We start from the raw sequence: 112654 nt of genomic DNA, 5'->3' as shown, positions 1-112654 counted from the left end.
GCATGTTCCAGTCGAAAAAGCGCGTGATCAGCGGGGTGACGATGTCGTCGTCCCAGTTACGCACCGCGCGGCGCACCCACAGGTTGGCCGCGTTGTAGGCAATGCTGGCACCCGTGGCGCTCTGCATGTAGCTCGGCGCCTCGGTGCCTTGCAAAAAGGCAGGCAGCGTGCCCACCTCTTCGATCAGCTGCTTGCTCATGCCGAAGATGGCCTGCAGCTCCTGCAAGCGCGCATCGATGGCGATGAACTGAATGCCCTGGCGCGCGTCCGAGCCCGGGCGCTTGTTGCGCCAGAACTTGCCCGGCGCCATGCGCCACGAGCCATCCACCGGCTCGATGGCCTGGTCGTCCACCACCACCTGGGGCAGCACGCACAGGCCCATGTTGTCGTGCATGGCGCGAAACGCGCTGTTGGCGCTCTCCTGGTTGTCGCGCACCTCGTACGGCATGCCAAAGCCGAAAATGCTGGCCTCGTCCATCTGCCAGGTGAACACGCTGTAGGGGTGCTCGTTGCTGTCCAGCGGGTTAAGCGCCGCTTTCAGCACCTCACCCTGGCTGCCGAACCACACCACGCCGGTGTAGGTCTTGAGCGGGTCATCTTCCACCGCGCAGCCGCAGTCGATCAGGTCCTGCGCGGTGATGGGGCCGTGGTACTCCCACACCTCATAGCGCCGGTCCTTGGCGCCGCTGGCGCCGCTGATGGCGCGCAGCCGCTCGCGGTAGTTGTTGGTGGGCGTGGTCGGCTCGGCGCCCAGCATGCGGCGCAGGGCATCGGCGTCCACGTCGGGCATGTCCTGCAGGTCGGCCGCCTCCTGGCGCGTGAGGTAGTGGCGCTCGAACACGAACTCCGCCTCACGGATGTGCGTGCTGCTCATGTCGGGGAAAAAGTTCCACAGGTCCACCCGCGCCGCCTGCGGCAGCGGCTTGCGCGCAAGGCTCATCACATACGCCCCATCGCCCTGGCGCGCCCATCGCTTGGTGGTGCGAAACATCGGCACCGGCCCCTTGAGCACGCCCGTGCCGTACAGCACCGCATCGTGGATCACATCGCGCGCATGGCGCGGGTAGCTGCACTCGGCCAACTGGTCGTCGATCTCGCGCTGCATGGCATCGCAGCGCTTGGCCGCCTCGTCCACCATCTGGCCAATCGCCTGCTGTATGCCACCGGCCGTCAGCATCGGCCCCTCGGGCGACTGCATGGGCGTGTCGGGGGGCAGCTGCCCGGCCAGGTCCAGGGCCTCGTCCAGGTCGGGCACGGGCGTGGGCTCGATCACGTAGTTGCGCTCTTCGCTGGGGAACAGCATGTCGAACAGCCGCGCCTCCACCAGCCCGCACAGCCGGCGCGTCAGCGGCACAAAGACCCGGCTGCCGTACTCTCCCTCGTCGCCGAACATGCCCGGGTCGTACTGCCCGTTGAACTGGCGCACGTCCTTGTACCAGCGCTCCTCGATCACCTGGCGCTGCTGCACCTGCTCCTGCGCCAGGGTGAGCAGCCGCCGGCCCAGGGCACCCACGCGCACGGCGCGGGCCTCGGCCTCGCGGCGCTGTTGCGCGGCGAACTCCTCGTCATCGATGCGCTGCTGCGCGGCATCGGCCTCGCTCGCCTCGGCCAGCAGGGCCAGCACTTCGTCGGCGCCCATGGCGCCGCTGGCGACCAAGGTGGCAATGTCGTCGGCGGTCTGGCTCGGCAGGCCATCGGTCACGGCAAAAGAGGGATGGGAAAACGGTGGATTTCGCATGCACCGCAGTGTTGCGGGGCGGTGCCGCGCGAACAACGCGCGGCATATATGCAGGTTTGCGCGCCCCCCCGCGCCTGGCGCCATGGGCAGGCAAGGCGATACAGTGTGCGCTGGCACCGACGGATTGTTCTTCTTATCGCTCACCCTCACCGCAATGACCACTGCCTATCCCCGCTACCACTTCATCACCGGCCTGCCCCGCGCGGGCTCCACGCTGCTGTCGGCCCTGCTGCTGCAGAACCCGCGCTTTCATGCCGGCATGAGCAGCCCCGTGGGCGGCCTGTTTCGCGGCATGCTCAACCAGTTGGGCGCGGGCAGCGAGTTCGGCCCGGTGGTCACCCGCGCGCAGCGCCACCGCCTGGCGCGCGGCCTGTTCGACAGCTACTACGCGGACTTGGCGGGCGAGAAGGAAGTCATCTTCGACACCAACCGCATGTGGAGCGCGCAGATGCCCGCCCTCATCGAGATGTTTCCGGGTGCGAAGCTGATCGCCTGCGTGCGCAACGTGGCCTGGGTCATGGACAGCATCGAGCGGCGCTACCGCGCCAACCCCTTCGAGATCACCCGCCTGTTCAACGACGACACCGAGCGCAACACCGTCTACAGCCGCGTGGACACGCTGGCCCAGCGCAACCGCATGGTCGGCTACCCGTGGACGGCGCTCAAAGAGGCGTTCTACGGCGAACATGCCGCCTCGCTGCTGCTGGTGGACTATGACCTGCTGGCCCAGGCCCCGCACAAGGTGCTGCCGCTGATCTACCAGTTTTTGCAGGAGCCGGCCTTCGAGCACAACTTCGAGAAAGTGCAGTACGACGCCCCCGACTTCGACGAAGCCCTGGGCCTGCACGGCCTGCACAAGGTGCGCCCCACCGTGGGCCTGGAGCGGCGCGAGACCATTCTGCCGCCCGACCTGTTCGAGCAGTACGGCAAGCTGTCGTTCTGGCACGACCAGGCCAACAGCCGCGCCAGCGTGATCACGGCCAAGGCAACGTAGCAGGCAGCGCAGCCGCCTGCTTGGTGCCGGTCGGCAACGCCTGATGGCGGCGTTGCCGTCCTGCGGCGCACCGCTGTCATACGGCTGCCGCCAACGCTGCGCATGGCCAACACCGCCTTGGCTTCTGCTCTGCGGCCTGCGGCGGCAGCGGGCCGCACTGAATGGAATCAAGATGTTACGAGGGCTGCCACATGGCAGCTTTTTTGTTGACCCTCACATTCCTTTCACTTACTTTCAACCGTTGCCCCAATAAGGGGATTTTCGGCTGCAAGCCTTGTCATGGAATGAACGCAACAGACGCCTCGACCCTGCACGCATCAAGCGGCCCACGCCGCCATGCGGGTTGCCACGCGCCCGCACCGCTTGCGTTCGGCCCGTGTTGAAAAGGGGCCGGTCTGTGTGTGCAACTTCCCACTGCCATGCAGCCAGCCGCCTCTTCGTTGACCCGCAGCCCCAGTGGTTGGCGCCTGGCGCCACTGACCACGGCGACCGCCTTCGTTCACTCGTGCCGCCTGCAGTGCGTGCCAGTCAACCCACGCAACAGACCTGCTGCGAACACACCGATTTAACCGGATCAGCACCATGACCAACACGTCCCACACCACCGACACGGCCACGCACCAGATCGTCTTCATCGACAGCCGGGTGCCCGACCTCCAGTCCATCATCGCGGCCGCACAGCCGGGTGTAAAGGTGGTGGTGCTCAACGCTGCCGAGAATGGCGTGGCGCAGATGGCCAAGGCACTGCAGGGCGAGCAGGGCCTGACATCCATCAGCGTGGTCTCGCATGGCAACGACGGGGTACTTTTGCTGGGCAACGGTCCCCTGCACGCGGGCAACCTCGATCAGCACCAGGCCGACCTGAAAGCCATCGGCGATGCCCTTGGGCCTGACGGTGACCTGCTGCTGTATGGCTGCGATGTGGGTGCTGGGGAGGTGGGGGGTCAATTCCTGCAGGCGCTGGCGCAACTGACCGGGGCAGATGTGGCTGCTTCCGAAGATGGCACGGGCACGGCGGCCCGTGGCGGTGATTGGGATCTGGAAATCACTTCAGGTCACATAGAGGCCACCCCTGCGCTAGATGCACAGGCCCTGGCGGGGTATGAGCATGTACTGTTCACGACCAGCGTTAACTCGGTTGCGCAGCTCAAGGCCGCGATTACCACCGGCAACACCGATGGCGTCGCCGACTTCATCACCATGACAGGCAACATCACGTTTGCCAGTGCCGCCGACGCGGTCACCATCAACGTGACTGATGGACAGACGATGTCCATCGTTGGCGGTGGTTTCACGTTGAGTGGCAACAATCTGACGCGGGTGCTGGACGTTACCGCTGGAAATGTGGCGATCAGCGATCTCACCATTTCCAATGGTCTTCTAGCGGGGAATGGAGGCAATGTCACCGGGAATGGTGCGGGTACCGCTGGCGAGGACGCTTTGGGCGCAGGCATTCGAAACGCCGGGACACTGACCATTTCCAATAGCACTATTACTGGTAACAAGGCGGCAGGGGGCGGAGGTGGCGGTGGTATCAACGACGGTCAGTATGGTGGTGGTGGTGGTGGTGGTGGTGGTGGTGGATTCGGCAGCGGTTTAGGAGGCAACGGAGGCTCAACGTTCGTAACCGTAAATGGCGCTCCGCCACCAGCAATCCAACCCGGTACTGTGCTCCCGGGGTACGCGGGAACGTCAGGCAGCGGGGGTGCCGGCGCGGGATACACGGGCAACTACGGCAATGTTGGCGGCCTCGGTGGTGGGACCACAGGTGGTGCCGGAGCCTCCTGGACCCCTGGAGGCTATGGAAACGGAGGCGCGGGGGGGTCAGCTAGCGGCGGCGGTGCATCCATAGGCGGAGGCGGCGGCGGCCTGGGCTACAACAGCCCCGGCGGTAGGGGGGGCAATGCTGCTGGCGGTATTTACAACACGGGCACGCTCACTATTACGGGAAGTTCCGTTTCAAACAACATTGCCGCAGGCGGCGGTGGCGGTGGCGGTGCCGCGTCGGGTACAGGTAATGGAGGCGCGGGAGGATCTGGTACGGGGGGCATCTGGAATGTAGGTGGCCTTGCACAACTTGACGCCGCAACTGCGGGGACACTGGGCACTGGCAACGATGGGGCTGGAGGTGCAGGAGGCTTCGCGCCTAGTGCCACGAACGGGGCTCCAGGGGCACCTGTCGGTGGGATCACATCCGCAGGCGGGGGCACCCAGAATCTAGCCTACGTCCCTGCCCCCACCCTCACCTCCGCCACGTTCAACGACAGCGCCCTCAAGATCGGCGAGACCGCCACGGTCACCTTCGTCTTCTCCACGGCCGTCAACAATTTCGACACCACCGACCTCACTGTGCCCAATGGAGCGGTAACGGGCCTATCCACCAGCGACGGCGGCACCACCTGGACGGGCACCCTCACCCCCAATGCTGGCGTGGCGAGTGCCACCAACGCCATTACCGTCGCCATGACAGGCGTCAGCAGTGTGAGCAGCAGCACGCCGGGCACTGGCACGGCCAACTCCAGCAACTATGCCGTCGACACCATGCGTCCCACAGCCACCATCGTGTTGGCGGACACTGCGCTCAGCATCGGCGAGACTTCCCTTGTCACCTTCACTTTCAGCGAAGCGGTGACGGGCTTCACCAATGCCGATCTGACCATTGCCAACGGCACGCTGACCGCCGTTTCCTCCAGCGATGGCGGTATCACCTGGACGGGGACTTTCACCCCATCTGCCAGCATCACCGATACCACCAACCTCATCACGTTGGCCAATACCGGGGTAGCGGATCTGGCGGGCAATGCGGGCACCGGCACCACCGACTCCAACAACTACGCCATCGATACCGTGCGCCCCACGGCCACTACCGTGGTGGCCGATTCCAGCCTGACAGCAGGCGAGACCTCGCTGGTCACCATTACCTTCGGCGAGGCCGTGAGCGGCTTCACCAACGCGGACCTGACCATTGCCAATGGCACCCTTTCGGCGGTGAGCTCCAGCGATGGCGGCATCACCTGGACGGCCACGTTCACGCCAACTGCAGGCGTCGCCGACGCCACCAACCTCATCACGCTGAACAACACCGGGGTGGCGGATCTGGCTGGCAACGCGGGCAGCGGCACCACTGACTCCAACAACTACGCCGTCAGCACGCAGCGCCCCACGGCCACCATCGTTGTGGCAGACAACGCCCTGCGAATCGGCGAGACCTCGCTGGTCACGATCACCTTCAGCGAGGCAGTCACGGGCTTCACCAACGCCGACCTGACCATTGCCAACGGCACGCTCTCGGCCGTTTCCTCCAGCGATGGCGGCATCACCTGGACGGCGACTTTCACTCCAGCTGCCGCCATCACAGATCTCACCAACCTCGTCACGCTGAACAACTCCGGGGTGGCCAATGCAGCAGGGAATGCGGGTAGCGGCACCACGGATTCCAACAACTACGCCATCGACACCGTGCGCCCCCTGGCCACCGTCGTGGTTGCTGATCCCGCTCTCGCGATCGGCCAGACATCGCTGGTCACGATCACCTTCAGCGAGGCAGTCACGGGCTTCACCAACGCCGACCTGACCATTGCCAACGGCACGCTCTCGGCCGTTTCCTCCAGCGATGGCGGCATCACCTGGACGGCGACTTTCACCCCAGCTGCCGGCATCACCGATCCCACCAACGTCATCACGCTGAACAACACCGGGGTGGCGGATTTGGCAGGCAACGCGGGTACCGGCACCACTGACTCGAACAACTACGCCGTGGACAGCCAGCGCCCCACTGCGACCATCGTGATGGCCGATGCCGCCTTCACGGGGGGGGAGACCTCACTGGTCACCATTACCTTCAGCGAGGCCGTGAGCGGCTTCGACAACAGCGACCTGAACATCGCCAACGGCACACTCACCACCGTGAGTTCCAGCGATGGCGGCATCACCTGGACGGCCACGTTCACCCCGAACGTCGGCGTGAATGACGCCAGCAACCTCATTGTCTTGAACAACACTGGTGTCGCGGATCTGGCGGGGAATACCGGCAGCGGAACCACCAGCTCCGGCAACTACACCATCGACACGATCATCCCCACGGCCACCATCGTGGTGGCCGACGCTGCGCTCAAGGTCGGCGAGACCACGCAGGTCACCGTCACCTTCTCCGAGGCGGTGACGGGCTTCACCAACGCCGATCTGAGCATCGCCAACGGCACACTCACCACCGTGAGTTCCAGCGATGGCGGCATCACCTGGACGGCAACGTTCACCCCCACAACCAGCATCACCGACCCCACCAACCGCATCACCCTGGCCAACTCCGGGGTGGCCAATGCAGCAGGCAATGCGGGCAGCGGCACCACGGATTCCAACAACTACGCCATCGACACGGTGCGCCCCACGGCGTCGTCCGTCACGGTGGCACCAGCAAGCCTGAGCAGCGGGCAGACGGCAGCAGTTACCATCACCTTCAACGAGGCCGTGACGGGCACTACCAATGCGGACCTGACCGTTGCCAATGGCACGCTCACTGCCGTAAGCTCCGGCGATGGCGGTATCACCTGGACTGCGACCTTCACCCCCACGGCCGGCGTTACAGACGCCACCAACCTCATCACGGTGAACAACACCGGGGTGACGGATACCGCAGGCAACGATGGCACGGGAACAACCGATTCGGCCAACTATGCCATCGACACCCAGGCACCCGTGTTTGCTTCGGCCACCGTCAACGGCAACACGCTGGTGCTGACCTACACCGAGTCCAGCACACTCGACGCGGCCAATCACCCGGTATCCGGAGCCTTCACCGTGACGGTGGGGGCCGCGCCCAATGTGGTGACGGCGGCGGTGGTCAATGCAGCGGCAAAGACCGTCACCCTCACGCTGACCACGGCCGTGAGCAATGGCCAGGTGGTGACGGTGGCCTATGCCGACCCGACGGGGGGCAACGATGCCAGCGCGGTCCAGGACGCGGCCGGCAACGACGCCGCCACGCTGGCGGCCACGGCGGTGACCAATACCACCGCCGCCCCCGATCCAGGCACCCCACCGACCCCGCCAGGCACCCCTGTCGATGGCGTACCCGTCGTCACCGAGCCCGGCCCTGGCGGCTCCACCATCATCACCATCCCGGTGGTGGTACCCACCCGCCCCGACACCCCCGGCACACCATCCCCGCTGGCCGACATCCCGCTGGTCACCTCGCCCAGCGGCACCCCCATCGTCTCGGTGGGCGTGCCCACCGGGGTCGGGCTGCAGGCCGAAGGCCTGAGCACCACGACCATGGGCTCCGCCGCCCTGGCAGAACTGGGGTTCCGCATAGAACGGGTCACCGGCAACAACCCCGAGCTGACCAACGCCGGCCAGGTGTTCTATGCCACCCTCAACCCCAATGAACCGCTGTCGGTGCAGATCCTGAAGCCCACCATCGGCGCTGGCTACGACGGCACCCAGCCCCTGGTGATCACCGGCAGCAACAACCCCGCCGACGGCAAGCAGGCCGTGATCCTGGATGCCCGCTCCCTGCCTTCGGGCACGGTGATCCAGGTGGACAACATCGAGTTCATCGCCGTGGTGGGCAATGTGCGCCTGATCGGCGGCGCCGGCCAGAACGCGGCCAGCGGCGACAGCGGTGCCCAGTGGATCGTGCTCGGGCCCGATGACGACATCATCCACGGCGGTGGCGGCAACGATGTGGTCGGCAGTGAGGCCGGCGATGACCAGGTCTTTGGCGATGCCGGGGACGACATCGTGTTTGGCGGCGCGGGCAATGACCTGCTCTCGGGCGGCACCGGCAGTGACCGCCTGAATGGGGGCACGGGCTTTGACGTGGCGATCCAGGAGGGCACACGCACCGACTACACCGTGACTCTCGAAGGCGCAGGCATCAAACTCACGCACACCGCCACCGGTGTCTCCGATTGGCTGGTGGATGTCGAGCAGGTGCGCTTTGCAACGGGCCCGAGCCTCACGGTGGCGCACAGCGCCGCCGAAGAAGCCGGGGCCTACCTGTTCCAGAAGTGGATTGGCCGCGATCTGAACCAGGGCGAGGGGGCCATCATCCAGAGCCTGACGGGCAAGACGGCGCTGGAAGTGGCCACGCTGTTCGCCCAAGTGTTCCCCGAGCAGAGTGCGGGCAAGACGCCGGCGCAGTTGCTGGAAGGCATGGGTGCCGCAGGCGCCATCCGCGTGGATGCCGTGCGCGATATCACCGTGACTGGCGATGCGGGCAACAACACCATCACCCCGACCCTGGGCCTGGCCCGGTATGTGGATGGGGGTGCAGGCATCGACACCGTGGTCATCCCGGCCACCCTGGGCCAGACCTATGTGCAATCGCAGAACAATGGCAGCTTCACCTTGCAACGCCTGACCGATGGGGCGATGCTGGATGTGACGCGGGTGGAGCGGGTCACGGTCAATGACACCAGGCTGGCCTTGGACCTGAACGGCCATGCGGGCGAAGCGGCCAAGCTGCTGGGTGCCCTGGGCGGGCCGGCTTTGCTGACCAACAAGGGCGTGGTGGGCGAGGTGATCCGGCTGCTGGATGCCGGGGCCAGCAGCCAGACCATTGCGGGGCTGGGGCTGCAACTGCTGGGAGCGAGCACGCCCACGCAGATTGCGCAGACGCTGTGGACCAATGTGGTGGGCCGTGCGGGTACGGATGGTGAGCTCAAGCTGCTGACCGACATCATGGCGGGTGGGGTATCAGCCTCCGACCTGACGGTGATGGCTGCGAATCTGGAGCTCAATGCGGTGCGGATTGATCTGGTTGGGCTGGCGGCCAAGGGGATTGAGTTCGCATGATGGCGACGGGGACGCCGAGGCGCCCCAAACAATAAACACATCGCCCTGCCGCTTGCTTTCTGGTAGAAAGAATGGTCGCGGCCGATCACATCCTGGGCTTCTCCAGCCCATGCCGCTGTGCCGCACGCCCCCAAGCCGGACGCCCGCGCAGGTATCCGGTACCCCATGGAGCTCTGATGCCGCAGGCATGCGGTCTCCTGGCCGCCAGAACGAGGATGCAATCAGCATGGCCTACCCTATCGACCTCACCCATCCCACAAGCGCTCACAGCCCCGTGCAGGTGGTCTTCATCTTCAACGACCTGCACGATGGGGCTGCGCTGGCGACCTCGGCCCCGCAGGGCGCCGAGGTCGTGGTGCTCGACGGCATGCGCGACGGCCTGGCGCAGATGGCTGCGCACCTGCAGGGGCGCAGCGGCATCGGCGCCCTGCATGTGCTCAGCCACGGCAGCCATGGCCGGCTGCACTGGGGCACCACGGTGCTGGATGCCGCCAGCGCCGCCGCGCATGCCGACCTGCTGCGCGCCATGGGCAGCGCGCTTGCCGACGATGGCGACGTGCTGCTCTACGGCTGCCACTCCGGCGCGGGCCGGCAAGGGGCCGCGTTGCTGCGCACGCTGTCCGACCTGTTCGGGGCCAACGTGGCGGCGTCCACCACGCTCACCGGATCGCCGCAGCTGGGCGGCGACTGGGTGCTCGGGCGGCAGCACGGCACCGTGCACACCCCCACGCTGGTGGGCCCCGCCTCCTATGCCGCAGTGCTGGCCGTACCGGCCGACGAAAATTACGACTCCAATGGCGTCACCAACTTCTCCACAGCCAGCTTCACGCTGGATGGGATCAAGTACACGATCACGGGCACCGGCAGCTACACCAACCGGGTTTCCAACGACAGCAGCCTGTCGGGGCTTGGCAACGACGCAGGCGACTACTTTCTGCGCTTCGACCGGACCAACGTCTCGGGCATTTCCAGCATCAAGGTCGAGGCTGCCGACGGCAGCGCCTTCCGGCTCAATGGCCTGAGTTTCGGTGCAGCGGCAGATGGCAACATCACCGTCACCCCCGACGTTGGATCGGCCCTGACCTACGCCAGCAGCGGCGCGACCATCCTGCAGCAGAACATCAATACCTCGGCCAATACCAGCTTCCAGAACATCACCGGTTTCACCTTCGCGGGAACGAACCTCTCCCTCGCCCTTGATGACCTGGATTTCGAGCCAGCAGTCGTATCGCTCGCCGCCATCACCGGCGCCACCTACAACGCATCGACCGGGATTCTGTCCGTTACCGGCACCAACCTCACCGGCGGCGGCAATGTCGATGTGGGCAAACTCTCCCTCGCCGGCCAGGGCGGCGCCAGCTACACGCTGACCAGCAGCAACGTCAACGCCAGCAGCGCCACCGCCTTCTCGGTCACCCTCAACGCGGTGGACATGCTCAACGTCAACGGCCTGCTCAACAGCAACGGCGTCGCGGCGGTGGACGCCAGCGTCTTCAACCTGGCGGCAGCGGCGGGCTGGCAGTCGGCGGCCGCCGCCGATGCCACCGGCAACGCCGTCGCCGTCTCCGGCGTGGCCGCCCCCACCATCACCAGCGCCACCTACAACACCAGCTCCCATGTCCTCACCGTCACGGGCACCAACCTGGTCAAGGCCGACGGGGCCAGCAACGACGTCACGGTCAACAAGCTGACCCTCACCGGCGAAGGCGGCGCCACCCGCGTGCTGTCCACATCGGCCAACATCGAGGTCACGTCGGCCACCAGCTTTGCCGTGACCCTCTCGGGCGCCGACATCGCCGCAGTGGAGACGCTGCTCAACAAGGGCGGAACCAGCTCCACGGGCGGCACCCCCTACAACCTGGCCGCGGCCGATGACTGGAACAGCGTGGTCACGGGCGGCAACATCGCCGACCTCACGGGCAATGCCATCACGGTATCCATCCCGGGGCCGGCGCCCACCATCGCCAGCGCCACCTACAACGCCACCAGCGGCGCCCTGGTGGTCACCGGCACCGGCTTCACCGCCCTGGCGGGGGCCGCCAACGACATCGTCTCCAACAAGTTCACCTTCACCGGCGAGGGCGACGCGGAGTACGCGCTGACCACCACCGCCAACGTGGAGATCACCAGCGCCACCGCCTTCACCCTGACGCTCAGCGCGGCCGACCGCGCGGCCTTGAACCTGCTGGTCAACAAGAACGGCACCGGCTCCACCAGTGGCACCACCTACAACCTCGCCGCCGGCGAGGACTGGGCCGCCGGGGCGGATGCCGCCTCGGTGGTGGCCGACCTCACGGGCAATGCCATCACCGTGAGCAACGTCGCCGTACCCACCGTCACCAGCGCCACCTACGACGTGGGCACCGGGGTGCTGGTGGTCACGGGCACCAACCTGCTGGGCAAGGCCGGCACCGCCAACGACATCGTGGCCAACAAGCTCACCTTCACCGGCAAGGGCGGCGGCACCTATGTGCTGACCGACACCACCAACGTGGACACCACCAGCGCCACCACCTTCAGCCTCACGCTGAGCGCCTCCGACAAGGCCTTCGTGAACCAGTTGCTGGACAAGACCGGCACCAGCGCCACCGACAAGACCACCTACAACATCGCCTTTGCCGAAGACTGGAACGCCGGTGCCGATGCGACCGTGGTGATCGCCGACCTCACCGGCAATGCGATCACGGTCGGGGGCACGCCGCCTGCATCGAACACCGTGGATGGAACGCCGGTCATCATCACCACGGCGCCCGACGGCACCACGACCACCACGGTGCCCGTGGTCGCCAGCAACCGACCCGACACGCCCGGCTCGGGCAGCGCGCTGGCCGACATCCCCATCGTCAAGGCCGCCGACGGCCACGCACTGGTGTCCGTCAGCATCCCCGTGGGCATGGGCGTCACGGCCGTGGGGCAGTCCGTCGGCACCACAGGCTCTGCCGCACAGGCCGAGCTCCTCAAGCGCATCGATTCTGCGGCGGGCAGCAACTCCGACCTGACCCCCCAGGCGCAGGACTTCCTGGGGACCCTGGGCTCCAGCGAATCGCTGGTGGTGCAGACCATCAAACCCATCACCGGCGCAGGCTTCAACCCCAATGTGCCCCTGGTGATCAACGGCGGCGCCGCAGCCGGTGACGGCAAGCAGGCCATCATCATCGACGCCAGCGCCCTGCCCGCGGGCACCGTGATCCATGTGGACAACGTGGAGTTCGTGGCCATCGTCGGTGCCGTGCGCACCATCGGCGGCGCCGGCCCGAACATGGCCGTCGGCGATAGTGCCGCCCAGTGGATCGTGCTGGGCCCGGGCAACGACACCCTCCACGGCGGCGCCGGCAACGACACCGTGGGCAGCGAGGCCGGTGACGACCAGGTCTACGGCGATGCGGGCGACGACATCGTCTTCGGCGGTGCAGGCAACGACCTGCTCTCGGGTGGCACGGGCAGCGACAAACTCAATGGCGGCACGGGCTTCGATGTGGCCGTGCAGGAAGGCTCGCGCGCAGATTACACGGTGGTGCTCGAAGCCAATGGCATCAAGCTGACCCATACCGCCTCGGGCGTCTCCGACTGGCTGGTGGATGTGGAGCAGGTGCGCTTTGCGGCGGGCCCAAGCCTCACCGTGGCGCACAGCGCCGCCGAGGAGGCTGCCGCCTACCTGTTCCAGAAGTGGCTGGGGCGCGATCTCACGCAAGGCGAGGGTGCCGTCATCCAGCCCTTCACCAGCACGTCGGCGCTGGAGGTGGCCACCTTGTTTGCCCAATTCTTCCCGCAGCAAAGCGCGGGCAAGACGCCAGCGCAGTTGCTCGACGGCATGAACGCCGCAGGCGCCGTGCGCGTGGATGCCATCCGCGAGGTCACCGTCACGGGCAATGCGGGCAACAACACCATCAGCCCCACATTGGGCCTGGCCCGTTATGTGGAAGGCGGTGCAGGCACCGACACGGTGGTGATCCCTGCCACACTGGGCCAGACCCATGTGCAGGCCAATGGCAATGGCAACTACACGCTGCAGCGCCTGACCGATGGGGCCATGCTCGATGTGACGCAGGTCGAACGCGTCACTTTCAGCGACACCAAGCTGGCGCTGGACCTCGCCGGCAACGCCGGCCAGGCAGCCAAGCTGCTCGGTGCCCTGGGCGGCCCAGCACTGCTGACCAACAAGGGCGTGGTGGGCGAGGTGATCCGCCTGCTGGACGCTGGCGCCACCAGCCAGACCATCGCAGGCATCGGCCTGCAGGCCTTGGGCGTGCAAACGCCCAACCAAGTCGCGCAGCTCTTGTGGACCAACGTGGTGGGCCGCGCGGGCACGCAGGCCGAGCTCAAGCTGATCACCGACCTGATGGCCAGCGGGGTTTCGTTCAATGAGGTAGTGGTGATGGCGGCCAACCTGGATGCTACGGCCGTGCGCATCGACCTGGTGGGCCTCACGAGCAAGGGGCTTGAATTCGCCTGAGGGCGAAGGGACCTGACTCTCGGATTCAGTGGACCAATGCATGCCAAACATGCTTTGCCAAACTGGTCGCCCCGGCGTTAGCATGCAGCAACCCTGGCATGCGCCTCGGCCCACCCACCGGGAACCGCCATGCCACCCAGCCCACCGCAATCCCCCATCACCGGCCGCCAGCGCGTGGTGCAGGTCTGCCTCTTCCTCGTCGCCGCCATCTCCATCTTCGGCGGCACGCTGCAGATGTTCCTCGGCCAGCCCGACACCACACCCCGGCTGGACAACGTGCACCGCTTCATGGCGGGCGTGTACCTGTCGATGGGCTTCATCTCCGCATGGACCGCCGTCACCATCCGCCAGCAGGGCACGCTGGTCTACCTGATCGCTCTGGGCGTGGCGATGGCCGCCGTGGGGCGCCTGGTCTCGATGAGCCAGGTGGGCCTGCCCGAGCCGGCTGCTGCCTGGATCGGCTACCTGGTGCCCGAGCTGGTCGTGCCCATCATCCTGGCCCTGGCACACCGCAACCCCAGGCCGTCGGCCTGAAGAGCCGGCCGCCCGCGCACCTGCTGTCCGTGCAATTGGGCAAGGCCTTTTTCGACCTGCAGCTTCGCTTCGCACACCGCGTGGCGACATTGGCGGGCATGCCCTTGGCCCAGGCCCTTCTCGACTACACCAACCTGTATGTGCGCTGGGGCCTGGGGCGTGAATTCGATGCCACGCACCCGGTATGGCAGGCCTACCTCTGTGGCCTGGCCTCGTCCTGCACAGCCAACCAGAATTGGACCTGGCATTTCTACCAAGGCCGCCGGGCGCACAACATTCCCGCTCCTGCGGCCGCCAGCGTGGGCTGCTTTGCGTACGTCCTGGCGGGCCCCGGCCATATCCGGCTGCACTTCCACAACTCCGACGCATCGGGGCAGTCACCCCTGGCGGCCTCCCGCCGCGAGCACCGCGCGCAAGAACTCGCTGCCCTCTTCGACCTGGTCCAGCGGAACGAGCCGCCAGGGGTTCGCGTGCTGGGCACCTCATGGCTCTACCAGATCGAGGCCTATCGCCGCCTCTTCCCCGCAGGCTACTTGGCCACCGCCGTGCCCGTGCAGCGCTTTCGCAATATGCCGCTGTGGGGCCAGTTCCTGGACCGGCATGGCGCGCTCAAGCCCGAGATCACCGAACCCTTCGTGCAACGTGTAGAGCGTGCCGCCGACCTGCAGGGCCTCACCGCCTGCTTCGCCCTGCAACCGCTCGCGCTGGATGCGCCGGTGGGGGTGTTCTGGAGCGGGCATGGCATCGCGGCTGGCACACTGCAGGGCCCTTCCAACGCTGCCTAAAATCAACCCATGGTGTTCTTCGCCCATACCCGCCAGGGATATGAAAACTACCTCTCTCTCGGCCTGACCGCCACAGCACCGCTGTGGGTGACCGCGAACGTGCTTGCCGAGGACGAGTTGCACGGCCCCGAACTCACTGTGGCCAACGTCAGCATCTTCAGCTACACCATCGACCCCGGCGACACAGATGCCATGGCGGGTGCCGTGCTCACCATCGCAGAGCACCACCCCGGCCACACCATCTGGGCCGAAGGCATGGCTGTCTTCGACTGACACCGGGGGCCAAGGGCACGGAACCTATGCACGCAGGCTCATATGCCGCCGCCTGCACTCCCGTGACGCGGATCACTTTCGCGCGCATTTGCAAGACGCATCCTCTGGATTACAGACAGCGGCCGATGTAACATGTAGTTTCATATCACCAGCCCCGGTACGGTCGGCAAATTCTTCACCCCAATGGCCACCCGCGTGACTACGCTGCACACCCATTACGACAACCTGAAGGTGGCGCGCGATGCGTCGCCGGCGGCGATCGATGCTGCCTACCAGGCCATGGTGCGCAGGTTTGGCCCCGGGCACAACGCAGGCGACCCCCAGGCCGCGCGCAAGATGGCCATCATCGACACCTCGTACGCCGTGCTCTCCAACCCCCACCAGCGCGCGCTGCACGACCTGTGGGTGGACCAGAACGACGAGGTGGATACAGCGCCCCCTTCCATCCAGCCCCTGTGGATGCACAGCGAGGCGCCGCACTACAGCCACGCCACGGCGCATGGGCTGCAGTCGGGCAGCAGCAACCGCATCCAGAGTCGCAGCAACCGGCATCGCCGCAACCGGGCGCGCGCGCCCGCCACCAGCGCCCTGGCGCAGCACCTGCAGCGCAACTGGAGCCTGTACGCCCTGGGTGCCGTGGTGGCATGCCTGGCCCTGGTCACCCTGGTACCCCGGCCCTTTCTGGGCTATGACAACGACATGGGCACCGCCGCCTCCGGGCCGCTGCGCGGGTTCGCGGTGCCCGTTTTTTTTGCGCCCCGGTACCAGCGCCCTGCCACCGACCCCAATGGCCAGCCCTGGCCCGCCAGTGCCGGCTACCTCGCCAGCTACCCGCAGCTGAACACCGACGGCGCGGCACGCCTGACCGTGGACAACAGCCACAACGACTGCGACATGTTCGTCAAACTGGTGTCGCTGGACGGCATGCAGCCCCAGACCGTGCGCCACCTGTACGTACCCGCCTTCCGCCGTTTCGCCATGGAGCAGCTCACCGCCGGCCGTTATGAGGTGCGTTACCGCAACCTGGCCACCGGCGCCCTGGCCCGCTCAAGTGCCGTGGCCGTGCAGGAAGCCGGCGCACCAACGGATCAGCAGGGCAACGCGAGCAGCGACACCGGCCCCACCGTGGCGCTGCACAAGCAGCCCCAGGGCAACCCCCGTGCGCTGCAGCTGGCAGAGGCGGATTTCTTCTGAGGGGCGGGGCAAACAGGCGCTGCGGTGGCGCGCATGCCACCGCATGCATCCTCATCGGGACGAGTTGCGCTGCCTGGCCCGGCGCGAAAACATATTGAGCAGCTCCACCAGCGCCGAGAACGCCATGGCCGCGTAGATATAGCCCTTGGGGATGGCAGCGCCAAAGCCCTCTGCGATCAGCGTGGTGCCGATCAGCAGCAGAAAGCCCAGCGCCAGCATCACGATGGTCGGGTTGGCCTGGATGAAGTTGGCCAGCGGCGTTGCGGCAAACAGCATCACCCCGACGGTGACGAGAATCGCCACCACCATGATGGGAATGTGCTCCGTCATCCCCACGGCGGTGATGATGCTGTCGATGGAGAACACCAGGTCCAGCAGCAGGATCTGCCCGATGGCGGCCGGCACCGTCAGCCCCACGCTCTGGGGCGTGAAGACATCGTGCCCGGGGTCCGGGTCCACGCTGTGGTGGATCTCCTTGGTCGCCTTCCACACCAGGAAGAGCCCGCCCGCGATAAGGATCATGTCGCGCCAGGAGAAGCCTTTGCCGAAGACGGTGAACACCGTTGCGGTCAACCCGACGATGAACGCGATGGTCCCCAGCAAGGCCAGCCGCATCACCAATGCCGCACCGATCCCGATGTTGCGCGCCCGGGCACGGTCCTTCTCCGGCAGCTTGTTGGTGAGGATCGAAATGAAGATCAGGTCGTCGATGCAGAGGGTGTGCCATCACCCATTTCACCCCCGCGGAATCCTGCAGCGCGGTGCAGTGCAAGGCGCCCTGAGTGCCGCGTAGCACCGCTACGCAAGCGAAGGGCAACGCCGCAATGCGCCGCGCTGCAGGCTTTCCCTTCGGGCTGGCCCCGGCATGCGGCGTCTGCTTTGTTGCACGGCTTGCCAATAGCTGGGCTATTGGCTGCGCCGCGCTTCGCGCATCCATCCGCATGCCGGGGCCAGCGCGGGGGTGAAATGGGTGATGGCACGCCCTACCACCTCCATCGCTATCAGCGTGAGCAAGGCCACCCAGGCAGCGGGATCGGAAACGAGCGTTTGCAGGTAGTTCATGGCGAGCAAAGGGATTGGGGGGTGCGCCAATCATCCATGAACTCCGGCGAAAACGCATCCGGCCCGCCGCGCGCGTCAGCACAACGGATTTCGTCCTACATGCCGGCCTGGCGCTCTGACCTGGCCCGTCCGACTTCTTTCGTCGCCGATGGCCTACGCGGGGCGGGCGGCGACTCGGCCACAGTGCAGTGTCTTTTCATCCAAGGAGGTTCACCATGAAGACCAACGTCATTGCAGCAGTCATTGCATCGGGCCTCCTGGCCTGCTCCGGCGCCCACGCCCTCACCGCCGACCAGCACAAGGCCGCCAAGGCAAAGATCGAAGCCGACTACAAATCCCAGAAGGTCCAGTGCGACACCCTCAAGGCCAACGCCAAGGATGTCTGCGAAGAAGAAGCCGAGGCGAAGGAGAAGATCGCCAAGGCCGAGCTGGAGCAGCAGTACAAGCCCAGCCCCGCCCACGCACGCAAGGTGGCCGAAGCCAAGGCCGAAGGCGCGCACGATGTCGCCAAGGAAAAGTGCGACGACCAGACAGGTGATGCCAAGAACGCCTGCGAGAAGCAGGCCAAGGCCGACTACGACAAGGCCAAGGCGGACATCAAGGCCACCAAGTTCTGAGCCTGAGGGAAGGCATGCGGCGGGGTCACAATCCCTAGGTGACCACCCCCCGCAAACCACCAGCCACTGCCGCCCGCGTGCACCTGCTGCCCGTGCAGGCCATGCACCAACCCGCATTCCTCGCCGCGGTGCGCGCCAGCCGGGCACTGCACCGCCCGTGGACATCACCGCCCGCCGCACCCGAGCAGTTCACTGCCTACGTGGCACGCATGCAGACGCCCGGCAACTGCGGCCTGCTGGTCGTGCGGCAAGGCGCCGCTTCGCTGGAGCTGGCGGGCGTGGTCAACATCACCAACATGGTCATGGGACCGTTCTGCAGCGGCTACCTCGGCTACTACGCCTTTGCGGGTTACGAGCGCCAGGGCCTGATGCGCGAAGGGCTCACCCTGGCCGTGCGCCATGCCTTTCGCACGCTCAAGCTGCACCGACTAGAGGCCAACATCCAGCCTGGCAACGCCGCCTCGCTGGCACTGGTGCAATCCTGCGGGTTCTCACGGGAGGGCTACTCGCCAAAGTACCTCAAGATCGGCGGACGCTGGCGCGACCACGAGCGCTGGGCCATTGTGAGCAGGTAGGCTGGCACCCAAGGCCCCTGTCCGCCTGCGGTCAATGGGGTGAAGGATTACGATGGCCGCCCCTGCCGACCGTGCGCTCAGCTTGCGCCGCCAATGGAGCAACCCATGTTCAGTACCCTCGCCGATATCGTCATCGGTTTCTTCGAGTTCGTGGTGGATGTCCTGCTGTTCCGGGGCCAGCGCCGCGCGCAGGGCCACCGGGAGCGCAGCGCCGTGGAGGACACAATCGAAGTCGCGCGCTTCGATTTCGTCACGCTGTTTTTCATCGCGCTGGTCAGTGCCGGCCTGATGTTCGTCCTGACGTTCGCATTCGGTGTTCCGGCGGGCTGGAGCATAGGGATAGGCCTCACCGTCGGCGCGATCTGGGGGGTCTGGCGGTACCACCGGTTGGTGCGCGAGCCATGATGGGCACGCGCCACTGGTCGCCTCCCGGGGCCCACCGGTCTGCCGGGTCTTACGCTATCGGCGCGATAGGCAAGGCCGCTTGCAAGCTTTCTGCACCGCGCGGATAATCCAACCATTATGAAAATCCTCACCAACGTGATCAAGGCATCGTTCGCCACCTAGTTGCGCCCCTCGATCGCGTGTCGGAGGGCTGTGCGCCTTCCGGACCCCCAAACCCCGGCAGGCTTCGTCCCTCCCGGGGTTTTTTGTTTTCAGACTACTCACTCACTTCTCATCCCATGCGTACCTACGACAAGTTGATCGCCACGATTCCCGACCGCCGGAGCATGAGCCCCGTGCGCCCGGGCTCCGGCGACAGCACCAGCAATTCCCATCGACGCTAGCCCCCAGGCGAATCCTTTTTTGTGATGCCTGGGCTGGCGCAATGCCAACCAGGCGGCAACTGCTCGCAGAGTCGAGTGCAGCCGCAAAAAAGATTGAAAGATTCGCCATGACCAAGAATTCACGCCATACCAGCAACGCCCATCTGCGCAACCTCGGTGTCATCGCCCACGTCGACGCGGGCAAGACCACGACTACCGAACGCATCCTGTTCTACACCGGCGAAAGCCACCGCATCGGCGAAGTGCACAACGGCACCGCGCACATGGACTTCGACCCGCAAGAGCAAAAGCGCGGCATCACCATCAACAGCGCGGCCGTCACCGTGCACTGGAAGGGCACGCAGCTCAACCTGATCGACACGCCCGGCCACATCGACTTCAACATCGAGGTGAACCGCTCGCTGCGCGTGCTCGACGGCGCGGTCGTCGTGTTCGACGGCGTGGCCGGCGTGGAGCCGCAGACCGAGACCAACTGGCGCCTGGCCGACAAGTACCGCGTGCCGCGCATCGCATTCATCAACAAGCTCGACCGCGTGGGAGCCGACTTCCACCGCGTGGTGGCCATGATGGAAGAACGCCTGGGCGTGCGCGTGGTGCCGCTGCAGATCCCCATCGGTGCGGAAGGCGACTTCCGTGGCGTGGTGGACTTGCTGAGCCTGCGCGCCCGCATCTGGGACAAGGACGACGCCAGTGCGCCCTACCGCGAAGCCGACGTGCCCGCCGACCTGCTCGAGCAAGCCGTGCGCGCCCGCGCCCACTTGGTCGAGGCCGCCGTGGAGCAGGACGAAGCCGCGCTGCAGGCCTACGTGAACGGCGAAGAGATCGCTGTGGACGTGCTGCGTGCCGCCATCCGCAAGGGCGTGCTGGCAGGCGCCTTCGTGCCCGCGCTCGCCGGCTCGGCCTTCAAGAACCGCGGCGTGGAGCCCTTGCTCGACGCCGTGGTGGACTACCTGCCCTCGCCCGACGACATCGTGCGCGAAGGCGGCGAGACCGCTGCGGACCCGTTCAAGGCCCTGGCGTTCAAGGTCGTCACCGACGACCATGGCGCCAAGGTGTTCGTGCGCGTGTACGCAGGCCGGCTGGCCCGCGGCGACGTTGTGCTCAACACCAGCACGGGCAAGACCGAGCGCGTGTCGCGCCTGTACGAAGTGCATGCCGACAAGCACATCGAGCGCGACGAACTGGTGGCGGGCGACATCGCCGCCGTCGTCGGCCTCAAGGACACGCTGACGGGGCACACCCTGAGCGACCCGGCCCACCCCGTGGTGCTGGAGCAGATCAGCGTGCCCGAGCCGGTGATCCACGTGGCCATCGAGCCCAAGGCCAGCGCGGACCAGCAAGGCCTGTCCAAGGCCCTGCAGTCACTGCTGCGCGAAGACCCGAGCCTCAGGCTGCAGCACGACGCCGAATCCGGCCAGACCATTCTGTCCGGCATGGGCGAGCTGCAGCTCGAAGTCTCGATCGAGAAGCTGCGCGCACGCCACGGCGTCAACGTGTCGGTCGGCCGCCCCCAGGTGGCTTATCGCGAAACCATTTCAAAGAGTGTGGAGGTACACCATGTGCACAAGAAGCAAACCGGCGGCCCCGGCCAGTTCGCCGAGGTGAGGCTGCTGCTGGCGCCCCTGCCCCGGGGCGAGGGCATCCAGTTCGAGAACCGCATCGTCGGCGGCGCCGTGCCGCGCGAGTTCATCCCTGCCGTAGAGGCCGGCATCCGCCGCGCCGCCCTGGCAGGCGTGGTCGCCGGCTTCCCCGCCGTGGACTTTGTCGCCACGCTGGTGGATGGCAGCTTCCATGAGCGCGACTCGTCCACGCTGGCCTTCGAGCTGGCGGCCATGGCCGCCTTCCGCGAGGCATTCGCCAAGGCCGGGCCCCAGGTCCTCGAACCCGTGATGGCCGTCGAGGTCATCACGCCCGCAGAGTACCTGGGCGACAGCATCGGCGACCTGAACCGTCGCCGCGGCGTAGTGCGCTGCCAGGGCCAACGCGGCAACGCCGCCACGGTCGAGGCCGAGGTACCGCTCAAAGAGATGTTCGGCTACATCGGTAGTTTGCGGGCCTTGTCTTCGGGGCGTGCGCAGTATTCGATGCAGTTAGACCACTACGGGGTGGTGCCTGCGGCCCAGGCCGCCGAACTGGTGGGCTGAGTCGAACGTGCCGGGCTGGATGGATGCCCGGTGACGCAAGAGAGAGGGGCGTGGACGGGTGTCCGCGCCCCTTTTGCAGTTCCGTTCAGCTTGGTTACCAAGTAGAGATGGTATGCGGTCAATTGAACGGCTGCAGTCGACAAGAGCGTCGGCCCGAAAGGGCATACGCACACATGGTTTGTATTGAAGGCACTCACAATTCCCCTGACAACCAAGAGACAAGGCTGTACTATTGAAGGAGCATTGCAAAATACCAAATTAACTTCAATGAGGACGCTATCTTGGAAGACAATACGCTGGAAAATTTCGCTGATGATGCCGACGATGAGCTTGAGGCAGTATCAACCTCTGAATCCGACAGATTTCGCGATGCCGTACTTTATGGGACGGACTGGACTATTCGCACTCTTCTACAACAAATTGAAGAAGGCAATATTGAGCTATCGCCAGATTTTCAACGCCGAGATGCATGGTCTTTGCCCAATAAAAGTAGATTTATTGAATCCGTTGCATTGCAACTACCTATCCCTCAAATTGTACTGGCAGAAAGAAAGCAACAACGAGGTACATATGTAGTCCTTGACGGAAAGCAACGACTCTTAACACTCGCCCAGTTTGCCGGCCAATTCCCCCAGGATCATCCATTCTGGGAAGAATCGGCAAGACGTTCTCACCTAAAGCTGACAGGCTTAAAGGTACTCTCCCATCTAAATGGTAAAACTTATCAAGATATTCAAAATACCATCGATTTATCACAACTAAAAACCCAATTCGACAACCACACCATTCGCAGTGCTCTAATTAGAAATTGGCCAGATGAAGACTATTTATACGAAGTCTTTATTCGCCTTAATACAGGCAGCGCCAAACTTTCACCTCAAGAGCTTCGGCAGGCCATGAAGCCGGGACAATTCACAAGCTTCCTCGGGAATAGATCAGCAGACAGCAAGACAATTCAGAAACTACTAGGCATTCGTGGACCAGACTTTAGAATGCGAGATGTCGATTTGCTTTTAAGAATGGTTGCTTTTGCCACCAGACTTCCAATGTACAAAGGTAATTTGAAGCCTTTTTTGGATGATACACAAAGCGCGTTGAATAGAGATTGGAATGAAAAAGGACCAGCCGTCATCGATCTTGTTTCGAAGATTGAAAATGGTTTTTCCCTGCTTTTTGACGCATTCGGCGGCGCAGAGAATGTCGGCCGCAGATGGGTAGATGGAAAATTTGAGTATCAAGTAAATCGAGCAATCTTAGACGTCCAAGTGGCTTCAATTCTCGACGAAGGCTTTTCCGATCTAGTCAAAAAGGATGGAATCGACGTCAAATCACTATTCATTGAAGTTTGCAATACAGATCAAGAATTCGTCCAGTCAATTTCCGGCACTACAAAATCAATTGTCGCAATAAAAAATAGATATAGAATATGGAAGACAAAGATTGAAACAGCAACCGGATTAGAGATTACCTTTCCAAGGATGCCAAATGGCTAGCAGTGCATTTTTGATTTTGGAAAACAATCTTCATAATCTAAAAGCAATCTACTTAGATGCATCAATGGGTGCCGTCCTCCCTTCGCTTGAGCAGTCAGAGTTGGCTAGGGCATTCGTGGTGCTGGCCCATGCGGAAATAGAGTATTTCGTTGAAACCATATTCGAAGACTTATGCAAAGATGTACAGACAAATGCACTGAACGGCAAATACATCTCATCATCACTTGCACTAATAACTTACTCAAACATTGAACAACTAGCTGCCGGAGCAATTTTAATTGGACAAAGAAATGAAAAGAGAATTTTAAGCAAACGATTCGGCGAGGCATTTGGAAAATATCGAGACATCATTACAGAAAATCACGGCATTCGTGAAAAATACTTAGCAAAACTTGCAATTCCCATGGGCCTATCGGGAGACAAAGTCGATCCTACATGGAAAATTGATTTAGAGAGTTTTTGCGATCTTCGAGGAGCATTCGCACACAAGGCGCGAACGTTTTCAATGGCATCACCGGCATCAGTAAACCCAAATGACGTTTGGGCAAAATGTCAGTTGCTGGTATGGGGCAACCCATCCCTCTCCACTGGATTAATATCCTCATTCAAAGACATTGATGCTTGGGTTTCTTGGCAACGAGGGAATTTTGGCGCCTCATTCAATGGCACACCAGCACATCCAACGTGGCGTATAAAAAATCTATTCAGCTGGATAATAAAATAAAAAACAACTGATCTATAGATCGCCGCAAAATAACCAGTAACAGGGAAAGAGGGCGAGGCATTTCCCTGTCCTCATTTCGCCGACCAGTGATTTTCAATCAGCCCGCCATACAACACTCAAGGCGGCGTCGCCATGTTCCAACGCCACTCGATCTACTCGCACTCAATCATGGAATCAAGCAACTTGCCGCTGGCAAAGAACTCCGGCGGTGCAACACCGGCATGCAGTCCTGAAATGCGCTCTGGATCTCGGGGTCGAGCGATCCGATTGCGGACTGAAAACCAGCCCTTTGCGGCTGCGTCAAAACGATGCGCTTGTAGATGCGCTCTTTGGCCGGCCGCAGCCCACCGGTCTTTGCATCGGTGAAATCAAACTCTGAGTGAATGCTCAATCACCTCGATGCGGTCCGCCCGCTGGATCAGGCTGCCAAGGTCGTAGGGATAGCGCTTGCCCTCCTTGGTATCCGCACAACCGCCTACCAGCAGGGCGGCAAGGGAAAGCAGAACAGCGATCAATGGCTTCATGGTCGGTTGTCTTTGGTGGTCCCTTCGCAACCCACCGCGAGGTCCCCCGACAGCATACCTGGCGGCACTTGACCTCAAGTGCGGTTGATGTTTTAAAAACACGGGCAATGCAACTACCAAGGCCCCTGCACCATGCACATCCAACCCCTCGAAGCCCTGCTCCAGCGCGGGGTGGACAACGCCGTGCTCCGGTTCACGCTGGGATCGCACTACCTGAAAATGAACGACGCTGGCACAGCCGTCGCCCACCTTCAGCGGTGCCTGCAATGGTCCCCGGACTACTCCGCCGCGTGGAAGCTGCTGGGCAAGGCCCACGCGCTCAACGCCAACACCGAGGCCGCACAGGACGCCTGGACCCAGGGCATGGCCGTGGCCGAACGCAAGGGTGATCACCAGGCCCGCAAGGAGATGCAGGTGTTCCTGCGCCGCCTGCAGCGCTCAGACCAGCCCTCAGAGGCTGGGAGTTTTTGACCGTGCCCGAAAGGCGTGCCACAACGCCCTGGATCTAGGCGCAAAGCGCAGCCATAGCTCGGGCTATGGTGAGCATTTGCAACGACGAGCCGGGGTGTTTTGGCGTGCAAGGCGGGCATGGACGAAAGACTCTCAGCCTCTTAGAGCGGCTAACAAAACTCAGCGAAGCGGTTCTGGCTAGGCGCTGCGTCGCAGGCAGTACGACAAGACGCTGCAACGACGCCAGAAGAGTTTTGTTAGCCGCTCTTAGCCCCTCCACATCCTGAATGTCACGTACAGGATGTACGCCAGGAACAGCACGATCCACGCCAGAAAGAACATGTTGCTCCAGTACTGGCCCGCCTGTTCTGCCAGGGTGTAGACCTGTCCTCTGCAGCCCTTTCCCACGCATTCGATCTCGCCCCTGGCCAGCGCGCGCAGCAGGCCGAAGGACAGAAAGCCGGTGATGGCAGCGCACACCACGAAGCCCACCGGCCCCAGGGGCGGCTTGGTGACTTCGTCGTTCTCGTCGCGATATCCTTTGGCGAGTTGTTTCTGCCCGTAGCGGTACACGGCATACCCGAGAAGAAGCATCAGCGTGTAGTAAATGATGTCGATCATGTCATCAAGCCGTGGTGTCGATGAGGTGGATAAGCAGACAGGCGGGCGGATAAGACGTTGGCAACGATGGTATCCGAGCGCGGTTGGGGTGGCGCTTGAGCCCATGCAGACACAGGGCCAAACGCGATCCGTGTGATGATGTCAACCGAACTAGAACGGACACACTTCCATGGCAACCCCTCCCGACAATATCAGCATGGCCCTGTTTTGCGACTTTGAAAACGTCGCCCTGGGCGTGCGCGATGCGCAGTACGACAAATTCGACATCAAGCCCATCCTGGAGCGCCTGCTGCTCAAGGGCTCCATCGTGGTCAAGAAGGCCTATTGCGACTGGGAGCGCTACAAGGGCTTCAAGGCCACCATGCACGAGGCCAATTTCGAGCTGATCGAGATCCCCCACGTGCGCCAGTCGGGCAAGAACTCGGCCGACATCCGCCTGGTGGTGGACGCGCTGGACCTGTGCTACACCAAGTCGCACGTCAACACCTTCGTCATCATCAGCGGCGATTCGGACTTCTCGCCCCTGGTCTCCAAGCTGCGCGAGAACAACAAGCAGGTCATCGGCGTGGGCGTCAAGCAGTCCACCTCGGACCTGTTGATCGCCAACTGCGACGAGTTCATCTTCTACGACGACCTGGTGCGCGAAAAGCAGCGCGCCCTGGCCCGGCGCCAGAGCCCCGGCTCGCCGCCCGCCCCGCGCCGCACGCCCGAGGAAGAGCGCAGCCGCAAGGAATCGCAGGACGTGCGCCGCGCCCAGGGCGTGGAGCTGGCGGTGGAGACCTTCGAGGCCCTGACCTCCGAGCGCGGCGACAGCGGCAAGATCTGGGCCTCGGTGCTCAAGGAAGCCATCAAGCGCCGCAAGCCCGATTTCAGCGAAAGCTACTACGGCTTTCGCACCTTCGGCAACCTGCTCGAAGAGGCGCAGGCGCGCGGGCTGCTGGAGTTTGGCCGCGACGAACGGTCTGGCGCGTATGTGTTCCGCGGCCTGGGCACCGCAGGTGGCGATGCGCCCGAGTCTGCCGGCCGCAGCGATGCAGCCCCCGCCGAACGCCAGGGCAACAACGCGGGCAACCAGCGCCATGACTTCCACGCCGTGGCAGCGCTGCCGGATGCCTCTGGCGGCGGCAGCGGTGAAGGCGGTGGCGGGCGCGGCGGCCGCTCGCGCGGGCGCCGTGGAGACGGCTCCGCGCGATCCGGCGCGACGCAGCAGCATGCGGATGCGCGGCAAGACCTGCAGCAGCCACAGCATGCAGACGCCCGCACAGACCACCAGGGCGCCGACGAGCGCGACGACGCGCCAGCCGAGCGCCCGGCCCGCACCAGCTACTTCACCCAGCCAGCGCCCGCCCCCGTGCCGACGCCAGAGCCTGCTGAAACACAACCGCCCTACCGCGACGAGCCGGCAGACGATGCCGAGGCCGCCGACGAGCGTGCCGAGGCAGCAGCCGCTGCGATGGTAGACGCGCTGGACGACGCCGCGGACAGCGTTGGCGCAGCCGCTTCGGCCACCGCGCGCGCGCCCCGCAGCCGCCGTGCGGCCACGGCACCTGCACCGCGCAAGGGCGCAAGCAGCAGCGGCGGGCGCAAGCCAGCCGCAGCGCAGGCCGACGCACCTGCGGCCGAGCCCGCACCACCGGCAAGGGGCAAAAAGACGACTACTGCCGCCCCTGCAGCCGCACCCGCCAAGGCTGCAGCGGCACCCCGTGCACGCAAGCCACGCGGTGAAGGCAAGTCGGCCAAAACGGCGGAATAGTCCCCTTTGCGTACCCTTGCGGCCGAGCGACTACCGCCGCTGGCCGCAAGGGCCTCCCTCGGACAACACGGAGTAAGTCTTCGCGATGGGACGTGCCCTGGTTCGGGATGGAGTGGGGTGGAAAAATGCCTACGCAGCGCAGCCTTCGCTCGTGAGAGTGCCTTGCAACTCGGCCTTGTGCCGCGCTCGCAGCTCCACTTCAAACTGAATGATCTTGGCCGGGGGCGTGCTGCGGCACGTCACCATCAAGACCCTCCGGGGGTTGACGCGCACCACCTCGTCCACCGCGGGGGTTGCAAGCGCTGACTTGACGCTGCCGACCTGGTATGCATCGGGCCGGATGTGCACCTCCAACGGCCGGGTCATGGCCGAGCACCCGGCCAGTGCGAACAAAGCGAGCAAGCCCGAAAAACCAACAAATCCCATGCGCTTCTCCCATTCAGGTTGTACTTCTTCTGCGCCAACCAGTACCGAAGACGCTTTCACGTTATAGACACATCGAGCGCATGGCCTGTCACAAAACGTACTGACAGGCTGAGACGCCGCACCCATGGCGGCACTTCAAGACGGCGATGCGGCATGGCAGCCGTCGGCAAAGCCTGAAAGACCGGCAAGCCCACGTAGACTGCGGGGCAAACCGATTACAGCCCATGCCCACCGATACCTCCTACCGCCCCCACCTGCACCGCACCGGCCTGGCCCTGCTCATCGTGGGCGGCATCGACATCGTCGCCTGGCTCGTCTGCCTGGCACTCGACGTGCCCTATGTGTCGAGCTTCAACATCTTCTCCGTGGCGGGCGGCATCTTCCTGCTGCGCGGCAGCCTGCGCGCGGCGTCCATCGTGCGGCGCATGTCCATCTCCATGCTGGCGCTGCTGGCGGCGGTGGTGCTGGTGTCGCCGTTGCTGCAGCCGCCGGGCCTGACGCTGGCGATGATCAAGACGCATGCCGCGCTGGCCCTGCTCGGCGGCGTGCTGCTGGTGTTCACCGTGGCGCTGATGGCGTGGCTGGCGCGCGAGCTGGGCGCGCCCCCGGTGCTTTCAGCCACTGCGGCTGCCGGCCTCAAGGTGCGCAGCACGCGCTGGCCCATTGCCATGGGCGCGGGCATCGCCGTGCTGCTGGCCGGTGCCAGCATGGCCCTGCAGCACACCGATGCGGCGGCGCGTGCCATCGCCCAGGCGCGCGCCGCCCATGGCGATGGCTACCGCTACCACCTGAGCCTGATCCAGGCGAAGGAGACCGCTGCAGGGCGCGAGATCACGGGCACCGTGTCGGCGTGGAACAGCGATGGGGTCAAGACCGTGCCGTTCCGCTGGGTGCAATGAGGCAATGGCTGACAAACTTGTGCGCTGTGGTCCGGTTATCCTCGTAACCGCATGTCAGCCGACCCGATAAAACCACTCCCACATCGATCTTCTGCATTCCATGGTGGCGGTGGCCGAATGGGCGCCCGCATCCGCGCATTCGACTGGGCTGCCACGCCACTGGGGCCCATTGCGCAATGGCCCGCATCGCTGCGCATCGCGGTGGACATGATGCTTGGCTCCGATTTTCCCGCCTGCCTGTTCTGGGGGCCGGACCTGATCGCCCTGTACAACGACGGCTACCACACCATCCTGGGCGGCAAGGGCGACGCACTGGGCCAGCCCCTGCGCGTGACCTGGGCCGAGGCGTGGGAGAGCCTCCAACCCATTGCCGAAAAGGCCCTGGCGGGCGAGTCCACCTTCATCGAAGACTTCCCGCTTCGCATCGACCGCAGCGGAACGCTGGAGGATGCCTACTTCACCTTCTGCTACAGCCCCTGGTTCGACGAGCACGGCGCCATCGTCGCCATGCTCGACACGGTGGTCGAGACCACCGACAAGGTGCTCGCCGAGCGCAAGGCGCGGTCTGAGCGCGCGCGCCAGCAGCGCCTGCTGCAGCAGATGCCCGGCTTTGTGGGCGTGCTCACCGGACCTGAACATACCTTCGAGTACGTGAACGTTGCCTACGTGAAGATCTCGGGCCCGCGCGACTTCATCGGCCGCACCGTGCGCGAAGTGTTCCCCGAGCTGGCAGGCCAGGGATACTACGAAATGCTGGACCGGGTGTACGCCACCGGCGAGCCCATGCAAGCCTCGGCCATGCCCATCCAGTTGCAGGGCGAGGCCCACGAGCGCCATATCGACATCCTCTACGAAGCCATGCGCGACGACGCCGGCGCCATCCACGGCATCTTCGTCGGCGGCTACGACGTGACCGAGCGCGTGCAGGCCCAGGCAGCCGCGCAGGCCAGCGAGGCGCGGCTGCGCGCCCTCAACGCCGACCTGGAGCGCCAGGTGATCGAGCGCACCCTCTCGCGTGGCCGAGCCTGGGCCGTGAGCCCCGAGCTGCTGTGCGTGATCAACGCCAGCGGGTACTTCGAGGCCGCCAACCCCGCCTGGGAACGCACGCTGGGCTGGACGGAAGACGAGATGCAGCGCATGGGCTTTCGTGAGCTGGTGCACCCCGACGACCTGGCCTCCAGCGAGCGCGCCTGGGCCGATGCCAGCGAACGCGGCCTGCCCGTGCTGCGCTTTGAAAACCGCTACCGCATGAAGGCCGGCGGCTGGCGCTGGCTGTCCTGGGTGGCGGTGCCTGAAGAGGGCCTGGTCTACTGCATCACCCGCGACGTGCAGGACGAAAAGGACCACGCCGCCGCGCTGGCCGAGCGCACGGCCGAGCGCGACGTGCTGGCCACCATCGTGCAGACCACCGACGCCTTCATCCAGGTGCTGGACCGGGACTACCGCTTCCTGGCCATCAACCAGGCCAATGCGGACGAGTACGAGCGCGTGTACGGCGTGCGCCCCGCTCCCGGCGATAGCCTGACCGCGCTGCTGAACGGCACGGGGGCCGATGTGCAGGCCGCGCTGGCGCTGTGGCAGCGTGCCATGGCCGGCGAGTCCTTCACCATCCAGGGCCAGTTCGGCAACCCGGCGATTGCCCAGCGCCAGTATGAGCTCAAGTTCGAAGTGCTGCGCGCCGCCGACGGCACGCAGATCGGCGCGTTTGCCACCGGTGTGGACATCACCGACCGGCTGCGCCAGCAGGCCGCGTTCGACGAGGCGCAAGAGGCCCTGCGCCAGGCGCAGAAGATGGAGGCCGTGGGCCAGCTCACCGGCGGCATTGCGCACGACTTCAACAACCTGCTGGCCGCCATGAGCGGCAGCCTGCAGGTCATGAAGATCCAGATGGCCAAGGGCAAGCGCGAGGGCCTGGAGCGCTACATCGAGATGTGCGAGCGCTCGGTGCGCAGCGCCGCCAGCCTCACGCAGCGCCTCCTGGCCTTCTCGCGCCGCCAGACGCTGGACCCGCGCCCCGTGGACGTGAACCGCCTGGTGACCGGCATGCAGGACCTGATCGCCCGCACCGTGGGCCCCACAGTGGACCTGCAGGTGGCCGCCGCCCCCGACCTGTGGGCCACCCGCATCGACCCCTCGCAGCTGGAAAACGCGCTGCTCAACCTGTGCATCAACGCGCGCGACGCGATGATGCCCCAGGGCGGGCGCCTGCTCATCACCACCGCCAACCGGGTGCTGGACGAGCGCAGCGCCCGCGAGCACGAACTGGCCCCCGGCGAATACCTGGTGCTGAGCGTGGCCGACACCGGCTCCGGCATGCCACCGGGTCTCATCAAGCGCATCTTCGACCCCTTCTTCACCACCAAGCCCCTGGGCGAGGGCACGGGCCTGGGGCTGTCGATGGTGTATGGCTTCGTGCGCCAGTCGGGCGGGCAGGTGCGCGTGCAATCGGCCCCGGGCCAGGGCACCACCATGCACCTGTACCTGCCGCGCCACCAGGGCCATGCGCAGGAGGAAGCCGCAGCGGCCCACCACGACCTGGCGCCAGGTGCAGGCGAGACGGTGCTGGTGATCGAGGACGAGCACACCATCCGCGAGCTGGTCAGCGAGGTGCTGGCCGAGGCCGGCTACCGCGTGCTGCTGGCCGACAGCGGCCCCACCGGCCTGCACCTGCTGCAGGGCCCCGAACGCATCGACCTGCTGCTCACCGACGTGGGCCTGCCCGGCGGCCTCAACGGCCGCCAGGTGGCCGACGCCGGCCGCAGCGTGCGCCGAGGGCTCAAGGTGCTGTTCATCACCGGCTACGCCGAAAACGCCGCCGTGGGCAACGGCCTCATGGACGAAGGCATGGCCATCCTCACCAAGCCCTTTGAGATACCGCACCTGGTGAACAAGGTGCGGCAGATGCTGGATGGGGCGAGGTAACTGCCGGGTGCCTGGCCACTGGCCTCTGGGGTGCCTTCAGCAATTGGCAGCCCTGGTGTTCACACCGCCGCGCAGAACGCGCGGCGCCACCAACTGCGCCACCGCCAGGGTGCCTTGCCTGCATACAGCGCGGGCAGGTCCACGAAAGACGAGTGGGCTCTGCTCCCCTGGTGCTGGTGCGCGGCCGCACCGCCAGCGGCCAGGCTGGCAAAGGCTCGCCGAGCACGGCGGCACCATGGCTCATGCCTGGGTCTGCACCGGCCCTGGCCAGGATGCCGCACGGCTCGACCGGTACTGCCCTGGGCGCATGCCCGTGGCGCGCAGAAAGGCTGAACTGAATGCTGCGGGCGACCCGTAGCCCACGCTCTCGGCAACCTGGGCAATGGCCAGGTCGCCGGCCTTCAGCGCTGCGGCGGCCACGGCCATGCGCCATGCATGCAGGTAGCGCAGCGGGGGCACGCCCACGAGCGCCTTGAAGCGCTCAGTGAACGCAGTGCGCGACATGGCCACGTGCGATCCCAGTTCAACCAGCGTCCAGGCACGCGTGTGGTCCGAATGCAGAAGGCCCAGGGCGGGGCCGATCTTGGGGTCGTGCAGGGCACCCAGCCATCCGGGTGTATGAACGCCCGATGCCAGGTGCACCCGCAAGCACTGCATGAGCACCATGGTGGCCAGATTGGTGGCGATGACGGCGGCCCCAGGGCGCACGGCCTGGGTCTCCAGGCGCAGCAGCTCCAGCAGGGCCTGCAGCGCCGCGGCGCCTTGTGACCGGGCGGGCACGTGGATGATGGGTGGAAGCCAGTCGAGCAACAGCGCCTTTGCCCCGCCATCGAACACGAAGCGGCCTCCTGCGGCGCTGACCTTGTCGCCTGCCTCGCCGAAACGGACCACGCCATCACGGCCCACCAACCGTGCGAGCGCATCGCGCCCGTCGATGGCTTCGAGCGACGGGTCGCTGCCTGTGCAGTACGACTGCCCTCGCGTCAGCAGGTAGAAGTCCCCGGCCTTCAAATGCAAGGGCGGCGTCCCATCCTCGGTCCACAACCAGAAAGCGCCTTGCAGCACCGCACCGAATTTCGCGTGGGGCCGCCCGTCGAACCGCATGGCCCAGGGCCCACGCACCTCGATGCGTGCAGACGGCAGGCTCTGCACCCTGAGCAGAGAAAAGACCTGGGAGAGTGGGTCCATGGATTTGTACGATCGATGATCAGGATGGTGTTTTTGATTATCGACCAACCACCCTCCCCCGCTTCATCATGGACGCCAATGGCGCCAAAGAACCGTTTCGCGGGGACGGCGCCCGTGGGCGAAAGGGCTTTCACATGCAAGACATCAAGAACAAGGTGGTACTCATCACGGGCGCCAGCAGCGGCATTGGCGAGGCCACAGCCCTGCTGCTGGCAGCGCGCGGGGCGCGGCTGGTGCTCGGGGCACGCGGAGTGGACCGGTTGCAGGCGCTGGCCGCACGCATCACCGATGCGGGGGGCACATGCACAACGGCGCGGCTCGATGTGGCCCGGCGTGAAGATGTTGCCAGCATCGTGGCGCTGGCCATGGAGCGCTACGGGCGGCTGGATGTGCTGGTCAACAATGCCGGTATCGGGCCGATCTCTGCGCTGGACGATCTTCGGGTCGAGGAGTGGGATTCGATGATCGACATCAACATCAAGGGCGTGCTGTACGGCATCGCGGCGGCGCTGCCTGTCTTTCGGGCGCAGGGGTGCGGGCACTTCGTCAACATTGCGTCCACGGCAGCGCACCGAATCGTCCCCAACATGGCGGTCTATGCCGCCACCAAGGTCGCCGTGCGGGCGATATCGGAAGGGCTGCGGCAAGAGGCTGGCGAGAACCTGCGCGTTACGGTCATTTCGCCCGGCTTCACCCGAACAGGTTTTGCGGATTCGATGACGGTTCCGGCGCTCAAGGCCCAGACCCTGGCGGCGATGGAAAACATGGCGATCCCGCCGCAGGCCATCGCCCACGCAATCGCCTTCGCCATCGAGCAGCCCGCCGAGGTGGATGTGGGCGAGATCATCATCAGGCCCACGGCGCAGGCTTAGCAGGCAAAAGGACACCTGGCCTCCTGCATCCGGAATGAAAGCCCGTGCGCCGCACGGCACAGCAGCTTTTCACCTGGCCGGTGCTGCCTGTGTCGCCGGGCCCTGACCCACCTTCAACTGCATCAGCAGATCGCCGGTGTCGGCGTTGAGCCAGTAGTCCTTCACCTTGCCGCCTTCGATGCGCAGGATGTCGGTGCCGGTGAAGCGCAGCGGCGTGCCGACGGGCGCGTAGGCGCCAGGAATGCCGCCGCGGTAGCGGCCCACCGCCACCCAGCGCAGCACGGCAAAGTCGCCGTCGATGATGGGGCCCACCTGCACCGTGAAGCGCAGGTCACCAAACAGCCCGTGGCTCTGGGCCACCCAGCCCGCCAGACCCGCCGGGCCACTGATTTCGGTGTCGGGCCGCCCGTCCAGCAGGGTGGCATGCAAGGCGAAGTCGGGGGCGACGATGGTCTTGGCAAGGTCGAGGTCGCCGTTCCAGAAAGCAAGCCATTGGGTGGCCAGTGCCTGGTGGGAGGCAGCTGACGAGGCCACGGAGCGTACAGGCACGATGGGCTTCGGGTTGGCAGCGCCAGGGTCGGGCGTGGCGCCAAAAGCGGTGGTCAGGCTGGCCGCCACCAGTGCGGCGGCAGCGATGGCATAGAAGCCGCGGTGGGCATGGCGTTGGGTCAAAGTGGTCATGGAAAGCTCCTGGAATCAAGGTTCGATGCGTTGAAGGGGGACGATGGCCCTGGGGGTCATCGCCCGGTTGCTGGCGTTCTCCGCAGCTGCCGGGGCAAGCCCCTGCGGGCTCTTGCGCTGTCAAGCCGTGCTGCGATGGGAGAAGTTTGCGTGCGCACCGCCTCAAAGGGAATTGCCTAAATAAGGCTAGCGTCCATGCATTTATGCATACCCATGAACCACCCGGGTGATCGATTGCGGGCACGGGCTGGCCGCGCCTGGGGCCAATGGCGCTACAGCGCCCGCAGGGGCGCCAGAGGAAAAAGGGTGTGGGGCTACGGCTGCCTGATGTAGGCACCCAGGCCCGCAGCGAGCGCGGCGAACGTCACCGCGCAGCGCGGGCTTTCGCGCAGGTCCTCGTGCATGGCGATCCAGGTGTCCAGCGCCAGCGCGAACCTGGACTTGAGCACGCGCACCAGGGACTTGTCCTTCGCCGCCAGTGCCACATGGCACACACCGATGCCGTAGCCCGCGCGTATCGCGGCCAACTGTGCCAGGTCGCTGTCCGCACGGAACGCCAGCCCTGCCCGCGCAAATGCCGGAAACTGCACCTGCAGCTTGCGCAGAAACGGGGTCTCGTGGTCGAACCCGACCATGGCGTGGCCGGCCAGGTCGTCCATCGTCCTGGGGGTGCCATGTGCTGCCAGGTAGCGCTTGTGCGCGTGCAGCCCGATCTCGACACCGCCCACGCGCCTGGCGACCAGCGCCTCCTGCGTGGGCTTGACCATGCGCACAGCGATGTCGGCCTCGCGGTGCAGAAGGTCGTCCACCGCGTTCGACAGCACCAGCTCGATGGTCAGTTGCGGATGCTCTCTGCGCAGGGCGGCCAGGATGGGCGGCAGCACCTCCACGCCGATGACTTCGCTGGCGGTCAGGCGCACGGTGCCGCGCACGCCTGAGCCGTGGCTGCTGGCCACGCGGCGCAGCGCCGCCGCTGTAGCGGCCACGCCATTGGCATAGGGCGCCAGCTCCAGCGCGGCATCGGTGGGCGCAAAGCCATCGAACGACCGCGTGAAGAGCTTGAGCGCCAGCGCGTCCTCCAGGCTGTCGATGTGGCGCCCCACGGTGGGCTGGGTCAGCCCCATCTTGCGTGCAGCCGCCGAAAGGGAGCCTGTCTCCAGCACGTTGAGGAAGGTGCGGTACCACTCCCAGTTCGGTTCGTTGTCGGTCACGGCATGCATTTATTTATAGAGGCAATGCGATTCTAAGCAATTTTCTTTTAACTACCCATCTCGCAAACTGCAGTCCCACACAGCAAGAGCCACCCAACCCATCACAGGAGCCCCGCATGAACCAGGCAGCCACCACCGCCCTGCCCCTTCCTTCTCGCAGCGATTGCGAGTTGGCCGCTCTGGCAAGCCGGGCTGGGCCGGCGGCTTTCTCCATCGGTATCGCTGCGCTGGAAGGCTATCTGCGGATGCCGATCCGGCTGTTCCTCGATTGCTACCTGCAGCCGGTGCTGGCGTTTGCTACGTCCATCAATGACGCACTTTTCGGCAAGCCCTCGTTCCAAACCCCACCCCAGGAAATCACCATGACCAAAATGCTGCGCCTGATCGGCCTGTTCAAGCCCTTCATGCGCGAGATGGTGGAGATGAACTACCTGATGACCGACCCGCTGGTCATGGACGACTCCGCCCTGCAGCAACTGATCGGGCCGCTCCGCAAGACACCCTATGCAGAGGGAATACGGCAGACACTGGCGGCCGCAGCACGCTCCGGCCGCGCGCTTGAAGGCCAGAAAGAGGAGGCGAACACGCCTCGGAACCTGTGCAAGACAACCCTGACCAGGTTCACGGAGTGCTTCAGCCTCCCGGCACCTCTTCGCGCAGCACCCCATGCGTGTCGCACTGCTCGTCCAGGTCGCTGATGGCCTGATCGGCCTGCTCGCCTGGGTAGATCAGGCGCACCACCAGAAACTCCTCGCCGCTGTCGTCCAGCACCTCGTGCCGGCGCGCGGCGCCCAAAGCCTGCCAGACGAGCACGACGCTCATCGCGTCCGTGGTCGCGCTGATCATGGTGCTGTGCGATTCGCGCCCGTCGCGCGTGAATCGGAAAACGGCTGAGGACATTGGCATACAGGCAGGGGGTAGGGGCAGGCCCAGGTCTTCCTCTGAGCGATGCCCAGGTGGCACCATGGTAGCAACACTGGGCTGGCCGGGTGTCCAACAAAGCCTGCGCGAGAAGTAAGCCATTGTGTACTGCCCGCGCCCCCAAAAAAGGGCCCGCTCGGCGGCGGGCCCAACTCGCGATGGTCACGAGGGAGAGAGACGCCGCAAACCTCGCGGCGCAACCATCGTAAAAGTGCCGCCCCTCCCCCCACTGTAGGACTGCAGGCCAATGCGTGGAGGCCCCGCCCGGGCTAGCGCCCGCTCACCTGGCTTACAAATCGGCGCCCCGCAGGCCCGCTGGATACCGCCCGTGCATCTGCTTACCGGGCATGGGATTTTTCTGACCGGCGCATAGGACAAGACCTACAAAACAGCGCCGTCGCGGCGCCCAAGAATGGAGTCACACACGGTCGTCGTGTGCAATGTTTTCACCTCAACAGGAGAACGTGTATGCCAAAGAACAACCCCCAAGGCAACAACCAGACCCAGGACGACACGAACAACCCGCAGCGCAACCCCTCGGGCGAACGCCAGCAGGAGCAGAGCACGGGCAGCCCGGGTAGCCGCCAGCAGGGCCAGCAAGGCCAACAGAACAACGAGGCCAGTCGCCAGCAAGGTGAGTCATCGGACCAGCGGTCGCAGAAAACCCAGCACTGATGGGGCCCGGCTTCTGCGGCCCGCAACAGTCCCGGCGCAGGCGGGCGTGATGGATCGCCTTCCTGGTGCACAGCGGCTTGCGGGCCGCAGTTCCGCCAACCACGGTGACCTCAACGGCACCGTTGATGGATGAATTGATTGATCGATTCATTGATTGGATTTGAAGAAAGAGGGGCGCGCGGCCTGGCCTGCGTACCGCACGCGCCGCCGCCCGCCCCGCCCAAGGAGCAAGACAATGGGATACCGAGACAGTGACGACAGTGGCTTTTCGCGCCACGGAATGAACCACCGCGACAACGACCACCCCGACCTGGCCCGCGACGAAGACCTGCGCACCAGCCATTCCATCCCCGGGGACAGCCGCACAGGCCGCTACGAGCCCTTCGGCGGTCGCCGCGACGGCCAGGGCTACCAGGGCGGGCGCAGCTGGCAAGCCCACAGCGATGCCGGACGGGATTTTGGCCGCGAGCGCTACGACCAAGGCCAGGGCAGCGGTTACCGCAGCAACCGCGACAGCGGCTATGGCTACGGCGCGCGCAGCCCCGACATCGGTGGCTACGACCCGTACGAAGCAGAGCAACGCTTTCGCCAGCAGCAACAGTACGGTAGCGGCGGCAACTATGGTGGCGGCTACGGCCAGGATGACCGTGCACGCCTGAACCGCCCCGACGCCTGGGCCCGCGAAGGCTATGGCGGCCCTGAGCGTGACCAGGGCGACGGCTACTCCATCCAGCGCGGCCGCAGCTACGGCTATGGCTACGACGGCCGGCCGGATGCCCGGCAGGAAGGCTACGGTGGCAACTACGACCGCCAGCAGCAGGGCAACCCCCTGTACCGCAGCAGCCAGCGCGAGCACCATGACCCCGACTACTCTGCCTGGCGCCAGGAGCAGTTGCGCCTGCTCGACGAGGACTACGACTCGTGGCGCAACGAGCGCTACCAGAAATTCTCTGACGAGTTCAACACCTGGCGCACCTCGCGCAGCCGCAACGAGGGGCTGCTCGGCTCCAACCAGTCGGGCCAGGTGGTGCAGAACCCGCCGGCCAAGAGCCAGCAAGGCAGCAGCACCACCAACCCGGGCACCACCGCGGGGGCAGCCCAGGGCAAGACCAAGGAGTGATGGAGTGCGGTAACGCAGGGCGGCGCAGCTCTGCCCCGCCGTGCCAACCAAGGCGCGCCGCGCCCGGAACCCTCCGTCCAGCGCGCAGCCAAGTGCCACGGGTGCCTGCGGCGTCGCCTTCATTGTCGACAGGGCCGTGGGCAGGCCCGCGTGCCTTGCGCACCCCTCCATCTGGCGCCTGCGACAAGGCAATGCCTTGCCAGCAGGCGTTGGCTGATGTGCAACAAGCCATTCGAAAAGCCCAGCCACAGAAGCCCAGCCCCTACCTGTCTTGCCGCCGTCCGGCGGCACCACGCGGACCCGTCCTACAGCACCCGACCCGCTCCAGCGTGACCATGGCCTTCGAGCCCCTCATACGGATTTTCCTTCAGCCGTATAACCAGGCGGGAAGCCGCAGACAGTGCTGTAGCACGGCAAGGCGGACCAACGAAGTTAGACGGTTGACGGCAAATCCGTATCACACGGCCAGCGCCGGCCCCACGCACACGAAAGCCCCCCACCATGCTGTTCCACTTCCCCTCGTTGCTGCAGCAATTGCTCGGGGCTACCCACCCCAGCCCCATGGGGCCGGTGGACCCCGTGCCCGATCCCCTGCCCGGCAACCCCTTGCCACCCGAGCCCCTGGGGCCGCACCCCACGCCAGCACCGATGTAGGTGCGCCGGCACAGGTGGTGGCAATTGTTTGATTGATCAAACGCGGGGTCTGTGGCTACGATGGCCGATGACCCGGAGCACCTCCCCATGCGTTTAGTGCTTGCCTACCCCGAGGATGCAGACAGCACAGAGAAGGCTGCCATGGCAGAGCGCGCCGCGCTCGAAGTCTGCCTGGCCGCTGGCGTGCACCCCTACATGGCCTGGCACGACTATTCGCTGGTCCACTCCGGGCTGAACCTGCCCTCCTCAGCCTTCGCCACGGCAGAGATCGCAGGCGCCTTTGTCTGGATCGAAGCCATCGCCGCCGCGCAGGAGTTTCTGAACCCGCCCCGCGGCGCCAAGGTCGAGATCGACGTGCTCTTCGAGCCCGGCGACGAAATGCCCCCTGTGCAGTTCGAACCCGGCCGTGCCGTGCTGCGCGACTATCTGTACCTGCAGATGTGCCTGGCGCCCCGGCCGGCGATCAACGCACTGGCGGACCCGGATGACCCGCCGACCGGGCCCGCGCCGCTCAGTTCCTGGCCGGAGTTGAGTCTGGAGAACGGGTAGCAGCAGGGTTGCGCCGCTGCTGGCTTGCGGCGGATACGGCTTAACTGCGCAGGTGGTGCCTTGCCTGCGGCATGCTTTGGTTGAGGGCGGGGGCCGGGTCTCGGCCCGGCGGGCGAAGCGTGGTGTTGCGCCTTGGTGTCTGTGGTCGCTTCTGTTGTTGTGTTGAGGGCGGAGGCCGGGGTGTGCGCCCGGCGGCGCACCTACTGTTCTTTTGCTTCGCCAAAAGAAAGTAGGCAAAGAAAAGGCGACCCCGCTGCCCGTGTCCCCCTCGCCGGTGGCGAGGGGGCAGCCTGCGATGCTCTGGCCTGGGGTGACGCCGAAGAACTCCCTGCGCTGCCTCTGCGAGGCAGCTCCGGTCAAACAGCTTCGGCGAGCCAGATGACGATGCGCGTGTCCTTCGGCACGCGCTCACCCCAGGCCCTGCGCTTCTCGGCACGGTCAGAAGGGGGTGGGAGCGGGCTCCACTCGGGCCATTGCTTCGCTCGGCCTGGGCAGGGCCTTCATGCCCAACCGTCGGCAGCGCTCAGCGCGTCCCCGACCCCAGGCGCAGCTGCGAAGCAGCAGCCGTGCGGTACCCGCTCCCCACCCCTGCTGGCTGCGCCGAGAAGCGCAGGGCCTGGGGTGGGTGCGTGTGCCGCAGGACACACGCACTTCGTGATCTGGCTTGCCGCAGCTGTTTGAGCGGAGTTCGAAGAACGCAGCGAGTTCTGCGGCACCACCCCAGGACCGAGCATCGCAGGTTGCCCCCGTTCGCCCGACAGGGCGTACGGGGGACGCAGACTGGGGGTCGCCTTCTCTTTGGTGACTTTCTCTTGGCGACGCAAGAGAAAGTTACTGCGCCGCCGGGCGCACACCCCGGCCTCCGCCCTCAACCAAGGCACACGGCCACCACAACCACAACCACAACAAACCTATGATGCCGTAGCTCACAAACACCCGCCTCCAGCGCCGCAGCAATCCACCCCATGCCCATCCACCTGCGCGACCTGCACTGCGTGCACCAGCAATCCGGTGCCCCCATCTCCGAATGCCGCACCGCGCTCGAAGCCGCAGCAGGCCACGTGGACGACGCCCTGCACCTGCTGGCCCGCAACAAGCAGATGCCAGCACCCATCGCCACGGACAGCAACAACCCGTTCGACGGCCCCGATTGGTTCACCGGCCCGCCGCTGACCCGCACGGCGCTGGAGGCGGCGCAGGCCGCCCTGGGCTACCGCTTCCCCGCCGCCTACGTGGACCTGCTCTACACCCAGAACGGCGGTTGCCCACGGCGCGACTGCTTTCCCATGCAACGCCCCACCTCCTGGGCGGCGGACCACATCGCCATCACCGGCATACGCGGCATCGGCGGCAGGTACGGCATCGACATCGCCACCGAACACACCATCCATGCCGACTGGGGCTACCCCCGCTTCGGCTTCGTGTTTGCCGAAACCCCGACCGCCGGGCACACGGTGCTGATGTTTGACTACAGCGCCTGCGGGCCCACGGGCGAGCCGCGCGTGGTCTGGGTCGACATGTACGGCGAAGAGCCTGAGGTCATCGTGCTGGCGCGGAGCTTCACCGATTTCCTGGCGGGGCTGGACGACGAACCGGCTCACCCTGACGGCGTGCAGCTCTGACGGCCGGCACCCCTTTCACATCGGCTAACATCCCACCCGCGGTGCAAGCCGCCCCCGGGCCCGCGGGAAGGGTAGAACCCACTTGCACGGAGGACACCAGCGCCACGCTGCTGCCTCCCCCACACGCCTGTCCACCGCCTTTTGTGCAGCCGGATCTGCGGGCCATCGGCACATGATGCACGGAGGTTTTCTTCATGACGACGACGCCCTGCAAGCGCCTTCCCGCCCGGCCCGACATCGGCCACCTCAAGAAACAGGCCAAGGATCTCCTGGCCTTGTACCGCGGCAACGACGCTGCCGCCTTGCAGCGCATTCGCACCGCCCTGCCCGCCGCTGCAGGCAAGGACGACACCACCCTCGCCGCCCAGGGCCTGCGCCTGCACGATGCGCAGTCGTGCATTGCACGCGAGTACGGCTTTGCCTCCTGGGCCGACCTGCAGGGCTTTGTCGTCGCGCGCCGGGCCCAGGCCGATGACCCGGGCAAGGCCCTGCTGCACTGGCTGGGCCTGGTCTATGCGGGCGATATCTGCGGCGGCATGAACCGCGCGCGGCCTGCCGTGGCCCTGCGCCTGCTCGAAGACCACCCCGCCCTGCTCGGCAACAGCGACCCCTGGCTGGCCTGCGCCACCGGCGACGAAGCCGTGCTGCGCCAGGCCACCGCGCAGGACCCCGGCTGGGTGCACCGCGCAGGTGGGCCGCTGCAGTTGCCGCCACTGGTGGCGGTCACGCATTCCGGCCTGCTGCAGTTGCCGAGCCACCGCGAGCGGCTGATCGCCTGCGCACAGCATCTGCTGGCGGCCGGTGCATCGCCCGACCAGTCGGTGGGCAACCGCTGGCCCCCGGCCTCGCTGCAGGCACCGGCAGAAACCGAGCGCCTCTCGGCCCTGTACGGCGCTGCCGGCCGCAACCTCGACCCCGAGATGACGAAACTGCTGCTCGGTTCCGGCGCCCAGCCCGATGACAACGAATCGCTCTACCACGCGCTCGACAACCCCGAGTGCACCCGGCTGCTGCTCGAAGCCGGCGCCCGCATCACCGGCACCAACGCCATGTACCGCGTGCTCGACCTCGACGACCTGGCCACCCTGCAACTGCTGCTGGCGCACGGCGGCGATGCCAACGAAGCACCGCAGGGCCCGCCCACGTCGGACTGGGGTTCGCAGCTGCTGTGGGCCATCCGCCGGCGCCGCTCGCCCGCGCACATCGCGGCCCTGCTGGCCGCAGGCGCCAGGCCCGATGCGCGCATGCAGGACGGCACGCCCGCCCACACCATGGCCCTGCGCTACGGCCTGACCGAGGTGGCACAGCTGCTGCAGGCGGCCACGGCAGTAACCAGCGGCCATGCGCCACCCGACACGGACGAGGCCTTCATCGCCGCCTGCGCACGCGGCGACGAAGCGGCGGCCCGCGCCCTGCAGGCCGCACACCCTGGCACCATCGGCAGGCTGGGCCCCGCCCAGCTGCGGCTGCTGCCCGAGCTGGCGGCCCAGGGCTGCGGCGATGCGGTGCGCACCATGGTCACCCTGGGCTGGCCCATCGAGGTGCGCGGTGGCGACTGGGATGCCTCGGCCCTGAACCAGGCCGTGTTCCGTGGCGATGCGGCCCTCGCCCGCTTCCTGCTCGCGCACGGCGCCGACTGGCAGACCCTGCACGGCTTTGGCGATAACGCCAGCGGTACGCTGTCATGGGCCTCGCTCAACGAGCCCGTCCCCGGCGGCGACTGGGTCGGCTGCGCCCAGGCCCTGGTGGCCCACGGCATGCCCGGCGCGCGGCCCGACCCCGAAGGCACGGACGACGGCGCCGTGCTGCTGGGCGGGCGGCGCAGCAGGTTCTCGGAAGACGTGGCGGACTACCTGCTGAGCCAGCCCGCCAGCGCGCAGGCTTAGCGACCGGTTGAGAGACAGCCTGGCACGCTGTGGGTGGCAGTGGCACCCACGCCGCGCCCGCCCACCAGTTGTCAGCATCTGTTCACCCTGTGTCGGGGTGCGACGCGCCCTTGCGTGCGGCCTTGGGCGCGTTACCTGCGCTTGCATCCGGCTTGCGGGCCGCGCGGCGTGAACGGCCCCGTCCTACCGGGGGCGCGCCTGTGTCCCTACCGCCCCGCACGCCCGCCGGTTTCAACATGGGAGCCATGGTGGCACCACGGCCACCGCCATCCTTCAAGGAGCTCCCCATGTCGACCACCCCAGTCTCCCGTTCGCACCGCAGCCTTGCGGCCCCACTGATCGCCCTGTCGGTGCTCGCGCTCACCGTATCGCAGCATGCCTACAGCCAGGGCGGCTTCGGCAGCGCAAGCCCGGCCACGCCGGCCATCTCGACCATTGGCAACCCCAGCACCGCGACACCGGGCACGGCCCCCCCCGGCAGTGCCTTGGGCAACACCTCCACCACGCCGAGCAGCAACAGCAGCATCGGCAACACCACCGTTCCTGGCAATATTCCGAGCAGCATCCCGAGCAGCGGCAACATCGGCAACGCCACCACCAGCCCCTCCAGCATCCCCGGCAGCGTGCCCAGCAGCACCGCCACGCCCACGGCTGCCACCGGCAACCCGAGCAGCACCACCACCACACCCAGCAGCAACAGCAGCATCGGCAACGCCAGCATTTCGGGCAACATCCCCAGTGGCATTCCGAGCAGCAGCATAGGTACACCGGCCTCCGGTTCGCCTACTGCTGGCATCCCCAGCAGCATCGCGACGGGCAGCACGGGCACGACAGCAGCCACGACGGGCAATCCGACAGGGAGCCCGGGCACCACCGGTAACGGCACGCCATCGGGCGGCACCAGCCCTGGCTCGAGCGCAAGCACCGGCACTGGTGCAGGCAGCGCCACTGGCACAGGCACCGGTATCGCCCCGGGTACCAGCGCTGGTGTCGGGGTCAGCGGCGCAGGCGCGGGCAGCGTGGCAGGTGCGCCTCCTGGCACGGGCTCGGGTGGCAGCACCAGCGCGGGCACACCTGGCAGTGCGGCCGGCACCGCACCCGGTGCGGCCCCAGGCGCTGCAGCGGGTTCTGCGACAGGGAGTAGCGCAGGTGCCGCGAGCAGCGGGGCAGCCGGTACGAGCGGCAGCGCGGGGGTGGGTGCCGGTGCAACTGGAGCTGGCGGCGTGGGCGCGGGGCCAGGTGCCGGTACGGGGGCCGGCCCCGGCGCGGGCGTGGGCGCCGGAGCCGGTTCAGCAGGCGCAGGCGCTGGCAGCGCAGGATCCGGCGGTGCTGGTGCTGGTGCCGGTGCCGGTGCCGGTGCCGGTGCCGGTGCCGGTGCTGGTGCTGGTGCCGGTGCCGGTGCTGGTGCTGGTGCTGGTGCTCGTTGATAGTTGATCGACAGCATCACGCTTGCACGAAGGGATTGAGCGGGCCAGTCCACGCACCAGGCCCCTACCCATGCATGCATGCCCGCGCGCAGAATTCCACGCCCTGCGCTGCGCCCCCCCGCATCAAAAGACCGACATCCCCGTGCGGTCAGTGAGCAGCTCCTGCGCGCGCCTGCCCAGCAGCGACCAGTGGTTTGCAGCCACTGAGGCTGGGGCCGCAGGTGCAGGCACAAAAAACGCATTCAGCCCGCATTTGTCATCTAGTTAGAGGACATACAAACGCGGCACAAATCCCTAGCATTTGGTGGGTGCTGGGTGGTGTGGCGCTGCCCATGGTGGTAGCCATGAAGCCATGCACAGACCGTGCGGAACTGCAGTCGCTCAACCGTGCCGGTTGCGACCGGATCTGCCTTGTGGTTTGCCTGGCTGGCCATCAGCCGGGCTGCCGCCTTTCCCTTCAATCAACCACCGAATCGAAGGTCTCACTGTGAACTCCACTACCGTCTCATCCGCACTGGCCAACCCACTGGCATCCTTCAACAATCTGCACAAAAACGGCGACCGCGAATGCCTGCAGGGCCCCTCGCACTACGACGCATTGAGTGAGAGCCATCTCCAGGGCATTGCCCAGTACGAGGACCTGTACCTGATCACCCAGAACCGCTCCGGCCATGACAGCGGAAAACTCTATGTGTTTCGCGTCTCGCCACCCCAGCAATGCATCTTCACCACCCATCTTGATGTCAGCCCGTCGGCTGCTGCGCTGGGAGGCAATGGCCAGGCATTCAACCATCCGGGGGGCATTCAACTGGCGGGCAAGTACCTGTTTGTGCCGGTGCAGACGGAGGACTACAACAACACCCGCATACAGGTGTACAACGTGGAAGGCTTGGCCAGCGACAACCCCTCGATCGCGCTGGTCAACAACAGCCTGATCGCCGACTGCGACGACCGCAAAATCGAATCCATCGGCGTCGCATTCGACGAGGCCAACGGCAACTACGTGATCGTCGGCCTCCAGGGCAGCGACCTGTACTTCTACCGCACTGCGGGCAGCGATCTTTCGGCGCCGGTCACGGGCGGCTACGCGTTCACCTGCAAGGTGCCTGAGCACAATGATGCGGGCCCGCAGACCATCAACCTGCTCTACGGTGGGGACGGCCAGCTGTACCTGGTCAACTTCGCTGTGCGGGAGAAGGCGGTGGTGCTCTTCACCGACTACGCCTACCTCTACCAGGTCACTTGGTCAGAGGGCCTCGGAGATCCCGCCTCTGCCAGGCACTTCATCACGCATGGATCGAGCACCCCGGGCGTGAACCAGCCGCACTTCCGCTGGGGCTCCGGCATTCATGTCGACGAGACGGGCATCAACCTGCTGGTGACGCAGAGGGTCATGCAGGAGAAGTGCTACATCAACCGCTTCGAGCAAAAGACGGATGGCTCCGACGTAGACGGCGAGCCCGAGGGCATCGAAGCCATCGGGTGAGATCGCCGGCAGCAACAATGCTGGAGCCCCGGTAGCGCCGCCGGTGCAGTTGCTCCCGGCGCGGCATCGGCCGGCGCCAATGCAGGCACCGGTGCTGGTGCACGCCCCGGAGCAGGCCCAGGTGCCGGTTCCGGGGCGTCAGGTGCAGGTGCTGGAGCAGGACCTGGCGCTGCTGGCGCAGGTGCCTCCGGCGGCCCCGGCGCGGGTGCAGGGGCTCGCTGACACCACGCGACAGAACCCATGGCTACTGTTGCTGCGCCACCGCAGGTTAGCCATGCCCACCTTGTGACAATGGTCAGGCGCCAGCGAAGCGTCACCTAAACTCCCGCAACACAACAACACCAGTGCCGGAGCTGATGGTGGTCCTTCAGGACCACCCCGGTGCTCCAGGCGGGAGGAGCGACTTTGGGTCACAAGAGCTTTGCGCGGCATGTCGCTGACGAGGGTTTGCCGCCTGCGCTGCTGATAGCGATCAACCTGGCCTTGTTGTCGGTGTTCGCAATGGGCATCAAGATCGAGCCGCGACTAGGGCTCTGGACATGCAAATTGATACTCCCGAACCGGCTTTTTGAAGGGCTTGCGGGGGACTACCTCAGCTATCGGATGTCGCTGTATGCGGTTGCCAGCGCCATAGCACTCTTTCTGACCCTGGGAGTGCTGCTGTTTGGCCTGGCGGAACACCTGGGCGGCTCAAAGAACAGGCTGCCCCGCTGGCAGGGGATGTTGTTGGGGGGCGGTATGGGTTGTACCCTCTTGCTCGGCTACCCGCCGCTCGCCCGGAGCAACCTCTCCGTCATGATCAACGACCTGAGCTACTTCGTTCTGACCGCTGTGATTTTCTCGACCCTGCCCTTGATGATGCGTGCCTTCAGCTGGCGGTATGGCCGCAGACGAAGAGGCGTCGAGACCATCCACCAGATGCGCTAGTGACGGCTCGGTGGCGCGCAGAGGCAGACCCCCTTCACCGGCCACCATACCTGCGTTCGCGCAGCCAGTCCATCACGATGGCGTGGTACGTGTCCCGCCAGCGGGCCTGCGAGAGCGCATGGTCGGCCTCCAGCAGCATGTGCCGCACGAGGCTGCGCGCGTTGCCGAAGGCCCAGGCATAGCTTTCGGCCACCGGGCCCGGCACCACCTGGTCGTGTTCGGACTGCACCAGCAGCACATCGCCCTTGAAGGCGGCGCAGGCGGCCAGCGCGCGGTTGCCCTCGGGCGTGTGCACGGTGTGGCGGTAGGCGTTCACCTTGCGCCTGTCCAGGTCCTCCTTGGGCAGCATCCAGTCCGCATCGGGATAGATCGCGGGTGACCGCAGCACCAGCCAGTCGAACGGGTACATCCCCGCCAACAGGGCCGCCATGTACCCGCCGTAGCTGAACCCCAGTACGCCCACGGCGTCAGGCCGCTCCTGGGCGTGCAGCAATTGGTAGTCGCGCAGCGTCTGGCGCAGGGTGTCCTCGCGGTTCACACGGGCGCGTTCGGCCGCAGGCCAGCCGGCATCGGGAAGGTTGCCGCGTCGGCAGTGCCAGCCCTGGGCAGACAGGTCCTGGTCGAGCAGGTCGAACTGGGCCTTGCCATGGTCGTCCCAGCCTGGCAGCACCAGCAAGGCCGGGCGCTGGATGCCATCGGGCCGCAACATTGGCGCGCCAGGCCGCGCGCTGCCATGCGCAAGGGACAAGGAATCTGCGTGCAAGAAGGCCATGGCCCCATGGTGTCCGCGCCTGCGTGCTGCCGCCTGTCAGCGGTGCGGCAGTCAACCCGTAAGACGCACCTGCAACGCGCGGCCGAGGCAACGTACCGGCCGGCATCGCCGCACCGCGCCTGCGCTGACAGCGGGTGGCGCGTGCCACCCAGGGTGTGATCCGCAAACCAGCGCAGAATGGCCCGATGAATGTCATACGCCCACTGCGCTTCGCAGCGCACGCGCTCGCCTTCCTCATGGCCGGCGCCCTGCTGTCCCCTGCACTGCACGCGGCCGAGCAACTGGCCATCGGCTCCAAGCGCTTCACCGAAAGCTACATCCTCGGCGAGGTCATCACCCAGGCAGCGCGCCAGGGCGGCGCCACTGCAGAGCACCGCCAGGGCCTGGGCAACACCGCGGTGGTGGTCGAGGCGCTCAAGACCGGCTCCATCGATGTCTACCCCGAGTACCTGGGCACCGTGGAGCGCGAGATCCTCAAGCTCCCCACCGGGTCGTCCAGGGAGGCCATCGACCAGAAGTTGCGCGAAATGGGCCTGGCCCTGGGTGTTCCGCTGGGCTTTGCCAACGGCTATGCCCTGGCCGCCAGCGCCGAGGTGGCGCGCAAGCACGGCCTCAAAACCCTGGGCGACCTTCGCAATGCGCCCGACCTGCGCATCGCCATCTCGCAAGAGTTCCTGGGCCGCGAAGACGGCTGGCCCGGCCTGGCCAGGCGCTACCAATTGCCTCAGCGCCCCACGTCCATCGACCACGGCCTGTCGTACCAGGCGCTGGCCTCGCAGCGCATCGACCTGACCGACATCTACACCACCGACGCGCGCATCGCCGACCTGGGCCTGGTCACGCTGCAGGACGATGCGAACTACTTCCCGCGCTACGACGCGGTGCTGCTTTACCGCGCCGACCTGCCCACGCGCGCGCCGCAGGCGTGGCAGAAGATCGCCGCCCTGCAAGGCCGCATCGACGTCACGCGCATGATCGCCATGAACGCCCAGGCCGAACTGCACGGCCAGGCGTTCCCGGCCATCGCCGCCGACTTCCTCGCCGGCAAGGCCACGCCTGCCGCTGCACCCGCCAGTGCGTCCAGTTCGGCCAGTTCGGCCAGTGCGGCCAGCGCCACACCGGCGCAGGCCCGCCCGTCCCTGTCCAGCGCCATCTTCGGCGGCGACTTCTGGCGCCTCACGCGCGACCACCTGTGGCTGGTGGCCGTGTCCGTCGGCATCGCCGTGCTCATCGGCATACCGCTGGGCACGCTGGCCGCCGCGCGGGCGTGGCTGGGCCAGGGCATCCTGGGTTTTGTCGGCCTGCTGCAGACCGTGCCCTCGCTGGCCCTGCTGGCCGCGCTGATCCCGCTGCTGGGCCGCATCGGCACCGTGCCGGCCATCGTCGCGCTCAGCCTGTATGCCCTGCTGCCCATCGTGCGCAACACCGCCGTGGGGTTGATGCAGGTGCCCAAGGGCACCCAGCAGGCCGCCGTGGCCCTGGGCATGACGCCCGCGCAAAGCTGGCGCCTGGTGCTGCTGCCGCTGGCCTTGCCCGTGATCATTGCAGGCGTGAAGACCGCCACCGTGATGACCGTGGGCACCGCCACCATCGCCGCGTTCATCGGTGCAGGCGGCTATGGCGAGCGCATTGCGCAGGGGCTGGCGCTCAACGACGGCACCACCTTGCTGGCGGGTGCGATTCCCTCGGCCGGGCTGGCGGTGCTGATCCAGGTGGTGTTCGAGGTGGTCGAGCGCATGTTCCGGCAACCAGGTGCGGCAGCCAGTTGATGCAGCACAAGTAAAAGTTCCCTCGGCGTGAAATGCGTCACACCGCGCCGCTCGCGCGTCCGCCAGCCGGTGCTTCAATGGCGGCTTCGCCACCGCACCGCCTGCATTGACTGCATTGCCCCCGCATGACCACCTACACCAGCCACTGGCTCCAGGCCGCCGCGGCCAGCAACAAGGCTCCGCTGCTGATCAAGATCACGCTGATACCGCATGGCTATGACGGCCATGCCTACTGGAAGCGCCAGGAGGCGCGCGCCTCCGACCGCGAGTTCAAGATGGTGGAGGACCTGCGCCTCGATCCCGATGGCGGCCCCCAGGCCGTGCTGCAGCGCCTGGTGGACCTGCGCCAGGCCCTTGCCCAGCAAGGGTGGCAGGAGATCGTCGTGCACGACAGCCTGACCCTCTTCCCCAAGGACCTGCTGGACCACCGCACCAAGACCGATGACGAGTGCCTGATGGACCTGGCGGCGCTGCACACCGAGTGCAGTGACCACGAGAGCGCCCTGGCCGCCCTGCACCGCTGCCGCCACAGCGAACAGGCCTGGTACTGGCACACGGCGGCCCGGCGCGCCCATGCCAACCGGGCGCGCGCCCACCCCGGCCCGCAGGCGGACGGCGACTGGGCGGCAGCCGTTGAGCACGCCATGGTCATCATCCACCAATCTGCAGACGCTAACGCCGCCCAGCCAGACGCCATGTACAGCTTTGGCGACAGTTACCGGCACCCTGCATCGCAACTGGCCGCAGCCGCGCAGACCGTGGCGGAGTACCTGCTGTGCATTGCCGGCGACCCGGAGCAGGCGATGCAGGCCCTGGCCATCGCCGATGCCACGAACCATGGCACCGACCAGCTGCAGCAGCTGAAGGTAACAGCGCTGCTGCAGCTCAATCGCAGCACCGAGGCCTACGAGACCCACTTGAAGTGGCGCCTGCAAATGCCCGACGTGCTGCAATCCCCTGGCTACCGGGCCTTCGTCGACCAGCAGCAGACCCAGGCGCGCAGCGCCGAAAGCCAGCGCGTGAGCCAGCTGCGCTTTGAAACCGCCCCGGGCAGCCCCGCCTCCAAAAGCGATCTCGAACAACTGCTGCGGCGCTTTCCCCAGCCATCGCAGGCCTACCTGCAATGGATCACCCAGGCAGAGCGGCACCAGCTCACCGTGGTCGATGGCGACGACAGCGAAACCTACGAGCTGTTCAGCATCTCCGCCGCGCTGGACAAGCACGAAGAGCTGCTGGGCTGGCTCAGCCTGCACGACGAAAGCTCGCCCGAGCTGGCAGAGGAGATCCGCAGCGCCATCGCCGACAGCGGCATCGACCCGCAGCACATGCTGCCCATCGTGGGCGCCGAGAACGCCTCGGACTGCTTTGTGCTGCGCATGGACGGCCCCGGCGCGGGCGGCATCTACTTCTGGGCGCACGACGAGTGCACCGTGTTCAGCCCCATCGTGGACAGCGCCGACCAGCTGTTCCCGTGGCTGCAGGCACAGGCCAGGGCGGGCGCGACCTTCGTGCTCTGAAGGCAGGACATGGCGGCGCCTGGGCAGCCGGGTGCGCCGGCAGGCCCGGTCGGCCCATAGCAGTCCCGCGCGCTGAAGGGCTCACGACACACCCGCTGCGTCCAGCAGCACGATGCGGTTGCGGCCTGCGTCCTTGGCCTGGTAGAGCGCCTTGTCCGCCATGGCGATCATGTCCTGCGGGGTCAGCGCCTCGTCCCCGCGTATGGCCGCAATGCCGGTGCTGATGCTCACCACCGCACCCGTCGAGCATTCGCGGTGGGCAATCGACAGGCCCGCCACGGCCGCCTGCGCAGCAGCGGCAATGTGCATGGCGCCTACCGAATCGGTCTCGGGCAGCACCAGGGCGAACTCTTCGCCGCCATACCGCGCGGCCAGGTCCGAGGGGCGCTTGCCATGGGCCTGCAGCACTCGGGCGATGGCCTTGAGGCATTCGTCGCCCAACTGGTGCCCATAGGCATCGTTGTAGGACTTGAAGTGGTCCACGTCCAGCAGCACCAGCGCCAGTGGCCGCCGGTGGCGCTGGGCCAGGGCCAGGTGTTCCGCCAGGTGCATGTCGAACGCCCGGCGGTTGGCCAGCTCGGTCAGGCCGTCCTGCATGGACGAGCGCCACAGCGTCTCGTTGGCGCTTTGCAGTGCGGTGGTCAGTGCCCGCAGCCGGGTGTGGTGCCGCGCGTTCTCGCCGAGCAGCACGATCAACAGCACACCCGCAGACACCAGGCCATAGATGCGCCCCAGGTACCAGCCCAGGTCGTAGCGACCGGCGTTCAGCACGGCCGCCAGGGCCAGGTCCAGCAGCCAGACACACAACGCCACCAGCAGCCAGATGTCCAGCAGCGAATGGGGCCGGCTCCACAGCAGAACCCCCAGCGCCCCCAAGCTCAGCAGCCAGATGCCGATGAGAAAGGCCTTGCCGACGGACGTGGTCTGGTTGTCGTCCATGAACACCGGCAGCCATTCATGCCCCGCGGTGGCAAATGCAGTGAACGCCGCCACCAGCGCCAACACCAGGGCAACGGTGGCGGCTACAGCACGCAATGCCCGGCCACCGCTCGGGCGCGCAGGGCAGCGTGCCTCCCGCCGCCTGACAAGCACATAGGCCACCAGCCCCAGCGGAAAGCCCGCGTGCCACAGCATGTACATGGCCGATGAGGTCTGGGGCCCCGACCCCAGCAGGCCCGTGGGCGCAAACAGGCCCGGAAAGATAAGCGCATAGGCCGCAATGGCCGTGGCGTTGAACAGGTACACCCCGCCCAGCACCAGCAGCCCCGCAGACTTCAGGGCCCGGTAGTGGCCCAACAGCAGCACCGCCGTGACCAGGTCGAAGATCACAAGCGCGGTGACGTAGATCGGAATGAAGGCGGGAAACGCCGCGAGCGGCACCTTGGCGTACGGCAGCGCCATCGCGCCAAGTGCCAGCGAAAGAACGACTGCGGTGCCGGCGACCAACTTTTCGCGGACGCCCGCCGGTTCGCTGGCCAGCGGGGCCGTGGAAAGCTCGGGGGACGCCGTGGTGTGCATGGGGAACGTCCTGCGCGAAATTGTGTGGATATTATTCTTTTGTTACACAAAATACCATTTGTTTACATAGCATCGCGGCCGTAGCCACTGCACCAGAACACATGCCCACACTGCACACGCAGCTTGCGCTTTGTCCATTCAATGTAAACGGTTGTCACAGAGGGTGATATACCGTGGTCAGCAGGTACGACCCTGGCGAATGCCAGCGAGGGGTGCGCCATTGCACAGGTCTGCACTGCGATGCAATTGCCGGGATTCGAAAGCCTTTCACCTTCAGGTGGCCTGCGTCCACAGGAGTATTGCGCATGAAAACCTTCTGCCAGCCCAAACCCCATTGCGATGCGGGCGTCCACGCAGCCCTGCATCCGCCCCCCCAGCACTGATTCACCGCGTTCGTGAAACCAGCCACCGTGCCGCCACGGCATGAAGTCTGGCCCGCCTTGAAAATACCCTGAGGGAGAGACACCATGGACAAGATGAAGATCGCCACCCGGCTCACGCTCGCTTTCGCCGCGATGGTGCTGTTGCTGATTGCACTGGGCGCCATCAGCCTCTTGCGGTCTGCCCACCAAAGCGAAGAGCTGCACGATGTGGTCGACACGCGCATACCGATCACCAGGTCGCTCGGTGTTCTGGCGGACGGTGCCAATACCCAGGCGATCCAGTTTCGCAACCTGGTCCTTTTCAATTCAGAGCCCATCGCCAAGTCGGCCATGGAGCAGATCGCCGCTGCGCGGGCGACCACGGCCGATCAATACAAGCTGCTGGATACGCTGATTTCCTCGCCCAAGGGCGAGGAAATACTGGCGCGCATGCTCAAGGCCCGGGCCGAATTCCTCAAGTCCAGCGATGAATTTCTCGCGCTGGCCCAGAAGGGCCAGAAGGATGAGGCGATCAAGCTGCTCGAAGAAATGCTGCGCCCCGCTCAGCTCGACTACCAAAAGACGCTGCGCGAACAGGTGGAGTTCCAGGCCCAACTCACTACCGAAGCCGGCAAAGAGGCCGACTCGGCTGCATCGGCCCTGCGGCGTGACGTGCTGATTGCCGGTGTGGCAGCCATCGCGGTGGCGATCTTCCTGGCGTTCGCGATCATCCGCTCCATCACCCGCCCCCTGGCCCAGGCCGTGCAGGCCGCCGACCGCGTTGCCGCCGGCGACCTCAGCGGCGACATCGTCGTGCAGTCACATGACGAGACCGGGCAACTGCTCAGCGCCCTGCAGCGCATGCAGCAAAGCCTGGTGAATACCGTGACCACCGTGCGCAGCAACTCAGAAAGCGTAGCCTCGGCCAGCGCCCAGATTGCCTCGGGCAACAACGACCTGTCGGCACGCACCGAGCAGCAGGCCTCGGCACTGGAAGAGACGGCCGCCTCGATGGAAGAACTCGGCTCCACCGTGCGCCAGAACGCCGACAACGCACGCCAGGCCAACCAGTTGGCGCTGAACGCCTCCACCGTGGCCGTACAGGGCGGCGACGTGGTGGCCGAAGTGGTCGAGACCATGAAAGGCATCAACGCCAGCAGCAGCAAGATCGCCGACATCATCAGCGTCATCGACGGCATCGCCTTCCAGACCAACATCCTGGCCCTGAACGCGGCGGTGGAAGCCGCGCGGGCCGGAGAGCAAGGCCGGGGCTTTGCCGTGGTGGCCAGCGAAGTGCGCAGCCTGGCCGGGCGCAGCGCCGAAGCGGCCAAGGAAATCAAGGGCCTGATCACCGCCAGCGTCGAGCGCGTGGAGCAAGGCACGCAACTGGTGGACAAGGCCGGGGCCACCATGACCGAAGTGGTGGCCGCCATCCGGAGGGTGACCGACATCATGGGCGAGATCAGCGCCGCCAGCAGCGAGCAAAGCGCAGGCGTGGGCCAGGTGGGAGAAGCGGTCACGCAGATGGACCAGGCCACCCAGCAGAACGCAGCACTGGTGGAAGAGATGGCGGCAGCAGCGAGCAGCCTGAACAGCCAGGCGGGCGAGTTGGTGAACGCGGTGGCGGTGTTCAGGCTGGCGGGCGACGGCAGCGGTGCAGGCAACTACCGCGCACCGGCACCGGCGCCTGCCCCCGCGGTGCGCAAGCCGGTGGGCATGCCAGCGCCGGCTGCGCGCGCGGCAGTCACGTCCAGGCCAGCGGCCAAGGCACCTGCGGCCAGCCGGCTGGCGGCGCCCAAGGCCGCAGCGGCGGCAAGCCCTGCGGCGGCAGAGGCACCCAAGGCGCCGGCGAAGGCGGCCGGGGGTGGGGATGACGAATGGGAGAGCTTTTAGAGAAGCGATGAGCTGACCCTGCTGCGCGGCCCTGGCGAATACCGAGCGCCCTCCCCCGGATCGCGCCATTGGCTGACACGCCGCTGCTGCATGGCCCATACCATGGTCTTTTCACAAAGGGACCACCATGGCAAAAGGCATGCGGCGCGCAGCGCGCGAGCGGGTGCAGCTGAATCTGGCGCTGCAGGGAGGCGGCGCGCAGGGTGCATTCACCTGGGGCGTGCTTGACCGCCTGCTCGAAGAAGAGGACATCGACATCGGCAGCATCAGCGGCAGCAGTGCCGGCGCGCTGAACGGGGCGGCTTTGGCCACCGGCATGGCGCGCGGCGGCCGCGCAGGTGCGAAGGAGCACCTGGCCATGCTGTGGGAGCAGGTGGCGCAGGCCGGCTCGTTGATGACTCTTCTGCTGCTGCCCCTGCGCAAGCCTGGCATGGGCCTATGGGACGACGCCCTGCCCGTCCTGTCCCCGTACCAGGCCAACCCCATGGGCATGGCGCCGCTGCGCTACATCCTGAACACCTTGGTGGATGAAAACCTGCTGCGCAAGGCCAACACCGCGCCGAAACTCTTCGTCAACGCCCTGCACGTGCAAAGTGGCAGCGGCCGCGTGTTCGGCCCGGCGGACATGAGCATCGACGCCGTACTTGCCTCCGCCTGCGCGCCGCTGTCCTACCAGGCGGTGCAGATCGACGGCGAATCCTACTGGGATGGCAGCTACGCGGCCAACCCGTCGCTGTGGCCGCTGTACGAGGATGCGCTGGACACGGACATCATGCTCGTGGAGCTGACCCCGCTGCACCGGGCCGAGACGCCCTTGTTTGCCAAGAACATCCTCAACCGCATCAACGAGGTGGCGTCGGTCAATGGCCTGGTGTCGGAGCTCCGGGCGCTGGAAATCATCAATCGCAACGTGCCGGGCGCCGACATCCGCATGCATGTGCTGAGCCTGCCCGATCAGCCTGCAGGACTGCTCGCCACCGAGCCTTCGATCAAGCGCACCGTGGGGCGCGTGCTGTTCGAGATGCTGCGCCAAGACGGGCGCAGGGCATGCGATACCTGGTTGACGGAACACGGCGCGCACCTGGGCCGGCATGCGACAGCGGACATCACCGCGCGCTATCTGAGGCCCCATACGCAGCAGCGGGACATGGCTTTGTCCTGAGCCGCTGGCTGGCCAGCTAGCCGCTGCCCGGCGGAACCTGTGGCGCAGCAAATGCGCGGCTGAGATAGCGCGAGCCCTTCAGCCCGAAGCGCCAGGGCACGTCCACCGCTTTGGAAATGCCGATGCGCGGGCCTGCCACGATCTGGTCCGCACCCTCCTGCGCTGCCAGGGCATCCGCCTGCAGCAGCGCAAAAGGCGGCATGTGCAGCGGCACGCCGTTCATCCCCGCATCGATGCCCAGCGCCTGCGCCAGGCGCCCCGGGCCGGCGCACAGCAAGCGCACGTCCTGCAAGCCACGGCGCTGGCGCATGGTGTCGATGCCGTGCGTGGGTTCCAGCGCGCGCAGCAAGACGCCCGCGCCATGGCCCGCCTCGCGGCACACGGTATTCAGGCACCAGTGCAGCCCATACGAGCGGTAGACATAGGCACGGCCGGGCGGGCCGAACATGGCCGCATTGCGCACCGTGGGCCCGCCAAAGGTGTGCGATGCCGGGTCTGTCTGGTCATAGGCCTCGGTCTCCACGATGCACCCGCCCACGCCGTCCACCAGCAGCGTCATGCCGATCAACCTGCGCGCCACCTCGTGTGCAGGGGCGGCAAAGTCGATGTCGGCCACCACCAGCGGGTGGCGTGGCGACAGGTCCGTCAGGCTACGCGCCACGGCATCTACAGGCCTTACGCCTGCACGGCCTCTTCGATGGTCGCTGCCTGGCCAAGCTTGCCAAGCTTGTCATCGGTGGCCTTCTCTTCGGCCAGCGATGCCTGCAGCAGTGGCAGTACCGGCGTGTAGCCCAGCTTGGTAGCCAGAGCGATCAACGTGCTGTAGCTGGCGATCTCGTAGTGCTCCACCTTCTGCGCCGCACCGATCAGGGCCACGTCGAGCACGGGCCCCTTGTCGATTTCGTCGATCAGGTCCTTGCCCTCCTCCACCAGACCCTCCATGGCGGCGCACTTGATGCGCTTGAGTTTGAGGTTCAGGATCTCCACGATCTCGTCGATGCGCTGCACCTGGCCCCGGGTCTCTTCCAGGTGATCGAGGAACGCCTGGGCCAGTTGCCCATCGGCCGCTGCGCGCGCCATCTGCGGGAGGGAGCGGGTCATCTGCTTCTCGGCACTGTAGGTGTCCGACAACTCGTGCAAAAAGAGGTCTTCGACAGTTTTTACGGCCATGAAAATGCTCCTTGGGTTGAAAAGGGGCTATGGTGATTGCGGATCATTTCGCTGCTCGTAAGACAACAGCTTGTGGAAGTGCGAGCCTGCCTGGCGCCGCCGCGCTTGCAATCGCCCTATCCTCGTTCCATTGCCGACCTCCAGTTTTGCCAGCCCTCGCGCGCCATCGCATCGCATGGTGGCCGGCCACCGATTCACGGGAGACCCATGCCTTCATTCAACGCCGGTCACGCGCAGGTCTTCCAGCCCGGGCGGCTTACCCTCGGCTTCATGACGCCCTTCGGCCACGCCGCTGGCGCCATGGCCGATATCCAGGAGACCCCCCGCCTGGCCGCGCTGGCCGACGAACTCGGCTTCGCGGCCCTATGGGCGCGCGATGTGCCGCTGATGATTCCCCAGGGCAGCGACAACACCGCGAGTGCGCTCGACGACCCCTTTCTGTGGCTGGCAGCGCTCGCCTCTTCCACGCGCCGCATCGCCATCGGCGCAGCGGCCATCGTGTTGCCGCTGCGCCACCCGCTGCATGTGGCCAAGGCAGCGCTGTCTCTGGACCGCATCAGCAACGGCCGCTTCATCCTGGGGCTGGGCTCGGGCGACCGGCCCGAGGAATTCGCATCCTTCGGCGAAAACGTGGAAGCGCGTGGCGATGCCTTTCGCGACCGGTGGCCACTGGTACGCGCAGCGCTGTCGCCCGAGCCGCAGGAGCGACAGGCTTTGTTGACGGCAACAGGCGGCTACGACCTCATGCAGCCGCCAGCAGCGCGCATCCCCATGGTGGTGGTCGGCTCGGCCCGGCAGTCGCTGCAATGGACTGCCGCCCATGCCGATGGTTGGGCCAGCTACCACCGAGAGGAGGCAAGGCAGCAAGGCCGTATTCATATGTGGCAGCAGGCGCTGGACCAGAAGGCGGCGGGTGAGCGCAAGCCCTTCGTGCAATCCGTACAGCTCGACCTGCTGGCCGATCCGGCAGCCGGCGCCGTGCCGCTGGAGCTGGGGCTGCGCACGGGGCGCAATGAACTCATCGCCTACCTGCAGCGCCTGCAGGCCATGGGCGTGGGGCATGTGCTGTTCAACCTGGCACAAGGCAGCGGCCGCACACCGGCCGAGGTGCTGCGCGAGATCGGGGAGCAGGTTATGCCCAGCCTGTGACGGCGCGCATGCGCGCGCCCGGGAGCGCCATGGAACCATGGCACCATCGCCTCCACCGCCACCACAACTGCCCCTGGAGTGCCCCGATGCTGATCAACTGCGTAGCCTATGAAAACGGCGCCAAACTGGCTGATATCCCTGTCGCCGATATCAGCGAGTACATCGTGCGGCCCGGCTGCTTCGTATGGGTGGCGCTGGCCGACGCCACGCCCGAAGAGCTCAACGAAATGCGCGAGGAGTTCGGCCTGCACGAGCTGGCGGTGGAAGACGCCCACCACGGCCACCAGCGGCCCAAGGTCGAGGAGTACGGCCCGTCCCTGTTCGTGGTGATGCACCTGCTGGAGCCCGAGCCCGAGCGGCCTGGCCATTTCAGCGCGGGCGAGGTCGATGTCTTCGTGGGCCCCAACTACGTGCTCTCGGTGCGCAACCGCAGCAAGCAGGGGTTCCTCGGCGTGCGCGACCGCTGCGAGCACGAGCCCGACCTGCTTCGCCATGGTTCGGGCTTCGTGCTGTATGCGCTGATGGACGCTGTGGTGGACCGGTACTTCCCCATCATCGATGCCCTGGAAGTCGAACTCGAAAGAATCGAACACCAGATCTTCACAAAAAAAGCGGCTCGCGACAACATCGAACAGCTCTACCACCTCAAGCAGCGCGTGATGCTGCTCAAGCATGCTGTCTCGCCCTTGCTGGAAGGCGCCAGCAAGCTGCATGGCGGCCGGGTGCCGCAGATCTGCATGGGGTCGCAGGAGTATTTTCGCGACGTGGTGGACCACCTGGTGCGAATCAACGGCCTGATCGAGGGTATGCGCGACACCATCGGCACGGCGATTCAGGTGAACCTCTCGATGGTGACCATCGAAGACAACGAGATCACCAAGCGCCTGGCCTCATGGGCCGGCATCTTCGCCATCTGCACCGCCTTTGTCGGCGTGTGGGGCATGAATTTCGAGCACATGCCCGAGCTGAAATGGCGCTACGGCTACCCGGCCGCGCTGCTGCTCATCGTGAGCGTGTGCTCTTATGTGTACTACCGCTTCCGAAAGGCCGGATGGCTGTGACTCTTGAACTGCGAAACGCATCGCACCAGGCCTCGCTGGCTACGGCCTTCGGCTGCCAACATGTTGTTGCGCTCGGATGCTCGACCGGCGCAGCACAATCCGGCATGCTTGACCCTGCCGGTTCATGCCTTCAAGCCCCTGGACCGGCTGCGCGAACAGCAAAAAACAGAATCTTCGGGAGCCCTTCATCCATGCCACCGGCACACACTACCCTTCACGCGCCGCGGGTGCCCGTCAGCACCGAACCACTGGTGGCCCTGGTGGGCGGCATGCAGCAGCTGTCGGTAGATGTGTTTGCGCTGTAGGGCCCGCGCATGAACGAATACATCCTGCTGATGCACCAGGACGCGCCCGACACCCAGGCCGCCGATGACCCCGAGCGCTGGGGCCAGTACCTCGCCCGGCTGCGCAGCACCGGGCAGTTCGATGGCGGCAGCGCCATCGGGCCCGGCGAGCGAGTGCGCAAGGGCCAGCCCGGCCAGGCCGCCACTGGCGGCCCCAGCGGCTTCATCCGCGTGCGCGCCGACAGCCTGCAGGCGGCCAAGGAGCAGTTTCTCGCCGGCAACCCCGTGTACGAAGCGGGCGGCACGGTGGAAGTGCGCGAGCTGCCGCGCAGTTGAGACGGCGCCATTCACCATGGGCTGCAAGAGTTCATAGCCTCACTGGGCGGCCCAGAGGGCAACGAGGCACTATGGCGCCATCGCAGGTGCCGTCATGCCACGCCCACCGGCAGCTGGCCTTGCGCGAGCAGTTCGCGGGTGCGCTGGAGCGTCGAAAGCAGCGCGCTGCAGTAGCCCTTTTCGCCGTCCATCCAGGCCTGCTCCGCCTGCTCTTCGGGGCCACCGGGCTGCTTGCCGCGCAGGCCGAGGTAGCCGTAAAAGCGCAGCTGCAGCTGCCCGTGTTCGTCCTCGAACAGCTCGTTGACGATGGCGCCTTCGCGCGGGCCGCTGGCCTGGAAGAAGGTGACCTTGCTCAAGGGCTCGAAGGCGATGATCTCACGCACATCCTGACCCGCGATGGTGGCCTCGCGCACGATGTGGGTGCCGCTGTCTTGCACCACCTCGCAGTGGGTGCATAGATTGGGTGGCAGAAACAGCCGTGCGTCGCGGGCCTTGAGGACTAGTCCCGCCCAGGCCTGGGCGCGGGTGAGCGGCACTTCGCCCTGTGGGTTGACGAGGACTGTGGCGGTGGAATAGATCATGGCGTTTCCTTTCGGTGTTGCTTGTTGAGAGATTCAGTGCGCGGCGCTCAGGCCGCGTTGGCGATGGCGTGCACAAAGTCGCGGTACGAATGCAGCGGGCGGCCCAGCAGCTGCACCAGGCGCTCTACGTCGCCGGCCTCGGGCACCATGCCGTCGGTCAAGAAGCGCTCGGCCATCAGGCGCATGTCGTAGGCCATCCAGTGCGGCATGGCGTTGCGCAGGTTGGTCTCGAAGCCGGCAGTGTCGTCACCGCCGTAGGCGACAGGGCGGCCCAGCGCGGCGGACCAGAGGGCGGCCACCGCCTCGCCGGTCAGCGTGTCGGGGCCCACCAGGTTGATGCGCGCCAGCGTCAGCGGCTCGCTCGCACGCTCGCGGCGCAGCAGCTCGATGGCGGCGACCTCGGCGATGTCGCGCACGTCCACCATGGCCAGGCCCTTGCTGCCGATGGGCATGGGGTAGACACCGTAGTTGCGCACCACGTCCTTGATGCTGTGGTCGTTGTCCATGAAGTAGGCCGGCCGCAGGATGGTGGCGCCAAAGCCCATCTGCTCCAGCATGCGCTCCACCCCGAACTTGCCCGCGAAGTGCGGCACGTTCAGGTAGCGGTCGCTGTGGATCACCGACAGGTAAACCACGCGCTTTATGCCCGCCTCGCGGGCCAGGTTCAGCGCCAGCAGCGCCTGCGTGAACTCGTCGGGCACCACTGCATTGAGCAGAAACAGCGTGGAGACGCCCTCGAAAGCGCGCCGCAGCGCGTCCACGTCGAGCAGGTCGCCCTGCACCGTTTGCACGCCCGCCGGCAGGTTCGCCCGGGCGGGGTCGCGCACCAAAGCGCGTAGTTCGGCGCCGCGGTTCACGAGTTGGTTGACGACCTGGCGGCCTACGTTGCCCGTGGCGCCGGTGATGAGGATGGTCATGGAAATGCTCCGTTGCATGTTGAAGGAGCCCTGATCTTCTTTGTTCCGCCTGATTTCCGATAGCCGTTATATTTAGACTTTGCGTCTCACTGGTGGAACACATGGATCTGCTCGCATTGGCCGACTTCACGCTGGTGGCCCGGCATGGCGGCTTTGGCCGCGCCGCGCGCGAATCGGGCCGGCCCAAGGCCACCCTGTCGCGCCGGGTGGCCGACCTGGAAAGCGGCCTGAACCTGCGCCTGTTCGAGCGCGGGCCGCGCGTGCTCAAGCTCACCGAAGAGGGGCGCGCGCTGTACGAGAAGACCTCGGTGCTGCTCGCCCAGCTCGACGAGAGCACCACCGCCATCGCCAGCGGCGGCGGCGCGCCGCGCGGGCGGCTGCGGGTGAGCGCGCCCCTGCTCTTTTCGCAGGCCGCCATGGGCAAGCTGGCCGCCCGCTTTGCCCTGCAGCACCGCGAGGTGCGCCTGGAGGTGACGACCGAAGACCGGCCGGTGGACATGGTGGAAGAAGGCTACGACCTGGTGATCCGCGTCAACCCCGACCCGGACGAGCGCCTGGTCGGGCGCATCTTCATGCGCGACCAGATCGTGGTCGTCGCCAGCCCCGAGCTCGGCCGGCCATCGGGCGCCACCCCTGTCCCGGCCGTGCTGCATGGGGGCGCAGGCGCGGACGCCGCCGCCCCTGCCACCACCTGGGACCTGACCGACGCCAAGGGCAAACCGAAGCGCCTGGCGGTGCAACCCGTGCTGCACCTGTCCTCGCTGTTCATGGTGCGCGATGCAGTGCGCGCCCAGGTGGGTGCCGCACGCCTGCCCCTGTCTCTGGTGCTGCACGACCTGGCGGCCGGAACGCTGGTGCAGTGGGGCGATGTACCAGGCCCGGAGATCGCGCTGTGGGCGCTCTACCCCTCGCGCCGCCTGCTGAGCCCGCGCGTCTCGGCCTTTCTGGACCTGTTGAAGGAGGCGTTTCCACAAGGCACGCCGCAGGAGCTGGCGGCGTACATCGCGTGAGGTGGCGGGGCGGCTTGCAAAGACCAGCGCGCCAGCGGCTGCAGGCTATGCCGCGTGGGCCCGCAGCCAGGCGACCATATCGGCAGTCACCTCGTCGCGATTTGTCTCATTGAGGATTTCGTGGCGCGCTGCGGGGTACAACTTGACGGTCACGTCCGCTATCCCCGCATCACGGTAGCGCTGCCCCAGCAGCTCAATGAGCGCACCGCCACCGGCCAGCGGATCGGCGTCGCCAGAGGCCATCAGGAGGGGCAGGTCACTGCGGATGCCCGCCAGCAGCGCCGGGTCCGCCAGCCGGGCAGCGGAGGCGAACAGCGAGGGGATCACATCGCCCGGCACCTCCCATCCGCACCAGGGGTCGGCCACATAGGCATCGACCTCCGCCTCGTCCCGTGAAAGCCATTCGTATCCCGTACGGTGCTCAAAGCCTGCATTGAATGCCTCCAGCCCCGCCGGCGCATCGGCAGGGGCATTGGCCATTGCAGCGGCAAGCGCGTCGAGCGCGGTGGAGCCGGAGAGAATGACACCGGCCCATGTCGATGCGTGGTCCAGGATCGCCGCTTGCGCTGCAAACGAACCCATCGAATGGGCCAACAGAAACACCGGAAGGCCGCCATGCTGCGCACGCAGTGCCGACCCATACTGGGCCACATCGGCAATCAGCCCGCTGAACCCGGCGCTGCCGAAATCGCCCAGCCGAGCACCGCCGGTACGCCCGTGTCCACGATGATCGACCGCGTGGACCACAAACCCCGCGGCATTGAGCTGCCTTGCAAAGCGGTCGTAGCGTTCACCATGCTCGGCAAGTCCGTGGGCAATCTGCACCACACCGGTGGGGCGTCCAGCGATGTCGGCCCAGGTGTAGGTCGCGACCTTGGTGCCGTCTGCGTTGGAGAGAAATGAAGAGGTCGAAGTGCTCATCCTTTCATTCTGACACGCCGGTGTTTTGGGGTGCAAGGCGGGCATTGGAATCGCCCCAGAACCAGGCCGTTCCGCCTGCCTTTGCCGCGGTGTCGGACGTCAGCAGCGGCGAAAAACCGCTGCCGATCTGCACTGGCGGGGTCTCGTAGAACACCTTGTTCTTCAAGAGCGCGTGGCCCCACATCCACAGGCTGCCGTCCGCCTTGAGGGCCACCATGTAGCGGCTGCCCACGGCGACCTGGGTGAAGCCGGCGCCGATGTCGACCGGCTTGTCCGTGTTGACCGAGGTGCCGTTGCCCAGTTGCCCAGGTCCACAGCGGCTGACGCGTGTCCATCCCCCATTCTTCGCAGGGCGCCACGCGCTCGACGGGTGTACACCCGAGCGAACGATGGGCACGACGGCCGGCGATGCACAATGCCCTCCATGTGCGATCGTCGCCATCGGCCCCCGGGGCTGGCGGCAACAACACCAGGAGGTCAGGCTTGAAACCCATGCACTATTTTTCCCTTGCGGGTGTGCTCGTCCCGCTCGTGCTCTATGTGACTGGGCACGCTGAGGCCGCAGGTGTCGTCATCGTGCTGGCCCTCGTGATCGAGGTAGTTGTCTCTGCCATCACGGGCAAAAAGGGCAATGCGACCGAGCGCTGAACGTGGGTGTCGGGCCCGCAGCGGCCGTTGAAAATGCAGATCCCCCAAGGAGCCAATTTGGACAGTTCGATTTTGGAGCGTTTGCTGGCCCCCTCGTTTCTGGGGGAGCACATGGCCCGGCACCAGGATTCCAGCGGTGCATCGCTGCTCAGCGCCGTGCCCAGCGCCATCGGTGCTTCGGGCTACCTTTCCGATCTGACCGGAGTGACCTTGGCATGGAGCCACCCCACAGGCGCCCCGACGCGGGCTGTGTTGAAGGTGTCACACCCCGGGTTTGGGCAGCCGGAGTTGCCGTTCTACGAGACCATCGCCAGGCAGCTGAACAGCCCGGTCATCCCCCGGTTTTACGCCGGAGGCGTGGACGAACCCACGGGCCGCACCTGGCTGCTGATGGAGGACCTGTCGGAGTCGCACCAGCAGCCCAGCGACGAGCCCTTGCCGCCCACGTTCGAACGCTGCACCCTCATTGTCGAAGCGCTGGCGCGGTTCCATGCCATTGGCTGGACCGGTGGCGATCAGGGCACCGTGCCTGGCATGGGCCCCACGCTCTGGAGCCGGCTTCAGGCATCGGAATGGCTGCCAGGCGCCTGCGAGCGCCTGTTTGCGCAGGCCGGCGATGCGCTGGATGAGCGCACGCGGGATACCTACGCGCAGTTCCTGCCCGGGCTGCCAGCGCTCATCGAGCGGGCCAACCAATTCCAGCACAAGACCCTGGTCCACGGCGATGCCCACGTCTGGAACTGGATGGTTCCCCGCGACAGCGCAGCAGGGGTCGCGAAGCTCATCGACTGGGATGGCTGGCATGTGGGCACCGGTGTCTGGGACCTGGCCTACATGATGGCCCTGCAGTGGGACCGCGCCGTGCGCCAGCGCTTTGAAATGCCGCTGCTCGACCGCTACCACGCAGTGCTCACCGCCCAAGGGGTGGCGGGCTATTCGCGCTCGGCGTTTCAGCAGGACTATCGCCTGGCGGTGCTGCTGCACCTGCGCACACCAATGGCGAGGTTTGCGCGGGGCATGTCGGCCTTCGTCTGGTGGCCCCAGCTCACCCGGGTGGCGCATGCGGTGGAGGATCTGGGCTGCCTGGATTTGCTGGAGTGACCCATGGCACCGAACGAAAGCCCGGCTACTGCGGTGCCAGCCAGGAACCAACCCGTTGCAAGTGGCCCTGAAAAAGCGCTGCATAGTCGCGGGGTGCTGCCGCGACGACGCTGTGCCGCGCTGCGAGACTCTGGCGCCAGAGCCCGACCTTGGCCAGCCCTTCGAAAAGCGCTGCATTGCCTTCAGCGGGCAGTCCCTCGAAATAGCGAAAGAGCGGCGCGAACACGGCATCGACCATGCTGAACTGGCTTGCGCCGAAGTACGGGCCGGCGCCGAGTGCGTCCTCAAGCCGCTCGAGCTTGTCCCTGAAAACCACGGCTTTCATGCTGGCTGAGGTGGAATCCCTGGCGTTCAAATAGCCCCAGGCATCGGCCAGGGTCGCCGACCCGAACTCGATCCAGGCGCGGTGTTGAGCGCGTACCAGGGGGTCGCTCGGATGCAGTGGTGCGCCGCGCTGTGTCTCGTCCAGATATTCGCAGATGGCCATGCTTTCGAACAGCACCTGGTGCGACCCATCGCCGCCATGGATCTGGAGCAAGGGCACCTTGCTGGTCGGCGACATCGCCAGGAACCAGGCAGGCTTTGCCGAAAGGTCCACGTTGATCCTGTCGAAGGGAATGCCTTTTTCCAGCAGCACGATAGCGGCGCGCTGTACATACGGGCACAGGGGGTGGCTGATGAGGCTGAGTGCAGAGGTCGACATGGCGGGCTTCGATCCATTGGAGGGTTCGGGGACTGTTAGTTGGCGTGCAATCACACGGGGCAAGCGCAAACTTCATTTGAAAATTCTCAGCCGTGAAGGCAAGTGCGATGCCGGGGTCTACAGCAACTGCCCACCCGACACATCGAACGATGTGCCACTGGCCCATGCCATGTCGGTGGACAAAATGGCGGCTACCGCTCGCCCGACGTCATCAGGCTGGCCCACTCGCCCCAGTGCGATGCCCTGAGCCACATAGGCGTTGACACCCTCGTTGTCGCGCACCGCGCCGCCCATGAAGTCGGTCGCGATGGCTCCGGGGGCGATGGTGTTCACCCGGATTCGGCGCGCGCCCAGCTCGACGGCCATGTAGCGGGTCAACACTTCAACGGCCGCCTTTACCGCCGCGTAAACGCTGTAGCCTGGCAGCGTGAAACGAACGAAGCCCGAAGAAACATTCAGGATGCTGCCGCCGTCTTCGAGGAGGGGCAGCAATCGTTGCGTCAGAAAAAGCGGTGCGCGCAGATGGGCATCGACCAGGGCGTCGAACTGCGCTTCGGTCGTGTCGGTGAACGGGGCATGCAAGCCGATGCCGGCGTTGTTGACGAGGTAGTCGAAGCGCGTGCGCCCAAAGCGCTCCTGCAGCGCAGCGCCAACGGTTTCGCTGAACGGGGCAAAAGACGCGGTGTCGGCCACATCCAGCCGACACATCACCGCCTTGCCGCCCCGCTCCTCAATCTCGCGTTGCAGCGCCTCGGCTTCGTTCTGGCCCGTGCGGTAGGTTCCAATGATGCCGACACCCCGCTCGGCCAGGTGCAGGGCCATGTTGCGGTCAAGTCCACGGCTTGCACCGGTAATCAGCGCGATCTTTGCTGTCATATCTGAACTCATTTCATTTCTGTGATTGAAATGGCGGAAATCGCCAAGAGCTCACAATTTATGGCGAAGCGCTTTTCATGGCTTGCCTGATACGCTTGTTCTCTTGCACGATCGACTCACCCCATAGTGTTCTGTCCCGTAAATAGATGCCAAAATAAAACCGATGGATTTCGCGCCAGCGCAAGGCGCAAACCGCAGCGATAGCCAGTGCTATCGCGAGGATTTGCAACGCGGCCCTGGCGTGAAAGACGCGGTTTTATTGGCATTTATTTACGGGACAGGACACTAGATACCCGCCGAGCCCCCCATGGACACCCACCTTTCGACCCCGCTGGAAACGGTGCTGCACGGCATCCAGCCGGGTACCTTGAAGTCGGGCATTCCCCGCATCGAGTTGCACGTCGACCAAGGGCAGGACAGTGAGAACGCGTGCCAGTACCGCGCCATGGCGTGCTTCATCCTGCAAGGAAGCAAGCGCGTCTCCTTCGGTGACAAGGTGCTGCGCTACGAGGCGGGCCACTATCTGGTCAGCGCACTGGATCTGCCGCTCATGGGACAGGTCTACAGGGATGCGCGCCAACGGCCCTATATCGCGCTCACGCTGGTGCTGGACCCGGTGGTGCTCAATGAGCTGATCCTGTCCATGCCTGCTTCGCGCGGCGGCGAAGGCAGCGAGTTGGGTTTATCGACAGCGCCCATGGGGCGGGAGCTTGAAGATGTCCTGGCCCGTGCCTTGGTGCTGATGCAGCGGCCGCAGGACATTCCCATTCTGGCCCCACTGCTTGAACGAGAGTTGCTCTATCGCTTGTTGAACGGCCCCCATGGCATGCTGTTGCGCCAGGTTGCGAGTGCCAAGGGACCACTGCCGAAAGTACGAAAGGCCATCGGCTGGATTGGCCAGAACTTCAACCAGCCCATCAGGATCGATGATGTCGGCGCAGCATGCGGGATGAGCCGGGCGAGTCTGAATCGGAGCTTTCGGGAGATCACAGGCCTCAGCCCGTTGCAGTACCAGAAGCACCTTCGCCTGCTGGAGGCGCGCCGCCTGCTGCTGGGCGGCGAGCACAACGTATCCGGTGCGGCGTTCGCTGTGGGCTACGAGAGTTCGTCGCAGTTCAGCCGCGACTATCTGAGGCACTTCGACGCCAGCCCTAGCCAGGACTTGCGACGCAGCATGCATGCCAGCGCCGGGACTCCCGAAAGGTGTGAGACACCTCCCGGGCCCGGGCTCTGATTTGCCACCTGCCCGTTGGCTCCAGCACCCAGCCATCCTTGCAGTTGTGTAGAGAGTGGTACCTGCCAGCGCCCTGCCCCTGCAGCACGGCGCGCAGGCGCCGATCAATCACTCACCGAACCACCGGCGCATCAGGCAACTCGTTGGCGTAAGCGGTGCCTGTGCCCAGTCTTGGGAAATGCGCCGCCTGCCTGGCCGACACCGCGTCCACTGCCTGCGCCAGGCCTTCTTCGTAGCGGCCTTCGCGCAGGTGCACCGCCAGTTGGGACACCAGCGCCTCCCATTCGCCCGGCGCCACGCTGCGCGCCAGGCCACGGTCGGCAACGATCTCGATGGCGTGCTCGGGCACCAGCAGGTAGATCAGCACGCCGTTGTTGTGTTCGGTGTCCCACACGCGCAGCTTGCTGAACAGCATGAGGGCACGTTCGCGGGCGGTGGCGTCGCGGTGCAGGTAGCTCCAGGGCAGCGCGCCTTCGGCGCAGATGCGGATCTGCCCGGTGTGCAGCTGCTCGCTGGCCGCCACGCGCGCAGACAGGCGTGCCAAGGCGTCGTCGGGCAAGGCCCGGCGCACATCGCCCTCTTGCCAGCGGTGCACGGCCAGGCGCCGCAGCGCGCGCAAGGACCGGGAAAGAGACAGGGACAGGGCCATGGCTACCACCCCCCGGAGGCACCGCCCCCGCCGAAGTTGCCACCGCCGCCCGAGCTGAAGCCGCCGCCCGAACCACCGCGCGAGCCGCCGCCTCCGAAGCCGCCACCGCCAAGACCTCCCAGGCCCCCGAGCCCACCGCCCCAAGGGCCGCCCGAGCCACCCTGTCGCATGGTGGTGCGCCGGCCTGCGCCGGCCAGCAGCGTGAACAGCAGGCCCGCCACACCGGCCAGCCCCGCCAGCAGCACACTGGACGTGAGCACAAAGGCGCCCACGCCCGCCGCACCGCCCGTGACGACCGAGCCGAATGCGCTGCCGAACATCGAGCGCGCGATCGGCCCGCCGATCAGCACGCCCATCACCAGCATGATGGCGGCCTCGCCCCAGCCAAAGCCTGAGCCGATGCCTTGGCCCGGCGCTTGCTGTGACTGTGGCGCCGAGGGTTCGGGCAGCGGCTCGCGCGCAATGAGTGCACCCAGTTGCGTGGCGGCAGCCTGCAGCCCGCCGGCAAAGTCGCCAGAGCGAAAGCGCGGCTGCAGCGTGCCGTCGATGATGCGCGCCGCCGATATGTCGGGGATGGCGCCTTCGAGCGCCTTGGCCACTTCGATGCGCATCTTGCGGTCGTCCTTGGCGACCAGCACCAGCACGCCGTCGCCCACGTCGCGGCGCCCGATCTTCCACTGGTTGGCCACGCGGTTGGCGTAGGCGGCAATGTCCTCGGGCGCGGTGGTGGGCACCATCAGCACCACCACCTGGCTGCCCTGGCTGGTCTCCAGCGCGGCCAGCTGCGCTTCAAGGGCCTGGTGCTGCGCGGCATTGAGCGTGCCTGTGCCATCCACCACATGGCCGGTAAGGGCCGGCACCGGCTGCACGGGCGCCTGGGCCCCGGCGCAGAGCGACCCCAGCAGCAGCGTGGCGGCAACGGCGAGGTGGCGCCACAAGGGCTTGGCGTGCGGCATGGGCCCGCAGCTCACGGCTTCTTGGGGGTGGACGAAAAATCCACCGTGGGCGGGGTCGAGATCTGGGCCTCATTGGGCACGGCCATCGGCGGCTTGGGGTCATAGCTGAAGACCTTGGCCGTGATGTTGGCGGGAAAGCTGCGCGCCAGGGTGTTGTACTGCTGCACGGTGTCGATGTAGCGGTTGCGCGCCACGGCGATGCGGTTCTCGGTGCCCTCCAGCGTCACGCGCAGGTCGCGAAAGCCCTGGTTGGCCTGCAGCGTGGGGTAGCGCTCGGACACCGCGATCAAGCGCGACAGCGCGCTCGACAGCTCGCCCTGCGCCGCCTGGAACTTGCGCATGGCCTCGGGGTCGCTGAGGGTTTCGGGCGTGACCTGGATCGCGGTGGCCTGGGCGCGGGCCTGCACCACGCGGGTCAGCGTTTCCTGCTCGAAATTGGCCTCGCCCTTCACGCTGGCCACGATGTTGGGCACCAGCTCCGCGCGGCGCTGGTATTGGTTGAGCACCTCGCTCCACGCGGCCTTGGACTGTTCGTCCAGACGCTGAAAATCGTTGTATCCGCAGCCCGTGAGTGCGAGGGCGGCAGCAAAGGCGAGGAGGATGGCGGTGAGGCGTTGGATCATGTTCGTAGGCCGTGGGCAAGACAGCGCCCGGCGGCGAATCGAACATAGGCCATTCTCACGCGGCGACGTGTAGGAGCGGGGCTATTCCCAGCCCTGCGGCAGCCAACCTCGGCACAGGTGCCACCCGCCACTGAGGGGCGAGCAGCGCCCGGGGCTACCGACCTCAGGCCGAGGCCGCACCGCGCGGCAAGGCGCGCAGCGCGTCGTAGACCTCGCGCGCCCAATCCTTGTCCCAGTGCGAAAGCGCCTTGTCGTACTGCACGTAGAAGTGTTCGAACGCGCTGTCCCCTTCCACCCAGGCCAGGGCCAGGGGCAGCCTGCTGGGCAACAGCTCACCGGGCCCCTCGTCGGGGCTGGTGGCAACGCGCAGTACGTCGCCGGCTGTGGTGCATGCATCCAGCGTGGGCAAAATCTCGTCACCGAGGTATTCGAACAGCGCTGGAACCAGCCGGTCCACGTACTCGGCATTGCGCAGGGTGCCGCCCATGCTCATCCACTCCGCCCCCCGCCCATGGTCGACCATGAATGCGGCGATGCCGCGGTACTCGCGGCCCCGCACCTGCATCCGCTGGATGCCGCCGCTGGCCTCGAGCACGGCCGGGGGCAGGTCCGGCACGATGGCTGCGATCACCTCGAACGACAGGCGTTCTTCGAAGGTCGAGAAGTTGATGGCGATGGTCTGCTTGCCGACCGGCACCACGCGCTCGGCCACCAGCGGGATTTCAGAGCGAAAAGGCTCGCCGCGATGGAAACTGAAGCCCAGTGCCTCCAGGCGTGGCCTCCACGCGGCCTCGCACCGCGCCATCACCGCGTCGCGGTCTTCCACGCCCAGGCGGGGGGGTGGGATGGCACCATCGCCCCGATCGAAGCGCGAGAGGCCCTCGAAGGTCAGCACATAGCCAAACGGCAGGTACAGCCGCGCCGCCTGGTCGTCGTAGACACTGAACCCGAGCCCGGTAGCGCTTTGCACCACCACCTCCTGGAAATTCTCGGGGCCATCAAACTCCAGGCCGTAACTGCGCTCCTGGTGCTCGGGATCGATGGGAAACTCGATCCACTCCCTGGGCGTGCCCTGCGCCACCATGCGCGCCTCGATCTCGTCGCGCAACTGCTGCCACTTTGCAGACCGGGGCGAAGCCCGGTCACCAAGGTACTGGTGCAACTTCTCCGCCGCCGCCAGGCTGGTGGGTTGGGGGTGCTCCCAGATATGGACCACATAGCTCATCGAGGCTCTCCGTGCAGTAGCGATGGTTCGGCATTATCTGCGGTCGCAGTGTGCGCGGGTTGCGCGTGAAGTCTCCATCACCGCCTGAAGTCATCCCACGCCGGCACCAGCGAAACAACGGCCAGCAGCACCGCGACCGGGATCGTGAAGCCGTAGCCGAACGCCTTGAACCCGAAGGCACCCGATATGCCGCCCAGCAGAAATGCCAGGAACAGTCCACCCAGCACCTTCATGCGGTCGCGGTCGGCACGCACCGGGTTTGCGGCGCTGCGGTCGGCGTTCCAGTACAGCAGCTTGCCCAGCTCAATGCCCAGGTCGGTCACGATGCCGGTCATGTGCGTGGTGCGGATCACGGCGCCCGACAGCTTGGTCACCACCGCGTTCTGCAGGCCCATGATGAAGCACAGCAGCACCACCGTGAAGGGCAGCAGCAGCCCCTCGAACGACGCCAGGCGGGCCCCGAGCAGGCCGAAGCAGAGGATGAGCACCGACTCCAGCAACAAGGGAAGGGCGTACTCGCTCGCCATCGCCTTGCGCCGGGCAAAGTTGACCAGAATGGCGCAGCACATCGCACCGAGCAGAAACGACAGCACGGCCACGATGCCATCCACCACCAGCCCGAGCTGGCCCAGCGCCAGGTTGTCGGCCACCGCCGACACCATTCCGGTGACGTGCGAGGTGTACTGCTGCACCGCCAGAAAGCCCCCGGCATTGATGGCCCCGGCCACAAAGGCCAGGAACCAGCCCAGCTGGCGGTTGGACGCCGCAGTGCGGTGGCTGCCCACCAGAAATCGGGCGTAGTTGGTCGGCATCAGCTCCTGTGTCCTTCTGCATAAAACCATGCTTGGCGGTATTCGATTGGAACACCTCCGGGGCAGGAGCAATCGGGCGGGCTGGCTGGCACTGAATCACTCAGGCATTCAGCGCCTGCGGGGCCTCAGGGGGCGGGCCCCCTGCCCTGCTGGCGGGCAACAATCTCTTCCTCGACATCCGGCAGCCGGTCCTTGCCGAAGAAGAGCGCATCGCCGACCAGAAAGCTGGGCGACCCGAAGGCACCGGCATCGCATGCGCGCTGGGTGTTGGCCATCAGTTGCGCCTTGACGGCCGGGTCTTGCGAGGCGGCCAGCAGGGCCGCCACGTCCAGGTGAGCGGCGCCGAGCACCTGTGCGATCTCGGCGTCGTCGGCCATGTTGCGCCCGTGCTCCCACATCGCCGCATACACCGCCTCCACGTAGGCGGGCAGCACGCCCAGCTGCTGCGCCGCGCACGCGCCGCGCATGATCTTCAGGGTGTTCACCGGGAAGTGCGGGTTGTGCCGATACGCCTGCAGCCCATGCCGCGCCCTGAACCGCTCCATCTCCAGCCGGTCGTAGGCCAGCTTGTGGGGAATGTGGGCGAACGCCTCTGCGGGGGAGCGGTTGTTGGTGAGCTTGAAAAGCCCGCCCAGCAGCACGGGGACGTACACGAACCGCGTGCCGGTGCGCTGCTCGATGGCGGGCAGCACCTTGTGGCACAGGTAGGCATTGGGGCTGCCAAAATCGAACAGGAACTCGGGTTGGACAGCCACCATCACCACTTCTCCCCAAACGGACGCAGGTCCATCTCATGGGTCCAGGCATCGCGCGGCTGCAGGTGCAGGTCCCAGTAGGTCTGGGCGATGGACTCGGGCCGCATGAGCTGGTCGGGCTCGAAGGTATCGGTGCCATCGCGCTCCTTGCGCCGGGCGCGCACCCACTCGGTGTCCACGCCGGCATCGATCACGAGGTGGGCCACGTGGATGTTGGCCGGCCCCAGTTCACGCGCAGCGCTTTGCGCCACCGCGCGCAGCCCGAACTTCGCGGCAGCGAACGCGGTATACCCCGGCCCGCCGCGCAAGCCGGCGGTGGCACCGGTCAGCAAGATGCACCCCTCCTTGCGCGGGAGCATGAGGCGCGCCGCCTCGCGCGTGCTCAGAAAGCCTGCGTAGCAGGCCATCTCCCAGACCTTGCGGAACACCCGCTCGGTGGTGTCGACCAGCGGGTAGTTCACGTTCGCGCCCACGTTGAAGACGCACACGGCCAGCGGCGCAATCTGCTCAGCCTCGGCCAGGAAGGCGGTGACGTCTTCTTCCTTGCGGGCATCCAGAGACCTGCCGATGCACTGGCCTCCCTGGGCCGCAATCTCCTCCACCAGCGGCGCCAGCTTGTCGCCATTGCGCCGGCCGGCCACCACGGTGTAACCGCCGGCGGCAAAGCGGCGCACGATGGCCGCGCCGATGTAGTCGCCCGCGCCGATCACGGCGACCGTCTTGTTCCTCGCGACGACGGGTTGAGGTTCATTGCCCATGGCATGCCTCCTTGGCGGATGGGTGTTGGCGCAGCTTGGTTGCAGCGGTGGTGGCCGGGATCGCGCCGTGCGCAGGGCGCGTGCAGGCCAGGGGATCGGAATCTGTGATGTGCATCGGGTCTCCTTGTCCGTTTATTTTTTGAACTCACAAAAATAGTACGTTTGAAAACTGAACCCGTCAACCGTAGAATGCCCGACATGAAGTGGACAGAACTGGAGGCCGAGCCCTGCTCGGTGGCGCGAACCGTATCCGTGATCGGCGACCGCTGGACGCTGCTCGTCCTGCGCGAGTGCTTTCTCGGGGTGAAGCGCTTCGAGGAGTTTCAGGAGCGGCTGGCCATATCGCGGCCCATGCTGGTGGACCGGCTGCACAAGCTGGTCGAGGCCAAGGTCCTGAAAAAAGTGGCCTACCAGCAAACGCCCACGCGCTACGACTACCGCCTCACGCCCAAGGGCCTGGACCTTCACCCGGTACTGATGGCCATCGTCCACTGGGGCGACATCCACATGGCAGGCAAGGCCGGCCGCCCCCTGCTGCATCGGCACTCGGGGTGCGGGCACCTGTTTGATCCGGTGACCGTGTGCTCCGAGTGCAGGGCCGTGCTGTCTGCACGCGAGGTCACGGTAGAGGCCGGGCCCGGCGCGCAGGACACGGGCCACACGCAGCGCTGACAAGAGCAAATGCCTGCTTGGTCATCGGCGCGGGGCTGTGAATGCAACAACATCAACACATGAGGACAGGGCTTTGAACAACATGCGCCGCTTGCTTGCAGCCGGGATGGCCGCCGCCATGGGCTTGAGGGTGGCTTCGGCCCAGAAGTCCGACGCGGGCCCGCCCGGCGGCAAGGCCGCAGCGCCGGCGGTCGAACCGGCGGTACAGCCGCGCCACGTTCTGTGCTTCCTCGGAAAAAGTGCCAACCAGGCGCAGCTCAAGCAGGCCGTGGCGGGAGCAGTGCGTGAGTTCGCGACTGGGTTCAGTGTGGACGAGGCCTATTCCACGCCCGAGCCTGACGAGCGCATGCCGAAGTCTTTTGCGGTGAGCCGTGATCGGGTTGCAGCCAACGCGTGGAGCGCTGCGGACGAAAAGTCCGTCGCCAGCCACCGGTCCGTGCTCTATGTGCTGGGGCCGCGCATGAACCGGCAGAATGCCGTCCAGGTCTCCATGGGCGCACTGCTGCTGCTGGGCCACCTGATCGACGCCGGGGCCGTCGCCGTGAAGGGCGAGAGCGCCGGCATCGCGCACGGGCTCGATCGTTGGAAGGCGCTTGTCCGCCAGGGCGCCGAGGCCATCAAGGCCGATGACCTGCAGGCACAGCGCCGCATTGGCCGGCTGGCATTCGCCAAGCGCCCGCTGTCGGATGCGGGCTATCTGGAGAGTGTCGGCTTTCACCTGGTCGGCTTGCCAGAGGTGTACGTGCCGCAGTCGCTCGGAACGGAGCTGCAGGTGGTGGCCCTGATGGATGCCGTGGCCGACGAGATGGCAGTGCGCGGCGTTGCAGAGGCGATCAAGCAGCGCCGCGCTACCCACACGCTCGCCTCCACGTATGAGGAGGACGATTTCAAGTTCAACCCGTATGGAATCGTCAGGTTGGCCCGATAGCGTCGCGCCGAGTCCTTGCGCAGCTGCGCCGATGTCCGACACAGTCACGTCTAAAAGGTTTCGTAGCATTGGCGGCAGTACCACCCAGTGCAACCATTGGATGCGTTGGAAGCTGGCTGAACACCGATCACGATGCGAAACATTTCCCAATCATTCAGGTTCATCCGAGCCGCCCGAGCGCCCATCAAGTCCCAGGCCAGCGCAGCCACGGATGCGCTCAGCGCAATCACCGTCTGGCGCGCGTTGGACGGTGACAGAAGCATCAGGGTGCTGGTCGATGAACGCGAAGATGTCCTGGTGGCAGAACTCACATTCACCCACGGGCATCTGGAGGCTGCGATGAAGGATCTCTCGGAGCTTTGCGCGGAAAACGGAATTGACCGCGAGTTGATCGCACAGACGAGATAGCAAGCGGCCGGACCGCGTCAGACACGGCGCATACGCGGCGCACGCTGCATCTTGGCCAGCGCCTTCTTTGTTGCCTTGACGGACGCCTCGCGCCTCGCCGCCAACCAGCCCACGCCGAACCAGGCCTTGGGATCCTTGTCTGCCATCTCGCGGTACAGAGCGCTTGCCACGTGTTCGTCGTTAAGCCGACCGAGTGCGGAGAGAGCGGGCTGCAGGCTTTCAAGGAAATCGCCGGCCCCACGTTGGATCGCTGGCGCAGCAAACTCCGTCAGGAACCGCAGCCGTTTGAGGCGCTTGCGCACGCTGTGCTGGTCGTCAATGGACAGGGCTTCGAACCTGCCTGCGTCCTGGTGCACCTTCTTGCGCAGCGTGCGCAGCCGCTGGTGCAGGTACCTGCGCGTGTCCCGTGCTCCCAGGGGCGCGCGTGCCATGCCGGGAGCCCCGCTGTCGGCTGGGTGCGCAGTAAAGCCCATGAGGGCGATCAGCGTGCCCTGAAAGGCCGGCGAGCGCACGATTTCCAGCGGCGACGCCGTGGTGGCCTGCGGCGGCGCATCAACCGGTGGAGCGCCCGCTTCCAAAAGCTCGGCACCGATGGTTTGCACCGCCTGATCCCGGTCGCGCAGCTCCCCCAGGCGGCGGAACACCTCCACCAGCGGCGCCTCCCAGGCAGTGCCGAAGGCGCCCGGGGCCAGCGCGTCCAGCTCCCGCAGCACGGTGCGCAGCCGGCGAATGCCCACGCGCAGCTGGTGCACATGGGTTTCGTCATCCGAGCCCTCGACGATTTCGCTGGCGTTGCCCAGAATCTGCGCCAGGCAATTGGCCACGGCGGCGCGCTGCAGCGCTGGTCCTTTGAGGAATTTGCGCGTGCCGCTTGACGCCACCATGGGCCGGGCCTTGGCTGCAGGGCGTCCCCACCCAGCCGCCAGCAGCCGCTCGCCGCGCTCGGCCTTGGATACCGTGTTCACCACCAGCCCGTATTTGGACGCCCACTGGGTGGCCACTTCGGCCAAGCCGGATACGGGGCCCTCTTTGAGCTCAAGCTCCAGCTCGCACACGCTCGCCTGCTTCTGGTGTTCGGTACCGCCGTGGGCGACGATTTTGCCGGTGTCCAGCGCCAACTCCACCATGCCGCCATCGAACTGCAGGTTGCGTATGGCACGGTCAATCTCGGTGCGGTAGGTTTCTTCCAGTGGGCCTTCAGCGCTGTCCAGCGCCTCAAGCAGCCGCTTGCCCGCCTTTGTGCCCGCATGCAGCTCGGGCTGCACCGAAGGGGATGGTGCGTCGACCTGTACGTTGTGCTCTTCCCGGTCCAGTGGGCCATCGCCCCGGGCCTTCACGGTCTGCACCCACTGATCGCCCTCTTTGCGCAGGCGCAAGGCGATGCCGCGCGACGACAGTGCAGCGTCCTTGGTATCGAAATAGCGCGCCTCCAGCCTCACAGTGGTCGCGTCACCACGTTGGGCAGCAGCTTGCAGCGCAGCCAGTTGGCTTTCGTCAATGTGGAACTTGAATTCGACTTCCATGGGCGTGTTCTTTCTCTTTTCTCGTAGCCAGGCGAGTGCGTGACCAGTCACCCAAAAATCCGCTGCCGTGCTGTCAATCGGCAGACAACGCGACCAGCGGCGAGGCATCGCCAATGCCTTGCCAGTACTCGCGCCGCAGCTTGCCGCTGTCATGCAGGTTCATGACAAGCTCGACGCGGCGGCGCAACGAATGCAGCGTTTGCTCGGCCTGCTGCACCCGGTTGGATACAGGCGTCAAGGTATGCAGCAGCGGCGGATAGTCCCACTGCGCGCTGTGCGCCTGCCATGGCCATGCCGGATGGCTGTGCACGGTCGCACCATCCAGCGCCACGATGATGTCAATGCGCGTGCCCCCTGGCGCCAGGAACTGCTCCCAACTCTTGGCGGCCAGACGCGCAATGGGCATGCCCGCCCGGTGCAAAACTTCCAGCGCGACAGGGCTCACCGTTGTCGCCGTTTTGCCGGGCACGCCACACGAGAAGGCATTGAAGCGGGCTTTACCAACATGGCGAAGGCACGCCTCCGCCAACTGGCTACGAACGGCATTTTCGGCAGATACAAACAAAACATTCGCCACTGGGCTCATGGTCGGGGTCGCGGAATTTGATGATGTTTCATGGCCCAGACTTTGGACGGCCAGCAGGGCGCAACGGAGCTTCAGCTTATTGCATACGGGCTTTTCGACCCCATTGGCAGAGCCCATCTTGCCTGCAGCGATGGCGCGCGAGCGTCAGACGGCACGCAGCATTTATGCCGGCATCCAATGGCGCACCCAGAACAGATCCGCCCATCGACAGCGGTCAACGGCGGCGTTCCGGCCTGCACTTGCGGGAATGCGCCCGCTTCGGCGACTACCCAGCCATCTACTACCGGGACTGGAAATTTGCAGCAAGGCGGTACCCGGCACCACGCACAGTCTCAATCATGGCGCCAGCCTCTCCCAAGGCGTCGCGCAATCGCTTCACGTGGACATCGACGGTGCGCTCTTCAATGGGTGCATCGTCATTCCAGACCGTGTGCAGCACCTGGGAGCGGGTATGGGTTCTCTCCGCGTGCGTCATGAAGTAGTGCAACAACTTGAACTCTGTGGGCCCGAGTCTCACATGCTGGCCTTTGAATGCGACGCGATGGGTTGCTGCGTCGAGTGTGAGCAGTCCGACGGTGACTTTGTCGCTGGCCGGGTCGGAGAAATTGCGCCGCATGACGGCACGAATGCGGGCCAGCAATTCCTGGGTGGAAAACGGCTTGGTGATGTAGTCGTCTGCACCGGCATCCAAGGCGGCCACCTTGTCCGACTCGTCACCCCTGGCCGTGAGCATCACGATGGGGACGCGTCTGGTGCGTTGGTCGGTGCGCCATTTGCGGGCGAGAAGCAAGCCGTTTTCACCGGGCAGCATCCAATCCAGAAGGATCACATCCGGCAGTTCATTGTCCAGCTCCCGTTGGGCCGACTCGCCATCTTCAGCCCAGAACGGAGTAAACCCGTTGTGCCGCAGGTTGATGGAGATCAATTCCGCAATCGCGGGCTCGTCATCGACGATCAGAACGCGGGGTAGAAGTCTCATGGCGCAAGCGTAAATCCAAGCCGACTGTCCGTCGACATGGTGGGGGCAATTCCATTGCTGGAACAGGCAGCCGGCATGGGTGTCGGCTGAGGCGGTTTCAAGCGAGGTAACCCAGGTCCCTGACATCGTGGCGCAGGGCCGTGCGATCCCCGTGGGCCAGCGGCAGGCTGGACAGAATCTCCAGGCGGCGGCGCAGCGACAACAACATCACACTGGCTGCTCGCTGAAGGTCTTCGGTGCCGGTGTTGCCCCCCACAAGGTCAGGGTAGGCCCACAAGGCTGTGTCTGGCTGACCGTTCCACTTGGGCGTCAGGTCCTGAACGCTGGCGTCCAGCGTGATGACGAACTGTGCCTTCATCACGCCCAGGCGCGCAAACTCGTTCCAGTCGTGCTGCTGGTCCTGCCGCAGCCCAATGCCCGCAGCGCCGATGGCATGCAGGGCCAGCCCGTGGGGTTCGCACGCCAACTTGGCCGGGTTGCCGCAGGAGTAGGCCTTGAACCGGCCCTTGCTCACATGCTCCAGGCAGGCACGCGCGAGAACGCTTCGAAACGAATTGCGCTGGGACACGAAAACGACTACGTGGGCATCTGGCATCAAATCTCCGAAAAAATCGCATGGATACAAGGCAAAGGCCGCCTGATTCATCCGTGGCAGTGAGGATCGGCAACGGTTTCAATTCTCTCTACCGAAGCACCCGTCCATCCCTCGCTATGACGGTCTGGGTCACGTACTGGCTGATGCGCATGCCCTTGTTGAACAGCACATTGAACCCACCCAGGTCGCTGTCTTCCTGCCTTCTGAGCGTGGCAAGCAGAGACGACCGGCTCCAGGGCTGGGCCGAGCGCGCAATGGCCGCCTCCGTGAACTTTGCTGCAATGAAGCCGGCCAGCCCCTGCGGTGTGGGCTCTTCGTCGAACAGCCGGCTCAGCGCGTCGCGGTACTCGCGCACCACCGCCGTGCCTGAGGTGACCGGGGGCACTACCTGGGTGGCCACCACCGATATCTGGCTGGGGATTTTGGACATCTGCGCCAGCACCTGCAAGTTGACGTCCGCCAGCGCGATGACATAACACTGGCGGCCGGCCGGCATGGCCATTTGATGGATGAATTCGTGCAGTTCCAGCGTGCCACCCAGAAACAGTACCACCGGCACCTCTGGCCGGTACTTGTAGCCGACCTGGCTGAGCCTGGCTGCAGGCACGTAGTCAACGGCAATGCGTGTGGCGCTCGCGGCTTTCTCCACCTGGCTTCGGGACTGCTGCTCGTACAGCGCGGAGGAGAAGATGGTGACCACACGGGGAACGCCCATGATGGCCAGCGAGCGCACGGCGAATTCGACCTGCTGGTGCTGGCCAGCGAAGATGTCGAACACGCCATCACGGCTGCCTTTGTCTGTCGGGTTGTGCAGCCAGGGCGCGACGATGGGGAGCGCCTTGCCACTTGCTGCTGACGCCTGAAGGGCAGACAACTGCTCGGAGACGGCGCTGCCCACGCTGCCGGAAATGCCAATGCAGCGGGGGTCCGCCACAGCGGCGTTCCATGCGCTCTTTACCGCAGCACTTGACCCATCTGTTTCCACTACCGCATGCTGGACCTTCTTGCCGCGCAGGCCTCCCTTGATGTTGAAGGTCTGCCAAGCGGCCTTGGACCCGGCGATGAAGTCCCGGCTCACGTCCTGCTGCTGGGGCGACATGTCGACCACCTGGGTGACCACCACGGTATCAGGCTCAGCGCCCTTGGCTACTCCTCTCCATCCCGACAATGAAGCGCCCACGCTTGCCACGCCGTACCCCACCCATTTTCTCCGCCCCGAATCGATTTCCACAGGAACTCCCTTGCCATCGGTTGCTGAGCTGGCTGCACCTTCCCCCAGGGAGGCATGGGTTCATTGTGGAAATAATTTGTTGCAAATAGGTGACCTCGGGATTACCCCATTTTTGATTGCTTTTTCATCACTCCGTCGCAATTGAGTCGTGCTTTTGATTGGCCGGCAATGAACATGCGCCAGGTAAGCGCGCCGGCAAGCAGTGCCGTGCCATGCAGCAAATTTCTCTGCGCGACCATGCAGCTCCGCGCCCCACACCTTTGGCAGTGCGCACCCTCCACCTTCATCACCAAGGCTGAGCCCATGGCTTACGTCGTCCACCTCTGGGGGCACGACGCGCCGCGCCACCCACACGCTCGCCTCCACGTATGAGGAGGACGATTTCAAGTTCAACCCGTATGGAATCGTCAGGCTGGCCCGATAACGTCGCAAGTGCGCGTAGATCGTTTGGGTTACGCTGGCACCCGCCCCACCACACGGGGCGCCATGAGGAGCGCAAGCAGGTGAACCGCATCGACCAGGAGACCGCAGAACGCCTGGGCTTCCCCAAGCAACACTACATGGCCATCGAACGCGAACGGCGCTGGCTGTGCAGCGAGGTGCCGCGCGAGCGCATTCACCGCACGGAGGCGATCACCGACCTCTATGTGACCGGCGCGCGGCTGCGGTTGCGGGAGGCCCGCCCGGTCGGCGGTGGCGCCCCCATGCTGCGGCTTACGCGCAAGGGGGACGTGGACATCCACACCCGGCTGATCACGTCCATTTACCTGCCCGAGGAAGAGTTTGCCGTGCTCGCCACCTCCCTGCCGGGGCGCCGTATCAGAAAGCTGCGGCACCGGCTCGCGCCGGTGGACGGCGTGTTCGTGGTCGTCGACGAGTTCCTGGGCGAACTCGCGGGGCTGCTGCTGGCCGAGGCCGAGTTCGACACCCCAGAACAGCTGGCCGCGTTCCCGGGGCCGGACTTCGCCACCTGCGAGGTGACCGACGACCCGCGCTTCACCGGGGGCTACCTCGTGAACAACGGCATCCCTGCGTAGCCGCAGGCACCACACCGACACGCGCCCGTTGCGCCCGCGCCTGTTTCGCATCGCGCACATGGCGCAGCCGCCGTGACCGCCGCAGGGCACCGCAGGGGCGGCCCCGAAAAAAGTCGCCCGAAGATCTTTCCCACCGCGGCCGCCGCACGGGCCTGCCCCACCCATCGCCCGGCCTCGCCCAAATGGGTGTGCGCACCTTCTTTGTGACACCCGGCACCGACGAATCACCGCTGTTCGACAAAAATCGGTGCAGTCCCACCCTTGCGTGCGGACCCCACTGCACCGCCGCACTGCTGCGCGCGCTGTACAGGCGGGCTGTCTTTTTTATCATTTGAGCCGAGAGGGTTTCGACCATGCCAGTGACGACTACCACCACCCCGCCCCAATTGCCCAGCCCTTCGCGCGCCCCGCGCCAGCGGCAACAGCCCCCCCGCAGTGGCCGCGCACCTGCGGCCCGCCTGGCGCTCGCGGCACTGCCGCTGGTGCTATTGGTGGCATGTGGTGGCGGTGATGGCGATGCGGAGCCGGTGACCCCGCCGCCCGTCACGCCGCCCATCACCGGCTACACCGTGGGAGGTACCGTCGCAGGCCTGGGCGAGGGGGGCAACCTGGTACTGCAGGTGCAGGGCGCAGACGACCTGACCGTTGCCTCCAACGGCAGCTTCGTGATGGGGCGCCGCTTCGAGAGGTTCAGCATTGCAGTCGTCACCATTGCCTCGCACCCCGAGGGTCAGCGCTGCAGCGTGGCGCAGCCAAGGCAGGTGGTGAACGAGGCCAACATGACCGACGTGTCCGTGAGCTGCGCGAGCCTGCCCGCCGGCACCCGCAACCTGAGCGGCGTGGTCACGGGCCTGGTGCCGCGCAGCCCGTTGGTGCTGCAGAACAACCAGGGCGACAACCTGACCGTCAAGGCCGATGGGCGCTTTTTCTTCAACACGCCGGTCGCCAGCGGCGCCGCCTACGCGGTGCAGGTGCAGACGCAGCCGGCCGGCCAGACCTGCAGCGTGGCCAACGCCAGCGGCACGGTGGGCGCCAGCAGCGACGTGCGCTCTGTGCAGGTCACCTGCACCGGCCTGCCCCTGGCCGCGCCCGAGGGCGCCTGGGCTTCCGAGTATTGCTCCTCGGGCTTCGACGTCAGCACGCGCGAGTATCTGAACATTGTGCGTGAAGGAGATTTGCGTGCCATCGCTACCCAGGGCTCGGTCACCAGGTGGGGCCTGTTCTGCAGCCCCGGCAGCGAGGCGTTGACCGGCCGGCCGGCGGTAAGCGTCGCGTTCGACCGCCAGGAAACCCGCGGCGCTCTCACCGCCTTCTGGGGCACGCAGACCAGCAGCACGGGCACCAAACGTGTGGTGTGGGCGCGCAAGGGCCCGTACCTGTGCCTGCTGCCGCGCAAGACGTTCAACCAGCCCGACCCCGTCAAGGACTACCCGACCATCGCCAGTGTGGAGCAGGACACGGACGAGTCCATCCAGGCGAAGGTTTGCTATTTGAAGTCGCCCAACTGAGGCGCCTGGGATAAGGCACGGCGGGGGCCAGCCCGGCGTGCGCTGGCCGGCTGCCGGCCGGCGCACTCTGCCCGGCAGGTGCCCGCCGGCGGACGCTGTGGCTGCACCTGCGCTTTCCACAGAGCTGCTTGCGCTTCGCTCCCCACCGGTCCACAGCGATCATGGCCACAGCCTGCTACAGCCGGACGTTCGCACACCTCGTTGGCTCGAAGAAGCCACTTCCTTAAAGCAGGAATTCTTCACGTATTGAAGAGCACTCCAATTGGTACAACACGACAACAACATCGACGTCCTGCGGGCCTGCGCCATCCTTTCGGTCGCCCTGCACCACTTCTCGATTTACTCCGGCATTGCGGTGCCGCTGTTCGGTCGCCACGGCGGTGGTATTGGTGTGCAGCTGTTCTTCCTGATCTCGGGCTACCTCATCATCCAGAGCGCCGAGCGCAACAGCTTGGGCGACTATGCCAAAGCACGGTTCTTTCGCATCTTCCCGGTGTACTGGGTCGCCCTTGGGGGCATCGTGCTCATCGAGATGGCGTTGGTGCCGGAGTTCCGCCAGTTGATGCTCAACGAATACCCTCATTTCCTGTTGAACCTGCTGAACCTGCAGCAGCTGTCCGTAATGAGCAGCCTGTTTTTGGATCGTGTGCATGTAGGTTGGACACTCACGGTAGAGCTTTTTTGGTATGGCATCCTGGGCATCTTGGCTGTGGTGGCACACCGACTGCGCTGGCGGCATTTCTGGCTCGGTGTGCTGGCCCTCTCCACGCTGCTGTCCATCGGCTGGATCAAGGCGGCCGACGCCGGAGCGCTGGATTTCCTGTACCTTGGCCAGGCACGTAGCGTGGGCGTGGAGTTCTCACCTGCGCTGCAGCTCGCGCTGATCAAGTCCAACATCGTGGGGTATCTGTACTTCTTCGTGCTGGGCACGGTGATCTACCGGTACGAGCGGGTGCTCCGGCGCATCCCCAGCGGCATCCTGTGGCCTGCAACGCTGCTGCTTATCGTGCTGTGGTCACCGTGGCAGGGGTTCGTTGGCTTTGCGCCGCAACCACTCGCCGCAGTGGGCTTGGCCGGCGTGTTCATCCTATTTCTCAAACTGCCGCCTGTTCAGGACGCGCTGGTGCGCTACATCGGCAAGATCTCCTACTCGCTGTACCTGGTCCACGCAAAGGTAATGGTTGTGGTCTATGTCAATCTGCAGTGGACCGGTGCAGATGCCCACCTCGCCGTCATTGTTGCCACCCTGCTGCTGAGCATCGGGCTGTATTACACCGTGGAGCAACCCATGATCGAGTTTGGCAAACGCTTTCGGAGCACGGTCACCACTCGCGTGCCCGCCGGCACCTTGGCGTAAGAGCGGCAGGCAAAACTCAGCGAAGCGGTTCTGGCCAGGCGCTGCGTCGCAGGCAGTACGAGCAGTACGACAAGACGCTGCAATGACGCTGCAATGACGCCAGAAGAGTTTTGTGAGCCGATCTGTTCCACAAGCGGCCATATGATCGTCCGGGATGCGACAGTCGATTAACCATGCTCCATGGCGTGCTCCTATCGAAGGTGCGACGGCGCCGTCTCGTGTTGACGGACGTCGCCACGATAGGGTGCCATGAATCTCGAAAGAGCAAAATCGGCCAGGTACTGCCGGTGGCGAACAGCGGCTCCCCCGCCTTTCAGCGGACCGCAGCGCGAGCCCGACGACCGTTGCGACCAGCGGCTGGTCCCGGAAATCCGCGGATGACGCCTCAGAGGCTGGGAATTTTTTGGCCGTCTCCGAGGGGCGCGCCAAGACGCCTCGGATCTAGGAGCGTGCGCGGCAGAAGGAGCATCGGCTGCAACGCCCGACAAACCGGTCTCGCCGGGTATTACCTCCGGCGCCCAGGGGGCCACCCTGGGCTTGTCGGTACTACCCAGCGATCCTCGGTTTTCGGACGTTTCGCTTCGACGCCTTCTGCCGCGCACGCTCCTAGGCGCAAAGCACAGCCATAGCTCGGGCTAAGAGCGGCTAACAAAACTCTTCTGACGTCGTTGCTGCGTCATGTCGTACTACTCGTACTGCCTGCGACGCACCGCCTAGCCAGAACCGCTTCGCTGAGTTTTGTTAGCCGCTCTAAGGCGAGCATTTGCTTTCGACGAGCCGGGGTGTTTTGGCGTGCAAGGCGGGCCTGGACGAAAGATTCTCAGCCTCTCAGTCCTTGAGACTCACGCCCAAGGCATCCAGCTTCTTTGCGTATGCGTCCCGGCGTTTTGCTGCCTTTGCAGCTGCGTCAACGGCTGCTTGGATGGCCTTCGGCCCCTTTTTTGCAGCGGCTTTGATCAATCCGGACTTGTGAGCAGCATCTGCCTGCGCCCGCTTGAAAGTGGCGATGATTTCGAAATCGGCAACAGATTGATTCACAGGTGCCCTTAAAGCTTGACGTCAGTGCGAAGCAACGCTGTTCTCAATTCGCGGGTAGCTGGTTTTGAAATATCGATGCCTTGAACTGCCAGGTCGAACGTGGAGCCAGGTTTGATACTGGTTGGGAGTATTTTTTTTACGGGATTCGTACCGGGGTGCTTGCCACCTGCAGCACACATGCGAACGGAAAACCCGAATTCTTCGAGCACCCCCTTTGCATATAACTCCGCCAAATGCTGAAACGAAACGAATATTGAGCACTTCACTTCTTTATCCCCAAGCTTACGCACGCTACGTACGATCTCGAATTTACCCAGAGAATCCCGTTGAGTATTCGTAAAGGGATGCAAAAAAAGCGTCTCACGAGGTCCTCCATTTTTAGACGCCAGCGTGTGCTCGACGGCGATATCAGTTAACAGCACGTTTTTTTCCTCGTGATTCCATAAGCCACAGTTATAAGAGCCCAATTATCCTCCATCACGCCCCAAAGTCCCGCTCGCGATTTTCAAACTGGGCTTCAGCGGAGCGATGCCCCTTGAGATGCGAAGTGTTCGACATTGGCCGTGTTTGCCTTGCGGGACGGGGCTTTAACCGAACAACTGCAAATGGCCGATCCACATGGCAAGGTGATAGACCGATCTGGGCCCAAAGCCGTCCTTCTCGATCCGGGCATCACACCTTCTTCTTTTCCCAACGCGCCAGCGCCGCCTCAAACGCTTGCAGCACATCCGGTCGATCTTCGGCGGCGGCATCGAACCGGCTGGCCAGCACAGCGGCGTCGGCCTTGCTGCCCAGTTGGCCGATGGCCTTGAAGATCCTTTTCATGAAGACGGCGTCGCCACCGACGATGTGCCGCACCGCTTTTGGCCGACAACGAAAGTCTAGCTGCTCACGCCCATGCCCTCGATCACCCAAGAAGGCGACTGAGCGAAGCGGAAAAGTGCCCATCGTCAGCGAACTGGAGATGTCCACAAGCGCCGATATGGGTGTCCGATTCACCCCGGCCCCGCCGTACCACTGAGTTCGATCCGACTGCCCAGAAGTGACCGAAATACGCAGCGCACAAATTCCACCCGTGGTCAGGTACCGGCACCCCCCTCCATGCGCACCTTCAAAGCCGCCAGGCCCCGGCCTGCCCGTTGCCGCATGACCCGCCTGGCCAGCGGGAGCAGCAGGCAGCGGACGGCAAGGCTGCGGCTTCGGCTGAACATGCGCCAGGTGAGTTCGCAGGACTGCGGCGCCGTGGCATGCAGCGAGATCTCCATGCGCGGCAGCAGCGGCAGCAACCGCCCCTCGGTGGCAAAGAACCCGGGGGCCCGGGCTTCGCGCACCTGCAGAGTGACCTGCCGGCGCCCCCTGAGCGGCACGACCACGGTTTCAAGGTACTCCTTGCCCGGCTGCCCGTGGGCAAGCGCGCCGAGCGATTTGATCGCGATGACGCCCGGGAACCACTCGCCAAACTGCTCCATGTTCGATATGTAGCCAAACACCGCCTGCACAGGCCGATGGATGGAGACCGTCTTTTCGACCAGCAAATGCATGGTGTGCCCTCTTCAAAAAAGCCATGCTAATCTGTAGAGCAAGGTCTACAGTCAAGGGATATTCGATGCGCATATCGGAGCTGGAAAGCCGCACCGGCCTGGGCCGCCACGCGCTGCGCTTTTACGAACGCGAGGGGCTGCTGGTCGGCGTGCAACGCGGCCAGAACAACTACCGCGACTATCCCGAGTCGGCCGCCAGGGACGCGGCGCTGCTGCAGCAACTGCAGTCGCTGGGCTTCTCGCTGCAGGAGATTCGCCAGGTGCTGGATGCCATGCGCGCCAAAAGCATCGACTGCGCCAAAGGCGCCCGCCTGATGGCCGACAAGCGCACGGCGATCGAGGCCCAGATCGCCAACCTGCGCAAGGTGAGCAAGGTGCTGCTGCGCGAACAGCAGCGCCTGCAAGACCGTGCCGCGCGGTACGGGCTGCCAAAGGACTAGCGTGGCTCACAAAACACCTCTGGCGTTGTCGTTTCAGCGGGTCGAGCCAGCCCGTACCCCACTCAATCCTGCAGGTCCACCCCCAAGGCTTTGAGCTTCTGCGCGTACGAATCCCGGCGCTTCGCGGCCTTGGCTGCGGTGTCTGCAGCCGCTTGAATAGCGCCAGGCCCTTTCTTCGCAGCCGCCTGGATGAGCCCGAACTTGCGCGCAGCATCTGCCTGCGCCCTTTTTAAACAGGCAATGAGTTCGGCATGGGGATGGGTTGGGCTCACAGGGACCTCATTGTCTAAAGCACCATTCTCCTCGCTCCGAGGGATGCCAGGGGCGCGCGGCACGAGGGGCATGGGCTCCAACGCCCGCCTGAGCGACCCGCGCTCGCAAATCCATAGCAGCCCCGCCAGCACAGTCACTATTTGGCCCGGCTGCACCAATCTTCTGCCCGCGCGCCGCAGAAATACTGTAAATTCATACAGTATTTTGGAGATTGACCATGGATGTTCTGGACGCCACCTACACCGTCGCCCTGTGCGACTACCCCGGCCTTGCGCAGGCCGAACGCACCGCTGCAGAGGTGCGCTTTGCCGTGGCCCTGGAGCACCAGTTCGGCAGCCCCGACGACATTGCCGCCACCATGCACACCATCGACGCCCTGGAGCGCGTGGAGCCCGAAGATGTGTCGGCCCACGACCTGGTGGCGCTGCAGCGCTGGGTGCGAGCACTTTCTGTGGCGCGCCTGGCGGGCTACCGGGGGCTGGCCGTGCGCGATGGCAGCCGGTTTGAGGTGCGGTTGGGGTAGCGGCGGCGGCATGGCGGTGGTGCTGACCAACGCCTGCTTGGTGTAACGGCACCTTACATGCAGGCACTTGCCAAACCGGCCAACGCGCTTACCCTGTAGGGAGTAGACACTCTGGCGCATTGCTGCGCGCACCCTGACACCGCATGGACCTGATCTTTCTGCGACGGCTGACCCTGGAATCCATGCCCTTGCGCCTTGTGGAGCAATCCGACATCGAGGCCTACAAAGCCCTCGCGCAGGCGAATCTGGTCGAGGGCAAGGTGGTCGCATGTGCCAGCCCCGAGCCGCATGTCGTCGTCGACTCGGTCACGCCGTATGGCCGGATATTCCTGGCGCAAAAGCAGCGCCGCACGGGGTAGCCAGCAGCCTGCGCCGGCCCCCACTTCCCCCACACCGGGCTGCCTGTACACCCGATGAGGCTGCAGGGTTTGCAACGAACTGCAACGCACGCACGGTGCAACGGAACACTGGCTCACTGTGCCACGCGCTGCCGCAGAGCAAGCTGCAGGCCCGGCGTGGCACGGTTCATGTCCCGCAGAAACGATGCCACGAGGTTGTGAACGCTCTGGGCGTCGAGCTGGCTGTCCAGCCAGATCTCCAGCCCCTGCTCGCCATGCTTGACTGCGGTGAGCGACATGCCCATGCGCGGCACGGATTGAAGAAACTGCCCCAGCGCATCGCTCAGGCGCCTGTAGGCCTTCAGCACTTCGCCAGGGCCTGGCGGCCTTTCGCCAGGCGCTGATGCATCAGGTGCGTCGATGGGTGCAATGTGAAAGCGGTAGATCATCGGTCAACTTGAAACGGTGCAACCAGTTTCTTGGCAAGCCCGAGGCGCCTCTGTAGGAAAAACCCCTGGCCGATCCTTCGTGAACACCGCTGTTACCTGCGTCCACCCTGTGCGCGCTACAACCGCAGCGCAGGGGGCCCTGTAGGACGCGCCCTTCCTTGGTCTGCCGAAGTGGGCTGACTTTCGTTTCGACACCGCCCATTCAAAATTGGATACATCTGCGCAACGGGCCGCTCCTTACCGCGACTGGCCTTGTCCCACAGGGAATGCATGCGCTGCACGGGCCCCACCCCCAGCGGGGGCGGGCCACAGAAAGGATCCATTTGACAAGCACCCTCAGCACCCCTATCGCAACCGCACCCGCCAGGCAAGGCATCGCACGCACCGGCATTGCCGGGCTCGACGACGTGCTGGCCGGTGGCCTGCCCACGCGGCACCTCTACCTGGTCGAAGGCAGCCCCGGCACCGGCAAGACCACGCTGGCGCTGCAGTTCCTGATCGAGGGGCGCGAGCAAGGCGAGCGGGGGCTGTATGTCACCCTGTCCGAAACCTCGGAAGAGCTGGAGCAGGTGGCCCAGTCGCACGGCTGGTCGCTCGACGGCATCAAGGTCTTCGACCTGGTGAGTGACGAAGGGCTGAGCGAAGACGCAGAGCAGACCATCCTGCACCCCTCGGAGTTCGAGCTGGGCGAAACCACCCGCGAGGTGATGAAGCTGGTGGGTGAGCTCAAGCCCCAGCGCGTGGCCTTCGACAGCCTGTCCGAGCTGCGCCTGCTGGCCCAGAGCCCCCTGCGCTACCGGCGCCAGATACTCGCCCTCAAGCGCTTTTTCGCGCAGATGGGCTGCACAGTGCTCATGCTCGACGACAAGACCTCGGGCGAAGGCGACCAGCAGCTGCACAGCATTGCGCATGGCGTGGTGCATTTGAACCAGAACGCCAACACCTACGGGCCCGACAAGCGCCAGCTGCGCGTGGTCAAGCTGCGCGGGGTGCGGTTTCGCAGCGGCGACCACGACTTCGATCTGGACCGGGGGGGCCTGGTGGTCTTTCCGCGCCTGTCGGCGGGCGAGCATGGCGGCAGCTTCGACGGCACGCCCATCCCCACCGGCACGGCTGCCTTCGATGAAATGCTGGGCGGCGGCCTGTCGCCCGGCAGCAACCTGCTGCTGGCCGGCCCGGCCGGCGTGGGCAAGACCACCACTGCCACCAGCTGTGCGGTGGCCGCCATGCGGCGCGGCGAAAAGGTGGCGTTTTACCTCTTCGACGAAGGCCTCAACTCCCTGCGCCAGCGCTCGCTGGCCCTGGGGCTCGACATCGACCCCTTCATCGCATCGGGCCAGCTGCTGATCCGCTCTTTCGACCCGGCCGAGGTATCACCCGGCCAGTTCGCCCAGGCCGTGCGCAATGCGGTCGAAGTCGACGGGGTGAAGATGGTGGTGCTCGACAGCCTCAACTCCTACATGCAGGCCATGCCTGGCGGGCAGTACCTGTTGCTGCAGATGCACGAGCTGCTGTCGTACCTGAACCTCAAGGGCGTGGTCACGCTCATCATCCTGTCGCTGCACGGCACCGTGGGCGAGATGAGGGCCGACATCGACCTGAGCTATCTGAGCGATGCCATGGTGCAGTACCGCTTCTTTGAGGCGCGCGGCGAGGTGCTCAAGGCCATCTCGGTCATCAAGAGCCGCACCACGGCGCACCAGACCACCATCCGCGAGTTCCGCCTGGGCGCCAACGGGGTCGAGATCGGCAAGCCCCTGTCCGACTTCCACGGCATCCTCGTCGGCGCTGCGCAGTACACGGGCCGCCAGCCCCTGCTGGGCCACAGCGACAACGCGCATTCGCGCGCATGACCGGGCACCGCATGGAGAGCCGTGTCCTCATTCTGGCGCCCCACGGGCGCGACGCCAAGGTCATCGCATCGGTGGTGTGCGGCGATGGCGTGCAATGCGTGGTCTGCCCCGACGCGGCCGCGCTGTTGGCCGAGCTGGAGGTTGCGGCTGCCGCCGCCATCCTCACCGAGGAAGTGCTGGCGGGCGGCCTGGGTGAATCGCTGCGCCAGTACCTGGCGCGCCAGCCCGCGTGGTCGGATTTTCCGTTCGTCGTGCTGGCCACGCGCCAGGCCAGCCGTCGGTCATTGCGCGCCACCGCCTCACTGCACGAGCTCGGTAACCTGGTCATTCTGGAGCGCCCGGTCAACCCCGAGACGCTGGTGAGCGCGGTGCGCTCGGCACTGCGGGCGCGCAATCGGCAGTACGCCACGCGGCGGCACCTGTCCGACCTGGAGACCGCGAAACAGACGGTGGAGCGGCTCAACGCCGGGCTCGAAAGCCGCATCGCCGCGCGCACCAGCGACCTGGCGAACGCCAACGACCGGCTGATGCGCGAGATCGCCGACCGCGAGCGCATGCAGTCCAAGGTGGTGCAGGGCCAGAAGCTCGAAGCCATTGGCCGGCTCACCGGCGGCATTGCGCACGACTTCAACAACCTGCTGCACGCGGTCAACCTGAACCTGCAGTTCATCATGCGCCTGGCCACCGAAAAGCGCCTGGCCGACTACGCGCGCCGCGCCAAGGATTCGGTGGACCGCGGCGCACGCCTGACCGCCCAGCTGCTGTCGTTTGCGCGCGCGCAAAGCCTGCTGCCCCGGCTGCACGACGTGAACGCCATGGTGCTCAACCTGCGCGAACTGATCGAGGTGTCGGTGGGCTCCAAGGTGCAGGTCCGCATCGACATCTGCGACGGCCAGGCCTGGGCCCTGCTCGATGGCGCCCAGTTGGAGATGGCCCTGCTGAACATGGCCGTCAACTCACGCGATGCCATGCCCGAAGGCGGCACCCTGACCATCCGCACCGCCCTGCCCTGCGCGGCAGATGGCAGCCGCCAGGTGCACATCAGCGTGCAGGACACAGGCTGCGGCATCCCCGAGGCCCTGCAGACCAAGGTGTTCGACCCCTTCTTCACCACCAAGGGCGAAGGCGAAGGCACCGGCCTGGGGCTCAGCCAGGTCTACGGCTTTGCCAACCAGTCCGGCGGCAGCGTGGAGATGCACAGCACCGAGGGCGAAGGCACCACCCTCACGCTGCGCTTCGCGCAGGCCCACGACGCCTCGGGCGACGACAACGGCAGCACCGCAGCCGCCGACCGCAGCGGCCCTGCGCACACCAAGGCCCGCACCGAGGTGCTGGTGGTGGAAGACGACGACGCCGTAAGGCAGGGCATCGCCGAAGGGTTGCGACTGCTCAGCTACAGCGTGCGCGAAGCCAGCGACGGCGAGAGCGGCCTGCGCGAGCTGCACCGGCGCATGCCCGACCTGTTGATGGCCGACTACCTCATGCCCGGCATGAACGGCGCCGAATTCATCACCGCCGCGCGGCAGATCTACCCCGGCATCCCGGTGCTGATGGCCACCGGCTACGCCGACATGGCCGAGGTCGAAAAACTCGTGGGCGCGCAATCGGTGCTCAAGAAGCCTTTTGACCTGGAAACGCTGAACGCGGCAGTGGGCAACGAGCTGGCGCGGGCGCGGGCCCAGGGCTGAGCGCACGGCACTTTTTATAGGAAACTTCTGACATGCATGGCCTGAAATCCAGGGCATCATGCGCGTTGTCCTGCGCACGGTCGCAGGCCGTTCTACCTTTGTTCATGACGTCAAACCCAGGCCTGCCGCCCACCGCTGACCCTGATCTTTTCTCCTGCCACACAGAGCCCATCCGTGTGCCTGGGGCCATTCAGCCCCACGGCCGCTTGCTGGTGCTCGATGCGCACACGCTGCAACTGGTGGGCTCCAGCGACAATTGGCCCACCGGCAGCCTGCAGGCAGCGCTGGACCACCTGACGGGCAGCGCGCTGCCGGCCAATCCCCCTGGTGCGGTGCCAGTGTCCCTGGGGGTGTGGGCGGCGCAGGCCGGCGAGCGGTGGGACGTATCGGCCCACTGCACGGACCGGCACCTGCTGGCCGAGTTCGAGCCCGCCGCCCCTGCCGATGGCAAAGGGGCCCCCATCTACTCGCTCACCCGCATCTTTCTTCCGCGCCTGCAGGCCGCAAGCTCCATCGAGCAGCTGGCCCAGCTGGCCGCCACCGAAATGAAGCGCCTGACCGGCTTCGGGCGGTGCATGGTCTACCGCTTCGACGAGGCAGGCCATGGCCAGGTGCTGGCCGAAGACCTGGACCCGGGCTACGACAGCTATGCCGGCCACCACTTCCCGGCGGACGACATTCCCCTGCAGGCGCGTGCACTGTACGTGCTCAACCAGTTTCGCCTGATTGCCGACGCCAACTACACGCCGGTGGCGCTGCGCATCCATGGCGCAGCACTGCAGCCCTCGGACATCGACCTGTCCCAGGCGCAGCTGCGCAGCGTCTCGCCAGTGCACCTGGAGTACATGCGCAACATGGGCACGCTGTCGTCCATGTCGGTCTCCATCGTCATCGAAGGCAGGCTGTGGGGGCTGGTGTCCTGCCATGGCCATGCCCCGCGCCACGTCGGCGTGGCCACGCGGCTGGCCTGCGAGCACCTGGGCCAATTGCTGGCCCTGCAGATCCAGTCCAAGGAGGCGACCGGCCAGGTGGCAGAGCAACTGGCCTTGCGCCAGCTTACGCTGGAGATCGTCTCGCACCTGTCCGAGAGCGACGGCACGCTGAGCCTGCTGGCCCAGGTACCTGCCATGCTGCGGTTTGCCCGCGCAAGCGGCGTGGCGGTGGTGCGCGACGACGAGGTCTGGAGCGTGGGCGAGGTGCCACCGCAGCAGGCCGTCATGGACCTGGCCAACTGGATCGAGGGCTTGGGCGCAGAGGTGTTCCACAGCCACCAACTGGCGCAGGACCATGCGCCGGCACAGGGCTTCAAGGATGTGGCGGCCGGGGTGCTGGCCGTGTCCATCTCCCAGGTGCACCGCCACGTGATCCTGTGGTTTCGGCCCGAGATCGTCAAGACCGTCACCTGGGCGGGCAACCCGCGCAAGAACCAGGTGGCCGCCGACGGCCGCATTCACCCCCGGCGCAGCTTCGACAGCTGGCAGGAAAGCATCCGCGGCGCCTGCCTGCCCTGGTCGGCTGCGGAAGTGGCCGTGGCGGGCGAGCTGCGCCAGGCCCTCATCGGCATCGTGCTGCGCCGCGCAGAAGAGTTCGAGGAAGTGGCCCACGAGCTGACGCGGGTGAACAAGGAGCTCGAAGCCTTCTCGTACACCGTGTCGCACGACCTGCGCGCGCCCATGCGCCACATTGCGGGCTATGTGGACCTGGTGGTCGACCTGGAGAAAAAGGCGCTGTCCGAACGGGCCCTGCGCTACCTGGGCAACGTCAAGGACGCCGCCGCCTACGCGGGCCAGTTGGTCGATGCGCTGCTGGATTTTTCGCGCATGGGGCGGGCCGCGCTCAAGCAGCGCAACGTCGACATGCAGGTGCTGCTGCAGGAGCTGGTGCGCGAGCTGTCGCGCCAGGAGTCCGGGCGCAATGTGCAATGGGCTCTGGAGCCCAGCTACCCCGAACTGTTTGGCGACCCGCTGCTGCTGCAGGTGGCCACGCGCAACTTTCTGAGCAACGCGCTCAAATACTCGCGTGGCCGCGACCCCGCGCGTATCACCGTGCGCGCTCTGCGCAGGCCCGAGGGCGACGGCATCGAGGTCGAGGACAACGGCGTGGGCTTCAACATGGAGTACGCCAACAAGCTGTTCGGTGTGTTCCAGCGCCTGCACCAGGCCGACGAGTTCGAGGGCACGGGCATCGGCCTGGCCATCGTCAAGCGCATCGTCGAGCGCCACGGCGGCACCGTCTGGGGTTCAGGCACGCCAGACCAGGGCGCCCGCTTTGGCTTTATATTGCCGCGCGTGGCGCCCGGCGCGGCGGCAGACGCCACCGCTCCATCCAAGAACACCCCCTCCCCCCGGAGCCTTTGATGCTAAAGCCCATTTTGCTGGTCGAAGACGACAAGCGTGATCTGGAACTCACCCTCATTGCGCTGGAGCGCAGCCAATTGGCCAACGAGGTCGTGGTCATGCGCGACGGCGCGCAGGCCCTGGACTACCTGCGGCGCGAAGGCGACTTTGCCGGGCGCGTTGCGGGCAACCCGGCCGTGGTCCTGCTGGACCTCAAGCTGCCCAAGGTCAATGGGCTGGAGGTGCTGCAGGCCGTGCGCGCCGACCCGGCGCTGCGCAGCCTTCCGGTGGTGATGCTGACCTCGTCCCAGGAAGAAAACGACGTCGTCAAGAGCTATGAGCTGGGCGTCAACGCCTACGTCGTCAAGCCGGTGGCTTTCGACCGCTTCGTCTCTGCCATCGGCGACCTGGGCGTGTTCTGGGCCGTGCTCAACGAGCCACCACCAGGCTCCTCCAAAGCCAGCCGCCGTGGCGAGCCCCTGTAGCCAGCTGCCTGCCATGGACTCGACGACGCACCTGCGCGTGCTGGTACTGGAAGACTCCCGCTTCGACGCAGAACTGCTCGCCGAAGCGTTGAAGAACGCGCTGCCCGCCGCGGACGTCACCCTCGTGAGCGACGGCCCGAGGTTCACCCAGGCGCTGGTGGAACACCGTTTCGACGTGGTGCTGTCCGACTTCGAGCTGCCCGGTTTTTCGGGCGGTGCGGCCCTGGAGCTGGTGCGCAGGCACTCCCCCGAGGTTCCCTTCATCTTTGTCTCCGGCGTGATCGGCGAGGACAACGCGGTCGAGCTGCTCAAGCGCGGCGCCACCGACTACGTGAGCAAGAACCGCCTGGAACGCCTGCCCTTCGTGCTGAACCGCGCACTCAAGGAAGCGGCCAGCCGGCGCACCCTGGGGGTGGCAGAGCGCCGCCTGCAGCAGGCAGACGCAGCCATCGTGCAAGCGCAAGAGCGGCAGCTGGCCCTGGTGCAGCTGAGCGACCGCATCCGCGACATGGACGACGTGGTCGAGATCGGCTATGCCGCTGCGCAAACGCTGGCGCACCATTTCAACGTGGACCGTGCGGGCTATGGGGTGGTGGACAAGATCGCCGAGACCATCACCATCGAACGCGACTGGAACGCACCCGGCGTGCAGACCCTTGCGGGGGTGCTGCAGTTTCGCGACTACGGCTCCTACATCGACGACCTGGCGCGCGGTATCACCGTGGCTTTCGCCGACGCCCGCGAAGACCCGCGCACCCAGGGCAACGCGCACGCGCTGGAGGCCATATCGGCCCGTGCCGTGCTCAACATGCCGCTGCGCGAGCAGGGCAATTTTGTCGGGCTGCTGTACCTCAACCACAGCCAGCCCCGTGTGTGGACCGATGACGAGGTGGACTTCGTGCGCGAGGTCGGCGACCGCCTGCGCTCCGTGCTGGGCCGGCGCGAGGCGCAAATCGCGCTGCAGGCGTTTGCCGCCTCGCTGGAGCGGCAGGTCGAAGAGCGCGCCGCAGAGCTGGAGGCGGCCAAGGAGCAGCTGCGCCAAAGCCAGAAGCTCGAAGCCGTTGGCCAGCTCACCGGCGGTCTGGCGCACGACTTCAACAACCTGCTGGGCTCCATCACCGGCGCCCTGGAGCTGCTGCGCCGGCGTGGCGGTGCCAACCTCACCCCCGACATGGAGCGCTACATCGGCATGGCGCAGGGTGCGGCCAAGCGCGCCGCATCGCTCACCCACCGCCTGCTGGCCTTCTCGCGCCGCCAGACGCTGGAGCCCAAGACCCTGGCGCTCGACCAGCTCGTTCACGGCATGGAGGAGCTGCTGCGCCGCACGGTCGGCCCCGAGATCCATGTCGAGGTCATCGCTGCGCCCGGCCTGTGGAACGTGCACGTGGATGCCGGCCAGCTCGAAAGTGCCTTGCTCAATTTGTGCATCAACGCGCGCGATGCCATGCCCGAGGGCGGGCGCATGGTCATCGAGACCGGCAACCGCACCCTGGATGCGCACGCGGCCCGTGCCGCAGACCTCACGCCCGGCAGCTATGTGTCCCTGTGCGTGCGCGACAACGGCACCGGCATGCCGCCCGAGGTGGCGGCCAGGGCCTTCGACCCGTTCTTCACCACCAAGCCGCTGGGCATGGGCACGGGCCTGGGTCTGTCGATGGTGTATGGCTTTGCCAAGCAGTCCGGCGGGCGCGTCAGCATCGAGTCGACGGTGGGTGTAGGCACTGCGGTGTGCATCGATCTGCCGCGCAGCGAGCGCAAGCCAGAGCAGGCGCCGCCCGAGCAACGCCCGGCCGCACCGCCGCGTGCCGACCAGGGCCAGACCGTGCTGGTGGTGGACGACGAAGCGTCACTGCGCATGCTGATCGTGGAGGTCATGCAAGACCTGGGCTACGCCACGCTGGAGGCCGGCGACGGCACCGACGCCATGCGCTGGCTGCGCTCGGACAGCCCCATCGACCTGCTCATCACCGATGTGGGCCTGCCCGGCGGCATGAACGGCCGCCAGGTGGCCGACGCCGCACGCAGCGAGCGCCCCGGGCTCAAGGTGCTGTTCGTGACCGGCTACGCACAGTCCGCACTGGACGCCAGCCATCTGGAGCCCGGCATGCACGTCATGACCAAGCCTTTCGGGATGGACGCCCTCGCGCGGCGTGCCAAAGAGGTCATCGAAGCGCGGTAGGCGTGGCCCGCGTCTGCACACGCAGGGCCAATTCCATGCCGCGCGGTTCACCTGCCGGCACCCACGGCCGGCAAGCACACGCGCGTTCTACCTTAGCGCGGGGTGTAGCACTGCCCGGCAGCAATCGCCGCGCTGGCTGCAGCCTCCAGGCTGGCAGCGTTGGGGAAGGCCGATGGCACGGCGGTGTCCTCCAGCAGGCACAGGTTGTTGGCCTTGCGCACCAGCACCACGGGGGTGAAGACCGCGGGGTTCAACAGCCCACCCGGGAAAGTCTGGCGCTTACCCCAGAAGGCCGCCAGGCCTGCGCCGGCCTCCGTGCGTTCGGGCTGGAACCAGAAGGTACGGCTCAAGGCACCCGTGGCGGCGACACCTACGCCATCGCATTGCGCGTTGCCGTAGGTCACCGTGCCCACACCGACCGTGACCTGGCCGCTGGTCGCGTTGGTCGACAGGTTCCACAGATCGCGCACGCCGCTGCTGCCACTGGCCGGGGGCTGGCACCGGTCCTGCTCCCATGCGCCGTCCGACAGGGTGGCCAGGGGCACGCACCGCACAGCCACCGTGTTCACCACAGCGCCGGCCACGGTGCCGGAGCCATTGCGCACCACGCAGCCCGAGCCCTGGGGTGCCGTCTTGACGGCGACCGAATACCTCGCGCCATCCGCCAGCGGCTTGGTGAAGGTGAAGCTGCCATCGGCCGCCACGGTCAGGTCCTCCCCACTGCCGCTGCTCAGCAGCACAGGCTTGCCGATGGGCACGCCGCTCACCGTGCCGCCCAGGGCATAGGGTGTAGCGACGGGGTCGTCACCACCACCGCCGCCGCAGGCGGCGAGGCCCATGAGCGTGGCCGAGGCCATGATGGTCTTGAGCGCCTTGAGTGGCGCCATTCGTTGTGTCCAGTACATGCGATCTTCTCCTTGTTGTATGGTTCGCAGTGGTCGAGGATGGTCAGGCCGCACACGGTGATCGCGGACTGCCTGCCCGGAATTATTCTCGCCGTGGACCATCCGGTTGCGCCGCTTTTTTTGCAGGCCGAACGTGACGCCTGTCACCCAAAGGCAGGGGGAGCCTTGCGCACCCTGGTGCGTTTGAAAAGCGCGTTCAACAGCCCGCAATCCAGGCAGCGCAGGAATGGCCCGCTGCACGGCGCGGGTCACTACCCCTTGCTCGACCTGGTGGCACTGGATGCACGGCCACGCGCAGCCTTCTTGACCGGCACGCTTTGCCCGTACTCGGTCCACCAGTCCATGAGGGCCTTCATCGTCGGCCCCAGTCCGCGGGCCTTTTGCGTCATCTCGTATTCAACGCGCGGCGGCACCTGCGCAAACACGGTGCGCGAGACCAAGCCGTCCGCCTCCAGCTCACGCAACTGCGCCGTCAGCATGTGCTGCGTGATGCCGGGGATGGCCTTGCGCAACTCGCCAAAGCGGTAGATCCGCTGGTTGAGCAGCCACATGATTTCCAGCTTCCACTTGCCCGAAAGCAGGGCAAATGCGCGGCGCATTTCCTCGTGCATGTTGATCTCGGCATCTTCATTGGTATGGTTTTTCATACTAAGCACCATTTTTTCATCCTACTTGTCAATATTCATCTTAGACGACATCCTTGCTGCATGTCGAACTTCAATGCTGATCAGCAAAACACCATGGCCACCACCTACCTCTACTGGATCTCCACCGCGCTGCTTTCGCTGCTGTACTTCGCCTCTGCTGCCATGTATATCGCCAAGGGTGAGTTCGTTCGCAAGGCGCAGGCAGAACTGGGGTACTCAGCACCGCTCCTTGTGCCTTTCATGATCGCCATCAAGTTGCTCGGTCCCATTGCGATCCTGTGGCACTTCAACGTGGCGCTCAGCGACCTCGCGTATGCCGGCATCTTCTACCACCTGGTCCTGTCCGGCCTGGCACACCTGGGGGTTCGCAAGCCCAAGGGCGCCATTCCCGCAGCAGTCGGGCTGGTTCTGCTGGCGGCCTCCTTCTCCACCCAAAACGCCGCCCGCGCACTGCCCTCGCCCCATGCGCCTGCGACCGCAGTGGTCCAGGCACCCCTGAACTACGCCGCGCGCTGACCGGCGCAACCACACCACTACCCCCAATCGACTGGAGAAACGAATGAGCCAATTTCACGCCAAGGTCTCGGAGCAGCCTTTTGCAGCGAAGAAGTACCTCGACATTCACGGCCACAGGATGGCCTACATCGACGAAGGCGAGGGGCCGTCCATCGTCTTCCAGCACGGCAACCCAGCGTCTTCCTACCTCTGGCGCAATGTGATGCGGCACCTCAAGGGACATGGGCGCTTGATCGCCGCTGATTTCATGGGCATGGGCGATTCCGAGAAGCTCGATCCGGCGCTGGGCGTGTCCCGCTACGGCTTCAACGAGCAGCGCAAGTACCTGCACGGCCTGTGGGATGCGCTGGACCTGGGCAACGAGGTGATCCTGGTCCTGCATGACACGGGTTCGATGTTCGGCTTTGACTGGGCGAATCAGCACCGCAACCGCGTTCAGGGCATTGCCTACATGGAATCCATCGTCGCCCCGCTGCTCGTCTCCGACTTCCCCGGCCATGTGCAGGCGCAGCTCAGGCAAATGACGCCTGAAGGACTGGAAGCCAGTTTGCAGGGGCTGGATTTCCTCGAAGGTTTTCTGCTCGGTGCGCGTGAATTCTCCGACGTGGAAAAGGCGCAATACCGCGCGCCCTTCCTCCAACCCGGAGAGGACCGCAGGCCCATGATCTCGTTCGATTTGCCGATCGAGGGTCAGCCCGCGCACACCGTGCAGATCGCCGAGGACTATTCGCGCTGGCTGGGCCAGAGCGATGTCCCCAAGCTGCTCATCCGGGCCGAGCCCGGCTACCTGCTGACCAACCGCCTGTACGGCATCGCGAAGACCTGGCCCCACCAGATCGAAGTCACGGTGAAGGGCAGCCACTACCTCCAGGAGACCACGCCCGATGAAGTGGGCGCGGCGATCGCCGGCTTCGTGCGCGGCCTGCGCAGCCAGGCGCAGGTGACCCACGGTTTGCCGCCGCGCAGCCGCCTGGCTTAGCGCGAGGCGGTGTCGGGCCAAGGGGCCCGTCTCCCGCAGGCCGATCAGCGCTTACAGGCGTGAGCCCATTCAAGGCAAGCTTGCCATCCATCCCCCCAAAGACAGATAATGCAACTCATTCTCATTGATTTTCAGTGAAATCTCCTCTTCTCATTCGTCGTGAGCACTACGGACTACATTTCCCCACCCACCGTCGAGCACCTGTACCTCGACCATCACCACTGGCTTCAAGGCTGGTTGCGGCGCCGGCTGGACAACACCGCCGAGGCCGCCGACCTGGCCCACGACACCTTTGTCCGGCTGATCCGCTCGCCGCAGCGCTTCGATAGCCAGCCGCAGGCGCGCGCCTATCTGCGCGTGGTTGCCAAAGGCCTATGCGTGGATCTCTGGCGGCACAGGGTGGTCGAGCGTGCCTGGCTGGACACGCTGGCGGTGCTGCCCGAAGCCCTGGCGCCCTCCGCCGAAGAGCAGTACACCGTGCTGCAGGCCCTGCGGGAAATCGACACCATGCTGCGCAACCTGCCACCCAAGGCCGGCCGGGCGTTCGTGCTGTCTGCTGCCTGCGGCATGACGCACCAGGAGATCGCCAGCGAGCTGGGTGTCAGCTCGCGCACGGTGGGCACCTACATCACCCAGGCCATGCTCCACTGCATGCGGCTGGAGGCGGGCCACCCGGCCACGCACGGCAACGCCGCCCCATGAGCGCCACGCCCCCTGCCCTGCACGCCCCTACCCACGAGGCCATGGAGCAGGCAGCCACCTGGTTTTCGCTGCTCCAGTCGGGCACCGCCACCGATGCAGACCACGCCCGCTGGCAGGCATGGCTTGCCAGTGGCGGCGAAAGCCAGGCCGCCTGGGCGGTGGTGGAGCGCGTCAGCCAGCGCTTTTCGCCCCTGCAGTCCGTGCCTTCGCCGCGGCTTGCGGCCGACGCACTGCAGTCCGCCAACCAACGGCTGGCCAAGCGCCGCTCGCTGGTGCTGGGGGTGGCGGCCATGGCGGGCAGCGGTGTGTTCGGCTGGGCACTGTGGCAGCACGCGGGCACGGCCGGGCCACTTGTCGCCTGGGGCGCCGACCACCGCACCGCCACCGGCGAACGGCGCAAGCTCACCCTGGCCGATGGCACCCAGGTATGGCTCGCCAGCGCCAGCGCCATCGACGAGGATTACCGCGCCGACCTGCGCCGCCTGCGCCTGCGCAGCGGCGAAGTCCTGGTTCAGACAGCCCCGGACCGCGCTCGCCCCTTCGTCGTCGACACTGCCCACGGGCGCATGCAGGCCCTGGGTACCCGGTTCAACGTGCGGCTGGATGGCGATGGCGCTACCCAGCTGGCCGTGTATGAAGGTGCGGTGCAAGTCACCCTGGCAGGCACCAGCACCAGTGCCAGCCACGTCATCCAGGCGGGGCACCAGGTCCGCTTCACTGCACACCAAATGCAGACGCAGACGCCGGCAGACCCGGCGCGCGAAGCCTGGTCGCGCGGCATTCTGCTGGCGCAGGACTTGCCCCTGTCCCGGGTGGTGCAGGAGCTGGGCCGCTATCGGCGCGGCCATATCGCCGTAGCACCCGATGTGGCGCACCTCACCGTGCTGGGCAGCTACCCGCTCGATGACTTCGAGGGCACGCTGGACATGCTCCAGCAGGCGCTGCCCATCCAGGTGCGCCAGCCACTGCCCTGGTGGACCACCATCGAGGCCCGCACCCGCTGACCGGCGGTGCCAGCCGAACGCCCTGGCGCAGGGCGGTGGCCGGTGGCCCTGGATCTTTTTTTGCCCCCTGCTTCCACTTTTTTGCCTCTCGTCCGGTTTACCTGCTGAGGACACACAAGCCCCCTTGTGCACAGCGCGCTCCCTGGCGCCGCAGCACGGGTGGCTGGTCCGCCGCCAGAACCCAACCGACCAAGCAAGAGGTAAACCACATGTCTCGTCACGCACCGCTGCGGCCCACCCCTGCGCGCAGCAGCCAGCTCCCCATTGCCGTGCGCCCCACAGCCCTTGCCGCCCACCTGCTGCTGGCAGGGGGCATTGCCGTGGGCGGCTGGGCAGGCACAGCCCAGGCGCAGCCGGCAGCGGCCAGCGCGACCCAGGCAACAACAATCACAGCCCCCCGCAGCTACAACATTCCCGCAGGGCCGCTGAGCACGGTGCTCACGCGCTTCCTGTCCGAATCCGGCGTGCTGCTCACCGGCAGCACGGAGCTGGCCCAGGGCAAGCAAAGCCCCGGCGTGCAAGGCAGTGCGACGCCAGCTGCCGCGCTGGCCGCGCTGCTGGCCGGCACCGGTCTGCAGGCGGTGCCAGACCCCCAGGGGCGGTATGTTCTGCGGCTGGCACCCGTGAGCGAAAAGACCAGCGAGGCCACGCTGGCGCCGGTCAAGGTAACGGCTGAACGGGAGAGCACATACGCCACCGAAGGCACCGGCTCCTATACGACACCGGCCGTCACCATCGGCAAGTCCCCCCGCTCGCTCAAAGAGATTCCCCAGTCGGTGAGCGTGCTGACCCGCCAGCGCATCGACGACCAGAACCTGACACAGATAGAGAGCGCCCTGGACCAGATGACGGGCCTGCAGATCGACACCACCACCGGCCCGGCCGGTTCGGCCAACGTCATATCGCGCGGGTTCCTCGTCAACAACTACCAGGCAGACGGCGTACCGCAGACCTTCCTGGGCACCTCGTTCACCGGCGCGGATCTGGCCGTGTACGACCGCGTCGAGGTCATCCGCGGCGCGGCCGGGCTGCTGCAAGGTGCGGGCAATCCTTCGGCCACGGTGAACCTGGTGCGCAAGAAGCCCACGCCGGTGTTTTCCGCGTCCGCAACGGCCAGCGCCGGGTCGTGGAGCTTCTACCGTGGCGAGGCCGACATCGGCGGGCCCATCAACGCCTCGGGCTCGGTGCGCGCCCGCGTCGTGGCCGTGCAGGAGAACCGCGACTACCATGTGGATGTCATGGAATCCCGCAAATCCGTGCTGTACGGCGTGGTCGATGTCGACCTGGGCCCGGCCACGAAACTGACCCTGGGCGGGCAGCAACAAAAGGTCGATGCCGTCCCCTGGATTTTCGGGTTGCCGCGCTACAGCGACGGGAGCAGCCTGGGGCTTCCCCGCTCCACCTACCTGGCCCCCGCCTGGAACCGCTGGTCGCAAGACATCCGCGAAGTGTTCTTCAACCTGGACCACCAACTGGAGAGCGGCTGGAAGCTGAACCTGGGCTTCAACAGCTCGCCGCAGGAACAGGATTTCAAGCGCAGCATCACGCGCGGCACCGACACCAATTTTGGCGTCAACCCTGCGACGCGTGCGGCCTCGGTCTACACAGGCCTGCGCTGGCAATCCGAGGCCGACCGCCGCAACCTGGATGCCAACGCAACGGGACAGGTGACGCTGTTTGACCGCCAGCACGATCTCACCGTCGGCGTGAACGCGCAGGACTACGACTCCCGATCGCGCCAGTCGGCCTTCTTCCCCGCCGTGGCCATCCCGGACGTGTTCAGCTTCAACCCGAATTCCATCGCAGAGCCCGCCGAAGGGCCGTTCACCTCCGGCACCACCTTGCGCACGCGCCAGCATGGCGTGTACGGCAGCGGCCGCTTCGCGGTGAGCGAGCCCCTGAAACTGATCCTCGGCGCACGCCTGAACTGGTACACCACCCAGACGGACAACCAGAACCTGGTGAGCGGCAGCACCGCCATCGGCCGCAAGGTGCGCTACGCGCGTGAGCTCACCCCCTATGCCGGCCTGGTGTACGAGCTGGACAAGACCCATTCGCTGTACGCCAGCTACTCCGACATCTTTTTGCCGCAATCCACCCAGTTCACCGCCACCGGCGCCGAACTCGACCCGGTGGTCGGCGCCAACTACGAAGCAGGCATCAAAGGCGCATACCTGGGCGGCGCACTGAACGCCTCCCTGGCGGTGTTTCGCATCGACCAGGAAAATCGGGCCCAGCAGGACCCGGCCGCCCCCTGCGCCTCAGCCGCAGTGGCCAACCAGTGCTACCGGGCCGAAGGCAAGGTGCGCAGCCAGGGCATCGAGGCCGAAGTGACGGGCCGGGTGCTGCCCCAGCTGGATGTGTTCGCAGGCTACACCCTCAACACCACGAAGTACCTCAAGGACAGTGCCAACCAGGGGCTCGCGTTTCGCCCGCAGACGCCAAGGCATTTGGTCAAGCTGTGGGCGCAGTACCGCATGCCCTGGGACGGCGGGCGCTGGTCGCTCGGTGGCGGAATCAACGCGCAAAGCAGCTACTACGCATTGAACGGCGCGGTGCGCTCGGAGCAGCGCGCATACGCGGTCGCCGCCATGCGCGTCGGCTACCAGATCAGCAAGCAGGCCCAGCTGGTGCTGAGCGTCAACAACCTGTTCGACAAGGTCTACTACTCGGGCATCCGCGGCGTGGATTTCGGCAACGTATATGGCGAGCCGCGCAATGTCATGCTGACGGCAACGGCCAGCTTCTGATCCTGCGCGCGGCATCTGCGCTTGCACCCAGGGCCCACACCCGGGTGCAGGCCCATAGAGCAGTTAGCGCGTCAGCACGACAATCTTGCCCCGCGCCTCGTTGGCTTGCATCACGCGGTGGGCCTCAGCGATCTGGTCGATGCTGAACACACGCCCAATCGACACCGGCAGCGTGCCGGCGGCCACGCCATCAAGAAGCAACGCGCCCACCTCAACCCTCGCGTGCGCTACATCGTCGACGGCTGGTGGCCTGCGCTGCGCAAGGGCGATTCAACTGATTCGCGTGCACGGGGGGGTCTGGCTCCCCGTACCGAAGCCTGCGCTCAGTCTGGCTTGAAGCCAGAGGCCTTCACCGGCTGCTCCCAGCGTTTGAGCTGCTCGGCTTGCAGCTTCTTGAGCCCCGCTGAATCCAGGTAGTCGGGCACCAGCCCCAGCGCGGCAATCCTGTCCCGCGCATCCGGGGCGCGAAGCGCCTCGGCGACGGCCCGTTCGATGCGCTGCACGACTGCCGGCTGCATCCCTGCAGGGCCGTACAGACCGAAGTACCCATCCGCAGTCATGTTGATCCCCGCTTCCTTCAAGGTGGGCACGTCGGGCAAGGCGCTGGAGCGCTGTTGTCCAGACACCGCGACAATCCGCACCCTGCCCGCCTTGTGGTGCTCCAAGGTTTCAGAAGCTGTGTCCACCATCATGGGCAGCAGCCCGGCCACCAGGTCTTGCGCCGCGGGTGCGCCCCCTTTGTAGGGTATGTGGGTGAGATCGACGCCAGTGGTCTGCGAAAGCAGCACCCCCGTAAAGTGGCCCAGTGTGCCGGCGCCCGAGGTGGCAAAGTTCGCCTTGTCGGGGTTAGCTTTCATCCACGCCAACACATGTTTGATATCGCGTTGGGGGCCTGCAGGGCCAATGGTGAGCGCAAAGTCGAAGCTCGCGGCACGCGCGATCGGCGTGAAGTCCTTCACGGCATCGTACGGCAGATTGGGATAAAGCCAGGGAGCCACCACCAGCGTGCCACTGGTGGCCATGACCAGGGTCTGCCCATCCGGCGGCAGTCGCTTGAGCTCCGCCATCGACACCCGGCCCGATGCGCCCGGCTTGTTCTCGACCACGACGTTTTGCCCCAGCGAAGCGCGCAGCTTGTCGGCCAGAATTCTCGTCAGTTGGTCGGATGAGCCACCGGGCGCAAACCCGACAATGAGCTTCAGTGTGCGGTCTTGCCCAGATGCGGGCAAACCCAGTGAGAGTGCCGAGGCTGCGGCTGCTGCGGAAAAGATTCGTCGCTTCATGGTGGGTGTCTCCTGGCTTGTTGCGCTGTTGCAGTTGATGGGGCGGGAATTCCGGTGCGTTGAGGAGACGCCGTGGCGTCGTCGATCAGGACAGATTTGCCAGCAAGGGTGATGCGCCTTGGCAGCCCACGCTAAAAGCCAACGGCCTGTCCGTCCCGACGCGAGTCGGATGCCGCGATGTACCCATGCTCTGCCTTGTAGATCAGCTGGGCCGATCCGAAGTCCAGGCTTTGGCGCTGCGCGACAGTGACCTCGTGTCCGCGGGCGCGCAGCGACTCCGGCACATCGCCAGGCACATGCGATTCCAGCGTGACCGTGGGGCCTGGCTCCACGCGAAACCGCGGAGCATCGCTCATGGCTTGCGGGTTTTGCCCGAAGCTGGCGAGCCGCGTCACCATCTGCACATGCCCTTGTGCCTGCATCGAGCCGCCCATGACGCCCATGGCCATCACGGGTGCGCCATAGCGCGTGATGAAACCCGGGATGATGGTGTGCAATGGCCGCTTGCCTGGAGCGACGATATTCGGATGGCCCGGGACCAGGCTGAAGTCTTCGCCGCGATTGTGCAGACTGATGCCGGTGCCTGGAACGACCACGCCGGAGCCAAAGCCGTGGTAGTTCGACTGGATGTAAGAGACCATGGTGCCTGCCGCATCCGCTGACGCAAGATAGACCGTGCCGCCGGTCTTTGGCATGCCGGGGCCTGGATCGGCCGCGCGCTTCATGTCGATGCGCTTCGCGCGCTCTGCCAGATACGCAGCGTCGAGCAAGTGCGCAGCAGAGACGGGCGACATGGCTGGGGCATCGGCAACGTACTTGTTGAGGTCGGCGAAGGCCAGCTTCATCGCCTCCAGGCCAACGTGGTAGTAGTCGGCGCTGTCTACTCCCATCCCTGCCAGGTCGAAGTGGTCCAGCATTCCCAAAGCCATCAGTGCCGCGATCCCTTGGCCATTGGGCGGAATCTCGTGCACCGTATAGCCCCGAAACGACTGCGCAATGGGCTCGACCCATTCGGCCCGGTGCGCCGCAAGGTCGGTTGCGCGCAGTGCACCGCCGCACTGCCTGGCAAACGCTTCGATCTTCTCGGCAAGCTCGCCCCGGTAGAAACTCTCGCCGCCGCTCTCGGCAATTTGCTCCAGCGTCCTGGCTTGTGCCGGAAAGCGCCAAAGCTCACCGGCGCGGGGAGCGCGCCCATCCACCGTGAACGCGTCGCGAAATCCCGGTTGGTCGATGAGCCGTGGAACCTGGTTGGCCCACTGCCTCGCAATTTGCGGCGACACCATGAAGCCTTCTTGCGCGTACCGAATGGCCGGTTCGAACAGGCGCGCAAAGGGCAGCTTGCCAAAGCGATCCGACAGCGCCTTCCAACCCGCCACCTGGCCCGGCACGGTCACCGAACCCCAGCCCTTCTCCGGCATCTTGTCATGCCCGTCGAAATACTGCGGCGTCCAGAGCGAGGGCGCGCCTCCGCTGGAGTTCAAACCATGCAACCTGCCTTCATGCCACACCAGCACGAACATGTCGCCGCCTATGCCGTTCATGACGGGTTCGACCACCGTCAGCGCAATCGCGCAGGCAAGCGCGCTATCGATGGCGTTGCCCCCCTGGTACAGCATACTCAGACCGGCCTGTGCCGCCAAAGGCTGGCTGGCGCTCACGGCATTGGCCGCGAGCAGTGGCATCTTTTGCGAGGTATAGGGGAACGACCAGTCAAGGGGCTGCATGCCCCAAAGTATATTCGTGTATCCAATCTAAGTGAATAGCCAGCATGCTTACACCCTTTTCCAGCCCCGCCACGGCCGAGGAAGAAGCCTATCGCTTCCTTCTTGACGGAATCCGCATGGGCCAGCTCAAGGCGGGCGACCGCTTGGTGCCCGAGGAGATTGCGTCGCAACTGGGGATGAGCCGCATGCCGGTGCGCGAGGCGTTCCGGCGCCTTGCAACGCAAGAACTGCTGACCATCCGCCCCAACCGCGGTGCGGTGGTGCGCGGCCTGAACCACCAGGAGGCGATCGAGGTGTTCGAAATGCGTGCGGTGCTCGAAGGTCTGGCAGCAACCGCCGCGCTGGACCGGATCGGCCCTGCAGACATCGATGAACTGGAGCGACGGCTGGACGCCATGGACCGGTGCGCAGAAGATCTTTCCGCGTGGGTCACCGAGCACCGTGACTTCCATTTGTACCTGTGCGGCTTGAGCGCCCGTCCGCGGCTGGTGGCGCAGATTGCGGCGCTGCACGTGTGCATCGAGCCCCATATGCGGTTGTGGCTGCAGTCAACCTACAAGCCCAGGCCGAGCCGCGAGGAGCACGGCTTCATCATCGACGCGCTGCGCCGCAAGCGCCCGGAATTGATCGAAGCAGTGGTCCGCGAACACGTCAGCAGCACGCTGGTAACGCTCGCGAAACTCATGCGTACTTAACCCGTGCTGGTGTTGAATTGGATACAGTCTTACGTTTTTCGCCCTGACTGTAAGCATGTGGAGACGCTCGCAATGCCGCACGGACCGCAGACGAGGCTCGCACGAAGGGGCCGTGTGAAATCAACACCGCCGTGCTGCAGGGCTGGCCTGCAGCCAAGGTAGGAGCCGAAGGGCTGAATGCGCGGGACGTGCGCCCTCCCCTGCGTATTTCGGTCGCTGCCGGACAATGGGGACGAACTGAGTTGGACAGCTGGAATGGCCGGAGCTGGACACTCAGTTCGGCTCTCGTGGTCATTTCCAGATCGCGGACGTGAGCATCTGTGCAGCTTTGTCCAGTCGCCTTCTTGGGTGATATGGGCGCTGGAGCCACCAGCTAAACTTCGGCTATCGGCCAGAAGCGGCCGGCCACCGCAAATGAAAGCGGACGCTCAACGTTTGACATGAGGGGTTACGCCTGCAGTCGCTCAGCAAGGACTCGCCAAGCCACGAAAACTGACAGCGCAGCCCAAGGCCACCAGGCGAGCCACCAGTTCTGAATTAGAACGCTTGATTCAATGACTTGCGCATCATCGATTTTTAAGCTGATTGGAAATGATCGGAGAGTGGCTTTGCCCCAAGAAACTTCGGCCGAATGCTCGCTGTTCTGAAACTTAAACCCCTCACTATGCGAGGCCGAAATCTTAAAGACGCCGCCAGTTTTTAAGATGGGTTGGTCTTCCACAAAGACGTCTATTGATGCCGTCGTCCACGCGTATCTTGGAACGAGTCTCGCCGTTACTGAAACGACTCTGCCGTTCCAAGACGCGTGACAGGCGCTTTGCGGCGATGGCATGTGCAGGCCTAACTTGATGTATCCCGCAAAACCTGCGGGATAAACTGGACCGTGCGGGATATTGTGGACATTGATTCCTCCAGGAAGTGGCTTGCAGCGTGGGCTAGCGGTCAGTGCGCTGTAAAACCACGGGTTCAAAATTACCGCCTAACCCAGCAAGCGTTGAGTCAGCACACTATAGGGTACCAGTAGGCGGGCACCGAAGCGCGGCTACGGGCCCTTCGCTGCCGCTGCTACGATGGCTGCCATCGGCTAGGAGCAGTCGGTCGCCGCTGGCGAAAGCGGAATCCCAACGTTTGACATGAGCGGGAGCAACCGGCTTGCCGGTTGATCTCCGCTCCATGGAAGGGTTGGGCGTCATGCTTACGCGGCCAGTGCTTCAAGCTCTCGGCGAAGCAGGGTTGCACGCCCGACATGGACGAGACCATGCGCCGCGAAAGCCCTGGCTTCTTCCGCCTTGTTCTCGCTTTTGCGCAGACGGGCAAGTGCAAGAGCCAATCGAACCTCGGTTGAACCAAAACCCGCACTGTCATACGCACCGGCCGAGAAGTCGGCAGCCAAAACTGCATTGAACCCTGAGTTAGGGCCGGAAGCTCGCTGAAGAAGCTCGTTTCCTCTGCGGCGATACACCACTACTGCTTCTTGTACCGCCAACAGCATGCTCTCCTCGGTGAGTTCGTGTTTCCACCATTGGTCGGTTCCCGTCTCGGAGAGACGACGCCGGAACTCACAAAGCTCTTCTGTGATCTTCTTCGGATCTGGTGTGTTTCCTTGTACGTCCGGTATTGCAAGAGGGTGGATGGCGAGATTGATGGCAAATGCCCCACCGTCCCTTGCGCCCTGGACATTTAGAACCTGCACCCAGGAACTGCTTACTCGACGGAATGTTCTGCCAGAACCTGAAAAACCGTCCTCCTTCAGCACTGGTGCCAAGACAGCGCGTATTGCGGTTTCAAGACGAGGGGAAGTGGTTTCGCTCATGACGCCCAACGTGATGTATGCCGCAAACGCTGCGGGATAAACTGGACCGTGCGGGATATTCTGGACACTGATTTCTCCTGGAAGTGGCTTGCAGCATGGGTTTGCAGGCGATTGCCTGTGTAAAAATCCAGGTATAAAAATTCCGCGAAACCCGGCAGGCATCAACAATGGAAACTATAGCTCGCTACCAAGCGGGCACCGCGCACTCAGACAGAACGTTTTTGGCTGTCAGGCAGCGGATGGCGTATGAAGGGCAGCTTTGCGGTTGTGTTGTCGAACGTCGGCTCAGGGCCCAAAGCTGCCCTTCGCTCTTGCCCACAGCAGTCGCTTGATGTGTGAATTCAAGGGAGCGTGGGTGGATAGCATGCCCCGTTCTAATTCTTGAGGAGAAGTCACAAGATGAATTCATTGATACGTTCAAGACCTGACCTGAACACATGAAGCCTTGACCTATGATTTACCGCGCGTTGGTAGTGACCGGGGTTCTACTCATCGGGGTTCTGCTACTTGTGATTGGAGTGGTAGTCATGGTCTCCGACATTGATCCGCTATTGCTGTGCTTTAGACAGTGCCGAGCACTCGAAGGCTGGCGTGTTCTCGTCGGTCAAACGATATTTCGTTATGTGACCGGACTTGGCTACGCAGGACTGGGAATATTGTTCCTACTGCTGCCACGCACCAAGAGTTCAGGGGATGCTGGAAAGCCTGACCGGTGACCACGCTATTAGGCTCCAGCAGGCATTTATTCTTCACGCCGCTCGCGTGTTTTTTCTCCAGCGGCAACGGCAGCTGTTGGCCGATAGCGGAAGTCTAGCCCACCGCCCCAATTGTTCCTCCGCGATGGTCTAGCCTGCCATCTGCCCTATGACCACAGTGCCGAACTCGGTGGCAACGGTGCCGAACCGGATGTCCAGGAGAGCCGAAATACGCAGCGGCGCTTGCCAATAGCCGAGCTATTGGCTGCACACCGCGCCTTGCATCCCATCCCGAAAAGGGACTTGCGCGGCTTCAAAAAGACCTTGAACAGGCTCTAAGGCCCTTCAGCCAATCGATTCAACTTGGCGGTACTGCTGATACGCCTGGCCAAAGCGATTGGCCAGGAAGTCCGGGAGGGCCACTTGCTCCTGGCGAATGAACCCGCGCTGGGGCAGCTTATGCTCCCGAAACAGGTCCAGGGCCGCACAGATCCCCGCAGCGGTTGTGATCTGGATGGCGGACAACGGGTACGCACCATCTCGCTCGGCAAAGATCTTGCGCGCAAATACCTCCTGCACCAGCGAGCCGTTTTTGGTGCCTGAGACGGTGACGAACACCAGCACCACGTCCTGCATGGTGGCGGGCATGCTGCGCCGAAGAACGGTCTTGAGCGTGTCCTGGTCGCTCTTGAGTTGCAGCTCGTCCAGCAGAAATTGCATCAACGCGCGATGCCCTGGGTAGCGCACCGTCTTGTAGTCGAGGTTGCGCAGCTTTCCGTCCCACGTCTCGCACAAGGTTCCCAGGCCACCCGATGTGTTGAAGGCTTCGTACTCCACCCCGTCCAGCGAAAAGTGCTCCAGCCCCTCCAGCGGCAGGGCCGAGATCACCCGACCGTCGTGTATCGCCTCGCACGGATGGCAGTACTCATTGATCAGGCCATCCACGCTCCACGTCAGGTTGTACTTGAGCGCATTCGTGGGAAACGCCGGCAGCGCGCCCACCCGCATCTTCACGTCGTGCAGAGCCTCAAAGCCGCTGGCAAGGTGGTGCGCCACTATGCCGATGAAGCCGGGGGCAAGGCCGCACTGGGGCATGAACGCAGTTTCAGCGTCCTGTGCGAGGCGCTTGATTTCCTGGGTTGCAGCCACGTCCTCCGTCAGATCGAAGTAGTGGCAACGGGCGCGCAAGGCCGCCTGGGCAGCAGAAATCGCCAGGTGGTACGGGAGCG

The 112654-nt window shown here is 65.5% G+C and carries 105 protein-coding genes and 2 pseudogenes (2 of these 107 running past the window's edge); 60 read left to right on the top strand and 47 right to left on the bottom strand.

The window, feature by feature from the left end:
- Positions 1-1702, bottom strand: partial view of a portal protein gene (locus ACSQ3Y_RS15715; protein WP_436177983.1) — the 5' portion only. Its footprint begins 581 nt before the window's first position; only the first 1702 of its 2283 coding nucleotides appear in the window; its start codon is at positions 1700-1702; its stop codon lies beyond the left edge, outside the window.
- Between the two features lie 190 nt (positions 1703-1892).
- Between ACSQ3Y_RS15715 and ACSQ3Y_RS15710 the strand changes: the two genes are divergently transcribed.
- The 7 genes from ACSQ3Y_RS15710 to ACSQ3Y_RS15680 all read left to right on the top strand — a co-directional run bounded on the left by ACSQ3Y_RS15710 (position 1893) and on the right by ACSQ3Y_RS15680 (position 16766).
- Positions 1893-2732: a sulfotransferase gene (locus ACSQ3Y_RS15710; RefSeq protein WP_436177982.1), complete on the top strand. Its 840-nt coding sequence runs from the start codon at positions 1893-1895 to the stop codon at positions 2730-2732.
- A gap of 582 nt (positions 2733-3314) precedes the next feature.
- Entirely contained in the window at positions 3315-9527 is a 6213-nt protein-coding gene (locus tag ACSQ3Y_RS15705; RefSeq protein ID WP_436177981.1) for an Ig-like domain-containing protein, read from the top strand.
- A 226-nt stretch (positions 9528-9753) separates the two neighbouring features.
- Entirely contained in the window at positions 9754-13980 is a 4227-nt protein-coding gene (locus ACSQ3Y_RS15700; protein ID WP_436177980.1) for a DUF4347 domain-containing protein, read from the top strand.
- 129 nt (positions 13981-14109) lie between these two features.
- Positions 14110-14514, top strand: a complete 405-nt coding sequence (locus tag ACSQ3Y_RS15695) for a DUF4345 domain-containing protein (protein WP_436177979.1) — start codon at positions 14110-14112, stop codon at positions 14512-14514.
- Between the two features lie 29 nt (positions 14515-14543).
- The gene (locus ACSQ3Y_RS15690; protein ID WP_436177978.1) at positions 14544-15299 is read left to right on the top strand and encodes a hypothetical protein; all 756 of its coding nucleotides are present in this window, start codon (positions 14544-14546) and stop codon (positions 15297-15299) included.
- 9 nt (positions 15300-15308) lie between these two features.
- Positions 15309-15572, top strand: coding sequence for a hypothetical protein (locus ACSQ3Y_RS15685; protein WP_057267334.1), 264 nt, complete (start codon positions 15309-15311; stop codon positions 15570-15572).
- Positions 15573-15767: 195 nt separating this feature from the next.
- Positions 15768-16766 carry a J domain-containing protein gene (locus tag ACSQ3Y_RS15680; protein ID WP_436177977.1) on the top strand — a complete coding sequence of 333 codons (999 nt, stop codon included), beginning with the start codon at positions 15768-15770 and terminating at the stop codon, positions 16764-16766.
- A gap of 51 nt (positions 16767-16817) precedes the next feature.
- Here ACSQ3Y_RS15680 and ACSQ3Y_RS15675 read toward each other — a convergent pair.
- Positions 16818-17483: pseudogene (locus tag ACSQ3Y_RS15675) on the bottom strand (TerC family protein); the annotation flags it as partial.
- 189 nt (positions 17484-17672) lie between these two features.
- Positions 17673-17828, bottom strand: coding sequence for a hypothetical protein (locus tag ACSQ3Y_RS15670; RefSeq protein WP_436177976.1), 156 nt, complete (start codon positions 17826-17828; stop codon positions 17673-17675).
- A 215-nt stretch (positions 17829-18043) separates the two neighbouring features.
- Between ACSQ3Y_RS15670 and ACSQ3Y_RS15665 the strand changes: the two genes are divergently transcribed.
- The 6 genes from ACSQ3Y_RS15665 to ACSQ3Y_RS15640 all read left to right on the top strand — a co-directional run bounded on the left by ACSQ3Y_RS15665 (position 18044) and on the right by ACSQ3Y_RS15640 (position 24169).
- A complete protein-coding gene (locus ACSQ3Y_RS15665; RefSeq protein ID WP_057199782.1) occupies positions 18044-18445 on the top strand; it encodes a hypothetical protein in 402 nt (133 codons plus the stop codon).
- A gap of 38 nt (positions 18446-18483) precedes the next feature.
- Positions 18484-19020 (top strand): GNAT family N-acetyltransferase, encoded by a 537-nt coding sequence (locus ACSQ3Y_RS15660; protein WP_436177975.1) that lies wholly within the window; start codon positions 18484-18486, stop codon positions 19018-19020.
- Between the two features lie 105 nt (positions 19021-19125).
- The gene (locus tag ACSQ3Y_RS15655; RefSeq protein ID WP_436177974.1) at positions 19126-19425 is read left to right on the top strand and encodes a hypothetical protein; all 300 of its coding nucleotides are present in this window, start codon (positions 19126-19128) and stop codon (positions 19423-19425) included.
- Between the two features lie 490 nt (positions 19426-19915).
- The gene (fusA, locus tag ACSQ3Y_RS15650; RefSeq protein WP_436177973.1) at positions 19916-21952 is read left to right on the top strand and encodes an elongation factor G; all 2037 of its coding nucleotides are present in this window, start codon (positions 19916-19918) and stop codon (positions 21950-21952) included.
- A gap of 281 nt (positions 21953-22233) precedes the next feature.
- Entirely contained in the window at positions 22234-23445 is a 1212-nt protein-coding gene (locus ACSQ3Y_RS15645) for a DUF262 domain-containing protein (protein WP_436177972.1), read from the top strand.
- Complete coding sequence (locus ACSQ3Y_RS15640; protein WP_436177971.1) at positions 23438-24169, top strand: HEPN domain-containing protein; 732 nt, start codon at positions 23438-23440, stop codon at positions 24167-24169. Before ACSQ3Y_RS15645 ends, ACSQ3Y_RS15640 begins: the two co-directional genes overlap by 8 nt.
- Before the next feature lie 368 nt (positions 24170-24537).
- On the opposite strand, the gene ACSQ3Y_RS15635 is transcribed toward ACSQ3Y_RS15640, so the two are convergent.
- On the bottom strand, positions 24538-24693 hold the full coding sequence (locus ACSQ3Y_RS15635) for a hypothetical protein (protein WP_436177970.1): 156 nt from the start codon (positions 24691-24693) through the stop codon (positions 24538-24540).
- Between the two features lie 132 nt (positions 24694-24825).
- On the opposite strand from ACSQ3Y_RS15635, the gene ACSQ3Y_RS15630 reads away from it, so the two are divergent.
- Entirely contained in the window at positions 24826-25164 is a 339-nt protein-coding gene (locus tag ACSQ3Y_RS15630; protein ID WP_436177969.1) for a tetratricopeptide repeat protein, read from the top strand.
- 246 nt (positions 25165-25410) lie between these two features.
- Here ACSQ3Y_RS15630 and ACSQ3Y_RS15625 read toward each other — a convergent pair whose 3' ends face one another.
- A complete protein-coding gene (locus ACSQ3Y_RS15625; protein ID WP_057199776.1) occupies positions 25411-25764 on the bottom strand; it encodes a hypothetical protein in 354 nt (117 codons plus the stop codon).
- Positions 25765-25933: 169 nt separating this feature from the next.
- Between ACSQ3Y_RS15625 and ACSQ3Y_RS15620 the strand changes: the two genes are divergently transcribed.
- The gene (locus tag ACSQ3Y_RS15620; protein WP_436177968.1) at positions 25934-27517 is read left to right on the top strand and encodes an NYN domain-containing protein; all 1584 of its coding nucleotides are present in this window, start codon (positions 25934-25936) and stop codon (positions 27515-27517) included.
- Between the two features lie 129 nt (positions 27518-27646).
- Here the strand turns inward: ACSQ3Y_RS15620 and ACSQ3Y_RS15615 are convergent, their stop codons facing one another.
- A complete protein-coding gene (locus ACSQ3Y_RS15615; protein ID WP_157412305.1) occupies positions 27647-28003 on the bottom strand; it encodes a hypothetical protein in 357 nt (118 codons plus the stop codon).
- A 164-nt stretch (positions 28004-28167) separates the two neighbouring features.
- Here ACSQ3Y_RS15615 and ACSQ3Y_RS15610 point away from each other — a divergent pair, with 164 nt between their 5' ends.
- Positions 28168-28842: a hypothetical protein gene (locus tag ACSQ3Y_RS15610; RefSeq protein ID WP_436177967.1), complete on the top strand. Its 675-nt coding sequence runs from the start codon at positions 28168-28170 to the stop codon at positions 28840-28842.
- Between the two features lie 117 nt (positions 28843-28959).
- A complete protein-coding gene (locus ACSQ3Y_RS15605) occupies positions 28960-31764 on the top strand; it encodes a PAS domain-containing protein (protein ID WP_436177966.1) in 2805 nt (934 codons plus the stop codon).
- Positions 31765-32004: 240 nt separating this feature from the next.
- On the opposite strand, the gene ACSQ3Y_RS15600 is transcribed toward ACSQ3Y_RS15605, so the two are convergent.
- On the bottom strand, positions 32005-32952 hold the full coding sequence (locus ACSQ3Y_RS15600) for an AraC family transcriptional regulator (RefSeq protein ID WP_436177965.1): 948 nt from the start codon (positions 32950-32952) through the stop codon (positions 32005-32007).
- Between ACSQ3Y_RS15600 and ACSQ3Y_RS15595 the strand changes: the two genes are divergently transcribed.
- A complete protein-coding gene (locus tag ACSQ3Y_RS15595; RefSeq protein ID WP_436177964.1) occupies positions 32943-33824 on the top strand; it encodes an SDR family oxidoreductase in 882 nt (293 codons plus the stop codon). The genes ACSQ3Y_RS15600 and ACSQ3Y_RS15595 overlap by 10 nt on opposite strands.
- 69 nt (positions 33825-33893) lie before the next feature.
- Here the strand turns inward: ACSQ3Y_RS15595 and ACSQ3Y_RS15590 are convergent, their stop codons facing one another.
- Positions 33894-34505 carry an ester cyclase gene (locus ACSQ3Y_RS15590; protein ID WP_436177963.1) on the bottom strand — a complete coding sequence of 204 codons (612 nt, stop codon included), beginning with the start codon at positions 34503-34505 and terminating at the stop codon, positions 33894-33896.
- A 314-nt stretch (positions 34506-34819) separates the two neighbouring features.
- On the bottom strand, positions 34820-35725 hold the full coding sequence (locus ACSQ3Y_RS15585) for a LysR family transcriptional regulator (RefSeq protein ID WP_436177962.1): 906 nt from the start codon (positions 35723-35725) through the stop codon (positions 34820-34822).
- A 362-nt stretch (positions 35726-36087) separates the two neighbouring features.
- On the opposite strand from ACSQ3Y_RS15585, the pseudogene ACSQ3Y_RS15580 reads away from it, so the two are divergent.
- A pseudogene (locus tag ACSQ3Y_RS15580) lies at positions 36088-36255 on the top strand (epimerase); the annotation flags it as partial.
- 94 nt (positions 36256-36349) lie between these two features.
- Here the strand turns inward: ACSQ3Y_RS15580 and ACSQ3Y_RS15575 are convergent.
- Entirely contained in the window at positions 36350-36616 is a 267-nt protein-coding gene (locus ACSQ3Y_RS15575; protein WP_436177961.1) for a hypothetical protein, read from the bottom strand.
- A 489-nt stretch (positions 36617-37105) separates the two neighbouring features.
- On the opposite strand from ACSQ3Y_RS15575, the gene ACSQ3Y_RS15570 reads away from it, so the two are divergent.
- The 6 genes from ACSQ3Y_RS15570 to ACSQ3Y_RS15545 all read left to right on the top strand — a co-directional run bounded on the left by ACSQ3Y_RS15570 (position 37106) and on the right by ACSQ3Y_RS15545 (position 43143).
- Positions 37106-37312 carry a hypothetical protein gene (locus ACSQ3Y_RS15570; RefSeq protein WP_436177960.1) on the top strand — a complete coding sequence of 69 codons (207 nt, stop codon included), beginning with the start codon at positions 37106-37108 and terminating at the stop codon, positions 37310-37312.
- Between the two features lie 235 nt (positions 37313-37547).
- Positions 37548-38432, top strand: coding sequence for a hypothetical protein (locus tag ACSQ3Y_RS15565; RefSeq protein ID WP_436177959.1), 885 nt, complete (start codon positions 37548-37550; stop codon positions 38430-38432).
- A 501-nt stretch (positions 38433-38933) separates the two neighbouring features.
- Positions 38934-39086 carry a hypothetical protein gene (locus ACSQ3Y_RS15560; protein ID WP_436177958.1) on the top strand — a complete coding sequence of 51 codons (153 nt, stop codon included), beginning with the start codon at positions 38934-38936 and terminating at the stop codon, positions 39084-39086.
- Positions 39087-39173: 87 nt separating this feature from the next.
- A complete protein-coding gene (locus ACSQ3Y_RS15555; protein WP_436177957.1) occupies positions 39174-39635 on the top strand; it encodes a hypothetical protein in 462 nt (153 codons plus the stop codon).
- Between the two features lie 965 nt (positions 39636-40600).
- Positions 40601-41257 carry an SMI1/KNR4 family protein gene (locus tag ACSQ3Y_RS15550; RefSeq protein ID WP_436177956.1) on the top strand — a complete coding sequence of 219 codons (657 nt, stop codon included), beginning with the start codon at positions 40601-40603 and terminating at the stop codon, positions 41255-41257.
- A 194-nt stretch (positions 41258-41451) separates the two neighbouring features.
- A complete protein-coding gene (locus tag ACSQ3Y_RS15545) occupies positions 41452-43143 on the top strand; it encodes an ankyrin repeat domain-containing protein (protein WP_436177955.1) in 1692 nt (563 codons plus the stop codon).
- Between the two features lie 379 nt (positions 43144-43522).
- Here the strand turns inward: ACSQ3Y_RS15545 and ACSQ3Y_RS15540 are convergent, their stop codons facing one another.
- Positions 43523-43984, bottom strand: a complete 462-nt coding sequence (locus ACSQ3Y_RS15540) for a hypothetical protein (RefSeq protein WP_436177954.1) — start codon at positions 43982-43984, stop codon at positions 43523-43525.
- Positions 43985-44346: 362 nt separating this feature from the next.
- Between ACSQ3Y_RS15540 and ACSQ3Y_RS15535 the strand changes: the two genes are divergently transcribed.
- The 4 genes from ACSQ3Y_RS15535 (at position 44347) to ACSQ3Y_RS15520 (ending at position 46983) form a co-directional block, all read left to right on the top strand.
- Complete coding sequence (locus ACSQ3Y_RS15535) at positions 44347-44577, top strand: hypothetical protein (RefSeq protein WP_436177953.1); 231 nt, start codon at positions 44347-44349, stop codon at positions 44575-44577.
- Positions 44578-45057: 480 nt separating this feature from the next.
- Entirely contained in the window at positions 45058-46056 is a 999-nt protein-coding gene (locus ACSQ3Y_RS15530) for a hypothetical protein (RefSeq protein ID WP_436177952.1), read from the top strand.
- Between the two features lie 79 nt (positions 46057-46135).
- Positions 46136-46345 carry a hypothetical protein gene (locus ACSQ3Y_RS15525; protein WP_436177951.1) on the top strand — a complete coding sequence of 70 codons (210 nt, stop codon included), beginning with the start codon at positions 46136-46138 and terminating at the stop codon, positions 46343-46345.
- A 116-nt stretch (positions 46346-46461) separates the two neighbouring features.
- Positions 46462-46983 carry a hypothetical protein gene (locus ACSQ3Y_RS15520; protein ID WP_436177950.1) on the top strand — a complete coding sequence of 174 codons (522 nt, stop codon included), beginning with the start codon at positions 46462-46464 and terminating at the stop codon, positions 46981-46983.
- 34 nt (positions 46984-47017) lie between these two features.
- Here ACSQ3Y_RS15520 and ACSQ3Y_RS15515 read toward each other — a convergent pair whose 3' ends face one another.
- A complete protein-coding gene (locus ACSQ3Y_RS15515) occupies positions 47018-47692 on the bottom strand; it encodes an alpha/beta hydrolase (protein WP_436177949.1) in 675 nt (224 codons plus the stop codon).
- Between the two features lie 248 nt (positions 47693-47940).
- Between ACSQ3Y_RS15515 and ACSQ3Y_RS15510 the strand changes: the two genes are divergently transcribed.
- Complete coding sequence (locus tag ACSQ3Y_RS15510) at positions 47941-49524, top strand: glycine betaine ABC transporter substrate-binding protein (protein WP_436177948.1); 1584 nt, start codon at positions 47941-47943, stop codon at positions 49522-49524.
- Positions 49525-49649: 125 nt separating this feature from the next.
- The gene (locus ACSQ3Y_RS15505) at positions 49650-51041 is read left to right on the top strand and encodes a hypothetical protein (RefSeq protein ID WP_436177947.1); all 1392 of its coding nucleotides are present in this window, start codon (positions 49650-49652) and stop codon (positions 51039-51041) included.
- A gap of 81 nt (positions 51042-51122) precedes the next feature.
- On the opposite strand, the gene ACSQ3Y_RS15500 is transcribed toward ACSQ3Y_RS15505, so the two are convergent.
- Positions 51123-52559, bottom strand: a complete 1437-nt coding sequence (locus ACSQ3Y_RS15500) for a sensor domain-containing diguanylate cyclase (protein ID WP_436177946.1) — start codon at positions 52557-52559, stop codon at positions 51123-51125.
- 467 nt (positions 52560-53026) lie between these two features.
- On the opposite strand from ACSQ3Y_RS15500, the gene ACSQ3Y_RS15495 reads away from it, so the two are divergent.
- Both ACSQ3Y_RS15495 and ACSQ3Y_RS15490 read left to right on the top strand, forming a co-directional pair.
- Complete coding sequence (locus ACSQ3Y_RS15495; protein WP_436177945.1) at positions 53027-54814, top strand: methyl-accepting chemotaxis protein; 1788 nt, start codon at positions 53027-53029, stop codon at positions 54812-54814.
- A gap of 127 nt (positions 54815-54941) precedes the next feature.
- A complete protein-coding gene (locus ACSQ3Y_RS15490; RefSeq protein ID WP_436177944.1) occupies positions 54942-55976 on the top strand; it encodes a patatin-like phospholipase family protein in 1035 nt (344 codons plus the stop codon).
- Positions 55977-55992: 16 nt separating this feature from the next.
- On the opposite strand, the gene ACSQ3Y_RS15485 is transcribed toward ACSQ3Y_RS15490, so the two are convergent.
- Together ACSQ3Y_RS15485 and ACSQ3Y_RS15480 are read right to left on the bottom strand one after the other, a co-directional pair.
- Entirely contained in the window at positions 55993-56637 is a 645-nt protein-coding gene (locus ACSQ3Y_RS15485; RefSeq protein ID WP_082608184.1) for a DNA-3-methyladenine glycosylase, read from the bottom strand.
- A gap of 14 nt (positions 56638-56651) precedes the next feature.
- Positions 56652-57146 carry a ferritin-like domain-containing protein gene (locus tag ACSQ3Y_RS15480; protein ID WP_436177943.1) on the bottom strand — a complete coding sequence of 165 codons (495 nt, stop codon included), beginning with the start codon at positions 57144-57146 and terminating at the stop codon, positions 56652-56654.
- A 207-nt stretch (positions 57147-57353) separates the two neighbouring features.
- Between ACSQ3Y_RS15480 and ACSQ3Y_RS15475 the strand changes: the two genes are divergently transcribed.
- From ACSQ3Y_RS15475 to ACSQ3Y_RS15465, 3 genes are all read left to right on the top strand, one after another.
- The gene (locus tag ACSQ3Y_RS15475; protein ID WP_057268272.1) at positions 57354-58295 is read left to right on the top strand and encodes a TIGR03571 family LLM class oxidoreductase; all 942 of its coding nucleotides are present in this window, start codon (positions 57354-57356) and stop codon (positions 58293-58295) included.
- A gap of 86 nt (positions 58296-58381) precedes the next feature.
- On the top strand, positions 58382-59356 hold the full coding sequence (locus tag ACSQ3Y_RS15470) for a magnesium and cobalt transport protein CorA (RefSeq protein ID WP_057268273.1): 975 nt from the start codon (positions 58382-58384) through the stop codon (positions 59354-59356).
- 314 nt (positions 59357-59670) lie between these two features.
- Positions 59671-59976 carry a hypothetical protein gene (locus tag ACSQ3Y_RS15465; protein ID WP_436177942.1) on the top strand — a complete coding sequence of 102 codons (306 nt, stop codon included), beginning with the start codon at positions 59671-59673 and terminating at the stop codon, positions 59974-59976.
- A gap of 92 nt (positions 59977-60068) precedes the next feature.
- Here ACSQ3Y_RS15465 and ACSQ3Y_RS15460 read toward each other — a convergent pair whose 3' ends face one another.
- Together ACSQ3Y_RS15460 and ACSQ3Y_RS15455 are read right to left on the bottom strand one after the other, a co-directional pair.
- Positions 60069-60557 carry an AtaL-like protein gene (locus tag ACSQ3Y_RS15460; protein ID WP_436177941.1) on the bottom strand — a complete coding sequence of 163 codons (489 nt, stop codon included), beginning with the start codon at positions 60555-60557 and terminating at the stop codon, positions 60069-60071.
- A gap of 47 nt (positions 60558-60604) precedes the next feature.
- Positions 60605-61474, bottom strand: a complete 870-nt coding sequence (locus ACSQ3Y_RS15455) for an SDR family oxidoreductase (RefSeq protein ID WP_436177940.1) — start codon at positions 61472-61474, stop codon at positions 60605-60607.
- A 101-nt stretch (positions 61475-61575) separates the two neighbouring features.
- Here ACSQ3Y_RS15455 and ACSQ3Y_RS15450 point away from each other — a divergent pair, with 101 nt between their 5' ends.
- Positions 61576-62484 (top strand): LysR family transcriptional regulator, encoded by a 909-nt coding sequence (locus ACSQ3Y_RS15450; RefSeq protein WP_436177939.1) that lies wholly within the window; start codon positions 61576-61578, stop codon positions 62482-62484.
- 45 nt (positions 62485-62529) lie between these two features.
- Here ACSQ3Y_RS15450 and ACSQ3Y_RS15445 read toward each other — a convergent pair whose 3' ends face one another.
- Together ACSQ3Y_RS15445 and ACSQ3Y_RS15440 are read right to left on the bottom strand one after the other, a co-directional pair.
- Positions 62530-63405, bottom strand: a complete 876-nt coding sequence (locus tag ACSQ3Y_RS15445; RefSeq protein WP_436177938.1) for an alpha/beta fold hydrolase — start codon at positions 63403-63405, stop codon at positions 62530-62532.
- 4 nt (positions 63406-63409) lie between these two features.
- Positions 63410-63802 (bottom strand): hypothetical protein, encoded by a 393-nt coding sequence (locus ACSQ3Y_RS15440; RefSeq protein WP_057202841.1) that lies wholly within the window; start codon positions 63800-63802, stop codon positions 63410-63412.
- An 86-nt stretch (positions 63803-63888) separates the two neighbouring features.
- Here ACSQ3Y_RS15440 and ACSQ3Y_RS15435 point away from each other — a divergent pair, with 86 nt between their 5' ends.
- Together ACSQ3Y_RS15435 and ACSQ3Y_RS15430 are read left to right on the top strand one after the other, a co-directional pair.
- Positions 63889-64053 (top strand): hypothetical protein, encoded by a 165-nt coding sequence (locus ACSQ3Y_RS15435; protein ID WP_157412524.1) that lies wholly within the window; start codon positions 63889-63891, stop codon positions 64051-64053.
- A 57-nt stretch (positions 64054-64110) separates the two neighbouring features.
- Complete coding sequence (locus ACSQ3Y_RS15430; RefSeq protein WP_436177937.1) at positions 64111-65154, top strand: aminoglycoside phosphotransferase family protein; 1044 nt, start codon at positions 64111-64113, stop codon at positions 65152-65154.
- A 25-nt stretch (positions 65155-65179) separates the two neighbouring features.
- Here ACSQ3Y_RS15430 and ACSQ3Y_RS15425 read toward each other — a convergent pair whose 3' ends face one another.
- Together ACSQ3Y_RS15425 and ACSQ3Y_RS15420 are read right to left on the bottom strand one after the other, a co-directional pair.
- A complete protein-coding gene (locus ACSQ3Y_RS15425; protein ID WP_428001270.1) occupies positions 65180-65857 on the bottom strand; it encodes a glutathione S-transferase family protein in 678 nt (225 codons plus the stop codon).
- 117 nt (positions 65858-65974) lie between these two features.
- Entirely contained in the window at positions 65975-66733 is a 759-nt protein-coding gene (locus ACSQ3Y_RS15420; RefSeq protein WP_436177936.1) for an SDR family NAD(P)-dependent oxidoreductase, read from the bottom strand.
- A 307-nt stretch (positions 66734-67040) separates the two neighbouring features.
- On the opposite strand from ACSQ3Y_RS15420, the gene ACSQ3Y_RS15415 reads away from it, so the two are divergent.
- Positions 67041-67967: an AraC family transcriptional regulator N-terminal domain-containing protein gene (locus tag ACSQ3Y_RS15415; protein ID WP_436177935.1), complete on the top strand. Its 927-nt coding sequence runs from the start codon at positions 67041-67043 to the stop codon at positions 67965-67967.
- Positions 67968-68079: 112 nt separating this feature from the next.
- Here ACSQ3Y_RS15415 and ACSQ3Y_RS15410 read toward each other — a convergent pair whose 3' ends face one another.
- The 8 genes from ACSQ3Y_RS15410 to ACSQ3Y_RS15375 all read right to left on the bottom strand — a co-directional run bounded on the left by ACSQ3Y_RS15410 (position 68080) and on the right by ACSQ3Y_RS15375 (position 73860).
- Entirely contained in the window at positions 68080-68616 is a 537-nt protein-coding gene (locus tag ACSQ3Y_RS15410) for a TPM domain-containing protein (protein WP_436177934.1), read from the bottom strand.
- Positions 68617-68618: 2 nt separating this feature from the next.
- A complete protein-coding gene (locus ACSQ3Y_RS15405) occupies positions 68619-69572 on the bottom strand; it encodes a TPM domain-containing protein (RefSeq protein WP_436177933.1) in 954 nt (317 codons plus the stop codon).
- A gap of 11 nt (positions 69573-69583) precedes the next feature.
- A complete protein-coding gene (locus tag ACSQ3Y_RS15400; protein ID WP_436177932.1) occupies positions 69584-70195 on the bottom strand; it encodes a LemA family protein in 612 nt (203 codons plus the stop codon).
- A gap of 163 nt (positions 70196-70358) precedes the next feature.
- Positions 70359-71420: a hypothetical protein gene (locus ACSQ3Y_RS15395; RefSeq protein WP_436177931.1), complete on the bottom strand. Its 1062-nt coding sequence runs from the start codon at positions 71418-71420 to the stop codon at positions 70359-70361.
- A gap of 77 nt (positions 71421-71497) precedes the next feature.
- The gene (locus ACSQ3Y_RS15390; RefSeq protein WP_057202836.1) at positions 71498-72232 is read right to left on the bottom strand and encodes a YoaK family protein; all 735 of its coding nucleotides are present in this window, start codon (positions 72230-72232) and stop codon (positions 71498-71500) included.
- 125 nt (positions 72233-72357) lie between these two features.
- On the bottom strand, positions 72358-72990 hold the full coding sequence (locus ACSQ3Y_RS15385) for a 2-hydroxychromene-2-carboxylate isomerase (RefSeq protein WP_436177930.1): 633 nt from the start codon (positions 72988-72990) through the stop codon (positions 72358-72360).
- Positions 72990-73745 carry an SDR family NAD(P)-dependent oxidoreductase gene (locus ACSQ3Y_RS15380; protein WP_436177929.1) on the bottom strand — a complete coding sequence of 252 codons (756 nt, stop codon included), beginning with the start codon at positions 73743-73745 and terminating at the stop codon, positions 72990-72992. The genes ACSQ3Y_RS15385 and ACSQ3Y_RS15380 overlap by 1 nt, the downstream gene beginning before the upstream one ends.
- Positions 73735-73860 (bottom strand): hypothetical protein, encoded by a 126-nt coding sequence (locus ACSQ3Y_RS15375; RefSeq protein ID WP_436177928.1) that lies wholly within the window; start codon positions 73858-73860, stop codon positions 73735-73737. The genes ACSQ3Y_RS15380 and ACSQ3Y_RS15375 overlap by 11 nt, the downstream gene beginning before the upstream one ends.
- An 83-nt stretch (positions 73861-73943) precedes the next feature.
- Between ACSQ3Y_RS15375 and ACSQ3Y_RS15370 the strand changes: the two genes are divergently transcribed.
- The 3 genes from ACSQ3Y_RS15370 (at position 73944) to ACSQ3Y_RS15360 (ending at position 75753) form a co-directional block, all read left to right on the top strand.
- Complete coding sequence (locus ACSQ3Y_RS15370) at positions 73944-74417, top strand: winged helix-turn-helix transcriptional regulator (protein WP_436177927.1); 474 nt, start codon at positions 73944-73946, stop codon at positions 74415-74417.
- 82 nt (positions 74418-74499) lie between these two features.
- A complete protein-coding gene (locus tag ACSQ3Y_RS15365) occupies positions 74500-75345 on the top strand; it encodes a hypothetical protein (protein ID WP_436180123.1) in 846 nt (281 codons plus the stop codon).
- A gap of 132 nt (positions 75346-75477) precedes the next feature.
- The gene (locus ACSQ3Y_RS15360; RefSeq protein WP_436177926.1) at positions 75478-75753 is read left to right on the top strand and encodes a hypothetical protein; all 276 of its coding nucleotides are present in this window, start codon (positions 75478-75480) and stop codon (positions 75751-75753) included.
- Between the two features lie 17 nt (positions 75754-75770).
- Here ACSQ3Y_RS15360 and ACSQ3Y_RS15355 read toward each other — a convergent pair whose 3' ends face one another.
- From ACSQ3Y_RS15355 to ACSQ3Y_RS15335, 5 genes are all read right to left on the bottom strand, one after another.
- Positions 75771-77276: a CYTH and CHAD domain-containing protein gene (locus ACSQ3Y_RS15355; RefSeq protein WP_436177925.1), complete on the bottom strand. Its 1506-nt coding sequence runs from the start codon at positions 77274-77276 to the stop codon at positions 75771-75773.
- A 73-nt stretch (positions 77277-77349) separates the two neighbouring features.
- Positions 77350-77862, bottom strand: coding sequence for a low molecular weight phosphatase family protein (locus ACSQ3Y_RS15350; protein WP_436177924.1), 513 nt, complete (start codon positions 77860-77862; stop codon positions 77350-77352).
- A 280-nt stretch (positions 77863-78142) separates the two neighbouring features.
- Positions 78143-78841 carry a phosphate regulon transcriptional regulator PhoB gene (gene phoB / locus ACSQ3Y_RS15345; RefSeq protein WP_436177923.1) on the bottom strand — a complete coding sequence of 233 codons (699 nt, stop codon included), beginning with the start codon at positions 78839-78841 and terminating at the stop codon, positions 78143-78145.
- A gap of 97 nt (positions 78842-78938) precedes the next feature.
- Complete coding sequence (locus ACSQ3Y_RS15340) at positions 78939-79436, bottom strand: protein tyrosine phosphatase (protein ID WP_436177922.1); 498 nt, start codon at positions 79434-79436, stop codon at positions 78939-78941.
- Positions 79437-79524: 88 nt separating this feature from the next.
- On the bottom strand, positions 79525-80559 hold the full coding sequence (locus tag ACSQ3Y_RS15335) for an ABC transporter substrate-binding protein (RefSeq protein ID WP_436177921.1): 1035 nt from the start codon (positions 80557-80559) through the stop codon (positions 79525-79527).
- Between the two features lie 611 nt (positions 80560-81170).
- Here ACSQ3Y_RS15335 and ACSQ3Y_RS15330 point away from each other — a divergent pair.
- From ACSQ3Y_RS15330 to ACSQ3Y_RS15320, 3 genes are all read left to right on the top strand, one after another.
- Positions 81171-81704 (top strand): hypothetical protein, encoded by a 534-nt coding sequence (locus tag ACSQ3Y_RS15330; RefSeq protein WP_436177920.1) that lies wholly within the window; start codon positions 81171-81173, stop codon positions 81702-81704.
- A gap of 353 nt (positions 81705-82057) precedes the next feature.
- Positions 82058-83212 (top strand): hypothetical protein, encoded by a 1155-nt coding sequence (locus ACSQ3Y_RS15325; protein ID WP_436177919.1) that lies wholly within the window; start codon positions 82058-82060, stop codon positions 83210-83212.
- Positions 83213-83474: 262 nt separating this feature from the next.
- On the top strand, positions 83475-84569 hold the full coding sequence (locus tag ACSQ3Y_RS15320) for an acyltransferase family protein (RefSeq protein ID WP_436177918.1): 1095 nt from the start codon (positions 83475-83477) through the stop codon (positions 84567-84569).
- 828 nt (positions 84570-85397) lie between these two features.
- Here ACSQ3Y_RS15320 and ACSQ3Y_RS15315 read toward each other — a convergent pair.
- The 4 genes from ACSQ3Y_RS15315 to ACSQ3Y_RS15300 form a co-directional block, all read right to left on the bottom strand.
- Entirely contained in the window at positions 85398-85607 is a 210-nt protein-coding gene (locus tag ACSQ3Y_RS15315; RefSeq protein ID WP_436177917.1) for a hypothetical protein, read from the bottom strand.
- Positions 85608-85615: 8 nt separating this feature from the next.
- Positions 85616-86029, bottom strand: a complete 414-nt coding sequence (locus tag ACSQ3Y_RS15310) for a hypothetical protein (RefSeq protein WP_436177916.1) — start codon at positions 86027-86029, stop codon at positions 85616-85618.
- A gap of 250 nt (positions 86030-86279) precedes the next feature.
- Entirely contained in the window at positions 86280-86579 is a 300-nt protein-coding gene (locus tag ACSQ3Y_RS15305; protein WP_162261402.1) for a hypothetical protein, read from the bottom strand.
- A 107-nt stretch (positions 86580-86686) separates the two neighbouring features.
- On the bottom strand, positions 86687-87148 hold the full coding sequence (locus tag ACSQ3Y_RS15300) for an SRPBCC family protein (RefSeq protein ID WP_436177915.1): 462 nt from the start codon (positions 87146-87148) through the stop codon (positions 86687-86689).
- Between the two features lie 65 nt (positions 87149-87213).
- On the opposite strand from ACSQ3Y_RS15300, the gene ACSQ3Y_RS15295 reads away from it, so the two are divergent.
- Positions 87214-87588 carry a MerR family transcriptional regulator gene (locus ACSQ3Y_RS15295; protein ID WP_436177914.1) on the top strand — a complete coding sequence of 125 codons (375 nt, stop codon included), beginning with the start codon at positions 87214-87216 and terminating at the stop codon, positions 87586-87588.
- Between the two features lie 62 nt (positions 87589-87650).
- On the opposite strand, the gene ACSQ3Y_RS15290 is transcribed toward ACSQ3Y_RS15295, so the two are convergent.
- On the bottom strand, positions 87651-87860 hold the full coding sequence (locus ACSQ3Y_RS15290) for a hypothetical protein (protein ID WP_436177913.1): 210 nt from the start codon (positions 87858-87860) through the stop codon (positions 87651-87653).
- Positions 87861-88078: 218 nt separating this feature from the next.
- Here ACSQ3Y_RS15290 and ACSQ3Y_RS15285 point away from each other — a divergent pair, with 218 nt between their 5' ends.
- Together ACSQ3Y_RS15285 and ACSQ3Y_RS15280 are read left to right on the top strand one after the other, a co-directional pair.
- Positions 88079-88384, top strand: a complete 306-nt coding sequence (locus tag ACSQ3Y_RS15285) for a hypothetical protein (protein ID WP_057202823.1) — start codon at positions 88079-88081, stop codon at positions 88382-88384.
- Between the two features lie 143 nt (positions 88385-88527).
- Positions 88528-88743 (top strand): hypothetical protein, encoded by a 216-nt coding sequence (locus tag ACSQ3Y_RS15280; protein ID WP_436177912.1) that lies wholly within the window; start codon positions 88528-88530, stop codon positions 88741-88743.
- 113 nt (positions 88744-88856) lie between these two features.
- On the opposite strand, the gene ACSQ3Y_RS15275 is transcribed toward ACSQ3Y_RS15280, so the two are convergent.
- A complete protein-coding gene (locus tag ACSQ3Y_RS15275; RefSeq protein WP_436177911.1) occupies positions 88857-89171 on the bottom strand; it encodes a hypothetical protein in 315 nt (104 codons plus the stop codon).
- A 323-nt stretch (positions 89172-89494) separates the two neighbouring features.
- Here ACSQ3Y_RS15275 and ACSQ3Y_RS15270 point away from each other — a divergent pair, with 323 nt between their 5' ends.
- The 5 genes from ACSQ3Y_RS15270 (at position 89495) to ACSQ3Y_RS15250 (ending at position 97712) form a co-directional block, all read left to right on the top strand.
- Positions 89495-91024: an ATPase domain-containing protein gene (locus ACSQ3Y_RS15270; protein WP_436177910.1), complete on the top strand. Its 1530-nt coding sequence runs from the start codon at positions 89495-89497 to the stop codon at positions 91022-91024.
- Positions 91021-92712 (top strand): response regulator, encoded by a 1692-nt coding sequence (locus ACSQ3Y_RS15265; protein WP_436177909.1) that lies wholly within the window; start codon positions 91021-91023, stop codon positions 92710-92712. The genes ACSQ3Y_RS15270 and ACSQ3Y_RS15265 overlap by 4 nt, the downstream gene beginning before the upstream one ends.
- Before the next feature lie 104 nt (positions 92713-92816).
- On the top strand, positions 92817-95069 hold the full coding sequence (locus ACSQ3Y_RS15260) for an ATP-binding protein (protein WP_436177908.1): 2253 nt from the start codon (positions 92817-92819) through the stop codon (positions 95067-95069).
- Positions 95069-95533 carry a response regulator gene (locus ACSQ3Y_RS15255; protein ID WP_436177907.1) on the top strand — a complete coding sequence of 155 codons (465 nt, stop codon included), beginning with the start codon at positions 95069-95071 and terminating at the stop codon, positions 95531-95533. The genes ACSQ3Y_RS15260 and ACSQ3Y_RS15255 overlap by 1 nt, the downstream gene beginning before the upstream one ends.
- A gap of 13 nt (positions 95534-95546) precedes the next feature.
- Positions 95547-97712: a response regulator gene (locus tag ACSQ3Y_RS15250; protein WP_436177906.1), complete on the top strand. Its 2166-nt coding sequence runs from the start codon at positions 95547-95549 to the stop codon at positions 97710-97712.
- A 92-nt stretch (positions 97713-97804) separates the two neighbouring features.
- Here ACSQ3Y_RS15250 and ACSQ3Y_RS15245 read toward each other — a convergent pair whose 3' ends face one another.
- Both ACSQ3Y_RS15245 and ACSQ3Y_RS15240 read right to left on the bottom strand, forming a co-directional pair.
- Positions 97805-98617: a hypothetical protein gene (locus ACSQ3Y_RS15245; protein WP_436177905.1), complete on the bottom strand. Its 813-nt coding sequence runs from the start codon at positions 98615-98617 to the stop codon at positions 97805-97807.
- A 251-nt stretch (positions 98618-98868) separates the two neighbouring features.
- Positions 98869-99264, bottom strand: a complete 396-nt coding sequence (locus tag ACSQ3Y_RS15240) for a winged helix-turn-helix transcriptional regulator (protein ID WP_057202815.1) — start codon at positions 99262-99264, stop codon at positions 98869-98871.
- A 93-nt stretch (positions 99265-99357) separates the two neighbouring features.
- On the opposite strand from ACSQ3Y_RS15240, the gene ACSQ3Y_RS15235 reads away from it, so the two are divergent.
- From ACSQ3Y_RS15235 to ACSQ3Y_RS15215, 5 genes are all read left to right on the top strand, one after another.
- The gene (locus tag ACSQ3Y_RS15235; RefSeq protein WP_057202873.1) at positions 99358-99780 is read left to right on the top strand and encodes a DoxX family protein; all 423 of its coding nucleotides are present in this window, start codon (positions 99358-99360) and stop codon (positions 99778-99780) included.
- 43 nt (positions 99781-99823) lie between these two features.
- Positions 99824-100759 (top strand): haloalkane dehalogenase, encoded by a 936-nt coding sequence (locus tag ACSQ3Y_RS15230; RefSeq protein WP_057202814.1) that lies wholly within the window; start codon positions 99824-99826, stop codon positions 100757-100759.
- A gap of 159 nt (positions 100760-100918) precedes the next feature.
- The gene (locus ACSQ3Y_RS15225; protein ID WP_057202813.1) at positions 100919-101461 is read left to right on the top strand and encodes a sigma-70 family RNA polymerase sigma factor; all 543 of its coding nucleotides are present in this window, start codon (positions 100919-100921) and stop codon (positions 101459-101461) included.
- The gene (locus ACSQ3Y_RS15220) at positions 101458-102465 is read left to right on the top strand and encodes a FecR family protein (protein WP_057202812.1); all 1008 of its coding nucleotides are present in this window, start codon (positions 101458-101460) and stop codon (positions 102463-102465) included. The genes ACSQ3Y_RS15225 and ACSQ3Y_RS15220 overlap by 4 nt, the downstream gene beginning before the upstream one ends.
- Before the next feature lie 209 nt (positions 102466-102674).
- A complete protein-coding gene (locus ACSQ3Y_RS15215; RefSeq protein ID WP_436177904.1) occupies positions 102675-105215 on the top strand; it encodes a TonB-dependent siderophore receptor in 2541 nt (846 codons plus the stop codon).
- Positions 105216-105278: 63 nt separating this feature from the next.
- On the opposite strand, the gene ACSQ3Y_RS15210 is transcribed toward ACSQ3Y_RS15215, so the two are convergent.
- From ACSQ3Y_RS15210 to ACSQ3Y_RS15200, 3 genes are all read right to left on the bottom strand, one after another.
- Positions 105279-105425, bottom strand: coding sequence for a zinc-binding dehydrogenase (locus ACSQ3Y_RS15210; RefSeq protein WP_235514548.1), 147 nt, complete (start codon positions 105423-105425; stop codon positions 105279-105281).
- A 113-nt stretch (positions 105426-105538) separates the two neighbouring features.
- The gene (locus tag ACSQ3Y_RS15205; RefSeq protein ID WP_436177903.1) at positions 105539-106498 is read right to left on the bottom strand and encodes a Bug family tripartite tricarboxylate transporter substrate binding protein; all 960 of its coding nucleotides are present in this window, start codon (positions 106496-106498) and stop codon (positions 105539-105541) included.
- A gap of 131 nt (positions 106499-106629) precedes the next feature.
- Entirely contained in the window at positions 106630-108222 is a 1593-nt protein-coding gene (locus tag ACSQ3Y_RS15200) for a gamma-glutamyltransferase family protein (protein WP_436177902.1), read from the bottom strand.
- Positions 108223-108266: 44 nt separating this feature from the next.
- On the opposite strand from ACSQ3Y_RS15200, the gene ACSQ3Y_RS15195 reads away from it, so the two are divergent.
- Complete coding sequence (locus ACSQ3Y_RS15195; protein ID WP_436177901.1) at positions 108267-108917, top strand: GntR family transcriptional regulator; 651 nt, start codon at positions 108267-108269, stop codon at positions 108915-108917.
- Positions 108918-110112: 1195 nt separating this feature from the next.
- Here ACSQ3Y_RS15195 and ACSQ3Y_RS15190 read toward each other — a convergent pair.
- Together ACSQ3Y_RS15190 and ACSQ3Y_RS15185 are read right to left on the bottom strand one after the other, a co-directional pair.
- Positions 110113-110730 (bottom strand): DUF4304 domain-containing protein, encoded by a 618-nt coding sequence (locus ACSQ3Y_RS15190; protein WP_436177900.1) that lies wholly within the window; start codon positions 110728-110730, stop codon positions 110113-110115.
- 1040 nt (positions 110731-111770) lie between these two features.
- On the bottom strand, positions 111771-112654 hold the 3' portion of the coding sequence (locus ACSQ3Y_RS15185) for a saccharopine dehydrogenase C-terminal domain-containing protein (protein ID WP_436180122.1). 211 nt of this gene lie beyond the right edge of the window; 884 of the gene's 1095 nt are visible here — the last part of the coding sequence; its start codon lies beyond the right edge, outside the window; the stop codon is at positions 111771-111773.

The sequence above is a fragment of the Acidovorax sp. LjRoot66 genome, from assembly GCF_964253305.1.
GTDB lineage: Bacteria > Pseudomonadota > Gammaproteobacteria > Burkholderiales > Burkholderiaceae_C > Acidovorax.
The sequence above is the reverse complement of the archived record's forward strand: the minus strand, read 5'-3'. Positions and strand labels throughout refer to the sequence as shown.

Excerpts from the sequence above, each read along its gene's own strand:
- ACSQ3Y_RS15710 (WP_436177982.1), top strand. The coding sequence starts at position 1,893 with ATGACCACTGCCTATCCCCGCTACCACTTCATCACCGGCCTGCCCCGC.
- ACSQ3Y_RS15705 (WP_436177981.1), top strand. The coding sequence starts at position 3,315 with ATGACCAACACGTCCCACACCACCGACACGGCCACGCACCAGATCGTC.
- ACSQ3Y_RS15700 (WP_436177980.1), top strand. The coding sequence starts at position 9,754 with ATGGCCTACCCTATCGACCTCACCCATCCCACAAGCGCTCACAGCCCC.
- ACSQ3Y_RS15695 (WP_436177979.1), top strand. The coding sequence starts at position 14,110 with ATGCCACCCAGCCCACCGCAATCCCCCATCACCGGCCGCCAGCGCGTG.
- ACSQ3Y_RS15685 (WP_057267334.1), top strand. The coding sequence starts at position 15,309 with ATGGTGTTCTTCGCCCATACCCGCCAGGGATATGAAAACTACCTCTCT.
- ACSQ3Y_RS15670 (WP_436177976.1), bottom strand. The coding sequence starts at position 17,828 with ATGAACTACCTGCAAACGCTCGTTTCCGATCCCGCTGCCTGGGTGGCC.
- ACSQ3Y_RS15665 (WP_057199782.1), top strand. The coding sequence starts at position 18,044 with ATGAAGACCAACGTCATTGCAGCAGTCATTGCATCGGGCCTCCTGGCC.
- ACSQ3Y_RS15655 (WP_436177974.1), top strand. The coding sequence starts at position 19,126 with ATGTTCAGTACCCTCGCCGATATCGTCATCGGTTTCTTCGAGTTCGTG.
- fusA (WP_436177973.1), top strand. The coding sequence starts at position 19,916 with ATGACCAAGAATTCACGCCATACCAGCAACGCCCATCTGCGCAACCTC.
- ACSQ3Y_RS15640 (WP_436177971.1), top strand. The coding sequence starts at position 23,438 with ATGGCTAGCAGTGCATTTTTGATTTTGGAAAACAATCTTCATAATCTA.
- ACSQ3Y_RS15635 (WP_436177970.1), bottom strand. The coding sequence starts at position 24,693 with ATGAAGCCATTGATCGCTGTTCTGCTTTCCCTTGCCGCCCTGCTGGTA.
- ACSQ3Y_RS15630 (WP_436177969.1), top strand. The coding sequence starts at position 24,826 with ATGCACATCCAACCCCTCGAAGCCCTGCTCCAGCGCGGGGTGGACAAC.
- ACSQ3Y_RS15625 (WP_057199776.1), bottom strand. The coding sequence starts at position 25,764 with ATGATCGACATCATTTACTACACGCTGATGCTTCTTCTCGGGTATGCC.
- ACSQ3Y_RS15620 (WP_436177968.1), top strand. The coding sequence starts at position 25,934 with ATGGCAACCCCTCCCGACAATATCAGCATGGCCCTGTTTTGCGACTTT.
- ACSQ3Y_RS15610 (WP_436177967.1), top strand. The coding sequence starts at position 28,168 with ATGCCCACCGATACCTCCTACCGCCCCCACCTGCACCGCACCGGCCTG.
- ACSQ3Y_RS15605 (WP_436177966.1), top strand. The coding sequence starts at position 28,960 with ATGGGCGCCCGCATCCGCGCATTCGACTGGGCTGCCACGCCACTGGGG.
- ACSQ3Y_RS15600 (WP_436177965.1), bottom strand. The coding sequence starts at position 32,952 with ATGGACCCACTCTCCCAGGTCTTTTCTCTGCTCAGGGTGCAGAGCCTG.
- ACSQ3Y_RS15590 (WP_436177963.1), bottom strand. The coding sequence starts at position 34,505 with ATGACCACTTTGACCCAACGCCATGCCCACCGCGGCTTCTATGCCATC.
- ACSQ3Y_RS15585 (WP_436177962.1), bottom strand. The coding sequence starts at position 35,725 with ATGCATGCCGTGACCGACAACGAACCGAACTGGGAGTGGTACCGCACC.
- ACSQ3Y_RS15575 (WP_436177961.1), bottom strand. The coding sequence starts at position 36,616 with ATGTCCTCAGCCGTTTTCCGATTCACGCGCGACGGGCGCGAATCGCAC.
- ACSQ3Y_RS15570 (WP_436177960.1), top strand. The coding sequence starts at position 37,106 with ATGCCAAAGAACAACCCCCAAGGCAACAACCAGACCCAGGACGACACG.
- ACSQ3Y_RS15565 (WP_436177959.1), top strand. The coding sequence starts at position 37,548 with ATGGGATACCGAGACAGTGACGACAGTGGCTTTTCGCGCCACGGAATG.
- ACSQ3Y_RS15560 (WP_436177958.1), top strand. The coding sequence starts at position 38,934 with ATGCTGTTCCACTTCCCCTCGTTGCTGCAGCAATTGCTCGGGGCTACC.
- ACSQ3Y_RS15555 (WP_436177957.1), top strand. The coding sequence starts at position 39,174 with ATGCGTTTAGTGCTTGCCTACCCCGAGGATGCAGACAGCACAGAGAAG.
- ACSQ3Y_RS15550 (WP_436177956.1), top strand. The coding sequence starts at position 40,601 with ATGCCCATCCACCTGCGCGACCTGCACTGCGTGCACCAGCAATCCGGT.
- ACSQ3Y_RS15545 (WP_436177955.1), top strand. The coding sequence starts at position 41,452 with ATGACGACGACGCCCTGCAAGCGCCTTCCCGCCCGGCCCGACATCGGC.
- ACSQ3Y_RS15525 (WP_436177951.1), top strand. The coding sequence starts at position 46,136 with ATGCAGGCACCGGTGCTGGTGCACGCCCCGGAGCAGGCCCAGGTGCCG.
- ACSQ3Y_RS15515 (WP_436177949.1), bottom strand. The coding sequence starts at position 47,692 with ATGTTGCGGCCCGATGGCATCCAGCGCCCGGCCTTGCTGGTGCTGCCA.
- ACSQ3Y_RS15510 (WP_436177948.1), top strand. The coding sequence starts at position 47,941 with ATGAATGTCATACGCCCACTGCGCTTCGCAGCGCACGCGCTCGCCTTC.
- ACSQ3Y_RS15505 (WP_436177947.1), top strand. The coding sequence starts at position 49,650 with ATGACCACCTACACCAGCCACTGGCTCCAGGCCGCCGCGGCCAGCAAC.
- ACSQ3Y_RS15500 (WP_436177946.1), bottom strand. The coding sequence starts at position 52,559 with ATGCACACCACGGCGTCCCCCGAGCTTTCCACGGCCCCGCTGGCCAGC.
- ACSQ3Y_RS15495 (WP_436177945.1), top strand. The coding sequence starts at position 53,027 with ATGGACAAGATGAAGATCGCCACCCGGCTCACGCTCGCTTTCGCCGCG.
- ACSQ3Y_RS15490 (WP_436177944.1), top strand. The coding sequence starts at position 54,942 with ATGGCAAAAGGCATGCGGCGCGCAGCGCGCGAGCGGGTGCAGCTGAAT.
- ACSQ3Y_RS15480 (WP_436177943.1), bottom strand. The coding sequence starts at position 57,146 with ATGGCCGTAAAAACTGTCGAAGACCTCTTTTTGCACGAGTTGTCGGAC.
- ACSQ3Y_RS15475 (WP_057268272.1), top strand. The coding sequence starts at position 57,354 with ATGCCTTCATTCAACGCCGGTCACGCGCAGGTCTTCCAGCCCGGGCGG.
- ACSQ3Y_RS15470 (WP_057268273.1), top strand. The coding sequence starts at position 58,382 with ATGCTGATCAACTGCGTAGCCTATGAAAACGGCGCCAAACTGGCTGAT.
- ACSQ3Y_RS15465 (WP_436177942.1), top strand. The coding sequence starts at position 59,671 with ATGAACGAATACATCCTGCTGATGCACCAGGACGCGCCCGACACCCAG.
- ACSQ3Y_RS15460 (WP_436177941.1), bottom strand. The coding sequence starts at position 60,557 with ATGATCTATTCCACCGCCACAGTCCTCGTCAACCCACAGGGCGAAGTG.
- ACSQ3Y_RS15455 (WP_436177940.1), bottom strand. The coding sequence starts at position 61,474 with ATGACCATCCTCATCACCGGCGCCACGGGCAACGTAGGCCGCCAGGTC.
- ACSQ3Y_RS15450 (WP_436177939.1), top strand. The coding sequence starts at position 61,576 with ATGGATCTGCTCGCATTGGCCGACTTCACGCTGGTGGCCCGGCATGGC.
- ACSQ3Y_RS15445 (WP_436177938.1), bottom strand. The coding sequence starts at position 63,405 with ATGAGCACTTCGACCTCTTCATTTCTCTCCAACGCAGACGGCACCAAG.
- ACSQ3Y_RS15425 (WP_428001270.1), bottom strand. The coding sequence starts at position 65,857 with ATGTCGACCTCTGCACTCAGCCTCATCAGCCACCCCCTGTGCCCGTAT.
- ACSQ3Y_RS15420 (WP_436177936.1), bottom strand. The coding sequence starts at position 66,733 with ATGACAGCAAAGATCGCGCTGATTACCGGTGCAAGCCGTGGACTTGAC.
- ACSQ3Y_RS15415 (WP_436177935.1), top strand. The coding sequence starts at position 67,041 with ATGGACACCCACCTTTCGACCCCGCTGGAAACGGTGCTGCACGGCATC.
- ACSQ3Y_RS15410 (WP_436177934.1), bottom strand. The coding sequence starts at position 68,616 with ATGGCCCTGTCCCTGTCTCTTTCCCGGTCCTTGCGCGCGCTGCGGCGC.
- ACSQ3Y_RS15405 (WP_436177933.1), bottom strand. The coding sequence starts at position 69,572 with ATGCCGCACGCCAAGCCCTTGTGGCGCCACCTCGCCGTTGCCGCCACG.
- ACSQ3Y_RS15400 (WP_436177932.1), bottom strand. The coding sequence starts at position 70,195 with ATGATCCAACGCCTCACCGCCATCCTCCTCGCCTTTGCTGCCGCCCTC.
- ACSQ3Y_RS15395 (WP_436177931.1), bottom strand. The coding sequence starts at position 71,420 with ATGAGCTATGTGGTCCATATCTGGGAGCACCCCCAACCCACCAGCCTG.
- ACSQ3Y_RS15390 (WP_057202836.1), bottom strand. The coding sequence starts at position 72,232 with ATGCCGACCAACTACGCCCGATTTCTGGTGGGCAGCCACCGCACTGCG.
- ACSQ3Y_RS15385 (WP_436177930.1), bottom strand. The coding sequence starts at position 72,990 with ATGGTGGCTGTCCAACCCGAGTTCCTGTTCGATTTTGGCAGCCCCAAT.
- ACSQ3Y_RS15380 (WP_436177929.1), bottom strand. The coding sequence starts at position 73,745 with ATGGGCAATGAACCTCAACCCGTCGTCGCGAGGAACAAGACGGTCGCC.
- ACSQ3Y_RS15375 (WP_436177928.1), bottom strand. The coding sequence starts at position 73,860 with ATGCACATCACAGATTCCGATCCCCTGGCCTGCACGCGCCCTGCGCAC.
- ACSQ3Y_RS15370 (WP_436177927.1), top strand. The coding sequence starts at position 73,944 with ATGAAGTGGACAGAACTGGAGGCCGAGCCCTGCTCGGTGGCGCGAACC.
- ACSQ3Y_RS15365 (WP_436180123.1), top strand. The coding sequence starts at position 74,500 with ATGCGCCGCTTGCTTGCAGCCGGGATGGCCGCCGCCATGGGCTTGAGG.
- ACSQ3Y_RS15360 (WP_436177926.1), top strand. The coding sequence starts at position 75,478 with ATGCGAAACATTTCCCAATCATTCAGGTTCATCCGAGCCGCCCGAGCG.
- ACSQ3Y_RS15355 (WP_436177925.1), bottom strand. The coding sequence starts at position 77,276 with ATGGAAGTCGAATTCAAGTTCCACATTGACGAAAGCCAACTGGCTGCG.
- ACSQ3Y_RS15350 (WP_436177924.1), bottom strand. The coding sequence starts at position 77,862 with ATGAGCCCAGTGGCGAATGTTTTGTTTGTATCTGCCGAAAATGCCGTT.
- phoB (WP_436177923.1), bottom strand. The coding sequence starts at position 78,841 with ATGAGACTTCTACCCCGCGTTCTGATCGTCGATGACGAGCCCGCGATT.
- ACSQ3Y_RS15340 (WP_436177922.1), bottom strand. The coding sequence starts at position 79,436 with ATGCCAGATGCCCACGTAGTCGTTTTCGTGTCCCAGCGCAATTCGTTT.
- ACSQ3Y_RS15325 (WP_436177919.1), top strand. The coding sequence starts at position 82,058 with ATGCCAGTGACGACTACCACCACCCCGCCCCAATTGCCCAGCCCTTCG.
- ACSQ3Y_RS15300 (WP_436177915.1), bottom strand. The coding sequence starts at position 87,148 with ATGCATTTGCTGGTCGAAAAGACGGTCTCCATCCATCGGCCTGTGCAG.
- ACSQ3Y_RS15295 (WP_436177914.1), top strand. The coding sequence starts at position 87,214 with ATGCGCATATCGGAGCTGGAAAGCCGCACCGGCCTGGGCCGCCACGCG.
- ACSQ3Y_RS15285 (WP_057202823.1), top strand. The coding sequence starts at position 88,079 with ATGGATGTTCTGGACGCCACCTACACCGTCGCCCTGTGCGACTACCCC.
- ACSQ3Y_RS15280 (WP_436177912.1), top strand. The coding sequence starts at position 88,528 with ATGGACCTGATCTTTCTGCGACGGCTGACCCTGGAATCCATGCCCTTG.
- ACSQ3Y_RS15275 (WP_436177911.1), bottom strand. The coding sequence starts at position 89,171 with ATGATCTACCGCTTTCACATTGCACCCATCGACGCACCTGATGCATCA.
- ACSQ3Y_RS15265 (WP_436177909.1), top strand. The coding sequence starts at position 91,021 with ATGACCGGGCACCGCATGGAGAGCCGTGTCCTCATTCTGGCGCCCCAC.
- ACSQ3Y_RS15260 (WP_436177908.1), top strand. The coding sequence starts at position 92,817 with ATGACGTCAAACCCAGGCCTGCCGCCCACCGCTGACCCTGATCTTTTC.
- ACSQ3Y_RS15255 (WP_436177907.1), top strand. The coding sequence starts at position 95,069 with ATGCTAAAGCCCATTTTGCTGGTCGAAGACGACAAGCGTGATCTGGAA.
- ACSQ3Y_RS15250 (WP_436177906.1), top strand. The coding sequence starts at position 95,547 with ATGGACTCGACGACGCACCTGCGCGTGCTGGTACTGGAAGACTCCCGC.
- ACSQ3Y_RS15245 (WP_436177905.1), bottom strand. The coding sequence starts at position 98,617 with ATGTACTGGACACAACGAATGGCGCCACTCAAGGCGCTCAAGACCATC.
- ACSQ3Y_RS15240 (WP_057202815.1), bottom strand. The coding sequence starts at position 99,264 with ATGAAAAACCATACCAATGAAGATGCCGAGATCAACATGCACGAGGAA.
- ACSQ3Y_RS15235 (WP_057202873.1), top strand. The coding sequence starts at position 99,358 with ATGGCCACCACCTACCTCTACTGGATCTCCACCGCGCTGCTTTCGCTG.
- ACSQ3Y_RS15230 (WP_057202814.1), top strand. The coding sequence starts at position 99,824 with ATGAGCCAATTTCACGCCAAGGTCTCGGAGCAGCCTTTTGCAGCGAAG.
- ACSQ3Y_RS15220 (WP_057202812.1), top strand. The coding sequence starts at position 101,458 with ATGAGCGCCACGCCCCCTGCCCTGCACGCCCCTACCCACGAGGCCATG.
- ACSQ3Y_RS15215 (WP_436177904.1), top strand. The coding sequence starts at position 102,675 with ATGTCTCGTCACGCACCGCTGCGGCCCACCCCTGCGCGCAGCAGCCAG.
- ACSQ3Y_RS15205 (WP_436177903.1), bottom strand. The coding sequence starts at position 106,498 with ATGAAGCGACGAATCTTTTCCGCAGCAGCCGCAGCCTCGGCACTCTCA.
- ACSQ3Y_RS15200 (WP_436177902.1), bottom strand. The coding sequence starts at position 108,222 with ATGCAGCCCCTTGACTGGTCGTTCCCCTATACCTCGCAAAAGATGCCA.
- ACSQ3Y_RS15195 (WP_436177901.1), top strand. The coding sequence starts at position 108,267 with ATGCTTACACCCTTTTCCAGCCCCGCCACGGCCGAGGAAGAAGCCTAT.
- ACSQ3Y_RS15190 (WP_436177900.1), bottom strand. The coding sequence starts at position 110,730 with ATGAGCGAAACCACTTCCCCTCGTCTTGAAACCGCAATACGCGCTGTC.